Origin of the sequence: Paenibacillus curdlanolyticus YK9 (assembly GCF_000179615.1) — a bacterium.
In the GTDB taxonomy this organism is placed as follows: domain Bacteria; phylum Bacillota; class Bacilli; order Paenibacillales; family Paenibacillaceae; genus Paenibacillus_T; species Paenibacillus_T curdlanolyticus.
This window is the reverse complement of the sequence record NZ_AEDD01000011.1, coordinates 173,015-283,255: the sequence shown is the minus strand read 5'-3', so window position 1 is coordinate 283,255 and position 110,241 is coordinate 173,015. Positions and strand designations below refer to the sequence as shown.

General features: G+C 52.1%; 69 protein-coding genes and 5 pseudogenes (1 of these 74 running past the window's edge). 11 read left to right on the top strand and 63 right to left on the bottom strand.

All coding sequences use genetic code 11. The features are described from left to right. Window positions 1–692: 692 nt before the first annotated feature. The 7 genes from PAECUDRAFT_RS20000 to PAECUDRAFT_RS19970 all read right to left on the bottom strand — a co-directional run bounded on the left by PAECUDRAFT_RS20000 (window position 693) and on the right by PAECUDRAFT_RS19970 (window position 14,903). Window positions 693–2,411 (bottom strand): extracellular solute-binding protein, encoded by a 1,719-nt coding sequence (locus PAECUDRAFT_RS20000; RefSeq protein ID WP_040713413.1) that lies wholly within the window; start codon window positions 2,409–2,411, stop codon window positions 693–695. A gap of 281 nt (window positions 2,412–2,692) precedes the next feature. Next, on the bottom strand, window positions 2,693–3,406 hold the full coding sequence (gene bglS, locus PAECUDRAFT_RS19995) for a beta-glucanase (protein WP_006039960.1): 714 nt from the start codon (window positions 3,404–3,406) through the stop codon (window positions 2,693–2,695). Window positions 3,407–3,807: 401 nt separating this feature from the next. After that, complete coding sequence (locus PAECUDRAFT_RS19990; protein ID WP_006039959.1) at window positions 3,808–9,366, bottom strand: non-ribosomal peptide synthetase/MFS transporter; 5,559 nt, start codon at window positions 9,364–9,366, stop codon at window positions 3,808–3,810. 7 nt (window positions 9,367–9,373) lie between these two features. Further along, window positions 9,374–10,678 carry a glycosyltransferase family 4 protein gene (locus PAECUDRAFT_RS19985; RefSeq protein WP_006039958.1) on the bottom strand — a complete coding sequence of 435 codons (1,305 nt, stop codon included), beginning with the start codon at window positions 10,676–10,678 and terminating at the stop codon, window positions 9,374–9,376. Window positions 10,679–10,715: 37 nt separating this feature from the next. After that, the gene (locus tag PAECUDRAFT_RS19980) at window positions 10,716–12,569 is read right to left on the bottom strand and encodes a non-ribosomal peptide synthetase (protein WP_006039957.1); all 1,854 of its coding nucleotides are present in this window, start codon (window positions 12,567–12,569) and stop codon (window positions 10,716–10,718) included. Window positions 12,570–12,916: 347 nt separating this feature from the next. After that, window positions 12,917–14,473 carry a cysteine peptidase family C39 domain-containing protein gene (locus tag PAECUDRAFT_RS19975; RefSeq protein WP_006039956.1) on the bottom strand — a complete coding sequence of 519 codons (1,557 nt, stop codon included), beginning with the start codon at window positions 14,471–14,473 and terminating at the stop codon, window positions 12,917–12,919. 196 nt (window positions 14,474–14,669) lie between these two features. Next, window positions 14,670–14,903 (bottom strand): MbtH family protein, encoded by a 234-nt coding sequence (locus PAECUDRAFT_RS19970; protein ID WP_006039955.1) that lies wholly within the window; start codon window positions 14,901–14,903, stop codon window positions 14,670–14,672. A 228-nt stretch (window positions 14,904–15,131) separates the two neighbouring features. On the opposite strand from PAECUDRAFT_RS19970, the gene asnA reads away from it, so the two are divergent. The 4 genes and pseudogenes from asnA (at window position 15,132) to glgP (ending at window position 21,481) form a co-directional block, all read left to right on the top strand. Continuing rightward, on the top strand, window positions 15,132–16,157 hold the full coding sequence (asnA, locus tag PAECUDRAFT_RS19965; protein ID WP_006039954.1) for an aspartate--ammonia ligase: 1,026 nt from the start codon (window positions 15,132–15,134) through the stop codon (window positions 16,155–16,157). A gap of 153 nt (window positions 16,158–16,310) precedes the next feature. Next, window positions 16,311–16,499: pseudogene (locus tag PAECUDRAFT_RS25395) on the top strand (tRNA-binding protein); the annotation flags it as partial. Between the two features lie 506 nt (window positions 16,500–17,005). After that, on the top strand, window positions 17,006–19,093 hold the full coding sequence (locus tag PAECUDRAFT_RS26665; RefSeq protein ID WP_006039953.1) for a fibronectin type III domain-containing protein: 2,088 nt from the start codon (window positions 17,006–17,008) through the stop codon (window positions 19,091–19,093). Window positions 19,094–19,306: 213 nt separating this feature from the next. Continuing rightward, window positions 19,307–21,481, top strand: coding sequence for an alpha-glucan family phosphorylase (glgP, locus tag PAECUDRAFT_RS19955; RefSeq protein ID WP_006039952.1), 2,175 nt, complete (start codon window positions 19,307–19,309; stop codon window positions 21,479–21,481). 243 nt (window positions 21,482–21,724) lie between these two features. On the opposite strand, the gene PAECUDRAFT_RS19950 is transcribed toward glgP, so the two are convergent. The 29 genes and pseudogenes from PAECUDRAFT_RS19950 to PAECUDRAFT_RS19815 form a co-directional block, all read right to left on the bottom strand. After that, window positions 21,725–22,585, bottom strand: a complete 861-nt coding sequence (locus PAECUDRAFT_RS19950) for an IS3 family transposase (RefSeq protein WP_233516794.1) — start codon at window positions 22,583–22,585, stop codon at window positions 21,725–21,727. Between the two features lie 11 nt (window positions 22,586–22,596). Then, window positions 22,597–22,893, bottom strand: coding sequence for a transposase (locus tag PAECUDRAFT_RS19945; RefSeq protein WP_006038594.1), 297 nt, complete (start codon window positions 22,891–22,893; stop codon window positions 22,597–22,599). A 179-nt stretch (window positions 22,894–23,072) separates the two neighbouring features. After that, window positions 23,073–23,693, bottom strand: a complete 621-nt coding sequence (locus tag PAECUDRAFT_RS19940; protein WP_006039951.1) for a CDP-alcohol phosphatidyltransferase family protein — start codon at window positions 23,691–23,693, stop codon at window positions 23,073–23,075. A 26-nt stretch (window positions 23,694–23,719) separates the two neighbouring features. Then, window positions 23,720–24,589, bottom strand: a complete 870-nt coding sequence (locus tag PAECUDRAFT_RS24940) for a phosphatidate cytidylyltransferase (protein ID WP_006039950.1) — start codon at window positions 24,587–24,589, stop codon at window positions 23,720–23,722. Window positions 24,590–24,604: 15 nt separating this feature from the next. Further along, on the bottom strand, window positions 24,605–26,218 hold the full coding sequence (locus PAECUDRAFT_RS19930; protein ID WP_006039949.1) for a PfaD family polyunsaturated fatty acid/polyketide biosynthesis protein: 1,614 nt from the start codon (window positions 26,216–26,218) through the stop codon (window positions 24,605–24,607). Next, window positions 26,202–35,096 carry a type I polyketide synthase gene (locus PAECUDRAFT_RS19925; RefSeq protein ID WP_006039948.1) on the bottom strand — a complete coding sequence of 2,965 codons (8,895 nt, stop codon included), beginning with the start codon at window positions 35,094–35,096 and terminating at the stop codon, window positions 26,202–26,204. The genes PAECUDRAFT_RS19930 and PAECUDRAFT_RS19925 overlap by 17 nt, the downstream gene beginning before the upstream one ends. 40 nt (window positions 35,097–35,136) lie before the next feature. Next, a complete protein-coding gene (locus PAECUDRAFT_RS24935; protein ID WP_006039947.1) occupies window positions 35,137–37,446 on the bottom strand; it encodes an SDR family oxidoreductase in 2,310 nt (769 codons plus the stop codon). Window positions 37,447–37,475: 29 nt separating this feature from the next. Next, window positions 37,476–41,483 (bottom strand): type I polyketide synthase, encoded by a 4,008-nt coding sequence (locus PAECUDRAFT_RS24930; RefSeq protein ID WP_006039946.1) that lies wholly within the window; start codon window positions 41,481–41,483, stop codon window positions 37,476–37,478. A 716-nt stretch (window positions 41,484–42,199) separates the two neighbouring features. Next, a complete protein-coding gene (locus PAECUDRAFT_RS19915; RefSeq protein ID WP_006039945.1) occupies window positions 42,200–42,745 on the bottom strand; it encodes a flavodoxin family protein in 546 nt (181 codons plus the stop codon). Window positions 42,746–42,796: 51 nt separating this feature from the next. Continuing rightward, on the bottom strand, window positions 42,797–44,053 hold the full coding sequence (locus PAECUDRAFT_RS19910; protein ID WP_006039944.1) for an ATP-grasp domain-containing protein: 1,257 nt from the start codon (window positions 44,051–44,053) through the stop codon (window positions 42,797–42,799). A gap of 127 nt (window positions 44,054–44,180) precedes the next feature. Beyond that, window positions 44,181–45,407, bottom strand: a complete 1,227-nt coding sequence (locus tag PAECUDRAFT_RS19905) for an MFS transporter (protein WP_006039943.1) — start codon at window positions 45,405–45,407, stop codon at window positions 44,181–44,183. Next, entirely contained in the window at window positions 45,397–46,341 is a 945-nt protein-coding gene (locus PAECUDRAFT_RS19900) for a transketolase family protein (protein ID WP_006039942.1), read from the bottom strand. Before PAECUDRAFT_RS19900 ends, PAECUDRAFT_RS19905 begins: the two co-directional genes overlap by 11 nt. Then, window positions 46,338–47,147 carry a 1-deoxy-D-xylulose-5-phosphate synthase N-terminal domain-containing protein gene (locus tag PAECUDRAFT_RS19895; RefSeq protein WP_006039941.1) on the bottom strand — a complete coding sequence of 270 codons (810 nt, stop codon included), beginning with the start codon at window positions 47,145–47,147 and terminating at the stop codon, window positions 46,338–46,340. Before PAECUDRAFT_RS19895 ends, PAECUDRAFT_RS19900 begins: the two co-directional genes overlap by 4 nt. Further along, window positions 47,086–48,993, bottom strand: coding sequence for a M20/M25/M40 family metallo-hydrolase (locus PAECUDRAFT_RS19890; RefSeq protein ID WP_006039940.1), 1,908 nt, complete (start codon window positions 48,991–48,993; stop codon window positions 47,086–47,088). The genes PAECUDRAFT_RS19895 and PAECUDRAFT_RS19890 overlap by 62 nt, the downstream gene beginning before the upstream one ends. After that, window positions 48,993–50,042 carry an N-acetyl-gamma-glutamyl-phosphate reductase gene (gene argC, locus PAECUDRAFT_RS19885; protein WP_006039939.1) on the bottom strand — a complete coding sequence of 350 codons (1,050 nt, stop codon included), beginning with the start codon at window positions 50,040–50,042 and terminating at the stop codon, window positions 48,993–48,995. Before argC ends, PAECUDRAFT_RS19890 begins: the two co-directional genes overlap by 1 nt. Then, a complete protein-coding gene (locus tag PAECUDRAFT_RS19880; protein WP_006039938.1) occupies window positions 50,039–51,361 on the bottom strand; it encodes a DegT/DnrJ/EryC1/StrS aminotransferase family protein in 1,323 nt (440 codons plus the stop codon). The genes argC and PAECUDRAFT_RS19880 overlap by 4 nt, the downstream gene beginning before the upstream one ends. Continuing rightward, complete coding sequence (locus PAECUDRAFT_RS19875; RefSeq protein WP_006039937.1) at window positions 51,358–52,023, bottom strand: hypothetical protein; 666 nt, start codon at window positions 52,021–52,023, stop codon at window positions 51,358–51,360. Before PAECUDRAFT_RS19875 ends, PAECUDRAFT_RS19880 begins: the two co-directional genes overlap by 4 nt. A 24-nt stretch (window positions 52,024–52,047) precedes the next feature. Further along, on the bottom strand, window positions 52,048–52,941 hold the full coding sequence (locus tag PAECUDRAFT_RS19870) for an ATP-grasp domain-containing protein (protein ID WP_006039936.1): 894 nt from the start codon (window positions 52,939–52,941) through the stop codon (window positions 52,048–52,050). A gap of 12 nt (window positions 52,942–52,953) precedes the next feature. Continuing rightward, on the bottom strand, window positions 52,954–53,127 hold the full coding sequence (locus PAECUDRAFT_RS19865; protein ID WP_006039935.1) for a hypothetical protein: 174 nt from the start codon (window positions 53,125–53,127) through the stop codon (window positions 52,954–52,956). 316 nt (window positions 53,128–53,443) lie between these two features. After that, window positions 53,444–53,560 (bottom strand): annotated as a pseudogene (locus PAECUDRAFT_RS26660) (peptide ABC transporter ATP-binding protein); the annotation flags it as partial. A gap of 207 nt (window positions 53,561–53,767) precedes the next feature. Next, complete coding sequence (locus tag PAECUDRAFT_RS19855) at window positions 53,768–54,478, bottom strand: amino acid ABC transporter permease (protein WP_006039933.1); 711 nt, start codon at window positions 54,476–54,478, stop codon at window positions 53,768–53,770. Beyond that, on the bottom strand, window positions 54,475–55,260 hold the full coding sequence (locus tag PAECUDRAFT_RS19850) for an amino acid ABC transporter permease (protein ID WP_006039932.1): 786 nt from the start codon (window positions 55,258–55,260) through the stop codon (window positions 54,475–54,477). The genes PAECUDRAFT_RS19855 and PAECUDRAFT_RS19850 overlap by 4 nt, the downstream gene beginning before the upstream one ends. Before the next feature lie 48 nt (window positions 55,261–55,308). Continuing rightward, entirely contained in the window at window positions 55,309–56,127 is an 819-nt protein-coding gene (locus PAECUDRAFT_RS19845) for a transporter substrate-binding domain-containing protein (protein WP_006039931.1), read from the bottom strand. Between the two features lie 717 nt (window positions 56,128–56,844). After that, the gene (locus PAECUDRAFT_RS19840; protein WP_006039929.1) at window positions 56,845–61,014 is read right to left on the bottom strand and encodes an AAA domain-containing protein; all 4,170 of its coding nucleotides are present in this window, start codon (window positions 61,012–61,014) and stop codon (window positions 56,845–56,847) included. Window positions 61,015–61,358: 344 nt separating this feature from the next. Then, window positions 61,359–65,789 carry a coiled-coil domain-containing protein gene (locus PAECUDRAFT_RS19835; protein WP_006039928.1) on the bottom strand — a complete coding sequence of 1,477 codons (4,431 nt, stop codon included), beginning with the start codon at window positions 65,787–65,789 and terminating at the stop codon, window positions 61,359–61,361. Then, a complete protein-coding gene (locus PAECUDRAFT_RS19830) occupies window positions 65,767–66,537 on the bottom strand; it encodes a DUF6063 family protein (RefSeq protein ID WP_006039927.1) in 771 nt (256 codons plus the stop codon). The genes PAECUDRAFT_RS19835 and PAECUDRAFT_RS19830 overlap by 23 nt, the downstream gene beginning before the upstream one ends. Continuing rightward, on the bottom strand, window positions 66,527–68,044 hold the full coding sequence (locus tag PAECUDRAFT_RS19825) for a hypothetical protein (protein ID WP_040713523.1): 1,518 nt from the start codon (window positions 68,042–68,044) through the stop codon (window positions 66,527–66,529). The genes PAECUDRAFT_RS19830 and PAECUDRAFT_RS19825 overlap by 11 nt, the downstream gene beginning before the upstream one ends. Beyond that, window positions 68,026–69,078, bottom strand: a complete 1,053-nt coding sequence (locus tag PAECUDRAFT_RS19820; RefSeq protein ID WP_006039925.1) for a Wadjet anti-phage system protein JetD domain-containing protein — start codon at window positions 69,076–69,078, stop codon at window positions 68,026–68,028. Before PAECUDRAFT_RS19820 ends, PAECUDRAFT_RS19825 begins: the two co-directional genes overlap by 19 nt. A 169-nt stretch (window positions 69,079–69,247) precedes the next feature. Then, window positions 69,248–69,808: a hypothetical protein gene (locus tag PAECUDRAFT_RS19815; protein WP_006039924.1), complete on the bottom strand. Its 561-nt coding sequence runs from the start codon at window positions 69,806–69,808 to the stop codon at window positions 69,248–69,250. 6 nt (window positions 69,809–69,814) lie between these two features. Here PAECUDRAFT_RS19815 and PAECUDRAFT_RS26830 point away from each other — a divergent pair. After that, a pseudogene (locus PAECUDRAFT_RS26830) lies at window positions 69,815–70,205 on the top strand (transposase); the annotation flags it as partial. 339 nt (window positions 70,206–70,544) lie between these two features. On the opposite strand, the gene PAECUDRAFT_RS19810 reads toward PAECUDRAFT_RS26830, so the two are convergent. The 12 genes and pseudogenes from PAECUDRAFT_RS19810 to PAECUDRAFT_RS19765 form a co-directional block, all read right to left on the bottom strand. Beyond that, window positions 70,545–71,786: a chymotrypsin family serine protease gene (locus PAECUDRAFT_RS19810; RefSeq protein ID WP_006039923.1), complete on the bottom strand. Its 1,242-nt coding sequence runs from the start codon at window positions 71,784–71,786 to the stop codon at window positions 70,545–70,547. A 287-nt stretch (window positions 71,787–72,073) separates the two neighbouring features. Next, complete coding sequence (locus PAECUDRAFT_RS19805) at window positions 72,074–72,631, bottom strand: hypothetical protein (RefSeq protein WP_144266593.1); 558 nt, start codon at window positions 72,629–72,631, stop codon at window positions 72,074–72,076. Window positions 72,632–73,017: 386 nt separating this feature from the next. Continuing rightward, window positions 73,018–73,362 (bottom strand): annotated as a pseudogene (locus PAECUDRAFT_RS26745) (transposase); the annotation flags it as partial. Between the two features lie 368 nt (window positions 73,363–73,730). After that, complete coding sequence (gene sigK, locus PAECUDRAFT_RS19800; RefSeq protein WP_006039921.1) at window positions 73,731–74,429, bottom strand: RNA polymerase sporulation sigma factor SigK; 699 nt, start codon at window positions 74,427–74,429, stop codon at window positions 73,731–73,733. A 285-nt stretch (window positions 74,430–74,714) separates the two neighbouring features. Continuing rightward, a complete protein-coding gene (locus tag PAECUDRAFT_RS26465) occupies window positions 74,715–75,374 on the bottom strand; it encodes a vWA domain-containing protein (protein ID WP_040713521.1) in 660 nt (219 codons plus the stop codon). A 129-nt stretch (window positions 75,375–75,503) separates the two neighbouring features. Next, window positions 75,504–76,025: pseudogene (locus PAECUDRAFT_RS26460) on the bottom strand (TerD family protein); the annotation flags it as partial. Window positions 76,026–76,052: 27 nt separating this feature from the next. Further along, window positions 76,053–76,448: a DUF2500 domain-containing protein gene (locus PAECUDRAFT_RS19790; RefSeq protein ID WP_233516793.1), complete on the bottom strand. Its 396-nt coding sequence runs from the start codon at window positions 76,446–76,448 to the stop codon at window positions 76,053–76,055. A gap of 605 nt (window positions 76,449–77,053) precedes the next feature. Further along, window positions 77,054–77,914: an IS3 family transposase gene (locus tag PAECUDRAFT_RS19785; protein ID WP_233516794.1), complete on the bottom strand. Its 861-nt coding sequence runs from the start codon at window positions 77,912–77,914 to the stop codon at window positions 77,054–77,056. A gap of 11 nt (window positions 77,915–77,925) precedes the next feature. Then, window positions 77,926–78,222 carry a transposase gene (locus PAECUDRAFT_RS19780; protein WP_006038594.1) on the bottom strand — a complete coding sequence of 99 codons (297 nt, stop codon included), beginning with the start codon at window positions 78,220–78,222 and terminating at the stop codon, window positions 77,926–77,928. A gap of 322 nt (window positions 78,223–78,544) precedes the next feature. Then, complete coding sequence (locus PAECUDRAFT_RS19775) at window positions 78,545–80,371, bottom strand: ABC transporter ATP-binding protein (RefSeq protein WP_006039917.1); 1,827 nt, start codon at window positions 80,369–80,371, stop codon at window positions 78,545–78,547. A gap of 88 nt (window positions 80,372–80,459) precedes the next feature. Beyond that, entirely contained in the window at window positions 80,460–81,356 is an 897-nt protein-coding gene (locus PAECUDRAFT_RS19770) for an NAD(P)-dependent oxidoreductase (RefSeq protein WP_006039916.1), read from the bottom strand. Window positions 81,357–81,414: 58 nt separating this feature from the next. Continuing rightward, the gene (locus PAECUDRAFT_RS19765; protein WP_006039915.1) at window positions 81,415–82,068 is read right to left on the bottom strand and encodes a cell wall hydrolase; all 654 of its coding nucleotides are present in this window, start codon (window positions 82,066–82,068) and stop codon (window positions 81,415–81,417) included. 205 nt (window positions 82,069–82,273) lie between these two features. Between PAECUDRAFT_RS19765 and PAECUDRAFT_RS19760 the strand changes: the two genes are divergently transcribed. Next, window positions 82,274–82,630 (top strand): hypothetical protein, encoded by a 357-nt coding sequence (locus PAECUDRAFT_RS19760; RefSeq protein ID WP_006039914.1) that lies wholly within the window; start codon window positions 82,274–82,276, stop codon window positions 82,628–82,630. On the opposite strand, the gene PAECUDRAFT_RS19755 is transcribed toward PAECUDRAFT_RS19760, so the two are convergent. Beyond that, window positions 82,568–83,302, bottom strand: a complete 735-nt coding sequence (locus PAECUDRAFT_RS19755) for a YwaF family protein (protein ID WP_006039913.1) — start codon at window positions 83,300–83,302, stop codon at window positions 82,568–82,570. The two genes, PAECUDRAFT_RS19760 and PAECUDRAFT_RS19755, sit on opposite strands and share 63 nt — an antisense overlap. A 221-nt stretch (window positions 83,303–83,523) precedes the next feature. Beyond that, window positions 83,524–91,827 carry a GH36-type glycosyl hydrolase domain-containing protein gene (locus PAECUDRAFT_RS19750; protein WP_006039912.1) on the bottom strand — a complete coding sequence of 2,768 codons (8,304 nt, stop codon included), beginning with the start codon at window positions 91,825–91,827 and terminating at the stop codon, window positions 83,524–83,526. A gap of 413 nt (window positions 91,828–92,240) precedes the next feature. Here PAECUDRAFT_RS19750 and PAECUDRAFT_RS19745 point away from each other — a divergent pair, with 413 nt between their 5' ends. Then, entirely contained in the window at window positions 92,241–93,848 is a 1,608-nt protein-coding gene (locus PAECUDRAFT_RS19745) for a PucR family transcriptional regulator (protein ID WP_006039911.1), read from the top strand. A gap of 210 nt (window positions 93,849–94,058) precedes the next feature. Here the strand turns inward: PAECUDRAFT_RS19745 and PAECUDRAFT_RS19740 are convergent, their stop codons facing one another. The 4 genes from PAECUDRAFT_RS19740 to PAECUDRAFT_RS19725 form a co-directional block, all read right to left on the bottom strand. Beyond that, window positions 94,059–95,360, bottom strand: a complete 1,302-nt coding sequence (locus tag PAECUDRAFT_RS19740; protein ID WP_006039910.1) for a Zn-dependent hydrolase — start codon at window positions 95,358–95,360, stop codon at window positions 94,059–94,061. A 173-nt stretch (window positions 95,361–95,533) separates the two neighbouring features. Then, entirely contained in the window at window positions 95,534–96,142 is a 609-nt protein-coding gene (locus PAECUDRAFT_RS19735) for a cation-translocating P-type ATPase (protein ID WP_050794400.1), read from the bottom strand. 5 nt (window positions 96,143–96,147) lie between these two features. Beyond that, window positions 96,148–97,140 carry an FAD:protein FMN transferase gene (locus PAECUDRAFT_RS19730; protein WP_006039908.1) on the bottom strand — a complete coding sequence of 331 codons (993 nt, stop codon included), beginning with the start codon at window positions 97,138–97,140 and terminating at the stop codon, window positions 96,148–96,150. Between the two features lie 14 nt (window positions 97,141–97,154). Further along, window positions 97,155–97,508, bottom strand: a complete 354-nt coding sequence (locus tag PAECUDRAFT_RS19725; RefSeq protein WP_006039907.1) for a hypothetical protein — start codon at window positions 97,506–97,508, stop codon at window positions 97,155–97,157. A gap of 244 nt (window positions 97,509–97,752) precedes the next feature. Between PAECUDRAFT_RS19725 and PAECUDRAFT_RS19720 the strand changes: the two genes are divergently transcribed. From PAECUDRAFT_RS19720 to PAECUDRAFT_RS19710, 3 genes are all read left to right on the top strand, one after another. Next, the gene (locus PAECUDRAFT_RS19720; protein WP_006039906.1) at window positions 97,753–98,730 is read left to right on the top strand and encodes a LacI family DNA-binding transcriptional regulator; all 978 of its coding nucleotides are present in this window, start codon (window positions 97,753–97,755) and stop codon (window positions 98,728–98,730) included. Window positions 98,731–99,135: 405 nt separating this feature from the next. Next, a complete protein-coding gene (locus PAECUDRAFT_RS19715) occupies window positions 99,136–99,471 on the top strand; it encodes a transposase (RefSeq protein ID WP_006039905.1) in 336 nt (111 codons plus the stop codon). A gap of 38 nt (window positions 99,472–99,509) precedes the next feature. After that, window positions 99,510–100,385 carry an IS3 family transposase gene (locus tag PAECUDRAFT_RS19710; RefSeq protein WP_324603688.1) on the top strand — a complete coding sequence of 292 codons (876 nt, stop codon included), beginning with the start codon at window positions 99,510–99,512 and terminating at the stop codon, window positions 100,383–100,385. A 332-nt stretch (window positions 100,386–100,717) separates the two neighbouring features. Here PAECUDRAFT_RS19710 and PAECUDRAFT_RS19700 read toward each other — a convergent pair whose 3' ends face one another. The 9 genes from PAECUDRAFT_RS19700 to PAECUDRAFT_RS19660 all read right to left on the bottom strand — a co-directional run bounded on the left by PAECUDRAFT_RS19700 (window position 100,718) and on the right by PAECUDRAFT_RS19660 (window position 108,648). Next, the gene (locus tag PAECUDRAFT_RS19700; RefSeq protein ID WP_233516792.1) at window positions 100,718–101,632 is read right to left on the bottom strand and encodes an urease accessory protein UreD; all 915 of its coding nucleotides are present in this window, start codon (window positions 101,630–101,632) and stop codon (window positions 100,718–100,720) included. Further along, window positions 101,562–102,308: an urease accessory protein UreG gene (gene ureG / locus PAECUDRAFT_RS19695; RefSeq protein ID WP_006039901.1), complete on the bottom strand. Its 747-nt coding sequence runs from the start codon at window positions 102,306–102,308 to the stop codon at window positions 101,562–101,564. Before ureG ends, PAECUDRAFT_RS19700 begins: the two co-directional genes overlap by 71 nt. A gap of 55 nt (window positions 102,309–102,363) precedes the next feature. Beyond that, entirely contained in the window at window positions 102,364–103,029 is a 666-nt protein-coding gene (locus PAECUDRAFT_RS19690) for an urease accessory protein UreF (RefSeq protein ID WP_006039900.1), read from the bottom strand. A gap of 24 nt (window positions 103,030–103,053) precedes the next feature. After that, on the bottom strand, window positions 103,054–104,769 hold the full coding sequence (ureC, locus tag PAECUDRAFT_RS19685; protein WP_006039899.1) for an urease subunit alpha: 1,716 nt from the start codon (window positions 104,767–104,769) through the stop codon (window positions 103,054–103,056). Then, window positions 104,766–105,134, bottom strand: coding sequence for an urease subunit beta (locus PAECUDRAFT_RS19680; protein WP_006039898.1), 369 nt, complete (start codon window positions 105,132–105,134; stop codon window positions 104,766–104,768). Before PAECUDRAFT_RS19680 ends, ureC begins: the two co-directional genes overlap by 4 nt. Window positions 105,135–105,139: 5 nt before the next feature. After that, entirely contained in the window at window positions 105,140–105,445 is a 306-nt protein-coding gene (locus PAECUDRAFT_RS19675; RefSeq protein ID WP_006039897.1) for an urease subunit gamma, read from the bottom strand. Between the two features lie 303 nt (window positions 105,446–105,748). Further along, a complete protein-coding gene (locus tag PAECUDRAFT_RS19670) occupies window positions 105,749–106,729 on the bottom strand; it encodes a D-alanyl-D-alanine carboxypeptidase family protein (protein WP_006039896.1) in 981 nt (326 codons plus the stop codon). 118 nt (window positions 106,730–106,847) lie between these two features. Beyond that, complete coding sequence (locus PAECUDRAFT_RS19665) at window positions 106,848–107,954, bottom strand: sensor histidine kinase (RefSeq protein ID WP_006039895.1); 1,107 nt, start codon at window positions 107,952–107,954, stop codon at window positions 106,848–106,850. Further along, the gene (locus PAECUDRAFT_RS19660; RefSeq protein ID WP_006039894.1) at window positions 107,947–108,648 is read right to left on the bottom strand and encodes a response regulator transcription factor; all 702 of its coding nucleotides are present in this window, start codon (window positions 108,646–108,648) and stop codon (window positions 107,947–107,949) included. Before PAECUDRAFT_RS19660 ends, PAECUDRAFT_RS19665 begins: the two co-directional genes overlap by 8 nt. Before the next feature lie 243 nt (window positions 108,649–108,891). On the opposite strand from PAECUDRAFT_RS19660, the gene ilvD reads away from it, so the two are divergent. Continuing rightward, on the top strand, window positions 108,892–110,241 hold the 5' portion of the coding sequence (gene ilvD, locus PAECUDRAFT_RS19655) for a dihydroxy-acid dehydratase (RefSeq protein WP_006039893.1). 339 nt of this gene lie beyond the right edge of the window; the window shows 1,350 of its 1,689 coding nt (coding positions 1–1,350); its start codon is at window positions 108,892–108,894; its stop codon lies beyond the right edge, outside the window.

The window sequence follows — 110,241 nt, the reverse complement described above, 5'->3', positions numbered from 1 at the left end:
ATATGACCCGTCATCTAAACGCGATCGGCCTCCACGCCTTGGCCAGGTACAACGAAGGAATGTAAGGGCAATGACCCGTCGAGACATGGGAGGGTGAACCTCCAAGGGACTAGTGGAGTTGTGCAGCAGAACGTCAATGGAAAGTGCGTAAACGCGTAACTTCTGTTCCCGCATACCCGAAAGTGCCATCGACTAGTCTCGCCCCTACAACTCTGCACTGTATCTGCCATCTAAGTTGTTGAAATCCTGTGAATGGCAGAGCATTCGTGAGATAAACCCTTAAATACGAGGGACGGACTCCAGAGCCGTTATTTAGCCCACTTGCAGCTTCAAAGGGACTGATTCGTTCACTTAGCGGCTCCTGGGTCCGTTACAGCAGAAAAGTGTCCGATTGGGGCCGAATAACGGCTCCCCTGTCCGTTAGAGCAAACGGCCGCTCGCTGCCGACGATAAACACACGATTCATCAATGCCAGAACAAGGAGATCGCATGGTCGTTGGTCTGATTAGCTGACCGTTTTGTTACGCAGCTCAAAACAAAAGAAAAACCCTACGTTTTAAAAACGCAAGGTTTTTCCACATCGCGGACTACCCATCGGGAATCCGCCCTTTGATTTGACGGCCCACCGCTCGGGCAACCGCTCTTTCATACAGCGGCTTCCTTACGCAGGAAGCTGCTCTTCAACGTAAACGTTACTTCGCTCCGCCACTGACGGATTGGTACCATTCATTTACCTCTTCCGTAATTTTATCGCCACCGGAAGACTTCCATTTCGCAACGAATTTGTCGAAGTCGTCGAGCGAAACTTTGCTATAAATAATCTGGGAAACGATATCCTTCTCCATCTTTTGCAAAATATCATTGCTCGTCTGCATCGTAGGCGTCGGGGCGCCTGTGAACATTTGCGGCAATACGGTATCCTTCTGGCTCATGACGATCTTAGCCGCTTCAAGCATGGATTGCGGCGAGCTTGATTTGATTTTTTTCTCGAACGGGGTCGTCGGCTCCGCTCCGTCTGCCAATTTCGATAAGGTCTGCATCATGAGGCTCGGAATCCGCGCGCCATCGAACGTAAGCGTATATTTCTCTGGGGCATAGCCGCCGGTATGGGCTGCATCAGTTACTGGCTTGCCGTCTAGCATCACCCAGTCATAGCCTTCCGCGAGACCGTTCTCGAACTCGCCGCCCACTGACGGGTTTGCAAACTGATCGAACAAATAGTTCTGGTAGGTGAAGAACGCCTCTGGATGCTTCATATCTTTATTGATAAGAACAGCGCCGTTCACGTTGGCCGTGCCGTGTCTTCCCGCTTTGCCGTCTGGCCCCGTTGGGATCGGGTACGCTTTGTACTGCGCATCCTTGTTGTTTTTCTTCACGTCCTCAAGCGGCCATGCCGGCATCCAGTGAGGTCCGACCACGATCCCTGCTTTTCCTGCCGTAAAATCTTCCGCTGCTTTCGCTTCGTCATACAAGCCTGCTTGCGTAGGCAAATAGCCTTTGGACATCCAGCTTTGCAGCGTTCCCAGCGCCTGCTTCGCGCCAGCGGTTACCGTGCCGTATTCCAACTTGCCATCCGCCGTTTTATTCCATTGGTTAGGCATCGTGCCGAATGCGCCGAACACCCAGCCTGCATCCGACATCCAAGTATTGATCCAGTTTTTGAAGCCGATCGCCAGACCGTACGTATCTTTTTTGCCATTGCCATCCGGGTCTTGATTCGTGAAAGCATCCATGACCTTCTCAAGATCCGCTAATGTTTTCGGAGCAGGCAGGTTCAGCTTCTTCATCCAATCCTCGCGAATCCACATGACCGGATCGCCATTGTAAGCGTAATCCAGAATCGGAATACCGATCCGCTTGCCATCCTGCATGAACGGATACCACACGGAAGGATCCTCGTTCACCGCATCCTTCCACGTTTGGCTGGCGTACTTGTCGAACAACTCGCCCGCATCGATGAACTTGCCGGAATCAATCAAATCCCGAACGAGGTTCAGATCTCCGCGATACGAGATGATATCCGGCATTTCTTCATTCGTTGCCAGCGATAGCCGCAGCTTCGTCTCGAATGCGTTGTTCGTTGACGGCGAGATCCACTGGTTTTTCAAATCAATGCCGAATTTATCATGCGCCCATTTGGTATGGACATTGTTATCTTGATCTTCGCCCGACTTGAATTTCACATCAGGTCCCCAAGGACGCAAATACGAAATCGTAATCGGCGGATCATATTTGCCGTCCTTCATGCCGTTGCTTGTATCAGAGCCCTCCGCAACTTGCTTGCTAGCCTCTTTATTACCGCTGTCCGCCGTATCGCCGTTCCCGCACCCGCTCAAAACGGCTGTCAGTGACATGATCCCCGCCAATAGCGCGGACGGCAGCAACTTTTTATTGTGTTTATTCAACTGCATTTCCCCCTGTTTGGTCAAAGTGCTTACAACGTTCATCATAAGGATTTAGCAGTTCATGGCCTATACTAAGATTGCAACTTTGATTGCACTTATTTAGCATGTTGAAAATTGAATATGTATCTTCATTTTTTTATAATCCAATAATACTTGGTAACGATATGCGCATACAATGAGAAAATGACCACCAATATAAACCATTTATAAATAACAAAAGACAGCCTCCGCGGCAGGCTGCCTTTGGCTTGCTAGCTTATTGGAGCATCACTTACAGCCCGCTTCGCTTAATTGCTCGTATACTTTGTCCAATCATACTCCGCATAAAGCGGATTCGCCCCGTTATACGCGCCGAGCCAGCTGTCGACGCCTGTTCCGTTCCAAATATTCATCATGATCTTGCCGGGATTGGTCGGGATGTTAGAAGTCGCCGTATGCTTTAGCACCCCGTCAACATACCATTTGATCGATCCGGCCTGCCAATTAAACGCATACGTGTGGAAGCCAACGGACGCGTCGAAGCCAAGATCAACCACCTTCTCATGTCCGCCTACGCCATTCGTGAAGTAATTAAACTGCACCTTCGTCGTATCCTTGCCTAGGAATTCAATGTCGATTTCGTCCCATGGCGTGCCGTCAGAGGGACCCGTGTAAGTAAAGAACGAAGAGACAATGCCTGTGTTCTTCGCCGGCTTCATGCTCACCTCATACAAACCGTATCCAAATTTGTTCGTCGAACGGTATTCGCCACAATCGAATTTGTTATAGGCGGAGCTCGTCAAGCCTAACTTCAATTTGCCGTCACTCGTAAAATTCACGTTGTTCGCACGCCACGTACAGTTAAACATGCCGCCGTTCGAATAACCGTCTGCTTTTTGCCAAGTTGCAGAATTGAAATACGTAAGCGGCTCCCAAAATACATACGCACCGTACACGTTCGTCATGAGCGTTAAAGATAAAACAGAAGTAATTGCAATCGCCCACCAAGACTTCTTCTTCATACCGCACCTCCACCGAATTGTCCAGAAATGAAACGAATTCAACTATCCATCTTCCTACCTAACCTCCCTCCTTCCATTCGATTATTAAAGCGCTTTCATTTCTGGCATGCTTATTGTACGTTGCCGAGCAAATGCCGGACTATACTAAACTTCCAAGATGGATAGCATTTATTAAAGCCTGAGATAATCTAGCCATGCCTAAATAAAAAAATCCGCGACACTTCGCGGATTCTTCTGCCATTCACTGTTCAGAATAGGGATGAAAGCTTAGAAAGCCCATCGAAGAACACCCTCTTGCAAGAAATAGTCAAACCTCCTTTTCAAAGCATTATTATGCTCCCACATAAAATAAAACGGCATAATTCAAATTATCATTTCCCAGAAACTGCACCTATTGTGTATTATGACGGTTTAACAAGTTCGATTCCAACGCGCTGATCCAGCTTCCGCTGCAAAGTATCTTTATCCGCAATCTCTGCATCCGGAATCGCATCCTCCAGCTTGTCCTCCATATAACGCAAGGGCTTGAAGTTGAAGCCGATCGTCGACCAGACCATAACGAGTATGCCGACGACAATAATGAGTAATCCGATCCCCCTGCCTGCTCCCGCTCCAATGATCGGGCCGAAGGTATCCGCGAGAAACCCGGATTGCTGCATCGCCTTGTCGAATACGGAATCCGCAAGCACGCCAGCCAGCAAGTAGCCTAACGGCATGCTGGACATGGCAATCATCTGATTCGTTGCAAACACGCGCCCTTGCAGCTCCAGCCCGACTTTGGACTGAATCAGCGCTTGCCAGTGGGCATTCACTAACGTAACGGAAAACCAGATTCCGAATATGCCGACTGCTGTGGACAGCAAGCTTGGTTGAAGTCCGGCTATAATCATGAAGAAGCCTTCCATAATAACGAACCCGACCATGCCTGTTGCCCTTCGTTGCGTGCCGCCCCACAAACTCATGACGAATCCGCCGACCATGGTTCCGATTGCGCCCAACATCGAGACGGCGGCAAGATCGCTCGGCGAGCCGAAGGAAAGAACTAGCGGCTGAATCAATACGGTCGCTAACCCAAACAGCACATTGCCCAAGAAGAAGAAAGCGATCATGTACAACAAGGCAGGCCTTCGCGCAATAAATTTCCAGCCCATAAGCATTTCTTTAAAGAACGGCTCCTCCTGCCGATGGAACAACGTATTCGGAAACCGAATTATTGCCAGGGAAATAATCGCAAAAGCGAAGCTGACCAAGTCCAGCATAAAAATATTGGTCATCCCGATCCACGCATAGAGAGCAACCCCAATCAACGGGGCGATCAGCTCGCTGGTTGCGCCAGCTAATTGAACAATCCCGTTGGCATGCCCCAAATATTGCTTCGGGATAATCTGCGTCATCGATGCGACAAACGCAGGCCGATGGAAGGATCGCGTCACGGAGCTGACGGCTGACGTAATGTAAATATGCCAAACCTCCAGCGAGTGTGTTGCCATTAAAATAGCCAGCGCTATAAGCGGAAGGGCCATCAAAATATCGCTGTAAAGCATAACAAGCCGCCGATCATATCGATCTACGATAGCGCCAGCGAAGGGCAATGCAAGAATACCGGGAATGAGCGACGCTGCCGAGATCGCCGCAAAGTCCGATACCGCGCCTGTCTGGGAAAAAATCCATACGCCAACCGCTATCCCCGTTAAGCCTGAACCGAAAACGGATAGCAGCTGCCCGAGCACGACGATCATAAACATGCGGATGTTTGGCGTAATGCTCGGCTTCATTGCGCGCTTGTCCGCAACAGCTCCCGAGTCGGCGCGCCATGGCACAGACGGCTGCTCAGCGCCAGCCGCAGCAGTCTGCTGTTTAGCAAACGCCAATTCGCCATTGCTCTCTCCCATCGCATGATCGGAGGCTTGTGCGGTGATCTCCATCAGCTCGCTTAGCAGCTTTGCTTGGTGCTTCAAGAAATAATGGCCGGCTTGTGGAATGACGACCAGTTCCACTTGGCTGCTGAAATATTCCCACTCCTTGAATCGTTCCTCGTAAAATTCCGTCGCCCGATCCCGTTCGCCAACAATGCATGTAATCGGCGCATGGAGCGGGGTCCAATTCGTTACCGAATAGGCTCTCGTATAATAGTTCTCGCTTTCGCGCGCGTCATGCCGCAGGCAGCGAATCATGAAATCGCGCTCCGCCATATCCTCAACTTCGGTAAATCCGCCCAGCGCTTTCAGAAACTCGTGATAGGACTTGTTGGACATGCTGCGATCTGTCGGAAACAGCTTTGAGTACAGGTTGAACAGCTTGCCCGGCATGCGAGCAATCGGGAAGGTCCCGCCTAGAAACACGCACTGCAGCGGAAGCGACCTGGCTTCCATTTGCCTTGCGATCTCAACCGTTAAGGCGCCGCCCACGCAGTGCCCGTATAAAATAACGGGTCCCTGAATCGAAGCTTCGATTTCATCCACGCACATCCGCGCTACCTCTTCAAGCGCGAGCAGCCCCTCCGACTTCCGCGTATATTCATGCCCCGGAATATCGACAGCGTACAACGCAGCCCCCGCTGGCATTTGCGCAGCTAACGGCTGGTACGTGATGGCGCTGCCTCCGGCATAAGGGACACAAACGAACGACACCCGCTCCCGTATGCCCGGCTTGGTCAGCTTATGCATGATGCCATGCTCCGACTGTTCGCCGCCATCCATATACGCCGCCATAGACCGGATCGTCGGATGCTTGAAAAAGTCCATAATGCCAATCCAATCGCCCAGCCGGCGAACTGCCTTCAACGCCTTGAAGGAATCTCCGCCGAGCTCGAAGAAGCTGTCCTCCATGCCGATCGTCTCGAGGTCCAGCACGTCCTTCCAGATTTCAAGAATCCGCGTCTCTGTTTCGGTTTCGGGCGTTAAAGCGCTGGAAGACGAAGGCGCTATAGATAGCTCCATCGAAGAAAGCACAGCGAGGTCAACCTTCCCGTTAGGGGTTAACGGTAGCGCATCCAGCTCGATCATGTACGTTGGAATCATATATTCCGGCAGCTTTTGCTTGAGCAGCTTCTTGAGCTCCGCCATCGGCGCCTCTTCGGAAGAGGAAGACGCTTCGAAAACAAGGTAAGCCGCAATTCGCTTATCGCCTTTGCGATCTTCCTTCACCAGCACGATCGCATCCTTCACGAACGAATATGCCGTCATGACGGACTCGATTTCGCCGAGCTCAATGCGGAAGCCCCGTATTTTGATCTGCCGGTCCATACGGCCCAAAATTGTGACATCGCCGCTGCTCAGCAGCTTCGCGCGATCGCCCGTTCGATACATGAGTCCCTCTCGAAACGGGTTCGATAAGAACCGAGTCTCGTTCAGCTCCGGGTTATGGATATACCCCCGCGATACGCCGCTGCCCCCGACATATAGCTCGCCTGGTACCCCGACTGGCACCGGATTCAAATGAGCATCCAGCACATATGCTTGCACGTTGCCAATCGGCTTTCCGATCGGCACCATGCCGCCGCCCGCCATCAGCCCTTGCTCGCTTAGCTCGCCCGGCAACGGATAGGCCATCGCCGACACTGTCGTCTCGGTAGGTCCGTAATGGTTTTGAATTTGGCAATCCGGCCGAAGCTTTCTGATTTTGTCTACCGTATCCCAGCTCAAGCCTTCGCCAGCAAGAATTAAAACTTTGTGAGGAATGACATGCTGCGGCTGCTCAGCGCTCAACAGCACTTCAAAATGACTGGGAACGACCTTCATGATGTCGATCGGGTGCTGCCGAAAATAATCGGCGACCCCGTCGGGATCGCAGGAGCGATCGTACGTTAACACGTGAAGCGTACCGCCCGTGCATAGCGCGCCATAAATATTGGTGGTGCCGAGATCGGCAGCAAACGTGGACGCTAAGGCATAGCTGAGCGGCTCCTGTATGTTCAAATGCTTGGTCATGCCTAGAATGTAGTTGTGGAACTGGCGAAGCTCGACCCCCACGCCCTTCGGCATGCCAGTCGTTCCCGATGTGAAAATCATATACATAAGATGCTCTGGCGTTGTGCGAATTGCCGGATTTTCCCCGCTTAAGCTGTCATACCTACGTCGATCTCGATCATAATCCAGCACGGATACGCCTTGAGGATCGATGTCTGCTGCGAGCTTATCCTGCGTAATCAATACGCGCATGCCCGACGATTGGATCATATACTGGACGCGATCCTTCGGGTAGGACGGATCGATCTGAACGTATGCGCCTCCTGCCTTAAGCACCGCAAGCATCGCGATGACCACATCCGCTGTACGCTCCATGAAAATGCCTACTGCCTGGTCAGGTCCGACCTGCTGCGAGATCAGATAATGAGCGAGCTGATTGGCGCGCGTGTTCATCTCGCTATACGAATAGGTAATGCCCTCGCATACTAATGCGGCGTGATGCGGATATCGACTTGCTTGCGCTTCAATGCCGGCTACGAGATGATAATCGGATTCGTAAGCCGCCTCCGTATCATTCCACTGTTTAACGGCTTGTTCTTTCTCGGCCTCGGACATCAAGGCGATCTGCGCGATCGCCTGCTCAGGCTGCTCGCATCCCTGCTCCAGCAGGTGCATGTAATGCTCCAGCATACGGGCAATGGTGGCCTCTTCGAAGAGATCAGTGCTGTACTCCGCATGGACGATGCCCGGCGATATCGAGAACGTCAAATCGAACTTCGAGGAGTCCGTATTTCGGGAGCCGTGGAAGGCCATCGTCAGCTCCTCCGCTTCTTCTCCCCACATATGCATATTTTGCAAGACAAGCATGACTTGGAATAACGGGCTGTGGCTTAAGTTTCGTTCCAAATGCAGCGGCTCGATGATTTTATCCAACGGCAAGTCTTGATGCTCGGAAGCCTCCATCGTCAGCTGCTTCACTTGCATTACCGTTTCTCTGAAGCTCGCATGCTCGTCCAAGCGTATGCGGATCGGCAAAGTGTTGACGAAAAATCCGACGCTTCGCTCGATTTCCTCCCGATTGCGGCTTGCAATAGGCGAGCCGATAATAATATCGGCTTGTCCCGAATACCGATAGAGCAGAATCGCATAGGCCGCCATCATCGCCGTGTACAGCGTAACGTCTTCCTGCTGGCAGAACCGCTTAATGGCGGATTCTGCCTCTTTGGCAATCGGACGGTCCAAATCCGCGCCGCGCAAGCTCTTCACCGGCGGTCTAGGCTTATCAAGCGGAAGCTCAAGGATCGGAAGCTCGCCTTGGAACTTCTCCCGCCAATAGGTTTGATGATAACGGAGCACATCCCCGGTCAAATAGCTGCGCTGCCAGCTAGCAAAATCGGCATACTGCACGCTCAGCGTCGGCAATTCCAATTGCTCGTTGCGAGAATAAGCCATATAGGCTTTCATAATCTCATCCTGGATGATGCCGATGGACCAGCCGTCGCAGGCGATATGGTGAATGTTCAGAAGCAGCGTATGCTCGTCAGGACTGAGCGTGAACAGATAAGCTTTGATCGGAAATTCGGTTTTCAGCCGAAAAGGCTCAAGCGCCTTTTCTTTGATCAGCGCGTCCTTCTTTGTTCGCTTCTCTTGCTCGGGCAGCTGTCGCAGATCGATTGCCTGCAAGCCGATCGGGATGAACGGATGAACAATTTGAACAGGCTCTTCGCCTATTGTCTGATACGTCGTACGGAGCACCTCATGGCGTTCGATGATCGTATGGATCGCCTGTTCAAGCAAGGACGGCACGACATCCCCGCGAAATTCGAATACGCACGGGATATTGTAGGAGGGACTGTCTGGCTCCCATTGATGCAAAAACCAGAGCCGTTGTTGGGAGAAGGACAACGGGAACCGATTTTCGCCCGCTACGCGCGGCTGCGGCACTATCCTTTGATGCGGCTGCTCGCTGGCCATTTTCGTTTTGATCTTATCCAGCAGCTGCCGTCTCTTGTCGGGGGGCAGTTGGTTAATCCGCTCCAGCAAAACGTTCAAGCCTTTTTCACCTGCCTTCCTTCATCGTTGCCAGCAGCGCTTCCCGCTTCTCTGGCGTGAGCGAGCGAATGCGCTCCAGCATCTTGCTCTTATTGGCGTCCGCTTCTGATTGGACCTCGATGGTTATCCGATCTTCAACCGTATCGATTAACTGTTGAAAATAACGTTCGAATGGCGCAATGCCCAATTTCGCGTGAAAAGCAGCAGCCTCATCATAGGAAATGCGCGACAGCTCCTCATAATGCGCCCGATCGGAAGTCAGCTTCGTCAATGCTTCAACCCAAGGTGCAAGATCCTGATCCGGCACAATCGGCCTTGGGATGACGGAGGAGAGCAAATAGGACGTGTTATATTGTTGAATCGGCTTAACAGGGAGCAAATAGTCTATGCCCATCTTTGCTTCCGGGATGCCGCCGATACGGCTCGCAATAACGGGAATGCCGCGCAGCATCGCTTCCGTTACGACTTGTCCGAACGATTCCCCCCACAGGGACGGCATCAGGAACACTTTCGTTTGCTTATAGATATCGTTAATATTTTCGGCTGGCTTCAAAATCGTAATGTTCGGCAAGGACTTCATTTCGTCCAGTTCCTCAACCGATGTCGCCCAGGTCGGTACCGCGGCAAAGGACAGATGAGGCATTGCCCTTGCCAGCCCGATGAAGATGGAAAAGCCTTTGATCGCTGAAGGGTTAATGACGGTAATATACGGATTGTCGAAGCTGCCCAGATAAGGGAATGGCCCTTCCCCGTAGGAAGGGAAATAAATAACCTTCGAATCGAGGCCCCCATAGACCCTTGTGTAGTCTTGCAAATAGTTGCTTACCGAAACGATGCCATCCAGCCTTCTGAGCATCGGAACATCCGCCGGCTTCTCTTGATAGCTTTCCGGGCCAAAGGGTAGAAGCGTTTGGCTGTGCGACAAAAGCACCGTTCTCGCATTTGTTTCCAGCACTGCTTCCAGCATTAGCTGATTATGCGTAAGCTCCGACACGATTGTTATGTCTGGATGGAACGATTGGATTTGAGCTCTGACGAACGAATAGATTTGAAAGAAGCTAAAGACCGTATATGCCACGACGTTATTTTTGCGAATGCATAGCAGGTCCTTATTTTCCTCTAACACTTCGAACGCTTTCGCCTCGCGCTGCTTCTCGAAATACTCCTTAAAGCCCTGCACATCCGCAGACGGCGTAATGACCATGCATTCATGGCCGTTTGCCGCCAATCCCTCCATCAGTATCCGGTTGGCTTTATGGGCGCCGCCCCAAGGATATAAGTAGTCCATGTTCTGGATGAGTAAAATTTTCACGGCTGAATCCTCGCTTTCAACAAATATGGCGTTTGCACTAATTTCCTTCGAGCTGCTCCAGCTCCAGCAGCATCCGCTCGAGCTCCGACGAATCGATTTGTTCCAATTGATACTGCTCGATGGCCTCAGCCGTTTGCTCGATGGTTGGCTTCGCCCCGAAAATGACGTATAACGGGATTTCCATGCCTAGATAGCCGCGGATACGGGATACGATTTGGGTAGCCATTAACGATTGACCGCCCAGCTCGAAGAAATTATCGCGAATGCCGACTTTATCGAGGTTGAGAATTTCGCTCCAAATGTTGGACAGCGCCTGCTCCAGCTCATTGCGCGGCGCTGCATAATCCGCCTCAAGCTCAGGACGCAGATCTTCGATGGCCGGAAGCAGATTCCGATCCACTTTGCCGTTAATCGTGATGGTGAAGCTTTCGACATACATGAATCTTGCAGGAATCATATAATTCGGCAGCAGGGTTTCCAAATAGCTGCGGATCTGGCTTATGTTCGGCTTCACGTCCGAGGTTGGCTGCAGGTAAGCATGGATCGCATTTTTCTTATAATGATAAGTAACGACCGCCTCCTGGATTTGCGGATGGTTCCGCAAGCTGTGCTCTACCTCGCCGAGCTCGACGCGAACGCCAGCAACCTTAATCTGGTCATCCTCTCTCCCCATCCATTCCAGACTGCCGCTCGCATTCACCCGGCCGATATCGCCTGTTCGGTACAGTCGGTCACTGTAGCCATCCTTGAACGGATTCGGAATAAAATGCTTGGCCGTTAGTTCAGGCTCGTTTAAGTACCCGCGTGCTAAGCCAACGCTGGATAGATAGAGCTCGCCAGTTTTGCCCTGTGCGACCGTGTTCAATTGCGGGTCAAGCACATAGACCGCCACGCCATTCATCGGGCTGCCTAACGACACCGTGTCCATGTCCGGCACGCAGGTATGCATAGTGGCACAGACCGTCGCCTCCGAAGGGCCATAGGCATTCACAAAGTTCACCTTGGAGCTCCAATAACCGATTAGCTTTTTGGTGCAAGCTTCTCCTGCGCTTACAACCGTTTTGAGGGCTGGCAGTTCATGCTGCGGAAGCGTACCGAGGACGGATGGCGTCAGGGTGACGACCGTAATCTCTTTTTCTTTCATAAGCTGATAAAGCTCGTCGCCCCCGAACGTCCCCGTTGGCGGCAATAGAACGAGTGCGGCTCCGGCAATCAGCGTCGTCAAGATTTCCGATACCGATGCATCGAACGTGAACGCTGCATATTGCAGCACGCGGTCTTGTGCGGTCAATTGGAACGCCGCGATTTGCTCCTGTACGAGATTAGGAAGCCCGCGATGCTCGATCATGACGCCTTTCGGCTTGCCGGTCGACCCGGACGTATAGATCACATAGGCCAGATCGGATGGAGCGGGCTTAACAGCTGGCGAGACCGACGGTTGTTCCTGAATTTGCTCCCATTCCAGATCGAGTGAAAGGCACTCCAGTGCAGCAGTCGGTGCGATGTCAGCAACGGTCCCCTCTAATGGGGAGCTGGTTAGCAGCAGGCGGAGCTGCGTTTCTTGCACAATATGCGCAATCCGTTCGGCCGGATAAGCGGTCGTTAGCGGGACATAGGCGGCTCCAGCTTTCAACACAGCCAGCATGGAGATGATCATATCCGGCGAACGATCCTGATAGATGCCGATGATCGTTTCACGCGCTGCCCCTTTGTTAAGCAAATAATGGGCCAGCTGGTTCGATCGCTCATCGATTTCGCGATAGGTATACACGTCTGCTCCCTGTTCGATGCAGACAGCGTCTGACTTCCTTTTAGCTGCTTGTTCGAAAAGCTCGCAAATGCTGTGCTGCGCACTGGCAGCCGCATTTTTCGATATCTCTTCTAGTTTCATGATTTTCCCTCTTTTCCATTTAATTTCTGAAAATTCTGAACAATTTTTTCGCATTTGGTTACGAATTGTTCATGAATCCTCAACCTCTACTCTTCCATACGAGCAATCAGGAAGAGTTTTCTATAATTAACAATGGTAATGTGAAATGTAAATGTCGACAAGTCGCATCTTACTGAGAATATGTGTAATATTACGCTCTACAACAATAAAGCGTTTTCGTCCGAGCCGTTCGTTCCATTGTCGTAATGTTAGCCTGCTGATAACAAGATTTCTAACTTCACCAAGCACAAAAAGCCAGCTCCGGTACAGACCGGGCCAGCTTGTAGGCTAAGGAAGGCTCTATTTTTTTAAGCATTCACTTCAACGCTTGCATTAACTTCAATCTCGGGCTTAAAAGCTAGTTTCAGCGATTCCACCGAATACCAATTCCGTCCTCCCACCCCGATCTCAGAAATGGTGAAGAGTGCGCTCGTCCGGAACACATCAATAACGGCATCCTCATGAACGCCATATGAGAATACATACTCGCCATTCGGCTCCAGCCTAATCTGCAATCGTTTCACATCGGCCATGTTCACGCTGAAGATCGGATCGACCGCCTTGGACAATACGACCTTCTCATTACTAAAAATGCCCCAGATAAATGTCTCTCCATAGCTCGTTCGAAACACAATGCCCGCCTGATAAGCATTTACGTGCGGTGTATTAAGAATAGAAATATCTACTTTATAAACAAAACTTCGCTGCGCCGCTAATGTATTTTTGGGCAGCATGACCTTCGGGCAATTCGTGTAATGATATTCCGTTTCGGAAACATAGTTGAACTGTATCGTTTCATTCTCAATCGTGATAATGCCTTCTTCATTATTTTCTTCAAACCACCGTGTGCTCGACTTCTGATCGCTATGACTTTCCTGATAGGCGTTGAGAATGGATAATATTTCAGTAAGAATTGCTTTTAAACGCTTCTCCGATTCCAGCGCTTTAAGCGAGCTACTTCTTACGTCAAATGTCATGTTTTTTCTAAGCATACTTCTCAAATAAAGCGGAATAACCGCTTTCCATTCTTGAATAAGCCGTGCAGCTGTTTCCTCCATGTTCTGGATGAGCGCATCATGCTGAAGCAGCTTCCTTAATTGCTGGATTAACTCCTTATAGAGAACCTCTTTCGATTTAATCAACCAGAGCAGCTGTGTTCCGATATCTTCATTTTTTTTACGATCGATATCGCTGCTTTTCTGATGAAACTCCATTTGAACAATTTCATTATTGAGTAGGGGCGCTTCTATAATCTCCTTGATGCAGGCAATCAGCAATTCGAACTCCACCGGCTCGTGTGCGGTATGCTCGATTGAGAAGAAGCACGCATTATTGAATCGCTCATGAGCGGACGCAGCCAGATTGTCGATTTGCTCGGAAGTAATGACGAATTCTTCGAATTTGTAGCCTTCATCCTTCTTTTGCGCACTATCCATGATGGCGTAGACATCTGTATCGTCGTTGTATCCCTTAATTAAAAATAAATGATTCCAGTCCGACGTTCTATAATGATGGGAATAATAGAGCATACGCAGGTTCCCAAATACGAGCACAGGCTTTTGCTGGCTAATTTGTTCCCGAATAATAGCATGCATGTTTTTGCTTACAGGATAATGATTCACTCTCAGACCGAGAAGATTCATCACCTCCGTCGTATTCTCGTATATTTCTTGTGGATCGCCCGATCCCCTCGTCAATGATTTAATTCGATAGGCCGAGAAACATTTCATCAGCATGATATAGTAGTTCGAAAATTGGCTCCTCTTGCTCTCCGCGACGATCGATAATGGCTTCTCGATACAATTCACTTGATCAAGCAAATATTTGTCTTTGTTTGGCTGAATAAAAGGGAGATTAATTATCATGTTCCGCCATGCTCCTCTTTCATAAATTTGGAATGCAAACGATTGCGCAGATTAATGGTACACTATTCAGGCAATCGTTGACAAGGTGTACAAAATCATGAAAGAAGCTGCATGCAGGGAAGGAATATCATTGTCCATCAACACAAATAAGGCAGCCTGCTTTCTCAGCTACCTCCTCCACTGATTCGAAAGGTTACTATCCACGATCCTTATCTAACTCTTCCATCTTCTTCCGCAAGCTCAGCGGACGCATATCTGTCCAGACCTCTTGAATGTATTCAAGGCATTCGGCTTTGGTTCCTACTTTGCCAACATCGTTCCACCCTAAAGCATTCTCACGCAAAGCCGGCCAAACCGAATATTGCTCTTCATGATTTACAATTACTTTGTATACTTCACGATCTCCCCAATCCAACTCGTCATCTCTCATATACTCGCCACCTCGCCTATCATGTATTGTTTGCTGTTTATGCGCTCCTATGAAGTGTAGTTAATATTATGCCTTCATGGTAAATCTATGCAGGTCGGTCGTCAACCCAGCTTGTCGTCAAAACCAACAAAAATTGATAAAAAATTCACACGTCACAATAGTTTACATCGAAGCACTATTCTGATAGAATCATAGTATAAAATTCTAAATACTGGAAAGAGGTAGATTATGAATCCATCAGTCTCCTTATCTGAAATCGATTTCCGAGATTCGGCTAACAAGCTTAATGTTAAAGAGACTTACTCCGCCATTCATCAATTGAAACAAACCTTCGAGAAAGAACTATCCTCCGCGTTAAACCTAACCTATATTGAAGCACCTTTGATCGTATTTTCCGGCACCGGCGTCAACGATAATCTGAACGGCTCCGAAACGCCTGTCCGTTTTACGGCCAGCGATATTGGCGAGCAATCCATTGAAATCGTCCATTCTTTGGCCAAGTGGAAGCGGATGGCGCTGCAGCGCAGCGGATTTTCGAATGGAGAAGGCTTATTCACTCGGATGAACGCTATTCGGCGCGACGAGATTGTGGGCAACCATCACTCCATTTATGTCGACCAGTGGGATTGGGAGCGTGTCATCTCTCACGAGGAACGTACGCTCGGAACGCTTCGTCAAACCGTGGAAACCATTTACAACGCGATTAAAAATACCGAAAAACAGTTAAACGAGCGCTACGCTTGCTTTGCAAACAAACTGGCAGAAACGATTACATTCGTTACTTCGCAACAATTGGAAGACGAATATCCGAATTTGACGCCGAAGGAACGCGAGAACGAGGCCGCTCGCCAATACGGCGCAGTCTTTGTAATGCAAATAGGCGGATTGCTGAAATCCGGCATCCGACATGATGGCCGTTCCCCTGACTATGACGATTGGAGCCTTAACGGCGACATTCTGGTTTGGAACCCTGTTTTGAAGTCTGCATTCGAATTATCTTCCATGGGCATCCGTGTCGACGAAGCCTCCCTGGAGCTGCAATTAGGTTTAGCGGGTTGCTCGGAACGGATGGAATTAGACTTCCATCGCGCATTAATGGCCGGCGAACTGCCTTATACAATTGGCGGCGGCATTGGCCAATCGCGTCTTTGCATGTTCCTGCTCGAAAAAGCGCATATCGGTCAGGTTCAAGCTTCGATTTGGCCCGAACGAATTGTGAATGAATATAAAGGTTTAGGCATTACTCTGCTCTAATAGCGTTATATGCTGAATATGAAATCGGTTTCAACCATGCTTCAAAGAAAAGAGCGCAGGCCCGTTATCTAACGGCAGTCTGTGCTCTTTTCTCGTTCCTCATTTCGTATAATGAATGAACAGACTCTTCCATGACGAGGATGCATAGTTGAACAAATCACGCGCCGATATTCGCCGGAGCAGCTTATTAGGCGTCAAGTGGCCGCAGTGGTCAATTTTCCACCCAGACGAATTGCCGGGTTCAAATCCGAGGTGCTCGTCATCGGCGGTGTCCCTGCAGAAGGGGATGTTGTTCTTCTGTCGCCGGATGCTGATGTACCGAATGGAACGCCCGTTCGTTGAATATCGAACCGATAAAGGAATGCCCCTAATTGGATTGGGAAAAGCCCCCTGCAAAGGCGTAATCACACGCCCAACAGGAGGCTTTTTTGCTGTCGAAAAAATAAGTTTCAAAATAACTCTTTACGAAACTTATTTTCGTAATTATAGTAACAGGTGTAAGCGGTTTCCTAAAGTTTTAGAAAAGATCTTCCTAGGAAAGTAGAACAAATCGAAGATTTATGAAAAATATCACAGAAAAATTCACCTAGTTAGACCCCTTCATCAAGAATAGCGAAAATATTTCTAGAATAACGATTGCAAGACACTTCGAAACTTTCGTTAAATTTAGTTAACTTTCATTTCTCTCACACCTACGACCTCCCTGCATTTCGATTCTCTTCCTTACCTACATCCTTGTCCACACCTACAGCATCTCTCTATTCCTGCGGTATCACATCGGAAGCCTTAAGTCATGCTTCAGGCTTTCGCTTGATATAAATGACAAATTGAAGAGGAGAATTAAAAAAGTGAACAACGTAAAACGGAAAATTGTGGCGGTATTGTTATGCTTAATGCTGCTTGTGCAAGCCCTCCCTGCGGCAAGTGTAAGCGCAGCAGACAACGCGACGGCATCTAACAATGCCTACACTTGGCTGAAGGCTCAGCAGGATTTGACGACTGGTTTTGCTTTGGACGGTTTGGTGGATAGCTTCGATGATTGGTGGAATGCAACGGATCGCCGCCAGATCGTGTATACGTACGATCAAGCGGTTGCCGCAATTGCGTTTATGGTGAAAGGCGATCGTACGCGGGCAGAGAAAGTTTTGAACAAAATGGTTGCCATTCAAGATCCAGACGGATCATGGATTAACTCCTACTGGTGGAACGGTTACGGCGAAGAAATCCGTAAACATGTTGGTCCTGTCGCATGGATGGTTATGGCATACATGACATACGAGAAAATGTATGGCAGCACAACCTACCAGGCTTCTGCGAAAAAAGCGCTCGATTGGGCGGTTTCGTTCCAAAAATCGAACGGCGGCATCTCCGGCGGACGCACGACTTGGGATCTGAACGGGGCTTGGAGCGACGAAGTTTGGTCCTCCACGGAGCAGAACGAGGATATGTACCAAATCTTGAAATACTATGCAGGCAAATTCCCTGATCGTACAACGACTTACAACAATGCGGCGACAAACGTGAAAAGCTTCTTGGACAATGTCGTGTGGGACAGCGCGAACAACCGCTGGAGAGGCGGCTGGAAAAACAACACGAACCTCATCGATCCTTCCGTACCAATGGACGTAAACCCTTGGGGCGTACTCGCTCTGGGCTTGTCGGGTACAAGAAATTACCAAGCTTCGCTTTCCTACATTGAGAATGCGAATGGCTCCGGAACGACGGAGAGCCCGAAATATGTTCAATCGTTAACCTACGACGGCTCTGGCGCTTTATTAACGGCATACGATTTTGACTGGCAATACGATTGCGCAGTAGCTAACGACCAGAACGGCAATCCGATCGGCAACCGTTGCGCGGATGTGTGGTTCGAAGGCTCCGCTTTCATGTCGCTCGCTTACTACATGCAAGGCAATCAAACGAAAGCGGATTCCATCATCAATGAGATTGTGAAAAAACAAGGTACGAGCGGCTCCCTGCTCGGCGGCGTTCCTTATTCCTTGAAAGGCTCCAACAACAACTACTGGAGAATGGCAATGGAAAACTGCGTATCCAGTACGGGTTGGCTCATTATCGCTGCTCACCGATTTAATCCATTTACTGGCTCTTATCTGACAACTGGCGGCGGCGGAAGCGATACGACAGCACCTTCTGTACCGACCAATGTAAGCTCGCCTTCGAAAACGTCGAGCTCCATCTCCCTCAGTTGGACAGCTTCGACCGATAACGTCGGCGTTGCCGGATACGATGTCATTAAAGGCGGAGCGACGATCGCAACAGTAACAGGAACAACCTTTACAGATTCAGGCCTGAGCGCTAACACGGCATATACTTATGCGGTTCGCGCGAAAGATGCCGCGGGTAATGTATCCGCAAACAGCAGCTCGATTACAGTAACGACAAACTCGGGATCGACTACGACGCCAACGCCTAGTACGTTATTTGTTCGCGATGGCGCATCTTCGACGGTTACAGGTACATTGTCGGCGACAGCAGGCTCCAATGCCAGCTCGGACGCGATTGTTTCCGGCGGCGGCGCGAACTGGGACGGCAATGTTCATTCCCCGACTACTTATGTAGCATCCGGCCTAACGGGAACTTATAATAGCGGAGCAACAGCGTTCAACCTATTCGTTGACTCGTTATCATCGGTAGGCAATGGCGTTCAAGTTCGCATCTCCTATGACTTCACAGGCGATGGCACGTATGACCGCTTGGAAACGTACAATTATTTTGCAACGAACGACGTTACTGGATCTGAAGATTACAACCAAACCAAAGGCTTGAAATCTTCGACTGGTTCGTTCGCCAACCTTAGCAACGGCAAAGTAAGAGTAGAAATTTGGAGCGCAATCGGCAACGGATCGTCCGAAGTGCGTACCGACGCAACATCCTCGCAAGGCAGCCAATCCAAAATCGTCATCCCCTTCAGCTAACAATAAAGAGCCAAGACTCCCGTCTTGGCTCTTCTTCTTTACGCCGTTGCTCGATAAACAACACTCGTCTGCCGATTCCCCCCTTGGCCTGCTATCCGCATGAAAGCTCACACAAGGCATAGGCACGCGGATCGCAGCCCGGCATATAGTATAGAGGCATCAAGTCAGGCGCTTACATGGCATAACGCAACTATTGCGAAATGAGGTGGGAAAATGCCAAATGGCGAGGTGGCGTATTTCTCAGCAGAATTCGGACTTGACGAGTCTTTACCCATTTACTCCGGCGGCCTAGGCATATTAGCAGGCGACCATATCAAGGCAGCCGCAGACCTGAACATTCCGCTTACAGGCGTAGGCCTATTTTATAAGAAAGGGTATTTCCAACAGCAAATTAACGAGAGCGGCTGGCAGCAGCAGCACTATCCCGATGTCGATCGGAAGGCTAGTATTTACCCCTTGCAGCCCGTCATGGATGCCGAAGAACGGCCAATCATCATCGATGTGACGATTGCGGGGAGACAAGTGCACGCGACCGCATGGTGCATCCGATTAGGCTCCGTTACGCTGTACTTGCTTAGCACGGATGTTGACGCGAATAGCGATGCGGATCGAGATTTGACCAACACCCTCTATCCGAGCCATCCCGATGTCCGCATTAGCCAAGAGATCATGCTTGGCATCGGCGGCGCACGGCTGCTTGCTGCGCTCGGCATTCAGCCAGCTGTCTGGCATATGAACGAAGGCCACTCCGCTTTCCTCGCATTCGAGCGTATCCGCATGCTTTCAGCCGAAGGCGTGCCGTTCGAGACGGCGCTTGAAGCCGTCAAGGCGAGTACGGTGTTCACGACGCACACGCCGGTACCCGCTGGGCACGACGTCTTCTCCATCGGGATGATTGACCATTATCTCGGCAGTTATTATTGGCAGTTGGGAGCGGACAGAGCGCGAATTCTGTCGCTCGGCGAGTTGGATGGCGTATTCAATATGACGAGGCTTGCCGTCAGCTCTTCATCGAAGGTAAACGGGGTAAGCAAGCTGCATGGCGAAGTAACCCGGGAATTGTTTCATCGGTGGATGCCGCATATTCCGATACCGGACATTCCTGTCGATTCCGTCACGAACGGCGTCCATGTCGGAACCTGGCTCGCGGACGGCATAAAGAAGCTGTACGATAAGCATCTCGTCCCAGACTGGGCGTTCCGTACACAGGAGCCCCAAGTATGGGCTGCTGTTCGAGACATTCCGGCCCATGAGCTGTGGGAGGAGCATCAGCAGGCAAAATCGGTGATGGTTCAGCAGTTAGGGCTTGCGCTTGCTTCGCCGGACGAAAACCCTTTAATCATCGGCTTCGCCAGACGGTTTGCAACTTATAAGCGGGCGCTGCTCATCTTCAGCGACTTGGAACGGCTCGCGCGTTTGCTAAGCGATCCGGAGCGCCCCGTCTGCCTCGTGTTCGCCGGTAAAGCGCATCCCGCGGATGAACCCGGCAAAGAGCTGATCCGGAAAATCGTGGAGCTATCGCGAGAGGAGCGGTTCAAGGGTCGCGTTCATATCGTGGAGAACTATGCGATGGATAAAGCGAAGAAGCTTGTGCAAGGCGTCGACGTGTGGCTTAATACGCCTGTGAAGCCAATGGAGGCGAGCGGTACAAGCGGGCAAAAGGCCGCCATGAATGGCGTCATCAACTGCAGCGTCCTCGACGGCTGGTGGGTTGAAGGCTACAATGGGCGAAATGGCTGGGCCATAGACGGCGACACAAGCGGCGACCCTGATCAACAAGCCCAGCAGGATAGCGACATGCTCTACCGGCTGCTAGAGGAACAAATTATTCCGCTTTACTATGAGCGCGGCGACACCGCGATCCCGACCGAATGGGTCAATATGATGAAAGAGTCGATCTGTTCCCTCACGCCCGTCTATAACACGCATCGCATGGTAAGCGATTATTGGAATCAAATTTATGTCCCCGCCATGGCTAGGGGCAGGAGGTTCGCTGCAGACGGCTTGGAAATTGCATCAAGAGTTGGCGCCTACAAGCAATTCATTCGAGATAACTGGTCGGCTGTCCATGTCAAGAAGGTCGAGCTTCTGGATGCGGATGGCGGCAGCAACGGACGGCAGAAGTCAATCTTCCGTGCCGAAATCGCACTCGGCGCGATCTGGAGCAAGGACGTTCGCGTCGAAGCGGTCGGCTCTGACGGACGCTCAGGCATCTGGCGGTCTAAGCTGGAGCCGGTGCACCAGCTGACTGCTGGGCAGTTTGTCTATGAGGGCGCTTCCCCCGACATTCCGATCGACGTATGGCGTGCGAACGTAAACGTTCGCGTCACGCCGATCAGTCCAGATTTTGCGAACGATTTCGAGCTGGAGCTAGGTGCTTGGGGATAGTCAACGAATCACGGTAGCCAACCAAATTACTGACCGGAAAGCCGCTATTCAGAAAGAAACACAGGCTTTGAGATTCTAACGGACTCGGGGGCCGCTATTTGCACAAAACCCGCCTTCAATTCGCCAATTTGACGGGAATAACGGCTCTGGAGTCCGTTACACGCGCAAAACAGCAAAATTAGTCGTATTAGCGGCCATACTGGACCGCAGTCAAGAAAGTAGACACCGTATTCTTGTGAAAATTTATGAAGCCTTCTTATAAAATTGCAACTCAAATTGAACTGGACTCAAATAGCCCAGCGAGCTGTGGATCCTCTTTCGGTTATAGAAAAACTCAATGTAGCGATAGAGCTCAGTATAAGCTTCTTGCTGCGATTTGAATTTTGGTGAGCAGTAGATCAATTCTTTCTTGAGAATGCTGTGGAATGACTCGATGCAGGCGTTATCATAACAATTTCCCCTGCGGCTCATGCTAGCAATCATTCCGCATGCCTTGAGTTTTGCTCGGTACTCTTTAGAGGTGTACTGTGTTCCACGGTCGGAATGGTGGATGAGGCCTTCCTTTGGCATCTTGGTCGTATAAGCAGCCTCAAACGCGCCCATGACCAGTTCCGTCGTCATGTGATTGTCCAACCGCCAGCCAACGATTTCACGTGTACACAAGTCCATGATGCTTGCCAAATACAGCTTCTGCCCTTTGCACGGGATGTAGGTGATGTCCGCAACCCATACTTTATTCGGCTGGGAAACCTTAAAGTTCTGATTCAAAAGGTTAGGCGCGATAGGGTGATCATGGTTCGAGTCGGTGGTGGTGACCCGAAACTTCCGAGAAACACAGGCTCGCAACTTCAGCTCCCTCATGTATTTGCCTACCGTTCGTTCTGAGATTGTGAGCCCCTCAAGACGCAGTTTAGCTGTAATTTTAAGTGCTCCGTAACGTCCTGAGTTATCCTTGAAGTGGTAGGAGATGCGCTTGACCACCTGCTCTTTACGGTACGCTTGCGAACTGATTTTCTTAGTTTTCCATTTGTAATATCCGCTCCGCGAAACACGCAGCACCTGGCACATCTTCTCCACCCGAAACTCGGAGCGATACTTTTCGATGAATTGGAACCTCAGTTCCTTTCCTTGCTGAAGATGTGCAGTGCCTTTTTTAGAATCGCCATCTCTTCGCGCAGATCCGCCAACTCGCGATCCTTAGACTTATTCTGTGCCTCCAACTGACGAATCTTCTCGGGCAAATTGACCGATTCGTTCTCGAACTGCCTAAACTGATTCATCCACTGATGAACCGTACTTTTAGCGATCCCTAACTCCTCACAAATGTCCGCTATTGATTTCGTTTGTTCTTGTACGTATTTTACCGTCTGTTTCTTGAACTCTTCCGTAAACCGTTTGCGATGCTCGCTCACCACAGACACCTCACTTTGCTGCGATTATTATCTTGTATCTCTCAGCATCGTGTCCACTTTTTATTCTAGCTTCATACGGTCCGTTAGCGCTCATGCTAATCAAAAAAACCGATCATGGCAGATGCCATAATCGGTTTTTTACTCATTATGAGCCCATGAGTCCAAACACTAGCGGCGGATCATAGGTCTCCCACAAACCAATTTAACACAGCAGCAACAGGCAGCAGCACGTACAGCGCCTTGGTAGCCAAGCCGTTCTTGCGGAACGGCACGGCAGACAGCATAAGAATGCCGCAAATCGCAAAGATTGCAGCTAATGCTGCCTCACGTCCACGGAAGTCGCCTGCCAGAAACAGCGGACTCAGCACGAGCAGCCAACTGGCCGCAATCGTCGTAGGCACACCTGTATAGTAAGAATGTCGGCCAGTTGCCTCCAAGCCGTTTACGTTGAAGAAAGCCAACCGCCATAGTCCCGCTATCAGGTACAGAACCAAAGCTGCGATACCGAGCGGAGACGTCACGCCAAGCATATAGCCGCCGATTGCCGGAAGCACGCAAAAGCTGATCGCATCAGCCAGGCTATCAAGCTCTTGGCCGAAAGCCGAAGACTGCTTGAGCTTGCGGGCAATGATGCCGTCCACATAATCGCCCAGGATCGCTGCTCCATAGAACGTAAACGCCAAGGCGTAATGCTTCTGCACGAAGAATACCATGGCAAGCAGCCCGCATATGGCTCCCCCGGTCGTTATCGCATTTGCTAGATTCCAGTAGCGCAGCGCTGGAAACCATTTTCTTAGCATCGTTCCCCCTCCTTTCACTGAAAGATTCACTGCAGCGCCGCCCATAGTATTGCAAAGAGCGGGGCGCCGAACACAATATTATCGAATCGGTCAAGGATGCCGCCGTGGCCGGGAAGCATGCCGCCGAAATCCTTGATGCCAAGCTTGCGCTTGAGCGCGGAGAAAAGCAGATCCCCCATATTGCCGAACAGCAGCACAAAAATAAAAATCATGATCTGTTTGCTAATCGATGCATCGACCAGCGCCGGAATCCACCCGTTCAGCATGAGAATGCCGGCGATGACACCTGCTGCGCCGCCGATATAGCCTTCAAGCGATTTACCAGGGCTAATGCGGGGAAACAGCTTCGTTCGACCGAATTTCTTGCCAGCAAGCAGACCGAACGCATCGTTCATCTGCAGCAGCAGCAGGAAGGTCACAACGGGAGCTGCCCCGTCTTGCGCCAGCGTGGCTAGGCTGCCGGCTCCTAACGCAACAATGCCAATGGCAAAAAATGCGCCAAAAGCGGGTTCTCGCACCTTGCTGGCAGATGCCCAAAATGCGAATCCGGCAAGCGCGAGGCCAACTGGCGCAACATATCGGCCAACATGCTCCGCCTCAAGAAAAAGCATTGCGGAAGCTGCCGCTACAAGGACAAGCATCGGCATCGCCCAGCGCAGCCGTACTTTGCTAACGGTCCGATAGTGACGAGCAAGCTCAAACAGTCCGATCAACAGGACCAGAGCTGCATAGAAGCGAAAGACCGGATAGCCGGCCCAGAGGGCGAGGCAGGTCAGATTTTGCAGCACGATTAGCGTCAATCCGCGCACCGCAACCTCCCGCTTGCCCCCGAGCAACGCGGTTAACGTAAAAAATCCGATCATGGCAAGCGTAACGATATAGAAAGCTAACAACAATTCACACGCCTCCGATCATAGCTGAAACAACCGCGGCCTGTAATCAAACGCTTGGGCCGGGATTGGAAGCCCGTAACTCCGGAGCTGCTGCGCTCTCGTGACGACAGCCGCACCCTCCAGCAGATTGCAAGCAATCTGGACAACCGTACGGTTCTGAGGCTGTTCAAGGAAGGATCCCGAAACCCAAGCATTGAACGATCCCATAGCTGGACCGCACCAAATCTGGTAATCGAGCTTGCGCTCCTGCGCGCCGTCAATTGCCCACCGGCTTGCTTTGCCCAAATACCAGCGGAAGATCAGCGCCATCTTGTGCTTCGGGTCGCGTGCGGCCCGTTCGAGCTGCCCCGGTTCCCGCTTCTCGAAGAACCGAGCGGTATCCGCCCAGATTTGATCAAGCGGCGCTTGGAACACTTCCTTCTCCAGCTTAAGGCGGACATGCTCCGGCAGATCTTCGATTCGGTTAAAGCTGCGGTATAGCTCCAGCAGCTGGAAACCGCGCGAGCTGAATAACGTGCCGTGTTTGAGCACTTGTACCTTCACGCCTTGCTCGAACATATCGGCGGCCGGGGCCATCACCACATCTGCCAGTCCGGCCGCAGCCAGCATAGCCCGTCCGTCTTCGGAGAGGCCCGACTCGACCGCCGATTGGTTGACGGAGCCGGTCATCACATACGCCGCGCCGAGCGCGAAAGCAGCTGCTACGGCAGCCGGCGTACCGAGCCCGCCCGAAGCGCCGACGCGAATCGAACACGCGTACCGATATTCCCGCTGAAGATCATCGCGCAGGCGCATGATCACCGGGAACAATGCCGTAAGCGGGCGGTTGTCGGTATGTCCGCCGGAATCCGCTTCAACCGTTATATCCTCCGCAAGCGGCACATAGGCGGCAAGCCTTGCTTCTTCCGCGGTGAGCAAGCCGCGGCGCACGAGATCCGCAAGCATTTTGTCCGGAGCCGGCGACATGAATGGCCTCGCGACCTCGGGACGCGAGATTTTCGCAAAAAGATGGTTTTTGCGGCGAATCACGCCGTTATTGTCGAGCGAAAGTCCGCTGCACGCGTAACGTACGATACTCGGCGTAAGCCCCATGAAAGCGGAAGCCGATACGCGTCTTACGCCTCGACGGAGATACAAATCGACGATATGCTCTTCCATCGCAGGCTCGTTGGGCGTATGGATCAGGTTGATGCCCCAAGGCAGCCCGACTGGATCGAGCTCAGCCTGAATGACGTCGAGATTTTGTTGTACGCGCTCAAGCGGAAGGCCCGCTGCGCCGAAGAAGCCGAGCATGCCGGCCTTCGCCATTGCAATGACCATTCGCGCAGTCGCAATCCCGTTCGCCATCTCGCCAGCGATATAAGCAAAGCGTACGCCATGCGCCCGCGTGAAGGAGCCTCCTCCTAGCCACTCGGGATAGAGCGCAGGAAGCATAGCCGCAACCGAATAGTCCGTTCCACTCGCGTTCCCCGCGGGAGCAATAGCCCCTCCCAGCGCGAGCCCTAGCGAGCCGCTTTCGCTGTTGCCGACGATGTACGCAGGCTCGCGCACGCGAGCGGTCAGCGCCGTAAGTTCTTCTTGCATAAAAGCTGGCGCCGCGTCGCCGGGTATCCATCTAAGCATGGTCTGCATGCGTGTTATTCCTCCGTTTCGTCACTTGCACCTTCGGTCCCGCTTCACCGTACAGCCAGCTTGCGAACTTCGCGAGCCATTGCCCATCTGGACCGCTGCCGACGCGAAGCTTCCCAGCCGACAAGCCATTCAGCACCGCTGAACCTTCGTCGCTGCGCTTGCCCAAGCGCGCAAGCGAGGCCAGCAGCACAGCCTGCTCATACGGCAAGCCGCTTTGTCCCATCAGGGCACTAATCGCTTCGGCCAATTCTGGATTGCCCGTGCGGTCGGCATTTTGATGATGCGCATCCTTCACAGGCTTCCGACCGGCACCGTTCAGTGCATCAAGAATGAGCTGCTTGCGCGCTGGCAAAGGCAGTGCTCGAAGCTCGTCCGGGAAAATCGGCCTGCCGATCTGATAATGCTGCCTGCCATATCCGACAGGAAACTCCAGCCGCGATTCAGACTCTTCCGCTGGCAAACCACCTGTGAACCGGACCGGAACAATCGGAATGCCTCCCTGCAGGGCAAGGTCCGGCCAAATGCCGCTTACGACCTCGACCTCCTTGTGCTCACTCCGTGCCCGGGTCCCTTCAACATGGACAAGAATGGATTCTTTCGTCTCGCGCATTCGGATGGCAAGCTCCTTCAAGGTTTGAAGCATCGATCCTTGATCTTCCCGGTCAACGTAGACAATCGGAATCGTAAACCGCGCATGCGGGCTCGCTGCAAGATAAGCTAGCATTTGGCCAATCCAGGAATCGCGATGCTCCTTCTTGGCAATCGCTGCGACGGGACTTCGCGTCAGCCCTTCCGCCAGACAGGCGAACAGCAGCGATTCAACGGCTGTTTGATGATTCGCGAGATACAACACCGGGCCTTGGCTCGCTTGTGCGAACCGTACGGGATCCTCGACAACGAACCGGCCAACGAAGCTGCCGATCAGCGCCCGGTATAAATCTTCGCCGAGCCAGTTATGGCTGTCGAGCTTATCCCTCCAGTAACCCATAGCCCCTTCAATATCACGGACCGGCGTTTGTGAGCTAACGCGGATTTCCCCGTCCCGTTCCTCGACTGTGATCGGAAAGCGCTCATACGGATATACCGAGCTGAACGCACACCGATCACTTTCGTCCAAACTCACGGTGGAAGGATGAACGCATGCGATTTGCGCCACATGGTCCTTGATCGCTGCCATCCGCGTAAGCTCCTTATAACTCGCTGATGCACCTGCGCCATAAACGGCCGCGACGGTGCCCGCTAGCCAATCCGATCCTCGCACTTCGGCTTCCGTCAGCTTCGTAAACGCTCCCTCATGACGGGACAACCCTACTCCTTCCACATAAAGGCCTTCCTGCAAAAAAGCTTTCCGATCCCGTCCATTGCCCAGACCGATCCGCCCCTTAGGCATCAGCACTTCGACGAGCCGAATCGCTGCCCAGAGCTTATCGCCAGCATAGAGCCTAATACAAAATGCCGGGTAACGACCGCTTCCCTCGAAGCCGTCGAATCGAATTTCGCAGCGAACTTCGCCTGCATATGGCGTTTCCCCGTAGAAACGGCAAACGGTCATGCGATGCGGATAGCCTACCGTGTCCGCATCGATTTCGGAAGCCCATAGGTTCAGCTCGTCATGCGGAATCGCATGCGTGGCTCCATCCAATAAGAGCGGATTCAAGCATCCTGCCAGAACTGCAACGTCCCACGCTGCATTGCCTGCTGCCGACAAAAGGGAGGAAGCGCCATTCATGCCGCGTACGATCTTCCTTGCGACCTGAAAGGCCGGTCCGTGGAATAGCCGTCCGGTATCGTACGGATCAGCAGCAGGCATCGGATCGATGAGCGGCTCCAATGGCCGGCTTGCCGCCTCGTCCATAACCGGGTAGCGGCGCGATAGCTCGAATCGGCCTGATGCGATCTCCTCAAATCGGGACAACCGGGGGTCTGATGCCTCCCGCCAAGCATAAAGCGTCGCGTCATACCAGAAGCATTCCGCGCTTCCATTTTGATACGCTGTCTTGCGCACTTCGGTCCGCAATCGGCGGGGATGATCGCAGATCAGCCATCGCTTGAACTGTACATCCGCTGCGCCTACGACGGATAAATGCGGTTCCCGATTGCGCACAGCCGTCGCCATTGCCTCCATAATAAAGGTCGAAGGCAGCGCCGGCGCGGTATACGTCGGGCAATGGTCCCAGACCCATGCCTGCTCCGTTGGATCAAATAACGTTTCTTCGATGGCTATTTCCGGTTCCGCCTCATGTTCGCGCAGCTGCGTCCCGTCTCCGCCGTCATCCACAATCCGCATCCCCATGCGTGGAACATAATAAATTTGCAGCTCATCCGCCCAAAGCGATGCTTCGGCGACGACGTATACGCCTCGCTCGTCGCGGCCGGTTTCCAGCACATCGAGATCCACGACGATCTTATCCTTCTGCGGCGTAACCTGCCCCCTGTACTTCCACACAATCTCCATGCCCGTTCCGAGCGATTCGAAACGCGGCTGCTTCATGCCCGAATCCATGCCCTCCTGGAGCATATGGAACTGCAGCAGTTGAAGCATTGCTTCAACGCCCAACGATCCGGGCTGCACCGGGTCTTGGTAGAAGTGCGCCTTGAAGAACCAATCGCCTGCATCGACCCGCTTCTCCGCTCTGGACCGCCCAAGGCCATGTTTGCCGCCTTGGTGCCAATAGCCGGTTACGCGATCCAGCATCAGCAGCTTGCCGCCGGCGAGCTGGGGCCGAACTGCCGTCGCTCCCGCTTTGAAGAGGCGATCATTCCCGCGCAAATCAACCTCGAAATCGGATGGCTCCTGCATTCGTTCCCGTTCTTCCGCACTTGCTCCAAGACCGACCTGATTGGACAAGTCCGTCAGCGTGAAATGGCCAAACACAGTCGACATCGTGAATACCGGAGCTTCCGGTGCATCCTTCAGGAAACAATCCACCTGGAACGATTCAATATAGGTATGGCCCATTCGCGACAGGCTGGTCATGCTCACCCGGGTACGCAGCGTGCCTGCGCCGGGCAGTATTTCCCGATGCAGTGTCGCCTTTCCATCCAAATTGCGGAAATAAGCATCTTGCTCCGGCGATTCGGGAATGCCGAGATAGGACGTAAGCCAGCCGCATGGCTGCAATGCAGCCTCCAGCAGCACGCAGAATGGCATCGTAGCGCTGCTGTTCTCTTCGAAGTACCATGCATCCGGCGGAACATCGTATTCAGCCGTAATGACCGTTCCGTTCTTCGGCACGCCAAGCTGTCCGCTAACTTCCGTGACCCGCGACATGAAATGATAAGGCGGTCCGGGCAGACGCGGCACATGCTTGCCCTCGTCGTAGGCGGCATACCGGCTTCCGAACGCATGGGACGGCTTGCCGAATGCGCAAGCGAGCAGCGAGTAATAGTCAAAGGTTACGCCAGCCGACGCAGCCGCCCGCGGGTCGCCGGATGCGCCTTCAGCAAGATGGCGCAGCTCCGTATGCAGCGGAAAATCAGGCACAAGCTGCACGGCAAGCCGGCTGCAATGGAATGCCTTGCGTCCGTCAACGGTCAGCAGCACGTCGGCAATAACCATCGGCTTCGGCCCGTCGATGACTTCTTGGACGAACACCTCATAAATCAGACGGCGGGATTCCGGCGTCACCTGGCCGCGGCAGATCATCCGATACGGCAGATCCGGCACCGGCTCGAAGCGCCAGCCGTCCTTGCGCAGCGTATAGCCGAGCCCCGCCAAGTAGAAGGACATTGCCTGTACGCAGCCTTCCAGCATAAGCGTCCCCGGCATCGCCGGGTCATTTTTGAAGTGTCCGGCAAAAAACCACTCTTCCCCGCTCAAGCTTGTCTCTGCGCGAAGATAGCCGCGTCCAAGCGGCCCCCCATAAGGCTCGAATACGGTTATTTCGTCCAGCAGCAGCATTCGGCCGTTCTGAATCGAAGGCGAACATGTGTGAGTCTGTGCAAAATCATAGCCTTCGCCGAAACAGCCATAGGTATCTCCAGCAGCAAAAGCGCGAACCTCATCCGCTGAAAACCGCGATTTAGCGCTGTGGACATGAGGCGAATCCAACTGCGCATCCGGGCGAATTTCTACGTTTGCCGGATCCCAGATGACGCCAGCCGAATCCCGTAATTCTTCGTTCGTGAAGAACCCGGCTTGTCCATGCCGCATCGTCATTCTTCGGTTGCCTTGATTGTCCGTGCAATCGTAACGGAAGAAGAACAGACGGATATCTCCATGCTTCGCATGCGAATCGACGCGAATGTCGTAGTTCAGCGTTTCACCGGGAGCAGGCAGAGAGCCGTGGAAAGTCAATTCGCAGCCGAGCAGCCGGTAGACGCGTTCGCCCCGGTTGAGCTGGTCAATGCCAAGCCATGAAATGAGCAGCAAATCCGCCTGTCCGGATTCGATCATAATGCCAAACGGCATCCGCCCCTTGTGCAAGTACCAGGAGTCGGAACGCACATCGGTTTCGGTTACAATCGAGCCTAGTCCCATGGAAAGCGGCTCGCCTTCAAGCTGTACGACCCGGTCCGCCAGCAGCAGCGGCGGCTCCGGCATGCGCACCTGCAGCGCAAAACCGTCCTGTCCCTTGAACGCAGGGCCGAATACGTCGGAGATTCGACCAGATGATAACCTTTCAAGCTGCTCACGCGTGAAACTGAGCTTCTTCGCTGTTGCGGGCTCTGTCTGCTCAGCCTGTACGAAGTTCGGTATCGGCGCCGTTACAGCCGCATTGGATGGTGCGTATTTGATTGAAGCTGTAGGCGCAGTAGCTGTAGCGATTGGCATGTCAGCTGTTGCAATCGGCACGATAGCTGCCGCAGCCAACTCCTGCACAGCTGGCGCGATCACAGATCCCAGCGCCCGATTGTTCGCCAGCAGCTGCATTAGCTGCAGCTGTGTTCTGCCCTGCAGCTGAATATATTGACGATGCGCGGCTGCCGTCCGGGCATATTCCCCGGCTAACGTAGTCGCATAAGCCGACTCTCCGGCATGTGCGGGAAGCGGTGGTAGGACCGGCATCGGCGCTGTCACATGTATGTTGTTCAATTGCTTAACCTCTTCCTGTCCAATTAGATGCTCGGCGTCCGGCTTTCGTGTTCGGACATTCGGCAGGACGACGGCCGGCAGATGCGCCGGGAACGTCATGCTTGCCGTTGTTCCGCTAGCGATCTGACCCGACGCCAGATCGTCAAGCCGCGCTTGCAAACGCCCCATGTCCAAATCGATACCGACAGCGAATAGACGGGCGGCTGCCGATGCAGCCTGCTCAAGCGATTCAACGCCAGTCTGGTCCAATGCGACGCACAGGTGCTCGCGGTCCGCTAGAATCTGGCCGATCCATTCCGAGCATAAACTGCGGGGACCGTGCTCGACGAATACGCGCACGCCGTCGTCCCATGCCTGACGAATCGTACGCGGAAAATCAATCATACCCGTTGCCATTTCCAAAAGCGCATCAGCCGCCTGATCCGCATCCGGCACGTAATGCGATGCACGAACGCCAGAGTAAAAGCGTACGCCCGGCACGGGCTGCGTCGGGCGGCGATGAATTTCCCACCAACGCGCTGCAATCGCAGCCAGCTCCGGGCAATGCACGACCATATCGTAGCCGAGCGGATAAGCAGGCGCTGGCCTGAGCTTATCCATCACTCGCTTGCATGCAGCCGGTTCGCCCCCAATCATGCAGTCCCCCGGCGCATTGATCATCGTAAGACGGACGCGTTCTTCGGATGCAATCGCTTCGCGGATGGCATCCGGCGATGCCTTCACGCGCCAATTTTCCCACTTCGGCTGCGGCTCTCCCCACGCTTCCTGCAAGACGCGATAGGTTCCAGCTAGCTCGCTGCTATAGATGCCATACTGCTGCAAATCGCGGAATAATCCGTCAAGATCGCTCCATGCGCCAGTTGCGGCAAGCGCGTTCGTCTCGCCTGAGGATAGCCCGATTACCGCTTGAGGCTTCATCCCCAGCCACTGCTGCGTAAAAGCGGCATGAATCTGCGTTAAAAAGGAAGCGCCGCCGAGCATCGATAACGGATCCGGCGCTCGGTTCGCGCGTTCTGCGTATATCCAGCCGGCAGCTTCCTCCGCTGTGCGGAACCGATTATGAATTGCTGCACCCAGTTCAGGGATGCCCGCCAGCAGCCCACTGCCCATGCCTGCATAAGCGGACGCTGCACCAGAGAAGACGAAAGCCAGCTCACCGCTGGCAGGCGATTCAGCAAAATAGACACCCGGCATCTCCCGGAACGCGCCGGAATCGGGAGGCATATCGAGCTCGAGCCGCTCCAATTCCGCTGCGGCTGCTTCTCTCGCTGCCAACAGCTCCTCGGCCCCGTGTGCCACAATAGCCAAACGAACGGCGCCTTGCAATGATTCGGTTCCATTGCGAACCGATTGCAGCAGCGCGACGCGGTCACCGGCTGCATAGGTATGCACCCTCGGCACGCGGGAACTGCTGTTGTTCGGCCAGAACGGAGCGCCGCCGTCCCCTTCCTTCAGGAAGACGGAGGCCGACGCCCCGCCAAGCGCATCGATGTCAACCTTAACCGTCCGCTCCCGCTCCCCTCGCAGCCATGGACGAGGATGTCGACTGCTGCTGTTCGGCTGCAAGCCATTGTGCAAAGCAAGCGCGCCCGCCGCCACATGCAGCAGACCCGAAGCCGCATGCGAGTGGCCAAAACGAGCAGCAAGATGCACCGCAGCCTCGTCATTTGAGCCCAGCCTGAGCGCTGTTTTCGCGGCTTCATCCACGGATGCGGGCAATACGGCATAGACGGTATTTCCGTCACGCCGGGCATCGTCGAGCCGCTTGACCGCCAGCACGACAGAGGCATCGCCGGCCCGCTGTTTTCCGCTCTCCAGCAAAGCGTCCGCTGCAGCTTGGTGTACGGTTTCACAGCTAAGATCGACCGCCCCGACAAGGGCGGCGTCCAGCTCTCCGCTCCGCAATGCACGGGACGCCAGCTCTAACGCGGTTATGCCCGACAGCTCTTCACTTGAGACGGTAAAGCCCGGTCCGGAAATTTTCAGATGCTTGTTAAGCCGATTGGCCGGCACGTTGGGCAGCAATCCGACGACCGTCGACGATTCCAGCGGTCCGTAGAACGCGCTCTGAAGCGAATCGACGGCAGCGGCCGCATTTTCAAAATCAAACCGGTTCTGATGCTTGAGCGCCCAATCGCCGATTCGGACCCGTGCGATGTGCCGGGCAATCTCGGCATCGCATTGCATACCGATATATACGCCGGCGCGATCACCTGTCAGCCCGCCCGCTTCCGTCGCTGCTTCAGCAGCCGTTCTCAGCAGCATCACCTGCTGTGGCAGCGCTTGCTTCAGATCGACTGGCGGTACTGTAATATCCTGCAAGGCAAGCCCAATGTCACTGGTGCGAAAAGCGTCCCCATCCGTCCGCTCGTCATTGTCCGTTCCGAACAATGCCGCGGTCCATTCCCCTGCCGTCCTGCTGCTGCCAGCGCTAACGCCAATGCCGACGATCGCCAGATCTGCAGCCGTAGAGCTTGCCGCGTCTCTATGGTTAACGGGCATTGCTGACGCAGCTGCGGTTTCGGGCTCATAGCGTTCCACGATCAAATGCGCATTGTTGCCTCCGAAGCCGAAGCTGCTTAGCGCCGCCCGCCGCGGCGCTTCTGGCTTCCAAGCCTCGCCCGGCTCCGGCAGTCGGAAGGGCGTCCCTTCCAGCAGCTTCACCGGACCCTTAGCATGCAAAGTCGACGGGTAAACCCCTTCTTCCATCGCACGAAGCATCTTCATTAAGCCTGCCATTCCCGCCGCCGTGACCGGATGTCCGATATTGCCTTTGATCGAGCCGATGGGAATGCCTGTTAACCCTGCGAAAACGTCGCTCATGCTTTGAATCTCCACCGCATCGCCCAACGCCGTACCTGTGGCATGGCATTCGATCAGCGAAATGTCTTGCGGCTTCAAGCCCGACATTTCGTAAGCCTGCCGCATCGCTCGAATCTGGCCGTCGCGGGCGGGAGCCAGCATGCCGCCTTGTCCCCCGTCATTGGATAGACCGATGCCGCGGATGACGCCAAGAATGCGGTCGCCTGCCTTCTCGGCATCCGCCAACCGCTTCAGCGCAACGAAGCCGCTTCCTTCAGCGGGAACAAGGCCATCCGCCTCCGGATGGAACGGGCGGCTTTGCCCCGTTCGGCTGATCGCCTTAAGCGCGCGAAAGCCGGTATACAGGAACAGCGCATCCGTTCCGTTGACGGCGCCAGCAAGCATCAGATCGGCAGTGCCGTCATGCAAGCGATCGCAAGCCAGCTTGATCGCATAGAGCGACGAAGCGCAAGCTGCGTCCAAGCAGAACGCGCCAGCCCCTAGGCCGAATGCTTCCGCGAGAAAATGGGCGGGATAACCCGACATGAAACGGTTAACCGCTTCTGGCGGCTCGCCAACTTCCCGGGCAAGAAGCGCCTTTGGCACATCCCCGTCCTGATCCCGCAGCCATATATGCTCTGCATAGCGAGATAGCGAGACCGTTGGCAGCGACAAATTGCCGATTACCGCACCGGTACGCTTATGCGCGTCAGGACCTGCTGCGGGATTCGGCAGAGCTTCCGCAGCAGCATGAAGCAGCCAATGGACCATCCGGTCCATCGCGCTGATCTGCGCCGAATCAACCCGCAGCGAGGCTGGATCCAATGCCAATTGGAACCCTCTGATATATCCGCCGCGGATCGACCAGTCAGTCCCGTCCGAGCCACGGCGGGCTGCTTCACGCGACAGACGCCATTCGCCTTCCTCTGGCTCCGTCAGCGTCTCCCTCCGTTCAGCGACGATGCGCCATAATTCCTCAGGGTTCGCCGCACCGGGAAACACGCAGCCCTGCCCGACGATCGCAATCGGCTCGAATTTCATCCTGCAACCTTCCTCTCACTCATGTGCTTTCTTTGCTTTGCTATTGGCCGGCAACGATATGCATCTCGACGTTTCGAAGCTCTGCGAGCACTTCGCCTTGTTCGTTCAACCAAGCCAACTGCGAAACCGTCTTGTACCTACCGCGACGCTCGCTCCGAATCCGACAGACGATCGATTCATGCTCGGGCATGCTTCGGTAAGCTGCATACGATCCGATCGTGGTCGGTAGGGTCGTTTCGCCAAACATTCGGATTCCCCACAGCCGTGCGAGCTGCAAGCCGCCATCGAGCATCGCCGGATCGATTTGCCCTTCTTGATGCGACCATGCCGTCGCCTCGTCATGCTTGAATATCGCTTCTGCGCCCTCATGGCCTGCCAGCGTCAGCTCACGAATGACCCGGAAGGCTGATCCATGGAAAAGCTTGCTGCCATCATAGATGTCAGCCAATTGCCAACGCCATGCTTCACCGCCAGCTGCTTCAAACATAGGCGCATCCCCCTGCTCAGTATCATGCACGATACCCATTTCGACGTCAGCTGTATAGTGAATGAGTCCTTCCTCTCCCCTGAGCTCGAAGCTCAGCCGAGCATGCGCAAGACCGTCCGTTCGGTCGAAGCATGCCAAGGTCAGCCGAATGCGTTTACCGTCATTTGCTGCAGCTACAATTCCTTTTTTGACCGACAAGTTCGAGCACTGCTTCACCGTAAGATGCGGATAGGCTGCCGATGCAGCGCGTACAAACCAATCCAGTGCCATCACAGCCGGTACGACGGGATTGCCGCCGATCCGATGATCGTTCAGCCAAGGCGCATGCGAGGGCTCGGGCAGAAACAATTCCGCATGCCAGCTTCTCTCTGACGCGCCTTCGATCAGAGTTGGCCTGTCCTCCGAACAGCCGCCGATGACAACCTCGACAGGCCCGTTCATGTCCGTCGCCTCCGCTACGAAAGCAGCGGTTCCTTCCTCCAGCGGAATCAGATTGACGCCGCGCTGTTCAAAATGCTTCTTCAACAGCGGGCTGACCATCCCGCCGTCCCACGGACCCCAGTTGATCGACTTCACGATGCAGCCTGAGCCGCGGCGGATCGCTTCGGATTGGGCGCACTTATTCAGCACCTCATTGGCCATTGCATAATCCGCTTGCCCAACATTGCCGCTGCGGGCGGATACCGAAGAGAACAGGCAAATGAGCGAAAGCGGATCGCTTTCTGTTACGGACAGCAAAGCGCGAAGGCCCCCTACTTTCGTATCGAATACATAGTCGAATTGGTCCAGCGTCTTGTCCGCAATCGCTTTGTCAGCCAACACCCCCGCGCCATGCACGATGCCGGTGATCGGCCCCCATTGCGCGCGGATCGGAAGCAGCGCTTCCCGCAGCGCCTCAGCGTTTTGCACGTCGACTGGCACGTAGACGACTTCCGAACCAAGCGCTCTCAGCGTCTGAAGATTATCGGCAATTTCGCGATTCATCACAATACGCTGTACTTTTCGGCCGAGCTCCGCCAATGGCAAGGTTGTGCCGTCCGCCTTTGACTGTTCGAGCAGCGCGCGCTTCATTCCCGCGTCATCAGAGATCCCCCTGCATACGACAGGCTCTTCTTCGAGCGGCGTTCTGCCGAGCAAAATGAAGCGCTGCCGTTCTGTCCGCGCCAGCGCTGCTATCGCTGCAGCCGTAACGCCTCTTGCTCCTCCGGATACGAGCAGGACGGCAGGCTCTTCCGACTGTGCTTGGCCATCCCTTCCATCGCTGACCGAAGCAGACGCAGCTGACTCCAGATCTAATATTGGCGTTATTCGCGTTCCAGCAGCCTGAAGACCAACCTCGTATTCGGGCCCTCCGGCAAACAGCTCCTGGAAAATCCGCTCAGATGATTCCTCTGCCGTGAGCCCCTCACGATTGAGATCGATCGCCTTGACGGCGGCTTTCGGCCATTCACGCGCCGCTGTCTTCACAAGCCCCGTTAAGCCAGCTGTCCACACACTGCGGGGTGACGCCAAGTTCGTTAGGCCGAATGAGCCGCCAGTATCCTGCACCGTGACAAAAACGCCGCCCTGCCGGGCAAACTTTGCAGCAACCGTCTTCGCTGCCTCGAAGGCGCGGCGGTTCGCCAATAATGCCTCTTCATCCGTGTCCATCGTCTTTAGCGCATCCAGCCAGATGACAGCATCTGCTTTATCGGAAACAGAGGCTACCACTCTCGCCTGCGCTCCTGCTGCTAACATGCGCTTTGCGAGCGCTTCTGCAATTCCGTTCCCGTCATCCATGATTTCAATAGCTGCGCCGTCCCACAGGCCCGGCATCGCCAAGCCTGCCGCTGGCGCGGGAGCAGCTTTCACGCCGTAACGCACAACGGCAGGCCTTTTGCTACCATGGGCAACTACTTTTTTCCTGCAAACTCCTTGCCCTTACCGAGCGCTTGGTTCATATAATCAACAATTTCGCCCAACGTATTAAGCGCAGCCAGCTCGCCCGGCTGCACGTCTGGCAGCTCCGGCAGCTGATCCTGCACCGCGGATAAAATCTCGACGCGTTTGATCGAATCGATCCCAAGCCCCGACTCAAGCTCGATATCAAAATCAAGCATTTCGACCGGATAGCCCGTCTTCTCCGCTACCACTTCGAGCATGACCGACCTCACATCGCTAGACGGTGGGGGTGCTGCTGCTTCAGCAGCTGCTGGCGTGGCTGGCGCTGGCGGCATGTACGCTGGCGCTGCTGGAGCGGCTGGCGCGGGCGCTATGTACGCCGGCGCTGCTGGGGCCACTGGCGCTGGCGGCATGTACGCCGGCGCTGCTGGAGCGGCTGGCGCTGGCGGCATGTATGCCGGCGCTGCTGGTGCCACTGGCGCTGGCGGCATGTACGCTGGCGCTGCTGGAGCGGCTGGCGCTGGCGGCATGTATGCCGGCGCTGCTGGTGCCACTGGCGCTGGCGGTATGTACGCCGGCGCTGCTGGTGCCACTGGCGCTAGCGGCATGTATGCCGGCGCTGCTGGAGCCACTGGCGCTGGCGGCATGTATGCCGGCGCTGCTGGTGCCACAGGCGCAGGAATAGCAGCAGAGGCTGCAATTTCAGGCATCGCGGCGAAAGCGCCGAGCCCTCCGGCTGCCAGGGCGCTTAGCCCGGCAAGCGAAACTTCAGCCGTGCGCAAGAAAGCGATGTGGCTGTCCGCCATGGCACGTTGGTAGGCAGCATGCGCCTCCATCGTCTGGCGCTGCATCTCTGTGATCGCGCCAAGAAGAACGGATTGGGTCGTAATCGAATAGTTAGACATCGTAGTTTCCCCCTGAATATCGTTGATTCGAGACATTGCTATATTCGAAGCAGCCTGCTGTTGTTCTGCATAAGTAACTCTTGCCAAATCCATGCCGGATGCTCCAGCGCCAACTTGCGAGACGGCTGTATAGGCGAGTGCCGGACGCTGGGCTGCAGCCTCTTGTTGTAGGTTCGGCAGAGCCGCCTCAGATGCCCGCAGCTCCGTTCCTGAGCTTGGTGCGGCGTTAATCATCGCCTTAGCCTCATTTGGCTTCGGCAGCGCTGGCGTTCCCCCCTTAGGCGGATAAGGCCGACCGTTATTGACGCCGCTGAGCGGAATGGTGAATGCTGGCTTATGACTGTTGCGAGGATCTCCCTCTTCCTTGTAATCCTCCCAGAACGACCTGAGATCGATCGGTACGCCGGCAGAAGCCAGCCGACCGAGCGTGTGCCACAACGAATGGACGCCGTGCTGCCCTTTGCGATCGGTGCCGACGGCCACAATATCCTTGCCTGCAAGGCATTGCGCAACAAGACCAGTCAGGACGGCGCTCGGTCCGACCTCTATAAATGTGCGTACGCCGCTCGCATAGAGCGCCTGAACCGTCTCTGCGAACAGAACAGGCTGCGCGATTTGAGCGGCCAGCTGATCTCGCAATCCGTCCGGAGTTGAAGGGAACGGCTGGCCGTCTGCGTTCGACACCACCACACCCCGCCCCGCTTCAACGGAACAGTCCGCCAGATACGTACGGAACTCCGGTACAGAGGAAGCGACGAGAGGCGAATGAAAGGCCGTGGATACAGGCAGCCGTTGGCAGCTTATGCCTTGCGCAGACAATGCTCCCTCCATGCGGCTAATGGCTTCCGCTTCCCCTGAGATGACAACTTGGCTTGGACTGTTATGGTTTGCGCAGGTCACGGCTAGTCCGCTCTCTTCTACTATCGCGCGCACCTGGCTTATTGAGGCGAACACCGCGCACATCGCGCCGCTGCCTGCCGATGCTGCGGAGGCGGCAGCCATTAGCTCGCCGCGCTTTCTCGCCGCTTGCAGCATGTCTGCCTCATTGAGTACACCCGCTGCGCACAACGCGGAAAGCTCACCGAAGCTATGACCCGCAAAATGCTCTGCTTGAACGCCAGCCTTGCGCAGCACATGCAGCGCCGACATGCTCATCGCGCCAATGGCTGGCTGCGCCCATTCAGTTGCCTGCAATCGGTTGCGCTGCGTATCCAGCTCTTCGCTGGTAAACACGGGCCGAGGGTAGACAATCTCATGCAGGCTGCTGCTTGCATCCATTGACACATCAGCCGCCCTATCCCACACCGCACGTGCTTCGTCGAATGCCAATAGCAGCTCCGATCCCATGTTCAGATACTGGCTTCCTTGGCCGGGAAACAGCATCGCTATTTTGCCTGGAATCGCGCCATTCGCATAATAAATCCCGCTATTATCATCGATCCGTTGCTCTGGATGATGACGAAGCGCTGCGATTGCCTTCTCCAGTTTGATCCTTAGATCACTCAGATCCGCGGTTACAAGCGCCAGCCTCGCCGGCTGCTTCGGATCATAATACGACTGTGTATGCCGAGCGAGATAAGCATGCAATCCTTCGTCGTCTGTCAATCCGGCAAGCAGCTCTTCACACTGGGCTAGCAAATCCGCCGGATTGTTCGCGCTGAACAGGAGCAGCTCGGACGGCATGGTCCGCAGCTTCCAAGCCTGACGGCCCGGTCCCTTATATTCCTCTAAGGTGACGTGAAAGTTGCTGCCGCCGAAGCCGAACGCGCTGACGGATGCTCGTCTCGGATGTGAAGCCCCCCTGATCCAAGGCCGCGCTTTTGTATTCAAATAAAACGGGCTGTTCGAAATATCCAAGTTCGGATTGGGCCGATCGACCTTAATCGTGGGCGGCAGCGCCTTATGACGAAGCGCCATGACAGCCTTGAACATGCCAGCCGCTCCCGCCGTTCCCTTCGTGTGTCCGATCTGGGATTTGACGGAGCCGAGCGCGCACCATTGCCGATCCGCTCTTGTTCCGTCATCAAATACCGAAGCTAACCCGGCAAATTCCGCCGCATCGCCCGCTTTCGTCCCCGTTCCGTGCGCTTCCATAAGCTCTACGGTAGCAGGCGAATACCCGGCCATCTCATATGCACGCCGAAGCGCTTTTGCTTGCCCTTTGGAAACAGGCGCGTACACGCTTTTGGACTTCCCGTCGGACGATGTCCCGAAGCCTCTCAGCACAGCGTAGATCCGATCGCCGTCTCGCTCTGCATCCTCCAGACGCCGTAGCGCAAACATGCATAACCCTTCGCCGAGCATCGTTCCATCTGCCTGATCCGAGAACGGACGGCAGTCGCCTGTCGGGGATAGCGCTGGCGTCTGGCTGAAGCACATAAACATGAAAATATCGTTTAACGTATCTACGCCGCCAGTAATGACAAGATCGGACTTTCCAGCCAACAGCTCCATCGCGCCCATCGAGATGGACGTTAAGGAGCTGGCGCATGCCGCATCCACGATGCAGTTCGTACCGCCGAGGTTAAAATGGTTGGCGATTCTTCCCGCAATAACGTTGCCTAGCAAGCCGGGGAACGAACTTTCCTTCCATGGCACGTACTCGGCAGCAATGCGGTCGCTAATTTCTTGCACCTCATCCTCCGGCAGTCCGCTCTCCCGAAGCACCTTCACCCAGACCGGCCGCTGAATGCGGCTGCCAAGCTCCACGGTGAGCTCCGAGGCGGATGCTGTCCCGAGAATGACACTGATCCGATCCTTGTCGATCAAGCTGAATTGACCTTGCGCCGCGTCTTCCAGCACGCTCTTCGCCACCATCAGGCCGAGCAATTGACTCGTATCCGTCGCAGGAATGTTGCTTGGCGGCATCGAGAATTCCTTCGGATCGAATTGCACCTGCTTCAGAAAAGCGCCTCGCTTGGCATAGGTTTTGTCCGGCGTCATCGGCGTAGGATCGTAATAATCCTCGATGAGCCAATGCGAGCTAGGAATGTCGGTCATCAGATCGTTACCAGCCATGATGTCGTTCCAGAATCCCCTGTTATCGGTCGATCCAGGGAACAACGCGCTGACACCGACGATTGCGATCGCACCGGATCCTATTGAGTCGTTCACTTGCCTTCCTCCTTTTTCACGTACTTTAAGCATGCTTTAAATCACCCGTTCAATGCTCGTTAATAAACAAATTAACTACAGTAATCCAAGGTTAATACACGGTTAAAAATCGATAACGGACAGCTTGCCGCAAGTAAAAATACTCCTGTCTATCACCCGACAAATTGCCCGATGTACTTCCTTCCTATCTTGGTTCCTATTGCCTATTATAAGGGAACAATCCGCTCTCGTGAATTCACATTTTGTCGAATTTAGACGAATTTCTCCCTCGTTTTTCTAGTGAATGTGTGCAGACAAGGACAAATGGCATAGATCGACCACGACTCCACAGCTCTCGATCCACTTTCATTCCTAGCAAAACAACAAAAGACGTTTCCCTATACAGGTACGTCTGCTTCAATGCATCACTCACTAAATAACTCGGCTAAGGGACCTGAGAGCCGTTATTTGGCGAAAAAGACAGGGTTTGAATTTGTAACGGACTCCAAAGCCTTTATTCGCACCAAAATAACCCCATTCGCGCCCATATTAACCCAATAACGCCTCGGAGGTCCGTTACAGAATCAACTTCGCTGTTTTCAGCGTAATAACGGCTTTACAGTCCGTTAGCGCGAGAGCGTGCGTCCAGTTGGAACACGAAAAAAGCCGCGGATCGCCTCCGCAGCTTTCAGTCACCTTTCAGTCCCCTTCCACATTCCTATCCTTCCAGCTCGCGCCTAACCCGACACCCCCCGCCACTTGTTCCGTATTTCCTCCACCGTCGCCAACGCAACCTTGTCTTCCAAAATATCGCCGGGCCGATTGGCTTTGCCCAGAATATAGCCTTCGAACTTCGTGCGCGTAAATTCGAAAATCGATTGGAATTGCAAAATGAGCGGTATGCCCTTCAGATGAGGCTCGTCATCGCCGATGCCGATTACCCACGCCGATTTGCCTGAAAGTTTCGCGAGGAATCCTTCCCTATCTTCTCGCAGCGATTGGGACCATCGGTCGATGAACGTTTTCGTGAGCCCGGATGCCCCATACCAGTAAATTGGCGTGGCGAACACAATCGTATCCTGCGCCAACACCTGCTCAATGACGGAGTGGTAATCATCCTCGGGGTAGGGCTCTTTCTCGGAATGCCGGTAATCCTTGATCGGCTCGATGGTATAATCGGACAGGTAGAGATGGACGGCATCAAACCCTTCGGTTAACCGTTTGGCAAGCTGGTCCGAGTTTCCGTTTCTTCTAGCGCTTCCGTAAATGACTGCGATGCCCATTCGTAAACATTCCCCCTCATTCGCAAAATAGCTGTGGCCGCCTCTATTATGCTATGCAATCACGGCCTCTTGATTGCGATAAACGACCTTCACTTGCTGGAGCAGCGTAAGCGCCAGCTGCTTGGCTTCTTGCGGTGTATCGCCTGCGACAATAAAGTACGCAAGCCGATCATCCGAGCTTTTTGCTTTCGCGACGTTATCGCCGGGCACCGCCGAAACATGGCTCCGAATAACCTTCGGATGCTGGAGCACATCGTCGATTCCTTCAAGTCGCTCGAGCACGCCATCGCGCTCGGCGGTCACGTAAGCAATCGAGGCCGCACGATCATGCTTCTTCTCGATGGCAACTGGTTGATCGAGATAATAGTTAACTGTCGCTTCGAATACATCTACGCCGAAGGCCAATACGAGCAAGTCCGACGAGATGTTGTCCCCGCCCGGTCTTCCGTTTACTTCGATGATACGGGGCCCAGATGAGGTTAGCTTCACCTCTACATGACTCGGTCCATCGGTTAATCCAATCGCTTTAAGCGCTTCAACTGCCACCCGAATAATATCGTCCTGTCGTTCGGTATAAGAAGGAGACGGCAGCGTATGGAACGTTTCTACGAAATAGGGCAACGGTGTCGTCAGCTTCTCTGTCACGGCAGCGAATATTGCTTCTCCTTGCTGCAGGAACAGCTCCACACTGAACTCCGGTCCTTGCAAATATTGTTCGATCAAGTAGTCCTCGCGGACTTTGAAATCCATATAAGTCACTTTAAACTCGACGATCGCCTCAAACGACTTCCGCAGCTCCACTTCATTATGGATAAAAAATACATGCTGACTGCTCGCGCAATTGGTCGGCTTCAGCACAACGGGGTAGCCGATTTCTGCGGCAGCCGCAGCAGCTTCATCAAAGCTTGTTACTTTACGGAACGCTGCGCTAGGAACGCCGTGTTCAGCGTAAGCCTCCCTCGCCAAATCTTTATTCCGCGATTTTAGCGCTGCTTCGTATGGCACGCCTCGCAGGCCAAGCCGCTCCGCGACCTTCGCCGTCAAGTGGGAGGCGTAATCGGTTGCCGGAATGAGGGCGTCCAGCTTGCCCGCGTATGGCGAATCCGTTATCGCCTGATATAGCGATTGTTCGTCTCGGATGTCGGCTACGATCAAATCATGATAGATGCCCTCGTACCCGTATTTCTTCGGATTATCCTCAGACGATACAATCGCGATGACGCGATGCCCTTGTCCATAGGCGACTCTAGCAAAGCTAACGCCGTAAAAGCTAGGCTCGACAAACGCAATCGTTTTGACCGTTGGCATTGTTCTCACTCCTTACGAAATTTTCGGACAAAATTTGCTATGTTGGGCGCTGCAACCGCAGCAGCATGATTTTGCATTTGTGGATGCTTACATATGCATTTGTGCATTGTGCATGTAAGCATTCCATTCACGCCTCGACTTCCACCGTTTGTTTCTGCGGCAGCTTCGACTTGCTGTTCAGCACGTAATAAGCAATCAATCCGACGAGCATCAACCCACCCATCACAATGAATCCAAGCCCCGGCGAGAATCGGTCGATGACGACGCCAAGCCCTGTTGCAGAGACGGTCTGCAGCAGCAAAGAAATGCCCATCCAGACTGAAGTCGCGCGCCCCATATACGATTTGGATACCGACGCCATCAGCGATGTCGTGATCAGGATGCGCAGAGAGGAGTTCGTCAAGCCGATGATGACGCAGCCGATATAGAGCAAAAGCACAGTCGAATTAAAGGCGATTGCCACGAGATTTACAACGGATACGAGGAAGATAAGCAGAATCGTTCCGTGCTGCGACAGCTTTCTCGCAAGCGGAGCGGCCAAGAAACCGGACAGGAGCCCCCCGATGCCATAGCTCATATCCGACAAACCGAACACGATGGAATCCCCGCCTACCGATGTACTGACGTAACCCGGCAGCACGACGTTGAATACCATCGTCGTCACCAGCGGGATAATAGATACGACGCCCAGAATGAATAGAGAAGGTCTTTCCGCCAAATAATGAATGCCCGCCTTGAAGGAGTCGAAGAACGACGTCTCGTCATGCTCGACCGGCAGAGCCGAATACGAAATTCGACTGAGGAAGAGGCTGCTGATGAGAAAAGCGGCTGCGTTCAGGAGCAAGATCGCCTCGAAGCCGATATATTTGTACAGAACCCCGGATAAGCCTCCAGCCATGAACATGCCGACCTGCAAGCTGATTTCGATCAAGGAATTGCCGTGTATCAGCTCCTTCTCGGTCAACAGCTCTTGCACAAGGCTTCGCGAAGCGCTCATATAGAGCGCCCAGCCCATGCCGTTGACCGCGGCGAACGCATACAAGTATTCAACATGGAAGCCGGTCCCGAAGAAGGCGCCTGTGATGAGCAGCAGCGCTGCGGCTCTTACAACATTCGCCCACAGAAGGATCGACTTCCGATTCCATTTGTCAACGAACGTCCCGGCGAATGCAGATACGAGGAAGCCTGCGATCACGTTAAGCGAGAGCATGAGCCCTACGGAAGTAATCGATCCCGTCTGGTCCATCAGATACCAGTTGGCGCCGATCGTGCTCATCCCTACGCCGAAGCCGGATACGATATCCGCGATGAAATAATTCCGAAACCTGCTCGCTCTTAGCACGCTAAATATCATCCGACCCTCCTAGCAGCGATTGAATTTGCTGACGCAGCGGCTCTAAGCCGAAGCCTAGATCGGCAAGCACCTCCGCATGCGAGCCGCCATACATCGGCCACTGCTCCCCGCAATTATGCGAATAAACCGGATGCTCCGGCATTATCAACGCCAGATAAGACGCGGTGCCGCCGGTTGCCCGATGCTCCTCGACGACGAGGAACCGATCGGCTAATGACTGAAGCGGCTCCACATATGCTTTCAAGCTTTGGCTGTCGACATAACAAGCATGGGCGTGCACAACCGATTCGAATTGCTCGGTTAGCGCTTTGCACAGCTCGGTCGCTTGCTCCCCGACGGACAGGAGGCAAAGCTTGGCTCGGCCATGAACCGCCCCCCTTTCTACCAGAAGCTCTCTGCATGAGGATGCCGAGGCTCGGGCTAAGCTTTCGAACGCATCATTGCGGGATAGGCGAATGTAGTACGGCTCCGTTGATGCCGCCGCTTCGCGGATCACCCTCCGCGTCTCTTCTTCTCCGTGCGGGCACGCGATGCGAATATTTTGAAAAGACTGGATCACCGCGATATCCTCCAGCGCATGATGGGTCGTGCCGAACCATCCGCCTGACACGCCGCCGTACGGAGCAACGAGCTTCACGTTTTTCCCCATATAGCCTAGCGATAATTTCACGCTTTCCGCAGCTCGCAGTGCCGCGAAAGCGGCGAACGTCGAGATAAAGGGCACGTATCCCGCTTCGGCGAGTCCTGCCGCGATATCGACGCCGGCTAACTCCGCGATGCCAAGGTTCAAGAACCGCTCCGGATGCCGGGTCTGGAACGGATGGTTTTTGCCGCCCAAATCCGCCTCTAGGCAAACGATTCGTTCTTCGGTTTCCGCGAGCTTGGCGAGCTCGTCCTTATAGGCATCCCTTCCCGATAGCGTCGCCGTCGTCATGATAGGCTCACCTTCCATCTTTTCGCCAGATTGGCCGGAATTTTAGCGTAATGGGCATCCGGATTGCCCTCTAATGCGGCAACGCCCTTGCCTTTGATCGTTCGAGCAAGAATGGCGATCGGCTTCTCGCCATCCGGCGTTATCGCATCGAATATAGCGTCATGCTGGTGACCGTCGATTTCCCGGACAGCGAACCCGAATGCCTCGAACCGCTCCTTTAGGTTGCGGATTGGCGAAATGTCATCGACATAGCCATCATTTTGACCGCCATTGCAGTCCACGATATAGATGAAGTTCGACAGCGACTGGGCTTGCACGATTTGAGCCGTCTCCCAAATGAGCCCTTCCTGCAGCTCCCCGTCTCCTCCGATCGCGATGCCGAGGCCTTCCGTGCCTCGCAGCTTTTGCGCTAAAGCCCAACCCGCCGCATAGGCGACGCCATGGCCCAAGCTGCCGGTTGCAAAAGGGATGCCGGGAAGCTTGTGGTTCGGGTGCCCTGTATAAAGCGAGCCTTGCTTCCCATAGCTTTCCGCCGGATTAGAGGGCAAGATTCCGTATACGTATAAAGCCGCATACAAGCCCGCCGCCGCATGTCCTTTACTCAAAATGATCGAGGAATGCGTGTCATGCCCATACTTCGCATAAGCGGCGATCAACAGGTCGATAACCGATAAGCTGCCCCCGATGTGGCAGCCGGTTGGGGTGGCCGCCATGTCGATGATCAGCTTTCTAGCTTCTTTTGCCCTATCGGCTAACGACGGGGGCGGAAGCTCCTGTACCTTGTATGCCGATATCGATTGCTCCATGTAATCCTCCGTTTAACCGGAACCATTCATTAACCGCCTCTCTCAGAATGGCTCGCGAAGATTCGACTTCCTCATAGCGCAAATATTCGTCGTTCGTATGGTCCAGGCTAGAATCGCCCGGCCCGTATGCCACCATCGGAACGGAAGTCCACGTCGTCGCCAGCGTGTTCATATCGCTCGTTCCCCGCTTCTTCAAATAGCGAATCGACTTTCCATGCTTGGCGAAGCTTCGCACGAACGATTTCACCAGCGTATCCGAACGCGAATTGGCAAAGCCCGGCGTCGAGCGAAGCACCTCGACCGTCACCCCTTCCCCGAAGGACAGCTCGACCTTGTCCCTATAGTCGTTGCCCGCTTCCGGCGATATTCTGAAATTCAGGATCGCGGTTGCCGTAATAAAACCACGCTCGTTCAGATGCTCGATATCGATCAAGGAGGACAAGCTCTGCTGATCGAGCTCCTGAACGATGCCGCGAATATGAGCTGCAACCTGATACAGCTCATCGATGGCGCTCACGCTATCCTTCGCCGCCGTATGCTCCTGCGCTCTCCGAATGGAAATCCGCAGCTTGAACAGTCCGTAATATCCTAACGTCAAGCTATCTTCGCCGCTCGGTTCGCCGATGACGACTGCGTCCGCCCGGTAATGGTCCCGAATGTAAAAAGCGCCTTTCGAAGACGAAATTTCCTCTTCCACAGCGCCAATCACTAGCAGCGAGCCATTCTCGGGCACCTCTGCTTCCAGCAGCGTATGGACGAAGTTGACGAAGCTGCCTTTGGCGTCCACGACGCCTCTTCCGGTCACCCCGTCTGCGTCGGCTCGAACAGGCCACACATGCGGCACCGTGTCGATATGACCGAGAAGCAGGAGCGTATGGGGACCATTGCCCTTGCGGAACACGATATTGCCTACCTCGTCGATCTGTCCCGTTATCGACGGGTCTTGCACTTCTTCAAGCAGAAACCGAGCCAGCTCATGCTCGTCTTCGGAAACGGACGGAATTCGGATTGTTTTGTTCAGCAGTTCGAAGCTGGGTGCCCCGCGTTCGCCTTGCCAGAACCATGTCCGGCCTCCTTCCTCCACCGAGTGAGGACCGGAAATATTGACATCGCAAACTCCCCGGCTAACCGCCAGACGAGCCGCCCTTACTTTCTGCTTCATTCGCCCTTGGACGGATGCCAGCTCCTCGTCCTCGTACACATCCGGAATCGTCGAGCCCGCATCTCCGACATCCTGCAGCAAGCCCGCCGTGCCGGTCACGAAACGAAGATGATGCGCTTCGAGCTCGACAGCAAGCTCGGCGGCAAGAACGTCCGCATCGATATTGATGTAAGAGTCGATCTCGGAATCCCAGATGGGAGGCGACAAGCATACGACATCGAAAGCCGATAGAGCGGCATGGAGGAATTCCGTGTGGCTGCCCGTGTATTGGCCGAATAACGAATCCCTTACGATGACGGTTTTCTGGCCTTGGATCGCTTTGATCGGCTTCGCCTTTCGCCCGCGCACAAGACCGTTGTCGCCGCCTAACTGCGCGAATACGCTTAGCCCTTGCGCTTTCAGCTGCTCCCGGATCGGAGCCAAAATGTATGCATGGTAAGCGTCTCGAATATAAGGCATCTCCTCCGGGGAGCAATAGCGCACGTCATCGCCGGACGGCAGCGTCAAGAACGGCATCGGCCGCGATAGCGCTTCATACTTCTGGCGTATTGCCTCCGCTCCGCCGGCAACCAGCAGCACTTGGTTCCCTCTGCGCGAGATGCGGGCAATCTCCTCGAAAATGCGGGGATGATTCACGATGGTGCTGCTGCCAAGCTTGATGACATATAGGCTGCCGCTGCTCATTATGGCCACGCTCCTTCGCCTTCTTGGGGCAATCCTTCTTCCTCCGGGAACCCAAAATACAGATTGGCCGCCTGAACGGCTTGCCCCGCCGCTCCCTTGAGCAGGTTATCGATCGTCGCCAAGGAAACGCAATTTCGACCTTCCACATATGCCCCGACCTCTGCAAAATTCGTGCCGTTCACCGTCTTGATCATGGGAGTTCCGTTGCCAGCCGAGAGGTAATGGACAAACGGTTTATCAGCATAGGTGCTGTAAAACGCTTTTCTCACATCAACGGCGGTAACGCCTTCCTTGAGCAAAGCATAGGAGGTCGCCATAATCCCCCTCGGCAAATCAAGGCTATATACCGAAAATTGCAGATCGACCGTACGGCCGAACGGGTCAAACAACGCCTGTTCGATTTCCGGCTTATGCCGATGGCCGTGCACTTTGAACGCTCTGAAGTTACTCGTGCGCTCGGCATGATGCTCGCTCGTCGACTTGCCGCCTCCGCTCGAACCCGTCTTGGCATCCGTCACGACACGCTCCTCGATCAAGTCATGCGCCACTAGCGGAAATAACGTATAAAGCGTCGCCACCGCCATACATCCCGGCAAATTAATAACCTTCTTCGTTCGGTCGATTTCACTGAATTCGGGCACAAAATAATGCCACCCGCCTTCAAACGCATGCTTCAGCGTCTCCGGATAATGCCGCTGCAAGAGTGCGGTGTCGGAGATGCGATAATCGCCGCTCACATTAAACACATAGTCCGCATGCTCGGTAACCTTCGCGATAAGCTTCGGCAATTCGCCAGTAGGCAAGCATGAGAATACGGCGTCATAATGCCCCTCCAGCTCGGAGGCGCGGCTGAACTTAAGCGAGCTAATCTTCTTCTTATGGACCGATGCGGCATAATACTTGTCGACCGGAAGCCCGGCATTCGACTCGGAGGAAATAAACGTTACGTCGAATCCGGGATGCTTCCGAAGCAGCCTGTACAGCTCGGCGCCAGTGAACCCGCTGCCGCCGAGAATGGCTACCCGCTTCAATCGCGACTCGCCGCTCATCCTAGCCGCGCGTCTCTTTCGTACACGATCTTCACATCGCCGCCTTGTTCAACAAGCTCGCGTATCTTATGCGGGTTCGCATCGACTTTCTTGAATGCCAAGGCGTAAGCCTGAATGCGTTCGTACTCGATCGGCGTTCGGAGCTCTCTGCAGATCGTGAGTGTGCTGCGCAGCATGTTCAGCGTTACAGGGAATCGGTTCAAATCGTAGCCGAAATCCTCGCGATCCGATAACGAGAACGGGTAGCCGTTGCCGAAGCCCCTCCTGTTCTTGAACGGAAGATGGCCGGGGATCGGCACGTTCTGCCATTCCCTTGCAAAGACGCCTTCGGCATGAATCAGCTGCTCGACCGCATGCTTCACCCGGTAATCGTCCAGATCCCCAAGCCCCAGACGTTCAGGATGCAGCTTAACCCGGTACATATTGTAGCTATGCTTGTACCCTTCGGGAACGAAAGGCCCGCTGAACAGCTTCGTCTCCTTGAGCGCATCGGTCAAATAGGCCGCGTTTCTCGCACGAATCGCGTCGTAATAAGGCAGCCGATCAAGCTGGCTGAGGCCGAAAGCCGCAGCGATCCACGACATGCGATAATCGATGCCCGACGCATCCAAAAATGCGAGTGCGCGCTCATAATCCTCTTTTTCCCGGAAAAACGCGATGCCGCCTTCGCCCCCAACAGGGAAGTTTTTGTCGGCCATCAGGCTCTGTCCCGCGCTGTCTCCGATCGACCCTGCCACTTGCCCGTCAATCGATGCGGAATGGGCATGCGAAGCGTCTTCGACCAGCCGTAGACCATGCTTGTCTGCCAGCTGGCGCAGCGCAGACAAGTCGGCTGGCAAGCCGTGCACGTGAACCGGCATGATCGCTTTGGTTTTATGCGTAATCGCTTCCTCCACCTTCGTGGCATCCAGGCAATAGGTGACGGGATCGATATCGACGAAAATCGGGATCGCTTTGGCGGCAACGACCGCCTGCGCGGTCGCGATAAACGTGAACGCAGGCACGATGACCTCGTCGCCGGGCTGCACGCCTACTCCGACGAGCGCAAGATGCAGGCTCGACGTGCCGCTTGACGTTGCAATCGCGTAATTCGCGCCTACATAATTGCGATAAGCTTCCTTAAACTCCTCGACGACGCTTTCGCCGTCCTGCTGGATCGAGACGAACAATTGAATGACGTCTTCTTTCGTAATAATGGGGAAGTTCGTTTTGCGAACGTCTTCAGGAATAATCGAGGGTCCCCCGTCGAGTGCAAGCGGAGATTTGATCCACTCCTCGTCAGGCAGCTGCAGCGGTTTGCGAATAAAATCGGTTTTCATGAGGATTGCTTCCTCCTTAACAACGATATCTTGACGCAGGCCGCCACGAGCGGGCTAAGCCTGTAGTTGAATTGAGCGGCTGGCTGGAGCTCCGGCGAGCTCTCCTCCTGCGTCCACATCGTCTGCAGGTCGAAGGCGCCGAATATTTTGAGCCGCTCCGCTTTCTTCCAGATCAGCTCGTCGTTCGAGGCGATCGCGGCGACCGGGCCGAAGCCCAGTCCCGTGAAATCGAGGACGAATACGGGGGACTGCCCGGCGGAGTCCCGTACCGCTTGGTCCAGCCGATGGAGGTTTTGCCCGTCTACCGCTATCGCGGAATAAGCGGCTTCCGTTTGGGGATTCGTTACGAGCTGGATGCCCAGCCAGTTCGCGAATTTCCGCTCTTGCTCGCTCGCATTGTCGATGCGCGCCGTCGAGCCGTAGACGATGTCCTGTCCCCACAATGCCCCGTGAACCGCACCTGTGAAGCTGTTAAACAAAGAAACGTATCGGGTATTCGTGAGTTTCGCGATTGCCTTCTCCAGCCCTTTTAATTCGTGGTCGTTTTTCTCGATACTCATAATGACGCCTGAATTCAGCACTCTCGACAATACGAAGGATAAGGAAAAATAATGTTCCTTCTCAATCGCCGGCGCTGCCGGTTTCGTTAATGTATCGCTCATTCTTTAATTATTCCTCCCCGCATACTAAGGATTAACGCCGACGTTTACCTTGCTTTTCTGGCCGATCTTCTCCTTCACATATTCGGCGATATGATAGGCGACATCTACGCCATGCACCTTCCACGATTTCGCGAATTCCGGATTCTGATTCACTTCGCAAACGACGTATCGCAGCTGCTTGTAATCGAAAAATAAGTCCACGCCGTAAATGCCTTCTCCTAATACACCGACCAAATCCGCGCATATCGCGGCGATCTCGTCGTTAATATCGATCGGCTCGATCTCCGCGCCCAAATGCGTGTTCGTCTTCCAATTCTCGGCGGACACGCGGCGAAAAGCGACGATCGGCTTGCGGCCGACGATGACGACACGGATGTCGTAATCGCCTTTTTCCACATATTCCTGCACGAGAACGGGAAACGATTGATGGCTTGGGTCGACCGACTCCCTGGCGGCAATCCAGCCTTCCAGGCATTCCTTCCCCGTCATTCTGGCGATTCCCCGCCCCCATGAAGAGGTTGCAGGTTTGATGACGCATATGTCCCCGAAATCCGAAAGCGCGTCGAACAGCTTCGCAGGGGTGAAGGCGACTTGATACCTCGGCTGCGGGATGCCATGCTTGTTGAACACAATCGCCTGATGAATCTTATTCGTGCAAATCGCAATCGCTCTGCCCGAATTCAACGTTTCGATACCGGCAAGTTCGAGCAGCTGCGTACGGCTCAACGCGTTTTTCTGTGAAAGGCACCGAATGAGCGCCAGCCCGAATGACGGGGCGTCTGAGGCCCCGACAGGCAGTTCCATGGAGTCCAAATTCACTTTGACGCGGATGCCAAGCTGACCGAGATGATCAACGATACGCTGCTCTTCTTCCCTCATCTTCGTGATGCACAACAAGATGTCGCTATTGTTCTCCATGGATCGCTGCACCTACTCTCCCCAAGTTTCTTCAATCTCTGGAGCCAGCGCAATGGTGACGAGGCTCGCTTCAACCTGTACTTCATGCTCTTGTCCGCAGGATTCGCATTCTACGATTTCTCCTGTTGTTGCTTGTTCCTCCACCTCAATGTCCGACTTGCATACGAGACAGCTCAATTCTGCCATTCTCCTTGCACCTCCAATTGGGATTTAAAAAAATGATTTATTATAACGGATTGAATCCCTTATAACTTACTTTGCGGCGATGTCCCATTCCCTGACGTTGTTGAACGTGCCAAGGTTCAGCGGTTTGCCAACGAGAACATCCTTGGAAACGACCTGAAGCCTCTTCTCGGAATAGACGGCCAGCGTCGGCACATCCTCGTGCAGCACCTCTTGCAGGCGATTGTAGATCGCATGCCGCTTCGCCTCGTCGATTTCTTGCTCGCCTTGCGCGATCTAGCTTAAACGAGGTTTCGACCTTCGCATGAAGCGCGAGCTTGAGCGTAAACGCGACGTCCGCCGCCTCCACGACCTGCCCCGCGTACATGACGATCACTTCGTCAGCCATTTCCGCCACGACGCCCAAATCATGCGTGACGAGAAGAATGGCCATGCCCCTCCGCCTGCTTTCCTTCCATTTGGCTTGTTTACAAATACCAATAATTCCTACCAAATTAGTAAACTTTATCTAACAAAAGCATACCTGAACCGCAGCCGTTTGAATAATAGAAGAAATCTATTCGCGAATAGAAGAAATCTTACGCATCGTATGAACAGCGGCCATCCTCGAATGCTTCCGCATACGCAACGGACGACGAGCTTTTCATGCCACGCCTCCCCGGTTATACGTTTGAATTCGTTTCTCCGCCATTGCAGTCATGCGTTCGATCAGAAACGTCAGCCCCCAATAGATAACCGCAGCCGCAATATACGATTCAAAAAACTTCCAATTGGACGATGCAATAATTTGCGATTTGGCATTAATGTCAACGACCGAGACGGTGAACGCCAACGTGGAGCCGTGCAGCATGCTGATCGTGCCATTCGACAAATTGGGCAGCAAAATCGCGAATGCCTGCGGAAAAACGATTCGGCGTATCGCTTGCGTCGTCGTCATACCGACCGCATAAGCAGCTTCGATCTGCCCCTTGTCGACAGCAAGCAGCCCTGAGCGCACAACTTCGGACAAATAAGCGCCTGCTGTGATCGAGAACGCGATATAGGCAAAGCCGATCATCGGAATCGACACGGAGCGGAACGACCAGCCGAAATTCGTGCATATGGCATCAATGACAAATGGGAGACCAAAATAAACAAGCAGCAGATGAGTCAGCATCGGCGTGCCGCGAATGAAGGTGACGTAAGCGACAGCAGCCGCATTCAGAACCGGCACGCTGTTAATTCGGATCAAGGCGACGACTGTGCCGATAACCAGGCCGCAAACGATGGATACAGCAGTGATGGCAATCGTAGTCGGAACAGCCGTCAGCAATTGGAGCAGCGCCTGCCATATGAAGGAAAGATCCAGCTTCATAGCCGCGCCTCCTTGCTGCGCCATTTGGCTGCCGCCTTATTTTTGCGGAAAAACGATATTCTGGAGGTTGCGTCTCTCGTTAACCCTGCCGCTGCCGGCTCGTGGCGGAGCATCCTCTTCTCAAGCCGGTCAAACAGCTTCTGCAGCGCAAAGCTGATAATAAAATACAACACTGCGAGAGAAAGGTATGTCTCGATAAACCTTTGGGAGAGCGTGCCTATCGTCTTCGCTTTTCCGGAAATATCCAAAATGCCGAGCGTAAAAGCAAGCGACGTGTCCTTCAAATTGGCGATGACAACATTGCCGAATACCGGGATGGAAAGCGAAATCGCTTGCGGCAGCACGATCCGGCTGAACGCTTGGAAGCCATTCATCCCAACCGCATACGCAGCCTCCGCCTGTCCGCGATCCACCGCCATAACTGCTCCGCGAATCACTTCGCTAATATAGGCTCCGCTATGCAGCGAGTACGTAAGGATAACAAAAAACAACGCAGGCGTTCGCGTAACGTCAAGCTGGACCGCCTTCAGCACTTCGGGAACGCCATAATAGAACAGGAATAGCTGAATAAGAATCGGCGTGCCGCGAAAAAACGAGACGTATAGCTGCGAAAGCCTTCTCAACATCGGCACGCGGTACAACTGGGGAAGCGCGACGAGCAGCCCGACCAGCGCCCCAATGCCGATGGAGCTTGCGACGATTAGCAGCGTAACCTTCAAGGACGGAAGCAATCTGTACAAATATTCGAATACGTAGACAATTTCAAATTGATGCTGGCCCATCTTCCGTTTTCACTCCCCCAGCCGAACGCGGATGCCGTTTGCGACCATCTATTTCGAAAAATCTTGCTTGAGCCATTGCTCGCTAATTTTTTTCAACGTGCCGTCAGCCTTAAGCTCCTTGATCGTCGCATCGACCGCATCAGACAATTTCTTGGACTCCGGATCATTTTTGCGGAATACATACAGGATGTTGCCTTCGTTCAGCGGATCGCCAACCGTCTTGAGCTTGCCTTGCGGATCTTTGAGTGGGAGCAAGAAATCAGCGCCGAGCGTAGCGTATACCCGCCCCGACGAAATTTGCTGCACCTCGTCGTTAGCATCGTTCTGCTGGTAGACGATATCGATCTTCGCATCCTCGTGTTCCTTGTTGTAGTTTTCCAAAATTTGCGCTTGGGCGCTCGTTGGACCGATGAGCACCTTTTTGCCTTTCAGATCGTCCAGCGACTTGATCGGATCTGTGTTGTCCGACGCAACGATAATTTTGTTGCGCCAGTAGGCGTATGGCTCTTGGTTAAAGTCAAACTTCTCGGTACGCTCCGGATTTTTCTCAAAAAGATGCGCAGCGATGTCGACCTTTTTCGTTTCCAAACTTAGCAAAATGTTCGAAAACTCCATCGATTGAAACTCGAACTCGTAATCCTTCAGCCTTTTGTCAATTTCACGAATCAGCTCGACGTCAAAGCCGGTCAGATTGCCTTTATCGTCCAGAAAAGCGACTTGCTCAAAATCATTCCCCGTGCCTACGATTACTTTTTTGACGGCTTCGCCTTCTTCCGCGCCGCTGGCCGTTTCTTTGCTTTTGCTTCCGCATGCGGAAAGAGCAAGCGCCAGAGCGAGTGTGAATGCGACTACGGTAAACTTTTTCATTTGTAAAGACCTCCATTTATGCTATTCGTTAATCCGATAATTCCAACTTGTTAAGTTAGAATTAAAGGTTGATCTAACTGTATCATCCATTTCTGGGTATGAATAATAGAGAAGTTCTATGCGGTCATATAACAATTCGATCATGAATAAAACAGCGTCGCATCGAAGAGCAGATTAAATAAAAAAGGAGACCTCCGCATTAATGGCTAAGAAAGCGGAAGTCTCCGGTGATCCGGTAGACGCGATATTCGAACGGAATCGCATCTTATATGTGATTGTGAATAGTAATGACGCCTATTCCGATTGATTTTATTGTATTTGCATTAGGTTACCATCTGTTTATAAATATTGTCAACATATTCCTTGGGATAGCGATTGGAGAATCAAAGTCGAGATCGCGTATGTTGGTTCTGCGTTTATCCGCGTTTGATGTTTTGATGCCTGCCCTCTCGGCTAACGGACTCAGTAGCGACAGCCACTGCCTACACCCTCATGGGCTAACGGACCCCGCAGCCGTTATTTGGCGGAAAATAGGGGCGATTGTGATTCCAACGGACTCCAGAGCCGTTATTTGTACTAAAACGGGCTCATATCTGCTGATTTAACTACAATAGCGGCTCTGAGGTCCGTTACAGATCCAATAGCCCAATTTTCAGGGTAATAGAGGCTGTACGGTCCGTTAGCGACATTAGACATGTATCGATACATTAATGCTAACTACGCTATTTCTTTAATTAAAGCAACAATCTTCTGAATCTCTCTATCTCTCGAAAGCCACCAGTTCCGGCTCCAAATTCGATGAATCCTCCACCCCTTACTTTCTAAAAACCGCTGCCGGTAAAGATCCCTTTCACGTGCTACTTTTGAAGAGTGATAAGCAGCGCCGTCGCACTCAACTCCAAGTAAATATTTCTCTTTGCTTACCGGATCAACGATTGCCAAATCAATTCGATACCCAGAGAAGCCAACTTGTGTGTGCACCTCATAACCACAAGCTATTAAAGCTTGGCATACCTCCTCTTCAAAAACACTATCAAACATCAATTGATTGTTTTGCCTTTCCTGTACATTAGTCGCATCAACTAGTCCATTGAGAATTGACTGCGCTAGCTCGTAATTGCCATCAGATAATGCTTTCCCATACTCCAGATATCTTTTGAACAATTTAACGCCTCTAGCATACGTTTCAACTCTCATCCATTCACTTGGTTCAAATGAACAAATAATGTATACTTTCTTTTTCGCACGCGAGATTGCAACATTTAGACGGTTTTCTCCCCCGTCTCTGGAGAGAGGACCAAATTGACTTACCATTTTACCCGCAGTATCCTTTGCATATCCCACAGAGAATAGAATTACGTCTCGTTCGTCACCTTGTACATTTTCAATGTTTTTAATAAATAACCCTACACTCTCTTCACCGTTCTTACGTGTCTTCGCCTCCTCAATCAACATTCGATACTCTACATTTTCGGTCATTCTTTCTTCAAAGATATCATTAATCAAATCAGCTTGTTGTTTATTAAACGTAATGATTCCAAGTGTTGGATGTCTTGAATCGTTTCGAAGAATCTCTATCACTTGTTCTACTATCATTTCCGCCTCCACTCGATTTGAACGGTTTTCCCATAGCCCATCGACTTTAATAAATTCAATAGGCTTGCTGCTGCTCATCTTAGTTACAGACGGTGCTATTTGAACTCTTTGATCATAAAAAGCGTAATTTGAGAAATTAATCAACTCTTCAAACTCAGAACGATAATGCCAAGTCAACCACTTATCAGGGAACTTTGGTTTTGCCCATTCCAACAAGCTCTTAGCATTTATGTCAGTCCTGTCGACATAAACGTTATTTTCTTCCTCGTCCTCTTCATCATCATCCGTGTTTGCCTGAAAGAAAGAACTAGGCGGCAACTGCTTTTCATCACCTGCAACAATCAGTTGTCTTGCACGATAGATGGAAGGAACCGCATTTTCAACCGGACATTGTGAGGCTTCATCGAATATAACAAGGTCAAACATTTCCTGGTTCATTGGAAAAATGGCACTCACAGCCTCGGGTGTGCATAACCAACATGGCACAAGCTTAAGCAAGTCCTCGTAAAAATGTCCTACTACTTGGCGAAGCGGCATTAGTTTACGTTTTTTATTCGACTCATGTTTCAATTTCTGTCTAGTTTGTCCCATTACTTGCACTGAGTTGTTTGCCAATAACAAGTCAATCATAGGCGGGACTGCCTTACGTTTTTCCTTTAGAAGATCGCCATATCGTTGTACATTCCGCTGGTAGATTTCCGTTGAAACATCCTTTACATGAGGATCAGATGCTTCAACTTGTAAAATCCAAGCGTGAAGAAAACTATTTCGAATAAGACAAATCCAATTATTAACCACATCCAGTGTATCTTCTAGCGTAGATTTCTTTTCACAACGTTCAAGGAGGTCTTTTTTCAGATTTCCCATTTCCTCTTTCATTTGATCCAAGCGACACAAACTATCAAACTGATCTAAAGTTTTCTGAAGCCCCTCATAAATAGAGGTATCGTAACTCCCTTTATTAAGGCTCTTCATGAAGTCCGCGATTTCGTCATTAATTAAATAATTCTCTAAGATACGCAATTTACTATGTAAACTTTGAGTAATGGCTGTAAGCTCAATAAGTCGTTGAACTTGTTTTATAAAAGCTTCGCTGTGATATTCCTCCAGGGCTTTGCTGTTCTCAGGATTTTTAAGCCAATCCGGAAATGCTACTTGAGCCTGCACATAAGCATGTAGAAATTTAATAGCCTTATCCTTTGCTTTCAACCATTCATTCCAATGCTTTAAGTTATTTTCCACTAAAGGGTCTGCGAAAAAATAAGTTTCCAATGTTTCTCGACGTAATTTCTCAAATAGTAAAAATGACTCAATCTTGTCTCGATATTCTCGAACAGAATGACCATCGAACGATACTCCCTGGACTTTACAATGTTCTTGAATCTCCTTCTTTAATGAGTACCAGTTCGAATTAACAAATCTCGATATTTTTTTGTTCATATCATCGAATAACGTTATTTTTTCTTTCCATTTTACTGCTTCATCATAAGCTAGGCTTTCGACTGGTTCAGGAAGACCATTTAAAGCACTTAACTGTTTAAAAATTGAGTTGTATTTTGTTCCAATAAAACTTAATTGTTCTTCGTTTTCATATTCACGGTTCTCATCGTTGAAAAATTTTACAATATGCTTATGCAAGCTTCTTTCTTTCAGCCCTTCAATTCCCACCTCTAGCTCATGAAGCAAATGAACGTTTTCAAGATAATATACAGGTTCAAACAAAAGATGAATCTCAGTTTTGATACCGATTGCTTGTTTAATCTCTGTCACCATACGATCTAATACATTACTTAATTCAAGATGCTGCTTAATCGAAAAGTTAGCAAAACTTTTACGTTTACTCCAAGGGTAGTTTCTATTGTCGTACTTCTTTTTGAGTTCAATAATTGTCCTAAGATCAACTAGATGTGCTTCTAAATCATCATAGGTGATGTTATGCAACAAATCCTCAACTTCAAAAATTTCAGCTTGCTCATATTTTGCCTTACTATACAAATAATAAAGACTCTTCCCGAATGGTCTCACTTCATGTAACGAACTTGCAATCTGATTTAGTTTTACGGCTAAGGCATGCTTCTCATTCGAAATTCTCGTATAATCCATCGTTGTAGTGGGAATGGAACGCTCAATAACAGAAGCAATTTTCTGATAGACATCTGCTTTATTTTTATTGAAGTCATGTATCAATGCTACATTATTTTGTAAATTAATCTGACCCAATCGGTTATAGACCACATCGAGAGCAGCTGGTTTTTGACACACTAACAAAACCTTTTGCCCTTTTGACATGCGATCGACAACTAGATTTACAATAACCTGAGATTTACCAGTTCCAGGTGGACCATGAACAATTAGCCCTTTTTTATTTCTTGCCGCAACAACAACCGCTTCTTGGCTCGCATCAGTATCAAGGACAAAATAATTATCTGATGGATGAACGGAGTTCAACTCATCAATGGAAATTTCATCAAAAGCCTTTTCGTCTTCTTCAGCCCCTTCTAACAATTCTCTCAAAAAGCCGCTCTCAGGGGGATTATCAAGCAATGCATTAAAATCATTCAACAACGTACTAGCTGATTGTTGAAATTTGCCCATAACCGCATAAGGGTATAACGTAAATCCCTTTGATACTTGAGGGATATTTTCTTTCTTCATATTTTTGAAAGATGTGATAGTAGCTTCTTCTAGCTCAAGTGCCGTTGTAACGTCATGTTTCCGTAGTAATTCCCTTAGAAAAGGCAAAACGTCCGACAAACTTTTAGGCAGTGCTTCTAGTTGATCTTGAATTGATAAACTAATATCCCCACCTATGTATTTCTGAATAGCCATTATAAAAGTTCGGTTAATAAATGCCGGATTCTCCTCACCGACCTCTAATACCCAAAACGGTTTGTTGTTTATATATTTTTTCAACAATTTCGCAGGATAAAACAAAATCGGACATCTAACAAAAAATTCAGGGACTAAATAACCTTCAAGAAATCCATATCCTATATAAAAAGGGTTGTTACCTGTTTCCTGTTCAATTAAATCTATTTCCCGTTTCAATTGGGTCAGCTTGCGATTCGCTAAAATAGCACCTTCCTCGAGACTATTTTGTGGCATAAGCAAAATCTCTTCACTCTGAGCACAAATTCCCTCCATTACACGAACTTCGAGTCCATTTTCTATACTTTCCAACGTATGAATATCAAAATGATTTTTGTTAGTTAATCGCGTTAATCTAAGACTTTTATTATTGGCTGTTAAGTCGGTCAATCTATCACGATATAATTTAAGGATGTCCTGCATTTGTTTTCTCCTCAAGTTTAATTGTCATAAAGTAGGTATTAATTTCTAAATTTATTATATATCATTCAACTCTATTCCTCGTCGAATATTTTAAACATTATCATTCTGATCTACTATCGAATATAATGAAGACCGCTCCGGCAGGAGCGGTCACAGTCCTACTTCTTCACCTTATAAAACTCATGTTAAAGCTTCATCAACGCCCGCTTTTCAATCCGGCTCACATAGCCGCAAATGCATAAGGATTTCATTTTCGATACAACGGGTGTATCGAATTTCTTGATGTTGTGACACAAAACGATATGAAATAAGGACAATCTATTCTAAATCAATATTCGGTTCGACTAAAAATCAAATAAAGTCATCTGCCCGGCTCTCCCATCGATGCGCTCAAGTGTCTGTGGTGCATTATCCTTGAAATACGCATGCCGAATTTGCTTGGTTGATTCAACAACTTGCTTGGAGGAATCCGTTGTGTACCGTAAACGGCAGCTATACACAATCGGAAAATAATCTTGCAGAAACTTTCCTTCAGCATGCGCTGTCAAAGCGATCATTTGGAAACCAAGTTGTTCCGCAATAAAAAATACCGGGCTTAATACATGATCGCTTGATGCTTTCCCGAATGGGTTATCCAGAATAACGCTTCTGTGCAGCTTCATATTTGCCCGGATAAACTGCCTTTTCTCAGCGACATAATTGAGCAGGCCAAGAAATAGCGTCATGTTCTTGCTCCACTTCTCTCCGCCGGACCAACGATTCGACTGTTCCCAGGAATAAGCCGCCTTCGTTACTTGATAATCGTTCATAACCTTGCGGCATGACACCTTCATTGCTTCACCTTTCATTACAGCCTTTATCAATTGCTTCGAATCTAGCCATTGTTCCAAGCTTTTACGAACATTCTGTTGGATGTCCTTACCCGGCTCATCTTGGTACTGCTCCTTCTCTAATTGAATTAGAATCCACTCAATATGCTCTCGTATTCGCTCCTTGCCCTCATGATTATCCCACTCTGGTATAAAGAAGCTATAAATTTCACGCCATCCATCGGCTGTGCGAATACGAGTTTTCTTGGGCAGCTCCCGCAGTTCATTCGCTATCTGCTTCAAATGGGTATGAATACGATGAATAAACTCTTGCAATTCACGATCATGAGTCTGAATCGTCTCCGTCATAATATGAATCGCCTTCTGAATTCTCGTTTCCATCACCTGCTGAAACTCCATAATATCGGTATAAGTCTCTTTAAACTCGATACCTTGAATGACCATCTGCCGCAGCTTAATATCCTTTACATGCTCAAGACAATAAGCTTTCATGCTTTGAATTCCTTTGCGTACGTTCATCTGTTCCTTATCGACAGCTTGCTTGCACGATTCGAGCAAATGGATCGAACGCTCTGTGTAATCCATCCGGGCGTAATCGAATTCTCTCCGATGCTGCTCTTCAATCGGCGCTGGAGCTAGTCGAATATCTTCCAGACGATGCAGCAAAATATATTGATTCCACAGCTGCAGTACGCTATCCAATTCTCGATTATGACGTTCGATGTATTTGCTGCGCTGCTTTAATTCCTTCTGTTCCTGTTCGAGCTGCTCCGCCTTGAGCCGCAGGTTATTCTTCACATCGAACAGGTTATCATCAAACTGTATTCGTTGTCCCCCAGGAAATTGTTCTCCAAATTCCTTGAGCATTCTCTCAATTGTCGCTTCTATTTTCATCAATTGCATATGTTGATCAGAAAATTTCTCGCCTGCGTTCTTTGCTTGTTCGCGATATTTCTCGACACGTTCCCACCATTCCTTATTGAAGGTATCCATGTCCGCCGGCAACTGCGCCTCTTGCTCCAGATTCGGATGCTCTCGCAAAAGTGTCGTCATCCCTGTCCGTGCTTGCACTTCACGTTCCTGCTCATGATTATATTCAAGCTCCAGTTGGCTTCGTACCCGCCCAATGCCATCTCGTTCGCGGTCTACTGCCTTATATGCTTCTTTCAATTCAATTAATGTATGATTGGTATTCACATAGGCAAAGGATTGTACCGCCTGATATAACTCATTGCTCTTCAAGTTTTGAAGGCCTATCTTCAAATCCGTAATTGTTGCTTCAATGCCTTCCCGTTCATCTAGTGTACGCTTCAGTTGGAAATCTTTCATGCGTTGCTGCGAGCGCAAGCCTGCAATCTGTTCCTTGATTGGCACAATTTCTTCTTCCAGCTTCTGCATTTCCGATCCAATTAACATATACTGCTGGCCATCTCTTAGCCAGATGCCCAATTGTTGAATTTCTGCCTGCATCACTTCCGAGTCTGACCGAAATTGTCCCTCTAATGCCATCAGTTCATTCAAACGATGATCCAACTTCACACTTTCCTGTGACAATCGGATGAGCTGCTCTCTGCTCTCACGGATTGATTTGTCGATTTCATTAAATCGAATGAGAGGGTATGTCGCAACGAAGCTTGTCAGACTCTGCTCCGTTCTCCACCACGCCTCCAGTTCTGCTTCCTTCTTTTCCCGGTTCGTTCTAACAGACATCGCCTCTTCTTGTAGCGATTGCTTCCACTTATCGAAGGCTTCCGAGTCGGTATTATAGTTCCAATGCCCAGGTACAACCCAACGATCTTCCATATGCGGCAGATTACCTTGTATAATGGATACTGCTTCCGATACGCTGAGGATCCGGATTGGAAAGACAATGTCATCAGCCTCGGCTACCTTCAAACCGAGTGCCGCTTTATCCGCTTCGATTGTCACGAGCGTAATCGACCATAATCGATCAGCTATCTCCAACTGCTTACCAATCTCGATTCCTGCCAGGTATTCAACACCAGTTTGCAGCATAGAAAATTGCCGTTTCCAGCTTTGCAGCCTACGTTCAATAGACGGATCTGCAAAAAAGAGCTGTTGATCGTTATAATCATCAACATAACGAAATGCATATCTTTCTTGCAGCATCAAATAATTCTTCTGGTCCTGCCGCTTCGCAATCCCATCATGAAGCCGTTCTGTAATCGAAGTAAGCTTCTCATATACCGATAGCAAACGATCCCAGTCCGACCGCAGATTTCCAAGCTCATTCCGAACATTCAAGTGTTCTGCCTCGAGATGATTCATTTGCTGTTCGTTCACTGTTTTCTGACGATCTATATGACGACATTTAATCTCGTTCGCCTTCTGCTGCTCTATAATATCGCCACGTTCCGCTGCCAATATTTTCGATCGTTCAAGAAGTGCAAGGCGTTCCATCTCGACACGTTGCTGCCGCGCGGACCAGATCGGCATTTGCTCCTCTACCTTCTCGAGAACGGGATTCGCCAATATACCTTTAGCTAGTTTATTCCGATATTCCCGCTTCTCCTCAAGCTTCGACTGCTTCTGCCCTACTTGCATCTCCCATTGTCGAATCTCAGCTTCAATTCTCTTCAGTTGTTTCTCTGTCTCTTGCTGATTAGCCTTCAACGTAGATAGCTCTGATATCTGCTCATTCAAATTATGTGAAATCCGCTTTTCATCCTGCTCGAATGCAGTTCGTAATTGTCCGCCTGCTTGCTCCCACCGCTCATGGATCTGCTGTTCATCTTCACTCTGCTCCATTCGGTTCAGGTTATTCCTCAACTCGACTCGCCTAGACTTCGCCAGCTCCGCCTTCACTCTTAGTTCCGCGTACTGTCCAGAGTAATAATGACGCTCAGCGTCAATTCGCCTTTGCTGTAAGCCGTCAGATTCCTCCCGTAGCTGTACCAGAATAAGTGCTGCATTCATCCTCTCCTGCTCTTCTTCGGCAAGCTCAAGCGACTTCTCACCCCGGATCAATGCATCGTGATGGCTCTTCCAATTGTGCTGGCTTTCAATGAGTCTCGCTTCCTCCGCTTGGAGCTCGCGATGCTGCAGTTGCACAAGTTCCCGGTATGTACGAGCTTCCTTGCGCGCCTCATCATACTTCACTTCAGCATTATGAAGTTGTTCATGCAGCTTGACATACTGGATTAGCTGCAGCTGAATCCCATTGTTGTCTTCAATTTGCTCTTTCAAATCCTTATATCTTTTGAACCCTTCGCGATGAGATTCAAACATATTAACGAAGCGATCTTCCTCGAAGCCTTCCATTGCCTGCTCGACCGTCGGGATCAACAGTCTATCAAACAGCTGCGACGTTGCTTTACACTCATCAAAAAACTTCTCGATACCACCTTCGGTATCATTGATTTTCACAACAGCATCCCACTCAGAGGCAATAATATGGAAGTTTTCCTCCAAATAACCTTTGTACGCCTTAATCGTATCAAAGGTTCGGGCCTTAAGATGGTGCCGATGTGCCATCGACGAATAATAATCTTGTATTTCTCCCTTATCAGCCGGTCTCGTTCTCCCCATATTTTCTTTGACAAACGGAATACGATCAATGCTATCTGGGTCATGCTCTCCGTATTCATTCACATATCGGTAGGAATCCACACTGTTACCGTTCAGAAAGAGGCTAATACAAGTGACTGCATATCTCCGACGAGGCTTATCGTTCAGAATCCATTCTATAGCGATATGCGCAGGACCATTCTCAAGCAGCAGCGTATCCTTCAGCTTCCGTCCCGCGAGCTCTGTATGCGGCAGTATCGCTTGAAGCGCCGTCTGAATAAACACCGTTTTCCCGCCGCCATTTTCCAGTACAATTGCTCCATTGTGGCCGTCGAAGAAGAAGGTCTCGTCATTATATCGTTTATTGCCGCCCTCATAGAGGACATGCGTGAATCTAATTTTTGATATTGCGGGCATAATCGCGAGCCTCCTCGCTCATCTTTTTTGATCCGTCCATATCATATAAGAATTGAAGAATACCGCGATTATATTCAAGCTCCATAAAATAACGTTGAACAATAACCTTCGTTTTCTCCGTAAGCCCGATTTCGCCGCTGCCTACTTCTTCCGCCACCTGCTGCTCTACCAGAAATCTTTTAACCGTATCCAAAAAACTTAGTCGACTTATCGTGTTTCCGCTTTGCCGCTTCGCAGTCTCCTTAATGTCATCCATCGTGTCCCATTTTTCAATTACTGCAGACCAATTATATGAAAATTCCTTCTCATACAACTTAAGCTTCTCTTCGTCATGCTCTCGCAGCGAGTCGATTCGTTCCTGCACGATAGCTGCCCATTCATCGAGTGGAATAAAATTCCGAGTCGGCTCCAGGCTTTGATAGCTATCATAAAAGGCGCCTATAAACACCATAATCGTTACATACATCAGATATAAATCAGCGTTTACCGCAGCAGCCCGCAAATAAGTCTTCTTCATATAATCATTGCTGAAATGAAAAGGAGATAATCGAACAAGCGGAATAAGAAACAACTGTTCTCCCGTAGCAATAACCGTACAATCCACCTCTGCGGCAAACTGATCGACAAGTCCCCGAACTTGGTCATCTACCATATAAGCCTTCTGTACTTCTTTCTCAGCAGAACCTGTCATTGCTAATTGTGTATAGATTCGAAAGGCTTGCATTACCTTGTCATCGTTATAGAGCATCTCGTTCCTCCTCCCAGGAAAGCTTCATATTCTGAATTTGGTAACGTGTTGCGTCATCGGCTATGATTTGTGGTAGCTCCTGTACTAGAAGAACACGCCTGCCCAAGAGTGAGAATACTTCCGCCAAGCTTGTATCCCAACTATCTTGGTTTGAAAAAACGGCTCGTACCGGGCTACGTTGATGCAGTATTAACCAGAAATCATAGAAACTTCGATAGGTCAGCCATTCAGAACGACCGTTATTTTTGAGAATATTGAATAATTGTTGCAGCTCTACTGATTCATATCGTTCTAATTGCTCTACTACCAATCCCATAATGACTTTGAAAAAAGACTGCCTGTTTCTAGCGAACCCGTTAATATCCTCCTCTTCGGTTACTTCCAGAAATGCGTCCTCTCGAGGCTCCTGCTCATTCTGGCCTGTTATACTCTGTTCTGCAAATACCGTTAGCGGCGACCAACTTTTGGTCTGTTCAAGCCCCATGAATGGTGCGGTTACCGCCTTCAAGGCTTCAGTCGGAAGCGGGGAACCCATAACAAGACTTGCAATATCCTGATCAAAATTAAAAGCGCTTATTCCCGTATAATAGAGTGACTCCTTGGCGGAATGGAGTGCTTGATTCTTCAAATCCATACTCTGCTTCAACAACCCCGAATGGTCGCCATGCACTTTCTCTAATTCACTTGCAATTTTAAGAATATATTCATAGGCACGCTGCTGCTTCTCTAAATTCATGTCCGCATGCAGCCGCATTCTCGTTTCCTTTACAAACTGCTTAAGCTCTTCAAACTCATCATTCTCACGCTGCAATCTCATATATATATCTTCTAATAATATCGAATACCGGTGGATCGTTTCTTCGGACGCAATATTCCTCTTAATTTCATGCTCTAGCTTGATCATCCGGTCTTGTAATGATTCAACGTCAACACGCATTTCATTAATTTGTCGCAGCGCCCCCTGGAACTCACCTTTCTCCAATTGCTTACGAAGTACAAGCTGATGAATCGAGAGTTGGAATTCTGAATAAAACTCTTTGGTGGCAAAAACAAGCTCCAGCCCATCCTCATCAAGCGCATAATATTGCGTATTTGTCTTCGAATCAAACGCATTAGCTTTCAAGATGGACGTGTATACTGTTTGTTGCTCAAGATTTTCCCAGTTAAAAAATGCAAACTCCCTCTTCTTGCCTGATGCCGGACGAAACACCTGAATGATGGTACGCGACAGCTCTTCCCATTCAACCAGCTCCACACGATACTTTTCCGCTGTAAGATGATTTAAAAAAGAGGCTAAATCCTTCACCCCGACCTTCGCATATCGCATCAGCTTCTGTTCGAAGAAAAACAGCAGCGTCAGTAATCCCAATTCCATCATTGCAATCGGCTGACCGTCCAAATCCATTTGCTTTTTGCGTTGAAGTTCGAATAATGGATCGAACAGTGCAATTTTGGACATACGATCTTGAAACCCTGCAAGCGTACCCTCTAGTTCATTTCGATCCATTGCTTCCACTGTTCTCTCCTCCATAGCAGCTGCAATTGCGATGTTGTTAATGTTTCCTGCGGATAATAGCCTCCGAAAGTCAGGCATCGTTCAATCTTCTCACACTGCGTCTGTGTAAAATGTGTTAAAAAAGCTTGAACGGACGCATCATTTCTCCTTTGGTTATCTTTTCCGATAACAAAGGGCATTTCAAGCAAGGCTTCATAGAAAATAGTTGCCGGCCTGATTGGTCTTTGCTTATTCGTCTCATACCAGATTCGAATCCCTTCGTAATCCAAATCTCCAAAATAAAAGAATTGATGTTCACAATGATTCACAGGGTACTGCAATGGAAACATATCGATATTACCCGTAATCTTGTTACCACAGCCGTAAATGAGCGTGTGGAAAGCCGTATCGCGAAGAACCGGAAGCAGCGCTTGAAAAGTAGTCTTATTCTCAACAATGAGATGCGTACACTCGTTCCTAATGGGATCGTCGAATAGCCCCGGATTAACCGCTAACATTAAGGGATCAGATACCGGATAAATTCGCATTTGCTCCCACAAACCAATCCGTTTCAGAAGAGTCTCGCCGCCAAAATCCGTTATCCATTTTTCATTACTAACTAATTGAAAGCTTCGTTCGGGAGCTGGCGCAGCTTCTTCAGGAAATCCATTATGCTTTATGTATTGGTCGATTCGTGCAATCCATTGTTTATCTTGCTCGTATTCCTGAACTGAAACAGAATGGTAATAGTCCAATTTAACAGAAGAATGATAGGCAAGCTGATCCATATTCAACAAGTTCCGACTCGCACTGCTAATCAAATGCTTATTCACCCGATAGCGGTACGCTAACTTTGGCGACCTGGTTGTCCGGCCTGCTGACTTCACTGCTTCCAACGTCTTATCTTCTTCAAGGCATAGCAGCACAGTGGAAAATTCATTCCAGTCAATGCGGACACCGCTAAAGAGAGCTTCCAATTCTTCAAGCGTGATAGTAGTTTTTTTTAAAGCTTGAAGAAAATGCTCAATTATTCTCTTTGTCTCCATTGATTATTCCCCTAACATTTATACTAATTATTCAAAGTATAACAGACCTACTCTTTTCGGAATAAACAAATAAAAGGAAATTGTGCGATTCATAATGGTATGGACCGAAACGATATCACTGCGATGAATCTAACAACAAAAAACCGTCCACTGTTTCACTAGTGAACGGCTATTGTTGAATATTGTTCCGATTGGTCAATTGATCCTCAATTACAGCCACCCATTTAGGAATACTTGCTGAGCGATGTTTAATTGAATCTCTATCTGCTTCTAAAACGATCTCGCCATCCGAATTACTATTATCAATTATAATTAAGTAATCAATTAAATCGAGGTGAATTAGCAAATTGACCGTAGATGTTTGATGTCTTCTGATAATGTCTTCCGTTGGAATGTGATGACCACCGTTTCTAACTCTTGCGGCAACACGTTCAATGTTAAGTCGATAATCACCTAGGCTAACGTAGAACATGATCACTTCGAATTCATTTCCTCTGGCTTCTCTCAATTGCCTTATTACGTTACCGCCAGCTAGCGTCGGTTCAACAGTAAAGTCTCTCTTGTTTCTTATACAATCTCTAGCCAACTTTATGGCTTCTTTTCCTGCCGATACCTTCCGCCGCTCCGGGTTTTCACCGTCAATTCCACGCGCCAAAGCATCTGGATCTATATTTACACTTCCCCCAAGTCGATCTATAATCAGATTTCGTATCGTGCTTCCCACTACCATTCGGAAGTGAAGCTCATTGAATCGATTCCGGGTGTGGTACAAAGCTAGCAGCGGCTATTGTTGCTGAAGTTGGGGACGCATCGCAGTTCAGTCACCCAAAGCAAGTCGTCGCATTCGCCGAATTAGGCCCCAGTGTATTAGTTTAGGAAAATTTACGGCACAAGAAAAAAGTAAGGGCAACCCCCATAAAGTAGCCGTGATCGCTTGTGCTAACAAGTTACTTCATCACGTCTACGCTATGCTCAAAAAAGGGCAGCCCTACACTTTTATAGACCTTAATTACCATAAAATTACACTAACTGAAGATTTCTTTGGTATACACAAATACATAGCAATTATTTTTTCGTGCAACCACCCAACTGTTGACAAATCCTTAGCTCGTTTTTGGTTTTCATAATGAGACCTTTCTCAACAATCGGTTTTCGTAGCTAGTGATTTAACATTTCGATTGCCTAATTACTTTCATTAAAGCCTCGGCAACTCACTGTCTTTATACTTTAAATGGCACTTCGATATCGAGATCAGGCATAAATTCATACCCTCTAGGTTTGATGGTTTTCGATACCAAATCCCCATTTCCCCTCCAAGCCTCAATCAAAGAACCTTCATAATGAAATGACAGTTTTCGAGTGTCAACTTGAAGTGCATAATACGATACAGCTTGCTTGTTTGCAGCTATTGTTCAATATATTGATTTTCAAAGATGTCACAAATGAATCTTGTTTAGACCTAAATATTAATAGGACGAGTCCACAAACACCCCACTCAGACCTAACCCATCATAAACTCGACTAAACTTTATAAATTGACCGTATTCAGTCCCGTTAATAGTTATGAGTCCTCTGTGAATACCTTCTATGCGTGCATAGTTTGTTCCGTGAGCACTAGCAGTTGTATATACCAAGCCACCACTGTCCCCACCAATTGCTGGAGGTTTTTCGATAATAACCCGATCTTGAACTGTGCCGGGTTCATTAAGAAACATTATAACTTTATAATTACCATAACTTGCGCCATTTCCAGAAGTCACATGAAGTTTAACATAATCACCAACTTCCCGATATGTTCCAGTGTAATCGTATGTTCCAATAGTCAATGTACTTCCATTTAAGACATGGCTTCTAATGGCATTGGAATTGTATGTAATAGAGCCAGCATCATAATATCCGCTGTTATTGGCGTCTGTCATTGTACCAATACTGCTAGAATTATCAGACAGGTCATAGTAAGTATTATTTCCACAATGTCCTGCAGTTACTCCAACACTCGAAGATCCCTTTGTGGCATTAAATCCTAACGAACACCAGGTCCAGCCAGACGCTTCTTGAAAATCAATTTTTTCACCAGGAAACAATGTTGCTGCTTGCAGCTCCTCTGTAATAGAACCCCCGAGAAATTCTACCATTTCAGCATCTTTTACGGCTAGTAAGATGTCAGTCTTATGCTTTTTTAGAGATTCCTCGTCAATAAATATCTCTAGTTTATTGCTTTTAGGGTTAATGGATGTCGCTACATTAAACTTCTGAACGGCCTCTTGTGCTGCCTCAAGTTCATCATTGGAGTATTTTACTTTCTTAAACTTGAAATTGGTAGCATATATACTAGCCTTTTTAATATAGTTCTCATAATCAAGAGAGTCACCTGTTATCGCAAAGACAAATTCCCCGTTGTCGTCAGTATACACTCCTCCGAATTTATCTTTGTGGTTCTCTAACAACCATTCTTTAAATTTCATACGATCATTGACTTTAGCCTCTTCCAAAGATGCTTGATTATAGTCAATGTCTGGCTTCTTTGCATTCACGCTGACCTCGCCAGCCCCCGCTAATGACCTATACAGCTTACCATTGTACTCATGTACTTTTAAAACTTTGGGTTGCTCCTCATTATTTTGAGCAAAACTAATACCAGACAATAGTGTTACAGAGATCACTAAAGTCGAAATCACGTTTAAAATAATTCTTTTAGATTTCTTCATTGGACTCCATCTCCTTTTTTAATCTACTTAACCAAGAAAGTAATTCTAGCAGAGTAGTTGCTTCTAGACGACGAACACATTGAACGTTAAATAGTAGACTAATTAGCCTAAGATACCATCATAACCTCCTATACATTGAAATGATTACCATACAATAGTATATAACCAAAAAAATGTTGTCAATGGGAAATAAGGATTTTGTGGTAATAAAGAAAAATAAAACGACGACCTGCAGCAGTGATCACTGTTTAGAAGATTTTATTGAATTGGATTTAATGCAGTATATTCTATTGTAGTTCCTCCGTTATAGAACCTCCATGAAACTCCACTAATTCAGCATCTTTAATAGCTAACAATATATCGGATTTATTCTCACTCAGAGATTTTTCACTAATATAAATTTCCAACTTATTAGTCGCTGGATTAATTGAAGTTGCTCGAACATCAAATTTCTGAACAACCTCCCGCGCTGCTTCCAGTTCATTAATAGAAAATTTAACTTTCTTGAACACAAAATTAGTTGCATACTTGCTTGTTTTTTGAATGTACCTCTCATAATTAAGCGAATCATCCGTTACCCCAAAGACAAAATTACCGTTTTCGTCAGTATATACTCCTCCAAACTTATCTTTAAAGTTCTTCAACATCCACTCTTTAAATTTCATACGATCATTGACTTTAGCCTCATCTAAGAAGGCTTCATAATAGTCGACGTCTTGTGCATTGATATCCTGTGGTTGCTGCTTAATCGTCTCAGCAAAACTTATACCTGACAATAACGTGGTTGAGGCTGCCAGGATCAAGAGGGCATACACCATTGACTTTGACTTTTTGGGTTTTCTCATTAACCCCTCTCCTTTGCTTGAGTCTCTTGATATAGAAGGCATTTCCTGCTTATACCTCCTTCATCCCTGTACTTTACAAATATTAAAACGATATGGTAATTGAAAAAGTTGCGGCACTTTAAAAAAATCACCATACCATCCTAATTACCACCCTTTGCTTTATGCGACTTCACTTCCTCTTAACAACAAGTTCAAAAACGCATGGCGTATTACATTACCTCTGATTATAATGTCATCCAACACGCCGGTGAGCTTCACAGGCACTTCTTTAATCTTCCAAGCAATGCCGTGATGTTTAAACGCTTGAAGTGGAGATCTTTTATCGCATCAAGCAGCCCTTGGCTCGCTTTGCTACGCTTCCTAGCTAGTCGCATAACAGCCGCTTCTCAAGGAGCTAAGGACCTGACACATCTTCGCAATATGAAACTCAAAGCGGTTCTCAAAGATAAATTTGAACCTCGTTGTTTCTGATTTTCGCGAAGTAGACCGCCGCTTTTTAGAATACCGTTCTCTTCCTTTAAATCAGCCAATTGATTTCGAAGCTTACAAATCTCATAATCCTCAGTCTTGAGGTCGCCGCAGTTTGGAAACGCACTTTCTCCGTTACGTTTATAAAATTTCACTCCGTCTCGCACCGTGGTGTAATGAACATCCAATTTCTTAGCCGCATCCGCAACTGATTCTCCAGTTGAAATACGGAATACAACCTGTTCTATAAATGCTTTATCAAACTGCTTCCGTTGCCCATAGTAATCCCCTCCACTTTTATTGTTCGCATCTTAAATAAAAAGCGCGGCGCAGGTGATACTCGCACAACAAGCGATTCCACTTAGAAACAATCAGTATTAAATGACTTCTTGAAGAGGTGCTCAGAAGATAAGTCTCGTGATTTATAAATATTTCATTACAGGCGTCAGGCATCTTTGTTGAGTAACACATCATTCTCTATTTATATGATGTATTGTTTTAATTTTATTAAATTATATACGTCTCATAAATAGTACGGTCCTTATTAGACTTAAGTAGCCCACTTACTCACTTTATGATATACGAAGAACTACCTCATAAGAGGTAGTTCTCACCAATTGATAATCACTATTCACTTCTTCACCTTATAAAACTCATGATAAAGCTTCATCAACGCCCGCTTTTCAATCCGGCTCACATAGCTCCGCGAAATCCCCAGCTCCTTCGCTATCTCCCGCTGCGTCCGCTCTTCCCCGCCATGCTCCAGCCCGAACCGCCCTACGACAACTTCCTTCTCGCGATCATCCAAAATATCGAGGTTCCGATAAATCTTGCTCTTCTCGATCTTCAACTGCACCTTCTCGACGATATCATCGGCCTCGCTGCCGAGAATATCGATTAATGTGATTTCATTGCCCTCTTTATCCGTCCCGATCGGATCATGCAGCGACACGTCCTTGCGCGTCTTTTTGAGCGATCGCAAATGCATCAATATCTCATTCTCTATACAGCGTGCGGCGAATGTGGCGAGCTTCGTGCCTTTGCCGACCTGGAAGCTCTCAATGGCTTTGATCAGGCCGATCGTGCCGATGGAGATAAGATCCTCTAGGTCCTCTCCTGTGTTGTCGAACTTTTTGACGATATGCGCGACCAGCCGGAGGTTATGCTCGATGAGCATATTGCGCGAGTGCTGGTTGCCCTCGGCCATCAACTGCAAATGCTTCATCTCATCTTCCTCATGAAGCGGCTGTGGAAACGCATTGTTTTTGACATAAGAGACGAGCAGCGAAAGCTGCTTGATGAATAAGGCGACAGCAGCGAACAATCCCATGAACCGTACACCCCCAGGTTGGTAGGCCGGCGTGAAGCGACAGCGTATCTGATAAGTCGCCCTTCCGGCACGCATTGAAGTCGGTTCTTCATTGTATGTGGGCAAAGGCCCAGACGTGCATGTACGGCTGCGATGGGCAAGTTACTTATTATGTTGAAGCATATATGAGTAATTAGCAGCCCAAAAAGCCTCGCCCGGATTTCATTCCGAAGCGAGGCTTTATTTTTCAAGAATATTAGTCATTTACTCAATTCCTATCGCTAGGTCGACGCTGCCAACTCGCGCCTAGCGCACAATCCGCTTCTGCTTCGCAGCCGCCAGCCATTGCGGGAACTCATCCAGCAGCCGGTCATATAGCGCCTCGTCTGACACTGTCTCGATCCGGTCCCAATGGATAAAGTTTGCGTTATCGACGACGCGCCCGCTCATCGTATCCAGGCGCTTCAGCACCTCGAAGTTCGATTTGCCAATGCCGACGAACTGCCAGAAGATCGGGAGAACAGCCGAGCGGGTGATTACTTTCTGAATCGTCTTCAGAACACCGCCGTCGTTGATGAATATAACGAAGGCTGGCAGCTCCGAGTCCTCTTCTACCGTATATTTGCGAATGACGTCTTCCATGACCGACGGCTCGTTGTTTCGGCCGAATTTATGAACATTCGGATCGTTTAAAATTCGTTTCTTCACGTAACCGTCTAGCTCCCGCTCCGTCACAGAAGCCAACCGCGTAAATTCATTGTCGTACACCCACACGTCCAACTGAGCGTCATCGTCGAATTGGCACGCGATTGCAAGAATACGCTCGACCACGTCCTGCACCGTTCCGTTATGGTACAACGTCTGCATCGAACCAGAAATATCAAGTACAACGCCAACGCGAGCGACAACGCCTGCGATATTCTTTTTGGTCAACGTGATCGACACGGCTTTTTTGCGTAAATCAATGGTTGAACCCGGCTTCGCTGGCGGCTCGGCAGCTTGAGCAGCTGGATGGGCTTCTTCAACTGGCGCAGCAGCTGCCGCAACCTCAGCTGTTGCTTCCGACTCTTCCAGCTCCAAACCGTAATGCGTCACCAACGCTTCCATTCCGCCGTGAAATCCGCTGCCAACCGCGCTGAATTTCCACTCGCCTTGATGGCGATACAACTCGCCCACCACAATAGCCGTTTCTTCGGAAATCGTATCTCCACAGTCATAGGAAGCAATCTCTCCGCCTCCGTTCGGATCGTCAGCAAGCAGCTTCACGTAGAGGGACGAAACGTCTCGCATCGTATGGCCCCGTCTGACGCTTTCGTAAATGGTTACAGTTACAGCAAGCCGCGCGATTCGCTCCGGCAACTGATCAAGCTTGACGCTAAGCGTCCCTCGGCCGCCCGCTTCATCTTGAGCGTATGCGACTGCTCCATCGATAGAATGAGGATTTCCATAAAAAATAAGATCCTCATCCCGCTCGCATCGCAGCTGCTCCGACAGCATGAAGATGGAAGCATCTACACTCACGCCCGGATTCGTTACTTCCCAGCCAAAAGCGAGCGTCAACCGCTTGACGTCACGTCCTTTTGTTATATCAATCTTCTGTCCTTTGCTAAGCTGCATGCCATGTCCCCCAGCTTCATCTAGTAATCAATTGCTATCGTATTGATTCTGTGCATGGCGATCGAATCCTTTAAATCGTGTTCCTTTGTACGACAAATAGCCAAAATCGCCTTCGGCCAGCAGTCCATAATCCTGCGGCGTAACGCGAAACTCCGTTCGGCTGCGATTCGCAAATTCGAATGTAATATAGTAGCTCGTGCTCGCACTGGAGTCCCCATCGCCACCTGAAACCTTCGTCCGTTTACTGACGATTTGGCAATATTCCGTCAGCAGCTCCGCCGCTTGATTGGAGAGTCCAGTCGAAACGGCTCTCGTCACCCCACTCACAATGCCGCCGACGATTAAGATGACGACAATCGCAAAGAAAAACTGCATGAATACAGGCATCTCCCCAAACATACTCGCAAAGCTAGGATCGTTCACGGCCATCCTCTCCCTCAGCTCTCATTGTTGGACCTGCATCAAGAAGCGGTCGATTTCCACGGATGCATTGGGATAGCTCACAATGCTGTTGCGGTTCGCTCCTCTAACACTCTTCATCTGCTGCTCCTAATCGCCGCCGCTTGTTAGCACCGGTAACGCAATCGATGGCCCCCAGCTCGGCTGATCAATAATGATTATGCATGAACAACGAAGGAAACAACGGAAATAAATCGTATGAAGCATTTTCATAAATATCCGTTCGTGAACAGGGAAGTCACGCCCGCTGTTTCACGATAAATCGCGCCGTCTGCTGCAGCCTTTTTGTTCTTCCTGCTTAACGGACCGTATTGCCTCTATTTCATTCAAATGAGGCCAATTGAAAATGTAACGGACTCCACGGGCGCTATTTGGTCAAATTCGCATCTTCTGCTGCGACTTCAATAGAGTTAACGCCTCTGGAGTCCGTTAGCTCTCAAATATTGCGCTTTTCAGCACAATAGCGGCTGTGGAGTCCGTTAAAGTTTAAAAGAAAAAACCGCCAGCGCTTCATGCGCAGACGGTTTGGACCGCAGTCAAGAAAGTAGACACCGTATTCTTGTGAAAATTTATGAAGCCTTCTTATAAAATTGCAACTCAAATTGAACTGGACTCAAATAGCCCAGCGAGCTGTGGATCCTCTTTCGGTTATAGAAAAACTCAATGTAGCGATAGAGCTCAGTATAAGCTTCTTGCTGCGATTTGAATTTTGGTGAGCAGTAGATCAATTCTTTCTTGAGAATGCTGTGGAATGACTCGATGCAGGCGTTATCATAACAATTTCCCCTGCGGCTCATGCTAGCAATCATTCCGCATGCCTTGAGTTTTGCTCGGTACTCTTTAGAGGTGTACTGTGTTCCACGGTCGGAATGGTGGATGAGGCCTTCCTTTGGCATCTTGGTCGTATAAGCAGCCTCAAACGCGCCCATGACCAGTTCCGTCGTCATGTGATTGTCCAACCGCCAGCCAACGATTTCACGTGTACACAAGTCCATGATGCTTGCCAAATACAGCTTCTGCCCTTTGCACGGGATGTAGGTGATGTCCGCAACCCATACTTTATTCGGCTGGGAAACCTTAAAGTTCTGATTCAAAAGGTTAGGCGCGATAGGGTGATCATGGTTCGAGTCGGTGGTGGTGACCCGAAACTTCCGAGAAACACAGGCTCGCAACTTCAGCTCCCTCATGTATTTGCCTACCGTTCGTTCTGAGATTGTGAGCCCCTCAAGACGCAGTTTAGCTGTAATTTTAAGTGCTCCGTAACGTCCTGAGTTATCCTTGAAGTGGTAGGAGATGCGCTTGACCACCTGCTCTTTACGGTACGCTTGCGAACTGATTTTCTTAGTTTTCCATTTGTAATATCCGCTCCGCGAAACACGCAGCACCTGGCACATCTTCTCCACCCGAAACTCGGAGCGATACTTTTCGATGAATTGGAACCTCAGTTCCTTTCCTTGCTGAAGATGTGCAGTGCCTTTTTTAGAATCGCCATCTCTTCGCGCAGATCCGCCAACTCGCGATCCTTAGACTTATTCTGTGCCTCCAACTGACGAATCTTCTCGGGCAAATTGACCGATTCGTTCTCGAACTGCCTAAACTGATTCATCCACTGATGAACCGTACTTTTAGCGATCCCTAACTCCTCACAAATGTCCGCTATTGATTTCGTTTGTTCTTGTACGTATTTTACCGTCTGTTTCTTGAACTCTTCCGTAAACCGTTTGCGATGCTCGCTCACCACAGACACCTCACTTTGCTGCGATTATTATCTTGTATCTCTCAGCATCGTGTCCACTTTTTATTCTAGCTTCAGTCAGTTCGTACAATGGAATCAACTCGAGCGCGGAGGTGAGGTCACTGCATTGCATAATGCGCAACGAGAAAAGCCGATTCCTATCGTCTGGGCGCATTATCTCTCTGCTCGATCGCACTTCGTTGCATGATTTGCAAGGAGAACGTCCGGCGCAGGCTAATCCCCCCTTGCTCGTTGTACAAAATGCAACGACGTAGTCGGCGCTCTGCGCAGCAGCAGCCGCTTGAACCGATTTTATTTGAGATAGCTACACTTCCGCTTGCGGAAATTGCAGCTCGTACAACTCCCGATATCGTCCATTCAGCCGCAGCAGCTGCTCATGCGTACCGCTCTCGACAATCGTTCCGCGCTCCAGCACATGAATGCTGTCCGCTTGTTGAATCGTCGACAACCGATGCGCAATGACGAGACAGGTGCGCCCTCGAAGCAGCTTCGCGAGCGCCTCTTGAATGAGATGCTCCGATTCTGTATCAAGCGACGCGGTCGCTTCGTCGAGAATAATAAGCTCCGGATTTTTGAGAATGACGCGGGCGATCGAGATGCGCTGCTTCTGCCCGCCGGACAGCTTTACGCCCCGCTCGCCAATCGCCGTCTCATATCCGTCAGGGAACGCCTCGATAAAATCATGCGCATTCGCTGCGCGGGCCGCAACCATCAGTTCTTCGTCCGTCGCATCTTGTTTGCCATAGCTAATATTTTCCTTAACGGAGCCGTTAAATAACACGATATCCTGGGAGACGATGCCCAGCCTCTCCCGTAAGGACGTAATGGCAACCTGACGAAGCGGATGCCCGTCTAGCGTAATCTCGCCCCCCTGCGGCTCATAAAATCGGGCAATCAAGTGGGCGATCGTGGTTTTGCCAGAGCCGGAGGAGCCGACTAACGCCGTCACCTTGCCTGCTTCGAGCGATAAATCGAAATGCTCCAGCACCGCCTGATCGCCGGAGCCCGCATATTGAAAGCTTACGTTGCGAAACTCGACTTGCCCGCGTACCTTCCGCAGCGAAATCGCATCGGGCGCATCGACGATTTCAGGCTCCGTGTTCATAATCTCGGAAATCCGTTCATACGCTGCCGCCGATTGCTGAATCGTATTGATGAGGCGGCTGAAGCGCCGAATCGGCGTTTGCAGCAAGCGCAAATAAGCGATTACCGCAACAACCGTTCCGACGCTCATGTACCCTTTCATCGTCAGCCAAGCACCGAATACGAGCACGATCGCAAGGCCGAGGTAATTAAGCAAATCAATAATCGGCTCGTACATCGCGCGAAGCTTCGTCACCCGAATGTTCGCTTCCATGTTCCGCTTGCTGCGATCGGCGAACCGGTCCGATTCCAGCGATTCGGTCGCGAACGATTTGATGAGGCGAATGCCGGACAGCGTATTTTGCAAATGGTCGCTTACCTCCGCCACCGACTCCTGCACCGTCCGAAACGAGCGGCGTATGCGCTTGCCGAACAGCCTCGTCGTCATAATCATGACCGGGAACGTCGCCAGCAGCAGCACCGTCAGCCGCCAATCCAAAAACAGCATATAGATCGTAATGGCGCTAAATGTGAACAGGTCGGTTACGAGCTGAATCATCGTCGAGGATATCAGCTGCTGGAGCACACCGACATCGCTGGTCACACGGGACATGAGGTCGCCTGTCCGATTCCGGTCGAAGAAGCTGAGATCCAGCCGATTAATATGCCGATACAAATCATTGCGCAGATCGTAGATCACTCGTTGGCCAAGCGACGCCGTCGTCGATGTACTGATATAGTTAAGTGCGCCAAGCAAAAGTGCTGCTCCCATCAAGCCCACGCCTAACCCGACTAGCTGGTTATAACGCTTTTCTGGAATGAGAACATCAATCGTATAGCGAGTCAGCTGCGGAATGGCAAATTCCAGCAGCGAAATCGCAATGATGCACATAATCGCAAGGATAAGCAGCCGCCATTGGACGCGCGCATGCTTGAAGACCCGGCTAAGCATGGTCCAAATGCTGCCCGCCTTTGCTTTCTCGCCATTCCCGAATTTGCGCATTCCCCCGCCAGCATGAAAGGGATGCGCGCGATACGGATCAGCCATCGTTCTCTGTCTCCTTCATCCGCTGAATCCAGACATACAGCAAAGAGATGCACATCCGTCACGGATGCGCATCTCTTCGACATGTTGCCTACTTCCCGGCAATGATTTCATACAACGCCTGCGTGCCTAACTCCGCGCCGCCTTGCGCCATAAGCCGCTCATACAGCAATTGCGCGAGCTTAAGTCCAGGAAGTTCGATTCCCATCTCGGCAGCCGATTCAATCGCAATGCCAATATCCTTCACAAAATGCTTCACATAAAACCCAGGCGCAAAATCGCCGGCGATCATTCGCGGTGCAAGGTTCGTGAGCGACCAGCTTCCCGCCGCGCCCGACTGGATGCTCTTCAGCACCTGCGCCTGGTCAAGCCCCGCCGCCTTGGCATACGCAAGCGCTTCGCTAACTCCGATCATATTCGATGCAATCGTAATCTGGTTGCACATCTTCGTGAATTGGCCCGCTCCGGCATCGCCCTGATAAACGATATTCGTCCCGATCAGCTGGAGCAGCTCTTCGACTGTCTCGAAGCCTTCCTTCGGACCGCCTACCATGATGGACAATCGCGCCTCTCTAGCCCCGATGTCGCCGCCGGATACCGGCGCATCCAGTGCGCACAGCCCGTTCGACGCTGCGGCTGCCGTGATCCGTTTGGCCAGCGCGGGACTTGATGTTGTCATATCAAGCAAGTACGAGCCGGGACGAGCGTTCGCCAGCAGCCCCTCTTCGCCAAAATAGACGCTCTCCACGTCGCTCGGATAACCGAGCATCGTGAAGATGACATCCGCCCGCTCTGCCACGAGCTGCGGCGAGTCCTGCCAATGGGCGCCAGCTTGTACAAGCTGGTCCGCTCGCGCCTTGGTCCGGTTGTTTACGTGGACTTCGTAGCCGTCCCGCAACAGATGACCTGCCATGCTCGCTCCCATAATGCCTGTGCCGATGAACCCGATCACGCTGCTTTTCGATATTGCCCTCTGCTGCGCCGCCATTGAAATTCCACCTTCCCATCCTTCATCTATACCTTAGTATAAACCTCCTGGCGCGCACTTACTTCACAAAAATGTGACCGCCAATCGTCGCCGTGACCGTACGCGATTTGAACCAATCGTTCTGCTTCGCGCTCACCCCGTTAAAATACAAGCCGCCGTTCGTCGGATCAATGCCTTTAGCCGCATCAATCGCCGCGCGGAACGCCTCCGCATCCGGCTCAAGCCAGTATGTACCGCTGTCGATCGTATGGAATGCGCCAGGCGCAAAAATAACCTCTTCAATTGTATCCGGGAAATCATTCGAAGCAACGCGATTCAGTACAACTGCGGCAATCGCCACCTGACCGTCATATTGTTCGCCTCTCGCTTCGGAATAAACGATTCTCGCCAGCATGGACAGATCGGTCCGGCTGACCGTTACTTTTTTAAGCGCATGCATCGTGGTCTGTCCAACGACGCCCGTTTGCGCAATCGCTGCTCCTTTTTGGAAGCGTTGAACCGCATCCTTCGTTCCTTCGCCGTAATTGCCGTCAGCCTCCGAGCTTAAATAGCCGAGCATCCGGAGCCTTTGCTGCAGATCCACCACCTGCGGGCCTTTACTCCCTACCGACATGGTAACGAACGTATTGCTCGCTTCTGCTTGCGCCTGCGGGATGATGATCCATGACAATAATACAATAGCCGCTGCATATAGTCCGAGTTTTTTGAACATCGATTTAAGTACCTCCAATGACGTAATTGAGCGAGAAATAATGGCATGAAAACGATCACACGCGTTCAATTGTATCATTATTGGTCGTCCGCCAACGTTTTCCTAGAGAATTCTAATGTTCGATGGCGGACATATTCCGATGTTCTCTCGGACAAAATAGTTGCATGAAGGAAACATTCTGTGAACCAGGGAGGTGCGTAGAACGATGGCAATATGGGCTGCAGTCGGGCTATTGGCCGGAGGGCTGCTGATCATCAATACGATTTTTGCTTATCAGGCGGTCCATATCGATCATGCCCTGCCGCGAGCCGCATGGTATCATTTTAAGCTGCTGCCTTGCTTTTTTGTTGCCAATCTGATGATCGGGTACGGCGTGTCCGGGGTACAAAAGTCGCTAGGCAGCCTGACCTTCTCGCTCAGCTTAGCCAAAGGCATTGAGCTGGCGCTCTGCGTGCTCGTCGGCTGGTGGTTTATGAAGGAAGCGCCGACATGGCGAACGCTAGTTGGATTGCTCATCGTGCTGGGCGGGTTTGTGTTTATGAAATGGAAGCCAACGGGGTAGCTGGTCCAACAGCCACAGCGAACCATACAGCAAGCCGCATAACAGCCAAACGATCGGCTCCAGCTCCACGAGGTACCATGGCCAAGGGCCAAGCCAATCAAGCATCGAGCCCCCAACAGGCTTCCATGCAAGAAACATGTAGTTTGTGCCCGCAACAGCATTCATGATGGCGCCCGGTATGGCAAACAGATGGAGCGCAAGCACGGCCATTGGAAGCGATCGCAGCCTAGGGCGGAAACGTTCGACTGCCGTCATATAGACCGAGGCTGCGATAATGCCGATGTGGCCAAGGAAGAAATGAAAATAACGGAATTGCGGAAACGTCTCTGTAAGGTCAGGCGTCAGCATTGCTTGCAGCGCGCCGAGCGTACCTAAGTAGAAAAGAATTTCGTACAGCCGCCGGCTTCGGGTCAGCAGCATAATGGCCGACAGCCATAAAGTGATCGTGCAAAGCTGAAACGGCAGCGCTGCTGCGCTCCATTGCCTGTGAATTGTATACGTGGCATAGAGGGCCGTTTCCAGAAGCGCCAATAAGAGCGCAATCCCAAGAGCGACGGCCCTGCTCGCCTTGCGATGGTCGCGGAGCTTTCTGCGAAAGACGATTAAGCCAAGGCACATGCACATACAACCGATTAACGCATACCAATGGGCAGCCGAATATGGCTGAAACATAGGCATCCCCCCTTTTTGATCAGCAACGCCAAGTGTGTAAATAAGGCTCATTGTAGAATGAGCTGCTGGATTGAACTAGTACTATTTTTAACTGGTACTGCGTTACGGGACGCGAGCACCGCAATGCATAACAAAACAGCACCCCTACTGTCCTTATTGGCTGTTAGCCGCAAGGAGCGGGGTGCTGTTTTTGCCACATAGCGATGGATCGATCGGATCCGTTATGCGCGCGAATCTGTTGGAGCTGCCGCATGATGCGCAGCACGTGGCAATGTCATCTCCACGGGCTGGATACCGCCTCGATCCACCAGCTCGATATAGCTTCCATGCTCGTCGCGTTTCACCGCGGTCGAATCCCGATGCGGCTGCAAATCGCCTGCCGCATCGATATCGAGCGGCATCGCCTGCTCCTGCTCGGTTAAGGTATCGACCAGCTTTACCTTAATGTGATAGACCGTTTTGCCGTAACGATATTCCACTTCGAACGAAGGCCACTCCCGCGGAACGGCCGGATTAAAATACAATCGGTTCGAGCGACGCCGAAGCCCGATAATCCATTCCAACCCCGCTTGGTACATCCAGCCTGAAGCGCCGGTGTACCACGTCCAGCCCGCCCGGCCTTTGACCGGGTCGCGCGTATAAACATCGGCCGCCATTACATAGGGCTCGCCAGCATACTTGCGAACGTCACTCTCGCTCCGCGCATGCGTGACGGGATTGAGCAGATGGAACAGATCCATCGCCTTGTCGCCATTGCCGAGGCCGCACCATGCCACGATGCTCCAGATGACGCCATGCGTATACTGGGCGCCATTCTCGCGCAGCCCCGGCGGATAGCCCTGAATATAGCCTGGACTTGGGTCCGTCCGGTCGAACGGCGGCGTCAGCAGCCTGGCGACCATAATGTCCCGATCCACGAGCTCGCGGTCGAAGGAGGCCATCGCTTGCTGCGCTTTCTCCTTCGGCGCAGCGCCGGATATGACCGACCACGACTGGGCGATCGCATCGATCCGGCATTCCTCGTTGCGCGTCGAGCCGAGCCAATTGCCTTCGTCGGTACGCGCACGGCGATACCATTCGCCATCCCACGCGCTCTTGTCGATCGCTGCTGCGATTGCTTCCCGACGATTGCGGTACGTTTCCGCGCGCTCCGCATCCCCTCGCAAATCGCAAACCTCTGCGAACTGGCGCAGCACTTCGCAGAGGAACCAGCCCAGCCAGACGCTCTCGCCTTTGCCCAAGTCGCCGACGGAGTTCATCCCGTCATTCCAGTCGCCGATGCCCATGAGCGGCAGGCCGTTCTCGCCGAAGCGTGATGCCCGCTCGATCGCCCGAACGCAATGCTCATAGACCGTGCTCCGCTGTTCGGATTGGATCGTCGCTTCATAACGTTCGTGCTCCTCGTCCGTCAGCATCGCGCTCGTCAAGTATGGCGCGATCTCATCCAATACGGTAGCATCTGCGGTTTGCGTAATATAACGCGCCGCCGTGTACGGCAGCCAGAGCAGGTCATCGGAATATTTGGTCCGAATGCCGCGCTCTGTTTCCTCATGCCACCAATGCTGCACATCGCCCTCTTCATATTGATGCGCGGCATGAAGCACAATTTGCGCACGCGTAATATCCGGCCTAGCATGCAGCATGGACAGCGAGTCCTGCAGCTGGTCGCGGTAGCCGAAGGCGCCGCCTGCTTGATAGAACGCGGTCCTTGCCCACATGCGGCAGCAGAGCGCTTGATAGAGCAGCCAGCCGTTGAGCAAATAATTCATTTCCTTGTTCGGCGTCGCCACCTTCGTCTGGAGCGTCGTTTCCTCCCAGAATTGGACGACCTCCGCAAACGCCGCTCGGCATACCGCAGCTTGGCTATACTTGCGCGCGATTGCCAATGCACCCTCTCGAGAATGCTCGGCGCCGAGCAGCACGTAAACCGTCTTGGACGCGCCCGGCTCTACGGTTACCTTCAGCTGGACTGCGCCGCAGGCGTCATGCTGTACGCCGGTAAAGCCGGACAACCGTTCCCGCTTCATGGCTTCTGGCGACGCAGGCGTTCCGCCTCGGCCAAGCCACTCGGCCCGATCCGACGTGAATGAAAGGCGCGACGCTGTACCTGACTCCTCCAGATCGTTCCCCCTCGCCGCTTCATCCGCATCATGCATGCGAAGGAACGCCCAATCGTCACGGAACGTTTCCTGATACGCGTTTCGGACGAGCATCGCCCCAGCCTCCGCATCCCATTCGGTCACGATATGCGATGCGCTGATGGACCGCTTCACGCCGAGCACCCAGTCGCAAACGTACGAAACCGACAGCTCGCGCTGTTGATCCGTCACATTGTCGAGCGTAAGCTCAACGATTTTGACCGGATCGGATTTGGGCACATAAACAGTCATCTGCTGCTTCAAGCCATTCTCGGTCTTATTGAAGCGCGTATAGCCTCGCCCATGCGATACGATACAAGGCGCATCAGCAGATGCGGGTGCTGGCGTCGGCGAACCGAATACGCCCGTCCGCTCATCGCGAATGTAGCAAGCCTCGCCCGGATGGTCGAGCACAGGATCATTTGACCATGGCGTCAGCTTGAACTCGCGGCTGTTGCGCCACCAGGTATAGCCGGTCCCAAGCTCCGTGACGAGAAAACCAAATGTTTGATTCGCCATTACGTTGCTCCACGGCGCCGTCAGGAATTTGCCGCCGCGCAAAATAATGCGATATTCCTTCCCGTCCGTCGTAAACCCGCCCCAGCCATTGAACAGCTCCAGCTCCTCCGGACTTTCCGCGGTAGGCGGAGCATACGGGAGTGTTTGCTGCCCCTCCGTCGCAAGCGAGAGCGCTTCGCGACCATCGGCTGGTTGGCCCGCCGCCAGCCCCTTCAACTGCGCCTTCAAGCTCGGCCCATCCGCGCGAAGCACGACGCGCGCAACGGCAAGAAGCAGCGTGCGCTCCTCGACAGACAGCTGATTCGCCGCAACCGGATAGACCCCGCCAGGGCGAACGGCCTGCTTGTCGACATTTTGTTCGATTGCAACGCGCAGATTGTCCGATACATCCTGCTGGTATCCGCCCGCCGATTCGTTCAAAATGACCAAATCATAAGGCAGGCCCCGCCTGCACAAATACCCGTGGCCGCTCATCAGACGGATCGCGAACGGAAACTGCGACCGATCCTCCAGCGTTACGAGCACGATGGGCAAATCGCCGGAAATGCCCATCGACCAGAGGCCTGATTGCCCTTTGCCATTCGCCGCGATGCTTTCGGCACGCTCTGGCCGCAGCGGCGATGGATACAGGATGCGGCCTGCAAGCGTATGAAACAGCGAAGCTTCATGCGCCGTTAAACGTTGATGGCGCAGGTCGATTCGGCTATGCGTCCACGCAAGCTGGAACGTCCGTTCAATCTGCTGCTCCCCGCACAGCGCTTGCGTAATGCTAAGCGCTTCCTCGCGGGATTCAGCCGTCCCTGTAATAGCGAACAGCTTCACCTGTTCGCCAGGACCGATCGAGACCCGCCGCCGAATGGCGAAGATCGGGTCCAGCACTGCGCCAACCGTGCCTGACAAACGACTGCTTAAGCTTTGCGGATGCTGCAGCGTATGTCCGCGGCCGATGAAGCAAGCGCGGTCCGTCTCGTATTCAATCGGACCGAGCGCATCGCAGCCAATCGACAGCGACTGAATTGCCCATCTCGGCTTCTCGTGGCTGTCGCGCGGCCGTCGAACGGCCAGCAGGCATTCCGCGTCCGCATCGTATTCCGTCTGAACGAACAGCTTGCTGAACGCGGGATGCGCATCATCCGCATTCGGCGGCGCCAACGCCAGCTCCGTATAAGTCGTTATTTCCACAATCCGGATGTCGGAGCTCGTATTCGTCACCATAATCCGCCTTACCTCGGCTGGATATTCAGGCGACACGCAGATGTCCAGCTCCGTCTCGAACGGCCCGTCCTTGCGCAGGAAGCTTGCCTGATGCAGTGAGAATTGCGTCCGCATCTCAGACGATGCGACTCGGCTCGGCTCATAAGCCGGCGACCAGACGGCGCCATTGCTGACATCGCGAATATACATGCCGATGCCGGGCGGATCGATCACAGGATCCTCGCGCCAACGGGAAATCGAGATCGCGCCAAACCGGGTAAAGCCGCCCCCATTATTCGAGACAACTGAAGAAAACGAGCCATTGGACAGCACGCATACTTCTGGGACTGTCGTAATCGGATCGGTGAACTCTCGCAGCGGAGCCGTGCGCTCCTGCTCTTCCACAGCTGTCGTCCGCGACGAGTAGGCTTTGGCGGAATCCGCAATTAACGCCGGCTTTTCCGGCATGCGTTCCTGCAGCAGCAGTTCAGCCGCCTGCACCCGCTTGTCCGCATGGAAACGGTCCACCATCGTACGTGGCAGCAGCATATTCGCCAGCGTAAGCAGGCTCATCCCTTGGTGATGCACCATGAAGCTGCGAATGACGACCGAGCGTTGGCCATCCGGCATCCGCTTATCCGTGCAATCGATCGCTTCGTAATAGCCATGCTCCCCCCGCGCGCCCATCTCCTCCATGCGGCGGAGTGATTCGAGCGCTTCATTCTTCGCATAAGGGAGCGCCATAATTGCCGCGTACGGCGCAAGCACGAGATCATCCTCCAGCCCGCGCTGGAAACCAAGCCCCGGCACGCCGAAAGCATGGTATTGGTAATTCATTTGGTAATCGAATGCGTAATAACCCGATTCCGATATGCCGAATGGCACGCCGCGCTGCTTCGCATATTCGATCTGACGGCGCACGGCTCCGCGGTAAGTCTTGTCCCAGAGGGTATTGCGGTACGTCCTCATGAGCAGCGCAGGCATCAAATATTCGAACATCGTGCCGGACCACGACAACAGCGTCGCGTCTTTGCCAGACTTGGTCATCGCTCGTCCAAGCTTAAACCAATGCGCCGCCGGCGCTTGCCCGAATGCGATTGCGAGGAAGCTCGCCTGCCTCGCTTCGGATGCCAGCAGATCATATAGGATCGTTTCCTTCCGCTCGGCTGACGCATGGTAACCAAGCGTGAACAATTGTGACGCATCATCGTACAGGGGCGCAAATTCAGTCTCGTTAATGAGCTTCGCCAATCTGGCATTGAGTCGCAATCCCCGTTCGCGCAAAGCGTTATCCGGCTTTTTCCCGCCTGTTGTCATTTTGCCAGCGATATACTCGGCTATGCCTTCCTTCACCGTAATCAAATAACCGACGAAATTGCCCGAATCGACCGTGGAGACGTAAAGCGGCGGCAGCGGGCGCAGCGTATGGGTTTCGTACCAGTTGTACAGATGACCCTTCCACTTCTCCATCCGTTCGATCGTATCGACCGTCCGCTCCATCCGCGTCAGCATATCCGCTGTTTCAATGAATCCAAAATCCCTCGCAGCCAGCGTACATGCCAGCTGCAAGCCGATATTCGTCGGCGACGTCCGCCTCGCGGGTCCGTTAGGCGGGTCCAATTGGACATTATCCGGCGCGAGCCAATTGTCGGATTCGACGGCATATCGGTCAAAATAGGACCAAATATCAGCGGCCAGCCTCGTTAATTGGGCGCGCTCATCCTCGGATAACGGTTTATCCAGCTTCGCTGGCGGCGAGCTGATCCAACGCACGACGGTAGGCGCCGCCAGCCAAATGAGCGCAATCGATACGCCCGTCCAACGCACAGCCGCATGTGCAGACAGGAAGGACACGGCTCCGTATGCGAGTGCAATAACAATTCCCCAGCCTAGTCCATGGATGGCCCGCGGTTTCTCGCTCCTTCGCTCCACTTCCGCTGAGCTTGTCCATTCCAGCAATCGCTGGCGGGACCGATACATGCGGAACAGCGTTCTGCCGATCGCATCGATCATCAGCACGGTCTGATAAGGCAACGTGACAAGGGCAACGATCGATTGTCCCCCCGCAGATAATAGCGTACTCGGCTTCCGCATGAACCGGACAGGCTGGACCAGCGTTCGAACAATCGGCATGCACACCGTCAGCAGAGCAACGATCGTCATCACAGCCCATGCTTGCGTCGGCATGAAAGCGGCAGCGAGGAATAGCGCGACGATGCCGGGGAGCAACGCGCTGCGGCGCAAATTATCGATAATTTGCCAGCGGGTGAGCGGCGACAGATCGACGGTTTGCAGTTCGCCCGTCCGATTGCACACGCGGGGCATGAGCCAGCATAGCAGCTGCCAATCCCCGCGCACCCAGCGATGCAGCCGTTTCTGGAACGCATTAAACGTCGCCGGATGGCCGTCGATCAGCTCGATATCGCATAACAAGCCGCCGCGAAGGAAGCCGCCCTCTAGCAGGTCGTGGCTTAGCACCGTGTTGTTCGGAATTCGCTCGCTGAGCACGGCTGCGAATGCATCGATATCCATAATCCCTTTGCCTGTAAAAATGCCCTGCCCGAAAACATCCTGATACGGATCGGACATTGCGAAAGCGTAAGGATCGATGCCGGGTTCGCCTGACCACAGCCGCGCTAGGCGGGAGTTCGATACCGATTCGTAGCTTATGCCGATTCTCGGCTGTAGCACGCCATAGCCTTCCACCACGCGAGTGCGCGATGCATTCAGGCGCGGGCGGTTATAGGGCAAATGCATCGTGCCAATCATGCGCTGCGCCGCGCCGATCGGAAGCTCGGTATCCGCATCAAGCGTAATCAAATAACGAACATCATACAGCTCTTCGCTTAATGCCTTGCTGTTCAAAAAGCTCGTATTGGCGTCTCCGCGCAGCAAGCCGACGAATTCCACCAGCTTGCCGCGCTTGCGCTCCCAACCCATCCAGACGTTCTCGGCCTCATTCCATTGCCGCTTGCGTTGGAACAAGTGAAACGTCCGTCCGCCGTCCTCGCGCGGATGCTGCTCATTCAATCGCGCAACGCGCTCTCGGGCAGCGCGCAGCAGCGCTTCGTCGCCAGGCGCGCGCTCATTCGACGCGTCCGTGTAATCCCCAAGCAGCGCAAAGTACAGCTGATCGTCCCGATTGGCCAAATAATGCAGCTCCAGCCGATCGGCCATCTCCTCTACTTCCTCCGGCTTGCTCCATATGATCGGCATAACGACCAGCGTCTTCGCCTCAGCTGGAATGCCGGAGGACAGATCATATCGGAGCAGCGGACGCGTGCGCGCCGCGCTACCGATCAAGCCGTGGCCTACCGTAATGGCCCACTCAGCCGCAGGCATCAGCAGCGTAACGATAACCGCTGCCCACATGCCTGCCGTAAGCCCCGCGCCGATACCCGCCCACGTCATGAAAACGACTGCAAACAGGATAAAGGCCGCGCCTATCGACATCGCATAAGCCGAGCCTCGGCGTCTGCGAACGACAGCCCCGCGAAGCTTGCGCGGCTCGCTGCAGGCGTGAAGCGACTGGTGCAGCTGCTCTACGCCGCTCGTGTCAAGCAGGTAAAACGCCGCGAACGTGTCGCGAGGGGCTGCACCGCTTCGATCTACAGGATGCAAGTCTCCCGCGAGATCAATATCGAACGCCTCGCTGCCATAACGCTCCGCACGCATGTCTGCCAGCTCAATCGCTTGCGAGGCGATCAGATTTTCAGGGACGCCAAAGCGTGAAGCAAGCTGCTCTACACGCTGGCGAAGCGTATGCTTGCTCGGCTCATCGAGCTTCCGATACGCGCCGGAACGCTCGGTTATGAGCGTTCGCTCGACGACGCTGATCTGCTCGAACGCAAGCTTCCATTGTCCCCTCGACAGCGTACGAATGCTGCCAATCAGATGCCCGCACTCCACCTCATGCGCGGCTTGCAGCTGATGCTCATAGGTAACGATCCGATTCAGATGCTCAGTACCGGTATCAAGCTTGCATATTAGCCACTCGCGAACTGTGCCCGCATCTTCTGCCCACTCGCTGAGATGGCTGATCAGATGGACGAGCACCGCGCCCGATAACGGCAACGAATCGCCCTGCCGCTCAAGCGCCTCCTTAATCGCGGATGCATGCAATTTCGTGTCCGGCGGCCCAAGCGATTTAAGAAGCCGCTCCACCCTCGCGCAAGCCTCATGCCGCTCGCGCACGTCACGCATCAGATCGGCGAGCCGGCTTATCGCTGCAATCCGAAGAAGCACAGGCATCGACCATGCCTCTGCCAGCGTCAATGCGGCGATCTCTTGATATGCGTTCAAGAATGCGGTCAGCGAGTCGAAGGTAAGCAGGCCGTTGGTGGACCGATAGTACACATCGCCAATCGCAAGCGCGCGCGGCCTTCCATCGGTTTTGAGCCATGTCAATTTGCGCAGCAGGCCGCGCTTGAGCTCCCGCTGCACGACCAATGCTTCCTTCTCGATAAAATCGGCATGATCGAGCAGCCATTGCTCTGCGGGCTGGGTGCAAACGCCCCCGTCCGCCTTCAACACGGCAGTAAATTGCCGCAAGCTGTCCATATCACGCTCCCAAGCGCGTATGACGCCAGCGTCATTGGGGCGCGTTACGCTCGGATTATGAACAAGTGCCAGCTCATGCGCCTTCTGCTCCAATTGCTCGGCATTAAGTATCATGGGTCCATCTAATTCCTCTCGTGTGTATAATTCGCCTGTATCGGCTCCGGGATAATTACGAATAGAGGCAACCGCAGCATTCCGTGCTGTACAGTTGCCTTAAGTAAATATTCCCAACCGAACCGCTTTTTATGACCTCCCCTACGCAAAAATATGTTTCTGAGGCTATACGAGCTCGCCTGCGGTTGCGACAGAGATGAAAGTAGATTGGGAGGAATCGGCACGAGGATACGCTGAGCAGCCAGGAGCGCGAGCCGGTCGAAAGGCAAGATTCATGTCAGATTAACTTACATAAATATTACTTCCAGCATGAGGGCAGGTCATGTATAATAAAATAAATCGACTTCCCCAGACTCCTCACCACTCATCCCACAGATTACGAGTTACATACCCTCACATATGGAGGTGCGGCAATGGTCAATACCGTGCTTCAAATTACCGTGAAAGAAGTTCTGCAGCGCCCCCATTTTCATCAGGCGCATACGATTGCGAGCGAGCGCGCGCTCGGACGAATCGTCCAATGGGCGCATTTAGCCGAATCGCTGCAAGCAGCGCCGTCCCAAGGCGGACACGAGCTGATACTATCCTCCGCCGAAGGATGGCTGAACGAAGAAACTACGCTGCCATACCTTCGCCAGCTTATTGACAGCGGCGCTTCCGGTCTATGCTTGGCCACTACAGGCGGCATGGATCGGCTCCCTGATTCCGTCATTCGCCTGGCAGAGCGGGAGCATTTTCCCCTCATCCTGCTGAAGCCCGAGGTCCGGTACATCGACATCACCCAAGACCTGCATCGCCTATTTCTCAATCGCCATCATCAAATGGTCGCCGCGCTGGAAGCGTTATCCGCCCGCTTCAATCAATTGCTGCTTTCGGGAAAAGGCATTCTGCCGCTTCTCAAACTGCTCAACGAGACCGCGAACGCGCAGGTCGCCTTTTTCCCTGTGGAAGGCGAGCCCGCCTTCGTCCCGCCAATGCCAAAGCCGAAAGCCGATGCGCTCTTGGCGGACTGGATCTCAGGGAAGCAGCAGCCTGACTCTGTCAACCATCCGCCAGCGCATCGCCCGATATTAGCACTCGATCACTTATTTGCGGATTTGCTGCTTATTGGCCGGCAGGAGCTGTCCGAATTTCAAAAGCTTGCGCTGGATCGCTGCGCGACTGCGGTTGCGCAAGAAATGATGAGGACGACTTATATGGAGGAACGCAATCGCCAGCGCGCCGATCTATGGCTGTTAGGGTGGTTAGAGGGTAAGCAAACGGAGGAGCAAGCTAAAGAGTATTTGGCAGCGGCATTCCCTTCGTTGTCACAGGTATCGGCTGCCGTCGTGCTATTTGAATGGGGAGTCGGAGGAGAGCATTGCACAGTCGCGAACGGGATGGACGGCTCGATCGTTCAGCTTAACTTGAAAGCGCGGAAGGCATTCGAGGGAGAGGGCTTCTACGTGCAGGCTGCTCGTACGGAGGAGGAGCTTGTCTACTTGGTATTCGATCGACGAGGCCGCCCGCAGCTGTCCGAACGGCTGCTGCGGGCCATCCACAAGCTGAAGCAGGACGGGATCGGCCCATTCGCTGCCCGCCTTGCAGGCATCGGCGCAGAAACCGCCTCGCTGTCAGGCATCCCGGACAGCTATGCTTCGGCCAAAGAAACGATTCGAATCCAGAAGCGGATCGGCCCACTTGACCGCCCGCTATATTCAGAGCTTCATGTCTACCGCATTTTGTCGGTCATGTATCAATCAGGCGGCCTGCCCCCTTTTGTCAATGAATATCTGGGCCCGATCATCCGCTGCGATTCCGAGAAAAACGGCCACCTGCTCCTTACGCTCAAAACATATTTGCACTGTGCCGGGTCCAAACAGGAAACTGCCAAAGCCTTATTTATCGTCAGGCAAACCCTTTATCATCGGCTAGACAAGATAGCCGTGCTGCTCGGCGAAGACTTCATGCAGCCTGACAAACGGATGGCTGTAGAGCTCGCGCTGCGCGGCTATGAATACGTGCACGGCGTCATCCGTTAGAGCGCCAGCTGCCCATTCACCGACGCTGCTGCTCGATTAAGCAGGCAGGTCAGCTGACGCTTTGCCTCCCCTCAGCCTTCGCCATAATATCCATCGTTAGCGATCCCCATTGCAAGGCGGGCGCATGCCGACCCATGCCCCCGCTTCGATTTCCATCCATTTCTACAACGATATAGCCTTAACGCCAACTATCCGTTCAGAAGCCCACGGCTAGGCTACAGTAGTCCTCATGCGTTCCGCGGCGTCCTCCTTCTCGTCATCCGTTGCGAGCCGAGCAGCCGCACGGTAGAGCAGCTCCACTCCCACAGCAATATCGTCCGGGTCCGAATACTCTGCTGGATGATGGCTGATTCCGCCCCTGCTGCGCACGAAAATCATGCCGTAATCGCATATCTCCGATAAAGCGAGCGCATCATGGAAAGGTCCGCTCATTAGCTCGGGCGGAGCAAGCCCCATCAGCGCCGCCTCCTGGCGAAGGATCGATTTGATCCAGTCCGCGCAATAGCTAGGCTCGCGATTCATATCCTCGCGAATCGCATGCGTTAAGCCATGCCGATCAACGATTTCCTCGACGAGCTCACGCAGCTCTCGCTCCAGCCTGCGTCGCCGATCTACATCGATATCCCGCAAATCGACCGTAAAAGTTACGCGTTCTGGAATAATGTTCCGGGAATCCGGAAAGACCGACATCGAACCGACCGTCCCAACAATCGACGCGCCGCCAGCTGCTTCGCGCAGCGCAAGCCCATTCAGCGCCGTAATGACCTCTGCCGCGCCTGCAAGCGCGTCTTTGCGTAGCGCCATCGGCACGGAGCCTGCATGGCCAGCTTCGCCTGTAAGCGCAACGGTTAGCCATAGCGGCCCCGCTATGCCGCTTACGATGCCAATTGGCTCCCCTGTCGCCTCCAGCACCTGGCCTTGCTCGATATGCAGCTCCAGATAGGCCGCAATCGCGCCGGCTGCGTATTGATCGTCCGCAAATCGATTCGGATCTCCGCCGAATGCCCGCAGCGCTTCCAACCGGGTTACGCCTCTACGATCCACCCGCTCCAGCTCGCCTTCCTCCAATTTCCCCGTAATCCCGCGCGAGCCGAACAGCCCTTTGTTGAATCGGCAGCCCTCTTCGTCGCTGAAGGCTACAACCTCAATAGGCATGATCCGTCTTACACCGGATTCCAACAGCGTTTGCACCGCCTCCAGTGCGCCAAGCACGCCGATTGCCCCATCGAAGCGTCCGCCATACGGCTGAGAGTCAATATGCGAGCCCAGCATGAGAATTGGCGCGCTAGCGTCGCTCCCGGAGAGGTGGCCGATCAAATTGCCGAACGCGTCCATTCTGGTTGCAAGGCCGATTTCATCCATCCAAGACCGTACGAGCCTTACGCCTGCTTTATCCTCGGGCGTCATGGCTAGCCGACAGACGCCACTCTCGCCTAACCGCCCGATTTGAGAAAGCTCCTTCAGCCGCTGCGCCAATCTTTCGGCGTTGATCGCGCGATGAATCGTTCTCATCGATTTTCAACCTCCTCGATTCAAGGCATGCAAACATCGTTCAGTCGGTTCCATCAAATTCTAAGCGATTGCTATATCTAAGTGTAATGTTACAGGACGGATCGTTCGGTTTCACTATACAGCTTGTTTTGAAAATGACCGAAGTTACGCTACAGATTGTTAAAGGAGGCTTGCTAACGCTGCAGCCGGGGCTCGCCCTCCCAAGAGCTGCCTGCCTTGCCTGGGGCCTTATCCTTTCCCGAACGTTCGCGAAACCACAAACGAATAGCGAACAAGGCAACGACAATAACGATCGTTGCGCCGTACATTAGCTCGGCTGCCATATGGCCGCTATCCGTCCCCATGTAATACCCGTGAAGAGCTGCCGCTGCGAAGATCGGATACGCGGACAAATGAATGCCGAACCATATCGCGCGGCGGAGCTTGGAGCGAAAGTCAGATGATAACAGCAAGAGGATTACGCCGTACAGCACAAGCGTGCCGAGACCGTTCCAGAACGGGTTCCGAGCTGCCGCAAATGGAACGAGCACCTCTTTCCAGCTATAAGGCGAATAAGTGCTGATTAGCAGCATCGTTGCATGCGCTAGCGCGGCAAGCGCTCCGCTGTTTGTCATATAGGTGTGCCAGCGAAACAAGGCTGCCTTTGCCTTAGGCCGCTTTTTGAACATCGGATAGCTGTACAGCATGCCTGTGGCTATGCCAGCAAACAACAGCACGTATGCGATGATTCCGAATGCGCGAGCAAGCCCCCATGTCGGCCAATGCACGATCCAATCTATCATTTTGTCTACCTCCCAGCTTCCGTCATTTTCGTTCTCGCCCATCCCGCGCCATGCTCCGTTACGTTTCCTGCATGATCCACCAGCAGCGCTTCATAGCAAGGCGCCCGCTCCTGCAGCATAGCTATCCCTCGCTCCTTCCCGACGATACAAATCGTTTTGGCCCAAACCTCGCAATCGATCAAATTTCTGCCGAAAACGGTGCATTGCACAATACCGCTATCCGAAGGCTGTCCGGTGAACGGGTCGATCAGGTGATGTTTCGTCTCTTGACCAACTTTCCATCGCCTCCGGTGTGAGCCGGATGTGGCCATCGCTCCGTAGTTCACGCGCTGATGGAACGCTTCGCCACTATCCGCCGAAGGAAGGTCTATGCGCAGCAGCCATCGCGGCTCCTCAGCCGCAGCCTCATGATGCCACGCTTGCAGATCGCCTCCGGCATTCACGAGCCCTGTCACCATTTCATAATGGGTTTGAAGCCAGCGAACGAGCTGCTCGGCTGCCCACCCTTTGGCGATGCCGCCAAAATCCAACTGGACGTCAGCGTCCAGCGTAATCGCACGCATGCCAAAGTCCAACTGAAACGGCGATTGGACGAGTCCGACCGATTCACGAATCGGAAAACCCGAAGCGTCCGCCACTGAATCATTGTTCTCTTGCAATCCTGCCAACTGCTCGAACGAACGATTATAGCCTGCTTCCGCCAGCTGCCTGCCGACATAGGGAGAAAATGCGCCCAAAGTCTGCTTGTGGTACTGCTCCGACAATTGCAGAAGATCGATAAACATCGTGGATGCCAGCACCGGCGCGCCATTCGCTCGATTCATGCGGCTTAGCTCACTGTCGCTGCGGAATCGACTAAATACCCGCTCCACCTCTTCGAACCAATCCTGCGCAAGCTGGATCGCGTTCTCCATCGTATCCCCGGCACAAACGAGAGACAGCTCGATCGCCGTATTCATCGCGCGAAACGTGTGTGTCCTTAACCTTTTCGTGTCCATCGCGTTCCTCCTCTCTACGAAGTTCTTGAGGTAGAACCAAACGCGCCATCGCGATTCGAGAAATTGCCGCCTTGGCTCTCCTCGCTATCAGAATCGCTAAAGCCGCCCCCTCTGCCGCGATGCCCGAAGGAATCCCTGCCCTCCATACGGCTCCCGTTTTCTCGCCGCTCCATCCACGCATCAGCGCCGGACTGCTCACTCGCACGCACCGTGTCGTCCATCGCCGCTTTTGAATGGGATTCCGCCGCCTGTGCCTCCGCGAACTCAGGGCTTGTTTTGACCGCATGAACGCCCAGCAGTACGACGATGAAGCCCGCAGCGCCGATAGGCCACTTCCAGCTTTTCCATCTCTTCAACCGTTTCCCCACTTCCATTCCTCCATTTCATTCAACTGCCAGCTCGACAGCGGTAGCTGCAAGCGCCTTCCGATGGCTCTATTCAACCACATGAACATGAATGGAACATGGGAGCAAACTGAATGTTTGCTGAAATAATGGTGGTATTCCGAGTGCTCCGCTAGCAGTTGAGCATTGTCAGAACGATCACACCCGTTATAATAAGGCTATACCCATTACGATGAACGGGATTGAACCATGAAAGGACACCACGCTCATGTCCGTAACGATCAAAGATATTTCCAAGCAAGTCGGCGTCAGTTACTCTACCGTCGCCAAGGCTCTCAACAATAGCCCGCTCGTTAAGGAAGAAACCAAACGCAAAGTCGTAGAAGCAGCCGCATCGCTTGGCTACCGCCCAAATTTAGCGGCGCGCAGCCTCGTGACGAAGCGGACAGGCCTTGTCGGCATCGTCTGGCCTTCCGTCGAACGCGCTGCATTATCCTCCCTTGTGACTTCTATCCAGCGGAGGCTGGCAACTAAAGGGCTCACCGCCCTTCTATCGATCCACGAGCCGCAAGAAGCGATCCAAACCTTCGAACGGCTGCGCGTCGATGCGATTCTGATGTTCGAGGAAAGTGCATTTCGCATGACGGCGGTTGATCAGCTGCCCACCGTTCCAGTGCTCACGATCGGCACTCCGCTGCGCGAGCATGTGCCTGCCGTCGATATGAATCGGAGAGCGGCGATCAAGCTTGCCGTCGCCAAGCTGGTCGAGAACGGGCATACTCGCATCGCCTATGTCGGCCCTTATATCGATGAATCGATGCAGCAGCGGGAAAAATGGATCGGCTACCAAGAAGCGCTGCAAGCCGCTGGCATTCCATTAGCGGACGAGCTGCTTCTTGATTCGGAAGGCCTGCAATGGCAAAACGGCTATCATGCTGCCAAACGGCTCTTAGCTATGCCAGAACGGCCAACCGCCGTTATCAGCGGAAGCTACGACTTGGCAAGCGGTATTTTGCGCGCCTTCCAAGGAGAAGGCATCGCGATACCGCACGACATTGCAATCGTCAGCTATGACCATATCCCTCACATGGAACAGCTCGACATTCCGCTATCCGCAGTCGGCGTCCCCGAAGCCAAGCTTGCGGACGCCGTCACCGCAACGCTCCTGCAGGCGATTGAAGATGCGAGCAGCCTGCCTACTCGCACCTTGCTCGTGCCGGAATATGTGCATCGCGAATCGGACTAGCCAGTCGAGCGATTAGGGCACATTTTTGTTCGCTATTCAGCCACGAACAGGCCATCCGAGCGTATAGGGAACATTTTTGTGCCCTATTCAGCCACAAACTGGCCATCCGAGCGAATAGGGTACATTTTTGTGCCCTATTCACCCACATGCTGGCCAGTCGGGCGATTAGCGCACTTTTTTCTGCGCTATTCACCCGCATGCTGGCCAGTCGGGCGATTAGCGCACTTTTTTCTGCGCTATTCACCTACGTGCTGGCCAGTCGGGCGATTAGCGCACTTTTTTCTGCGCTATTCACCCACATGCTGGCCAGTCGGGCGATTAGCGCACTTTTTCTTTATAGCCCCCTAATCAACTTGGACACTTTCACCACTTCATATAAACTTAGAAGAAGTGGAGGAATTGTCCATGAAAAGAAGGTTTCGATGCCCCGTTACGGTGAAGAGGGAGCTGGTAGCTGAAGTGCTAGCCGGGTATAGGGTAGAGGCAGTTGCCCGACAGCACGGTATGTCTCCGAGTACACTGAGCACGTGGGTTCGTCAATACCAGGATGAGGTGGGTGATATAGTGGTACGCAAACAGGACGAAGCAAAGCAGATGAAACTAGATGCAGCAAGCCTTCATGAGTTACAGAATAAATACAAGGAAGCTATGAAGCTGTTGGGTGAGAAAGAGCTGGAAAACAACATTCTGAAAGACCTTTTAAAAAAAACGAACCCAGCCGCGCTGAAAGACTTGAAGTAGCGATTCGTTGGATTGAAAAAGGTTATCCCGCTCGAACGGTGTTACGGATCTGCCAGGTGCCTCGGTCAACCTACTACTATCGCTTACAGCATCCTGAACGCATGCAACCCGTACGACCGGGGCGCCCCATCCCTGGCTTTTCGTATGACCGATCGGGCAATAAGGTAGTAGACAAGCGTATCCAGCGTTACATTCGAAAGCTAATTCAAGGGCCTGATTCATCTTTTGGTTATCGGAAATTAACCGTTCTTTTGCGGCGGAGATATAGGCTTGTCATTAACAAAAAGAAGGTTTACCGCATCTGTAAAGAGATGCTCATTCTCCTCCCACAACGCGAACAAATAACGCGGGTGCCAAAACGAGTCGCCAATAACCGCATCGTTACAGGGGCCAACCAGCTCTGGCAAATGGACATTAAATACGGATATGTAGCCGGACAACGGCGGCACTTTTATTTGGCTAGCATTATTGATGTGTTTGATCGCGCGATTGTTGCCTACCACAGAGGAAAGGCATGCAGCAAGGACGATATTATACTAACGCTCCAAAAAGCCTTGTTAAAACGAAGTGAGCATGGCCCGATTAGTCCGGTTATTCGAACAGATAACGGGCCACAATTCACGAGCCATGCGTTTCACGCGTTTTGTGAAACAGCCGGAATTGAACATGAGCGAATCCCAAACCAAACTCCTAACAAAAATGCCTACATCGAGTCCTTTCACAGTATTTTGGAACGAGAGTGCTACCAACGTAACTGCTTCGAGAATTACGAAGAGGCATTTAAGGAAGTGGACCGGTATTTGCATTACTACAACTGGGATCGCATTCATGGCAGTCTTAATGATTGGCCTCCCAGCGAATATCTGCGATTAGTTATGCAAGGTGCCATAAAACCCAGAGATATAGCGCTATGATGAGATTTGAGCAATGTGAGTGTGAAAAGTGTCCAATATTGAGGGGTTAAACCGTTTTTCTGCGCTATTCACCCACATGCTGGCCAGTCGGGCGATTAGCGCACTTTTTTCTGCGCTATTCACCCACGTGCTGGCCAGTCGGGCGATTAGCGCACTTTTTTCTGCGCTATTCACCCACATGCTGGCCAGTCGGGCGATTAGGGCACTTTTTTCTGCGCTATTCACCCACATGCTGGCCCATACAAGCTGCAAAAAAAGGCGATGGAGAAGCATGCTTCTCCATCGCCTTTTCTATAACACCGCGCAAGCAGCTGCTGCTCGCGGCTATTCGACTACACCCGCAACAATTGCAGCGGTGCTTCTCCCAGCACAGACTGTCGAACGGCTGCCCAAGCTGCACGCAGCGCCTCCTGCAGCGGCCAAGATGCGGTACCCGCTGCCATGACCGCCAAGCCATGCTTATGCGTAAGCGATGCGCCGATCGAAACGCCATATGCACTACGATCAGGCAGCGCTGCAAGCGCGTCGCGTGCCGCCTCCAGTTGTGCTGCGCCAATTCGGTCGCCGAATGCGAGAAAAGCGCCGATATGGCTCGCTCGCTCCCAGCCCCCCGGCACAGCAAGCAGCTGCGAAGCAGGCTCGAGCAGCTGACGCTGGTTGAAAATAAGCTCATCCTGATAATGCACCTTTATGCGGCTTTCGAATCTCCGATACTGAAAAATCTCGCCGCGAAGCGTCCGGCCGGGGCACCACACATCCGCCTGCATCCAGACAGAGCCTTGCGACAGCGTTACCTTCGACTCGCTTCGGAGCGCTCCATCCTTATAGAGCATGACCGGCTCCGGCATATGCTCCATTACCGCCCCTTCGCCAAGCGTGAACGTTTGCCTCAGCACTGCGCCGTTCCGCTCACCAGCAGGATGCACTTTCGTAAACGATTGGTTCGTCACGTAGACGCGGCTTCGGGCTTCGCAACGCCAATCAAGCGCATAATGATCACCATCGAGCAACCCCGGGGATACGTCCATGACGATCGCGCCAATGCCTTGGCCAAGCGGGAACGTCTTGGCGATCTTGATCGGGGCAGTATGGTACTTCTCCGCTATGACCGTTTGCTCCCGAGCGCAATGAAAGGTAGCGCGCAGCGCCGTAATATGGCTGGCCTCGGGCGCCGTATTAATGGGAATGCTCATGCTTGTGGGCATGGCCGTGATCGTTATGCGAATGCTGCGCATGCTCTTGCTCATGTTCGTGTGCAAGCCCTCTGGCATGCGCGATCTCATGCTCCAGCCATGCGACGATATCCGCTACGCCATCGCCGCCGAACAGGTTCGAGAACACGAATGGACGATCCCCGCGCATCCGTTTGGAGTCTGCGTTCATAACCTCCAAGCTTGCGCCAACATGCGGCGCGAGATCGATTTTGTTAATGACAAGCAGGTCGGAGCGCATAATGCCAGGCCCGCCCTTACGCGGAATTTTCTCGCCTTGCGCCACGTCGATGATATAAATAAAACGATCCACCAGCTCCGGGCTGAACGCTGCCGCCAAATTATCGCCGCCACTCTCAATGAAGATAAGATCTAGCGGCGAAAACCGGCTCTCCAGCTCCTCGATCGCTTCAAAATTCATCGATGCGTCTTCGCGAATCGCCGTATGCGGACACCCGCCTGTCTCCACGCCGATGATGCGCTCCTCAGGCAAAACACCCGTCGCCGCAAGAATCCGCGCATCCTCTTTGGTATAGATATCGTTCGTGATGACCGCAACGCTATAACGCCCTGCGATTTCGCGCGCCAGCCGCTCCACTAGAGCGGTCTTGCCAGAGCCAACCGGACCGCCTATCCCGATGCGAATCGGTCTCGATCCATCAACTGCAGGCTGTACCCACTCTTTATGATCATGTCCTTGTCCTTGGCACATCGTTCATTCCTCCTCGTAATTGGCAACCCGTTCAAATGCCATTCGAAATTGCTCGCTATGACATAAATAATCGCGAATATAACGTTTCATGCCGCATCATAGCCAGCTCCGCCATCGGCATATTCGAATATGCATCTTCCGGTTCTATTTCCCGGGCAATCGCCCAAGCCTCCGAAGTCATTGGCGTCAGCCGTGCGATAAGCCGCTGCCCTTCCGTCTGGCCCATCGACATGAGCCGAAGCGCACTGTTCACGCTCATGACAATGCTCGTATAGCAATAGCTCTCCACCGCCTGCTGCTCGCTTGCGCCCAAGCGCCAGCAAATATACCCATGCGATAGCGGATGCGTCGCGAGGCATCTGCCTGCCTTTAATGCTGCCGTTACGTCCGACCAATCCAGCTGCGGCCAAATATCGGCCGCAAGCTTGAGCAGCCGCTTGCCCATTTTCTCAACGCCGACCCGTGTCTCAATCCCGATTCGCTGCGTATGAATGAGCCGCTCGACGGTCCAAAGCCGCTCCCAATCATCGATTGGCGCGTCGCGGTAAACGGCCCGAATGGCCATCGCATCGCAGGTCGCCCAGTTTTGCCGAAGCATGGCCTGTATATACGCTTCCAGCTGGCTGCTCGACACTACCCGCTCCTCCTGCACCATCGTCTCGAGCCCGAAGGAGTGCGAGAAGCCGCCAATCGGGAGCGCAGAATCAAGCAGCTGCTGCATCGCCAACCAATTCGCCATCATCGGTTAGAACAAAAAATACCGCTGCGCCATCGGCAAAACATCTGCAGGCTCGCAAGTCACATGCTCGCCGTCAACCGTTACGCGGTACGTTTCAGGATCAACCTCAATGCGCGGGGTAGCATCGTTATGAATCATATCCTTCTTCGTCACCTTGCGGCATCCGCGGACGGGCTCGACCCGCTTCTGCAAACCAAGCTTTTCTTTAATTCCGCTGTCATAGGCGGCTTGCGATACGAAAGTAATCGAGCTGTGCGATAACGATTTGCCGAAGGCCGCAAACATCGGTCTGCCCCATACCGGCTGCGGCGTCGGAATGGACGCGTTAGGGTCGCCCATCTGCGCATACGCGATGCTGCCGCCTTTCAAAACAAGATCCGGCTTCACGCCGAAGAACATCGGATGCCACAGCACCAGATCGGCAAACTTGCCGACCTCGAGCGAGCCTACCAGATGCGATACACCGTGCGTGATCGCAGGATTAATCGTGTATTTGGCGATGTAACGTTTAATTCGAAAATTATCGTTGCTGGCTGGATCAGGCGCGAGCGCGCCTCGCTGGCGTTTCATTTTGTCAGCTGTCTGCCAGGTTCGGATGATCACTTCGCCCACCCGGCCCATCGCCTGCGAGTCGGAGCTGATCATGCTGAATACGCCCATATCATGCAAAATGTCTTCCGCAGCAATCGTTTCCGGACGTATCCGCGAATCCGCGAACGCCACATCCTCTGGAATTCGACTATCGAGGTGATGGCAAACCATGAGCATATCGAGATGCTCCTCAATCGTATTCACCGTAAAAGGGCGCGTCGGATTCGTCGAAGAAGGCAGGACGTTCAACTCGCCAGCTGCACGAATGATGTCCGGCGCATGGCCGCCGCCAGCCCCTTCCGTATGATACGTATGGATCGTGCGGCCTTTGAACGCCGCCAGCGTATCCTCAAGAAAACCTGCTTCATTCAATGTATCCGTATGAATCGCAACCTGAACATCATACTGCTCCGCTGCCGCCAAGCAGGTATCGATCGCCGCGGGCGTCGTCCCCCAATCCTCATGCAGCTTCAGCCCGATCGCACCCGCTTCAATCTGCTCCACCAACGGCCCTAAGAATGAAGCGTTGCCTTTGCCCGTCAAACCGATGTTCATCGGGAAAGCCTCGATCGACTCCAGCATTCGCGACATATGCCATACGCCTGGCGTTACCGTCGTCGCATTCGTCCCGGTTGCCGGGCCCGTACCGCCGCCGATCATGGTCGTCACCCCGGAGGACAATGCGGTTTCAATCTGCTGCGGGCATATAAAATGGATATGCGAATCGATGCCGCCAGCCGTTACGATCTTACCTTCACCTGCGATCACTTCCGTGCTTGCGCCAGCGATCATCCCTGGCGTTACCCCGTCCATGATGTCCGGGTTGCCGGCTTTGCCGATACCGACGATTATGCCGTCTTTTATGCCAATATCTGCTTTCACAATGCCCCAATGATCGATGATGACTGCATTCGTAATGAGCGTATCCAGCACGCCCTCGTCCCGCAGGGCGCCGCTCGACTGGCCCATGCCATCGCGGATAACCTTGCCTCCGCCAAATTTGCACTCGTCGCCATAAACGGTATAGTCCTGCTCAATTTCCGCCCAAAGCTCGGTATCCGCCAGCCGAATCGCATCGCCGGCCGTCGGCCCGAACATTTGAGCATAGCTCTGCCGATCGATTCTGCTCATTTGCCATTCGCCTCCCAAGCCTGCCATCTTGCCCGAACCTCATCGCTCATTTGCCCGTTAACCGCCTCGCCCTGCGTTAAGCCGTTCAAGCCGAAGGATCGCTTCGCTCCCCCCAGCTCAACGATCCGTACCGGCTTCTCTTCGCCCGGCTCGAATCGCACCGCTGTACCTGCCGGGATATCCAATCGCATGCCGAAGGCCGCCTCCCGATCAAACCGCAAGGAACGATTCACCTCGAACAGATGAAAATGCGAGCCAACCTGCACGGGACGATCCCCGATATTGGCGATGATCAGCTCCGCGCCCTTGCGTCCTGCGTTGAGTTCGATTTCGCCCGCTGCTGTGCGGTATTCGCCTGGAATCATCGTGTTCACTCTCCTATAGGATGATGGATCGTCACCAGCTTCGTCCCGTCCGGAAACGTCGCCTCAACCTGCACTTCGTGAATCATCTCAGGCACGCCTTCCATGACCTGATCGCGCTTTAATATCGTTGTGCCGTAAGCCATCAACGCCGCGACAGTCATGCCGTCTCGCGCGCCTTCCATAATTTCTGAAGTTATGAGCGCGATGCTTTCGGGATAATTAAGCTTCACGCCTCGCTGCATACGCCTTCTGGCCAAATCAGCCGCGACCGTAATGAGCAGCTTTTCCTTCTCGCGTTCCGTCAGCTGCATTGCGTTACACCTCATTCGTATGAAGGATTCGACTACTTAGCCGCTTAACGCGGTACAATCTATCCATATTATAGTAGCCTCCAAATGAGGTGTAAACTATTTTATGTTAGGTTTTATTACATAAGTGTGTCATTTTCATTCAATCGCTTTACGAACTACCTGTAAACATCACGCAAACTTAACAGTAATATCGTGAACCAATTCCCGGCATCCGAACAAAAAAGAAGCTATTCCTCATCCAACAGGATAGGAATAGCTTCAATATAGGTCTAACAATGAGCTAATTGCCTAATAACAGGATACTTATCCGTTTGTTCGTGAAGGCGCAACCGTTAGCAGCAAGCGGGATATGCCGGCCGCGAGCTTGCTCCCTGCTCCTTTCTTCTCGCCAAAGCCAAGATCATATAGCCGCTCCGTCTCGATGAATCGGCCGTCAGCTGACTCCGCCCCCATCACGACAGCAATTAACCGCGTTCCGCCTCTTGAGGTCGTACCGGTAAAGCAGTACCCGGCGCGTTCCGTATACCCCGTCTTCAACCCGTCGCTGCCCGGATAAGCGAATCGCTCTCCCGGCAGCATCAGATTCGTCGTTCGCAATGCGGCATCATCCGATGCACCCGGATTTAAGCCGACGGCCTCTCTTGAAGTAATCGTCAGCACCTCAGGATACGAGCGAATCATATAGCGTGCCAGCAGCGCTACGTCACGAGCCGTCATCACCGTCTCTCCGTCAGCCGCAGCCGATTGCGCATACATTGCAAGGTCACTGCTGCTAAGGCCGGTTGCGTTAGCGAATACCGTGCTGTCCGACAGCCCGATCGCTTTTGCTTTCTCGTTCATCAGCTTGACGAATTCACGCTCGCTGCCCCCAATCCATTCCGCTAGCGCGACTGCCGAATCATTGGCCGAATGAACCGCCATCGACTCGAATAGCTCTTTAACCGTGTGGCGCTCGCCATTTCTCAAACCTGCGCCCGCTCCAAGGACATTAGCTGCATAAGGGCTCACCGTTACTTGATCCTTCCACCCCAGCTTCCCCGCACGCACCGTTTCCAGCACGACAAGCTCGGTCATCAGCTTCGACATGCTGGCCGGCGGCAGCGCTTTATTCGCTCCCTGCGCAAAAATCGTCTGTCCGGTATTCGCATCGATCAATATCGCAGATTTTGCTTCAATATGAGGAACAGCCCCTTTGCCAAACAGCCAACCCGGCGCAGAGCCTGTCGATTGGATATAAACAAGCACCGCCGCGACGGCAACAATAGCAATCAACATTCGTTTCATTAGCGAACCTCCGTACATCAAGTGATTATCCTCATTGTACGAAAGCCGATTTAACGAAACCGAAACCGATCCATAACCCTTTCATAAGAAAACCTTAAGTTTGCTTTATATTTGCCTCCTACGCATCCGGATAAGGCTTGTGCATCGGCAAACGCAGCACGAAAGCAGTCCGGGACGTGTCGCTAACGACCGCAATCGTGCCATTGTGACGTTCGACAATGCTCTTGGCAATGGCAAGCCCCAAGCCCGATCCCCGGGTGCCCGCCTCTTCGGTGCGCGATTTATCCACGCGATAGAACCGGTCAAATATATGCGGCAAATCGACGGAAGGAATCGGCTCGCCATCATTCATCACTTCAACGATTGCATGGCCATCCTCGGATCGAACGATGATGTCCAGCCTTTTGCCCTCCTTGCCATAAGCGATTGCATTCGCAAATAAATTTTCAAATACGCGAACAAGCTTATCGGCATCTGCAAACATTGGAACCGCCGGCTCCTCCGTCTGCATAGCGCCTTCGAGCCCCGCTTCTGACAATGCGACGCGATATTGCACCAGCAGCTGCCTCAGCAGCTCAATCAAGTCAAATTCCGTCCGCTTGAGCGGAATCGCATCATGCCGCATCCGCGTATATTCGAACAAATCCTCGATCAGAATGCCAAGCCGCTTGGACTTGTCGTGCGCGATTTGCACATAATAGCGCAGCTCGATTTCATCGCGATAACGGTCCTGCTCGATTAATCCGAGATAGCCGATAATTGACGTAAGCGGCGTTCGAAGATCATGTGAGACGTTCGTAATCAGCTCGTTCTTGGCCTGCTCGGATCTGCGCTGGTCCTCCAGCGTCTCCGACATGCGCGATACGATCTGGTTCGTAATTTCCGCCAGCTCCGTCAGCTCGTTCCCTTGCCGGACCGGTATTCGATGATTGAAGTTTCCTTCGGCGATATCCTGAACAGAGCGGATGATGCGTGCGAGATACTGGTACTGCCGAAGCTGGAGCAGGATCAAATAAAACAAAAACATAGCGATCAGCAGGCTGGGCACGAACATTTCGTCGAGACCGATCGCCAAATCCGCCGTCGCGCGATACATTTTCGGAAATTGCACCAAGAGCTGAAGACCTACCGAAATCAGCAGGAAATAGGTTATAAACGACAAGGCCATAGCAAAAAACAGATGCCAAATGAGCCGGAGCGACATACGGACGACAATATTACGCATCGATTTTGTACCCGACTCCCCATACTGTTGCAATCAGCTTATCGCCAGTCTCCTGCTCGAGTTTGTCCCGCAGTTTGCTAATATGAACCATAACCGTGTTGTTCGACTCAAAATATTTTTCGCGCCACACGTGCTGGAATATCTCCTCTGCGCTGAAGACACGACCGGGCTGGCTCGCCAGCAGATAGAGGATGCCAAACTCTGTTGAGGTCAAATGAAGCAAACGGCCATCGGCTTCCACTTTATGCGTCGTACGGTCCATTTTGAGCCCGCCGATAAATAAGCTGCCGTCATCCTCGGACTTGGCAGGCTTGCTATATTGATACGATCGGCGCAGCAGCGATTTGACGCGCGCAGTCAGCTCCAGCGGATTAAACGGCTTCGTCATATAGTCGTCGGCCCCCGTCATCAGGCCCATAATCTTATCCATATCCTCCGCCTTGGCGCTTACCATCAGAATCGGCACGGTCTCAGCTGACTTATCCCTTCGCAGGCGCCTGCATAGCTCCAGCCCATCCATTCGCGGCATCATCACATCGAGCACAATGAGGTCGAATGGCTGCGCTTCGAACATCCGGAGCGCTTCCTCCCCATCGCCGGCAATTGCAGTTGAATACCCTTCATTTCGCAAATAAATATCGACAAGCTCCGCAATCTGGCGGTCGTCATCGACAATTAGAATCGTACGCGTCACAATCGTTTCCTCCGTTTTATGTCGACGTTAGTTACATTTACTATACACGAAGGCGGATCGCTTTGTCTTACGGCAGCAAGCACCTTAACAAGGTTTAAGCGTTTCTTAACATCTCGTTAAGATATCGTGTCCGACAGGGCGATTATGCCATTGATGGGGGCAATCTGCCCCACGTTCCGGTAGTCACTTACCGCCCATTGTGGTACACTATTAGCTATGGACAAACTCATGGGAGGGACTTCAATGTCGGCACAAAACAACAAAATGCGCTCCGATATGATCAAAAAAGGATTTGACCGGGCGCCTCACCGCAGCTTGCTTCGTGCAGCTGGCGTAAAAGAAGAAGATTTCGGCAAACCGTTCATCGCGGTATGCAACTCGTATATCGACATCGTTCCTGGACATGTTCACTTGCAGGAATTCGGCAAAATCGTTAAAGAAGCGATTCGCGAAGCAGGCGGCGTACCATTCGAGTTCAATACGATTGGCGTCGACGACGGCATCGCAATGGGCCACATCGGCATGCGCTACTCGCTGGCAAGCCGCGAAATTATCGCTGACTCCGTAGAAACAGTCGTGAACGCGCACTGGTTCGACGGCATGGTCTGTATCCCGAACTGTGACAAAATCACGCCAGGCATGATGATGGCTGCGCTTCGCATCAACATCCCGACGATCTTCGTCAGCGGCGGACCGATGAAAGCCGGCAAAACGTCTGACGGCCGTTCCATCTCGTTGTCGAGCGTATTCGAAGGCGTTGGCGCTTTCCAATCCGGCAAAATCGACGAGAAAAGCTTGACGGAACTCGAGCAATACGGCTGCCCGACTTGCGGCTCTTGCTCCGGCATGTTCACGGCAAACTCGATGAACTGCTTGGCTGAAGCACTTGGCCTTGCGCTGCCAGGCAACGGCACGATCCTTGCAGTTGCGCCAGAGCGCAAAGAGTTCGTGAAGAAATCGGCTCGCCAATTGATGGAGCTGATCAAGCAAGACATCAAGCCTTGCGATATCGTAACCAAGGAAGCAATCGACAATGCATTCGCTGTCGACATGGCAATGGGCGGGTCGACGAATACGGTTCTCCATACGCTCGCGCTGGCACACGAAGCAGGCATCGACTATCCAATCGAACGCATCAACGAAGTAGCAAACCGCGTACCTCATCTGGCCAAAATCGCGCCAGCATCGGATTGGCATATCGAGGACGTTCATAATGCAGGGGGCGTAAGCGCCGTACTGAATGAGCTGTTCAAAAAAGAAGGCGCGCTTCACGGCGAAACACTCACGGTAACGGGCAAAACGCTTCGTGAGAACGTTGCTGGATGCGACATTTTGGATACGGAAGTTATCCATACCCTCGACAACCCGCATACGGAGCGCGGCGGACTCGCTGTTCTGTTCGGCAACATCGCTCCAGGCGGCGCAATCGTGAAAGTCGGCGCAGTCGACAAATCGGTTGGCGGCTACCATAAAGGCCCTGCCATTTGCTTCGATTCGCAAGAAGAGTGCCTCGAAGGCATCGCAAACGGCAAAATCAAAGAAGGTCATGTCGTCGTAATTCGTTATGAAGGACCGAAAGGCGGACCAGGCATG

Excerpts from the sequence above, each read along its gene's own strand:
- PAECUDRAFT_RS19755 (WP_006039913.1), bottom strand. The coding sequence starts at position 83,302 with ATGTTTCAGCCATATTCGGCTGCCCATTGGTATGCGTTAATCGGTTGT.
- PAECUDRAFT_RS19810 (WP_006039923.1), bottom strand. The coding sequence starts at position 71,786 with ATGAAGAAATCTAAAAGAATTATTTTAAACGTGATTTCGACTTTAGTG.
- PAECUDRAFT_RS19735 (WP_050794400.1), bottom strand. The coding sequence starts at position 96,142 with ATGATAGATTGGATCGTGCATTGGCCGACATGGGGGCTTGCTCGCGCA.
- PAECUDRAFT_RS19970 (WP_006039955.1), bottom strand. The coding sequence starts at position 14,903 with ATGAGAGATGACGAGTTGGATTGGGGAGATCGTGAAGTATACAAAGTA.
- PAECUDRAFT_RS19770 (WP_006039916.1), bottom strand. The coding sequence starts at position 81,356 with ATGGCGGCGCAGCAGAGGGCAATATCGAAAAGCAGCGTGATCGGGTTC.
- PAECUDRAFT_RS19775 (WP_006039917.1), bottom strand. The coding sequence starts at position 80,371 with ATGGCTGATCCGTATCGCGCGCATCCCTTTCATGCTGGCGGGGGAATG.
- PAECUDRAFT_RS19870 (WP_006039936.1), bottom strand. The coding sequence starts at position 52,941 with ATGGAGAACAATAGCGACATCTTGTTGTGCATCACGAAGATGAGGGAA.
- PAECUDRAFT_RS19880 (WP_006039938.1), bottom strand. The coding sequence starts at position 51,361 with ATGAAAACCGATTTTATTCGCAAACCGCTGCAGCTGCCTGACGAGGAG.
- PAECUDRAFT_RS19875 (WP_006039937.1), bottom strand. The coding sequence starts at position 52,023 with ATGAGCGATACATTAACGAAACCGGCAGCGCCGGCGATTGAGAAGGAA.
- PAECUDRAFT_RS19700 (WP_233516792.1), bottom strand. The coding sequence starts at position 101,632 with ATGAGCAAGAGCATGCGCAGCATTCGCATAACGATCACGGCCATGCCC.
- PAECUDRAFT_RS19845 (WP_006039931.1), bottom strand. The coding sequence starts at position 56,127 with ATGAAAAAGTTTACCGTAGTCGCATTCACACTCGCTCTGGCGCTTGCT.
- PAECUDRAFT_RS19855 (WP_006039933.1), bottom strand. The coding sequence starts at position 54,478 with ATGAAGCTGGATCTTTCCTTCATATGGCAGGCGCTGCTCCAATTGCTG.
- ureC (WP_006039899.1), bottom strand. The coding sequence starts at position 104,769 with ATGAGCAGAATCGATCGGCAGAGCTATGCTCAAATGTTCGGGCCGACG.
- glgP (WP_006039952.1), top strand. The coding sequence starts at position 19,307 with ATGCCAAATGGCGAGGTGGCGTATTTCTCAGCAGAATTCGGACTTGAC.
- ureG (WP_006039901.1), bottom strand. The coding sequence starts at position 102,308 with ATGTGCCAAGGACAAGGACATGATCATAAAGAGTGGGTACAGCCTGCA.
- PAECUDRAFT_RS19980 (WP_006039957.1), bottom strand. The coding sequence starts at position 12,569 with ATGAAACTAGAAGAGATATCGAAAAATGCGGCTGCCAGTGCGCAGCAC.
- PAECUDRAFT_RS19825 (WP_040713523.1), bottom strand. The coding sequence starts at position 68,044 with ATGGATCGAAATGAACTAGAGGGTACGCTTGCAGGGTTTCAAGATCGT.
- PAECUDRAFT_RS19730 (WP_006039908.1), bottom strand. The coding sequence starts at position 97,140 with ATGGACACGAAAAGGTTAAGGACACACACGTTTCGCGCGATGAATACG.
- PAECUDRAFT_RS19720 (WP_006039906.1), top strand. The coding sequence starts at position 97,753 with ATGTCCGTAACGATCAAAGATATTTCCAAGCAAGTCGGCGTCAGTTAC.
- PAECUDRAFT_RS19975 (WP_006039956.1), bottom strand. The coding sequence starts at position 14,473 with ATGATAATTAATCTCCCTTTTATTCAGCCAAACAAAGACAAATATTTG.
- PAECUDRAFT_RS19835 (WP_006039928.1), bottom strand. The coding sequence starts at position 65,789 with ATGCCCGCAATATCAAAAATTAGATTCACGCATGTCCTCTATGAGGGC.
- sigK (WP_006039921.1), bottom strand. The coding sequence starts at position 74,429 with ATGGGATTGTTCGCTGCTGTCGCCTTATTCATCAAGCAGCTTTCGCTG.
- PAECUDRAFT_RS19850 (WP_006039932.1), bottom strand. The coding sequence starts at position 55,260 with ATGGGCCAGCATCAATTTGAAATTGTCTACGTATTCGAATATTTGTAC.
- PAECUDRAFT_RS19900 (WP_006039942.1), bottom strand. The coding sequence starts at position 46,341 with ATGACGACGGCGACGCTATCGGGAAGGGATGCCTATAAGGACGAGCTC.
- PAECUDRAFT_RS19915 (WP_006039945.1), bottom strand. The coding sequence starts at position 42,745 with ATGGGCATCGCAGTCATTTACGGAAGCGCTAGAAGAAACGGAAACTCG.
- PAECUDRAFT_RS19930 (WP_006039949.1), bottom strand. The coding sequence starts at position 26,218 with ATGCAGACCATGCTTAGATGGATACCCGGCGACGCGGCGCCAGCTTTT.
- PAECUDRAFT_RS19740 (WP_006039910.1), bottom strand. The coding sequence starts at position 95,360 with ATGAGAACGATTCATCGCGCGATCAACGCCGAAAGATTGGCGCAGCGG.
- PAECUDRAFT_RS19830 (WP_006039927.1), bottom strand. The coding sequence starts at position 66,537 with ATGCTCTATAACGATGACAAGGTAATGCAAGCCTTTCGAATCTATACA.
- argC (WP_006039939.1), bottom strand. The coding sequence starts at position 50,042 with ATGAGCGGCGAGTCGCGATTGAAGCGGGTAGCCATTCTCGGCGGCAGC.
- PAECUDRAFT_RS19715 (WP_006039905.1), top strand. The coding sequence starts at position 99,136 with ATGAAAAGAAGGTTTCGATGCCCCGTTACGGTGAAGAGGGAGCTGGTA.
- PAECUDRAFT_RS19820 (WP_006039925.1), bottom strand. The coding sequence starts at position 69,078 with ATGGAGACAAAGAGAATAATTGAGCATTTTCTTCAAGCTTTAAAAAAA.
- PAECUDRAFT_RS19905 (WP_006039943.1), bottom strand. The coding sequence starts at position 45,407 with ATGATATTTAGCGTGCTAAGAGCGAGCAGGTTTCGGAATTATTTCATC.
- PAECUDRAFT_RS19910 (WP_006039944.1), bottom strand. The coding sequence starts at position 44,053 with ATGCCAACGGTCAAAACGATTGCGTTTGTCGAGCCTAGCTTTTACGGC.
- PAECUDRAFT_RS19690 (WP_006039900.1), bottom strand. The coding sequence starts at position 103,029 with ATGCAGCAGCTGCTTGATTCTGCGCTCCCGATTGGCGGCTTCTCGCAC.
- PAECUDRAFT_RS19765 (WP_006039915.1), bottom strand. The coding sequence starts at position 82,068 with ATGTTCAAAAAACTCGGACTATATGCAGCGGCTATTGTATTATTGTCA.
- PAECUDRAFT_RS19890 (WP_006039940.1), bottom strand. The coding sequence starts at position 48,993 with ATGAGCAGCGGCAGCCTATATGTCATCAAGCTTGGCAGCAGCACCATC.
- PAECUDRAFT_RS19665 (WP_006039895.1), bottom strand. The coding sequence starts at position 107,954 with ATGCGTAATATTGTCGTCCGTATGTCGCTCCGGCTCATTTGGCATCTG.
- PAECUDRAFT_RS19745 (WP_006039911.1), top strand. The coding sequence starts at position 92,241 with ATGGTCAATACCGTGCTTCAAATTACCGTGAAAGAAGTTCTGCAGCGC.
- PAECUDRAFT_RS19865 (WP_006039935.1), bottom strand. The coding sequence starts at position 53,127 with ATGGCAGAATTGAGCTGTCTCGTATGCAAGTCGGACATTGAGGTGGAG.
- PAECUDRAFT_RS19925 (WP_006039948.1), bottom strand. The coding sequence starts at position 35,096 with ATGAAATTCGAGCCGATTGCGATCGTCGGGCAGGGCTGCGTGTTTCCC.
- PAECUDRAFT_RS19760 (WP_006039914.1), top strand. The coding sequence starts at position 82,274 with ATGGCAATATGGGCTGCAGTCGGGCTATTGGCCGGAGGGCTGCTGATC.
- PAECUDRAFT_RS19815 (WP_006039924.1), bottom strand. The coding sequence starts at position 69,808 with ATGGTAGTGGGAAGCACGATACGAAATCTGATTATAGATCGACTTGGG.
- PAECUDRAFT_RS20000 (WP_040713413.1), bottom strand. The coding sequence starts at position 2,411 with ATGCAGTTGAATAAACACAATAAAAAGTTGCTGCCGTCCGCGCTATTG.
- PAECUDRAFT_RS19750 (WP_006039912.1), bottom strand. The coding sequence starts at position 91,827 with ATGATACTTAATGCCGAGCAATTGGAGCAGAAGGCGCATGAGCTGGCA.
- asnA (WP_006039954.1), top strand. The coding sequence starts at position 15,132 with ATGAATCCATCAGTCTCCTTATCTGAAATCGATTTCCGAGATTCGGCT.
- PAECUDRAFT_RS19805 (WP_144266593.1), bottom strand. The coding sequence starts at position 72,631 with ATGAGAAAACCCAAAAAGTCAAAGTCAATGGTGTATGCCCTCTTGATC.
- bglS (WP_006039960.1), bottom strand. The coding sequence starts at position 3,406 with ATGAAGAAGAAGTCTTGGTGGGCGATTGCAATTACTTCTGTTTTATCT.
- PAECUDRAFT_RS19670 (WP_006039896.1), bottom strand. The coding sequence starts at position 106,729 with ATGAAACGAATGTTGATTGCTATTGTTGCCGTCGCGGCGGTGCTTGTT.
- PAECUDRAFT_RS19675 (WP_006039897.1), bottom strand. The coding sequence starts at position 105,445 with ATGCAGCTGACGGAACGCGAGAAGGAAAAGCTGCTCATTACGGTCGCG.
- PAECUDRAFT_RS19680 (WP_006039898.1), bottom strand. The coding sequence starts at position 105,134 with ATGATTCCAGGCGAATACCGCACAGCAGCGGGCGAAATCGAACTCAAC.
- PAECUDRAFT_RS19940 (WP_006039951.1), bottom strand. The coding sequence starts at position 23,693 with ATGCTAAGAAAATGGTTTCCAGCGCTGCGCTACTGGAATCTAGCAAAT.
- PAECUDRAFT_RS19840 (WP_006039929.1), bottom strand. The coding sequence starts at position 61,014 with ATGCAGGACATCCTTAAATTATATCGTGATAGATTGACCGACTTAACA.
- PAECUDRAFT_RS19895 (WP_006039941.1), bottom strand. The coding sequence starts at position 47,147 with ATGGAGCAATCGATATCGGCATACAAGGTACAGGAGCTTCCGCCCCCG.